General features: G+C 38.7%; 100 protein-coding genes, 3 pseudogenes and 1 riboswitch (2 of these 104 only partly in view). Of the genes and pseudogenes, 30 read left to right on the forward strand and 73 right to left on the reverse strand.

Annotated elements, in window-relative coordinates; genetic code table 11:
• The 11 genes from QFX10_RS08810 to QFX10_RS08860 form a co-directional block, all read left to right on the forward strand.
• A protein-coding gene (locus QFX10_RS08810) for a DMT family transporter (RefSeq protein WP_280605862.1) crosses the window boundary here: on the forward strand, nt 1–512 show its 3' portion. It extends 394 nt beyond the left edge of the window; the window shows 512 of its 906 coding nt (coding positions 395–906); its start codon lies beyond the left edge, outside the window; it ends in the stop codon at nt 510–512.
• A gap of 136 nt (nt 513–648) precedes the next feature.
• Nucleotides 649–1125 carry a hypothetical protein gene (locus QFX10_RS08815; RefSeq protein ID WP_280605863.1) on the forward strand — a complete coding sequence of 159 codons (477 nt, stop codon included), beginning with the start codon at nt 649–651 and terminating at the stop codon, nt 1123–1125.
• 114 nt (nt 1126–1239) lie between these two features.
• Nucleotides 1240–2079 (forward strand): metallophosphoesterase family protein, encoded by an 840-nt coding sequence (locus tag QFX10_RS08820; protein ID WP_367617603.1) that lies wholly within the window; start codon nt 1240–1242, stop codon nt 2077–2079.
• A gap of 83 nt (nt 2080–2162) precedes the next feature.
• Nucleotides 2163–2645 (forward strand): nucleoside 2-deoxyribosyltransferase, encoded by a 483-nt coding sequence (locus QFX10_RS08825; RefSeq protein WP_280605864.1) that lies wholly within the window; start codon nt 2163–2165, stop codon nt 2643–2645.
• 972 nt (nt 2646–3617) lie between these two features.
• Nucleotides 3618–3839 carry a minor capsid protein gene (locus QFX10_RS08830; RefSeq protein ID WP_280605865.1) on the forward strand — a complete coding sequence of 74 codons (222 nt, stop codon included), beginning with the start codon at nt 3618–3620 and terminating at the stop codon, nt 3837–3839.
• 258 nt (nt 3840–4097) lie between these two features.
• Nucleotides 4098–4469: a hypothetical protein gene (locus QFX10_RS08835; protein ID WP_280605866.1), complete on the forward strand. Its 372-nt coding sequence runs from the start codon at nt 4098–4100 to the stop codon at nt 4467–4469.
• A gap of 86 nt (nt 4470–4555) precedes the next feature.
• Complete coding sequence (locus QFX10_RS08840; protein WP_280605867.1) at nt 4556–5485, forward strand: tyrosine-type recombinase/integrase; 930 nt, start codon at nt 4556–4558, stop codon at nt 5483–5485.
• Nucleotides 5486–5652: 167 nt separating this feature from the next.
• Nucleotides 5653–5793: a hypothetical protein gene (locus QFX10_RS08845; protein ID WP_280605868.1), complete on the forward strand. Its 141-nt coding sequence runs from the start codon at nt 5653–5655 to the stop codon at nt 5791–5793.
• A gap of 55 nt (nt 5794–5848) precedes the next feature.
• Nucleotides 5849–6445, forward strand: coding sequence for a hypothetical protein (locus tag QFX10_RS08850; protein WP_280605869.1), 597 nt, complete (start codon nt 5849–5851; stop codon nt 6443–6445).
• Between the two features lie 35 nt (nt 6446–6480).
• Nucleotides 6481–6822, forward strand: a complete 342-nt coding sequence (locus QFX10_RS08855) for a hypothetical protein (RefSeq protein ID WP_280605870.1) — start codon at nt 6481–6483, stop codon at nt 6820–6822.
• A gap of 129 nt (nt 6823–6951) precedes the next feature.
• Nucleotides 6952–7611, forward strand: coding sequence for a glucose-6-phosphate 1-dehydrogenase family protein (locus QFX10_RS08860; protein ID WP_280605871.1), 660 nt, complete (start codon nt 6952–6954; stop codon nt 7609–7611).
• A gap of 304 nt (nt 7612–7915) precedes the next feature.
• On the opposite strand, the gene QFX10_RS08865 is transcribed toward QFX10_RS08860, so the two are convergent.
• Together QFX10_RS08865 and QFX10_RS08870 are read right to left on the reverse strand one after the other, a co-directional pair.
• Nucleotides 7916–8092: a hypothetical protein gene (locus QFX10_RS08865; RefSeq protein WP_280605872.1), complete on the reverse strand. Its 177-nt coding sequence runs from the start codon at nt 8090–8092 to the stop codon at nt 7916–7918.
• A 49-nt stretch (nt 8093–8141) separates the two neighbouring features.
• Entirely contained in the window at nt 8142–8486 is a 345-nt protein-coding gene (locus QFX10_RS08870) for a hypothetical protein (protein WP_280605873.1), read from the reverse strand.
• A gap of 388 nt (nt 8487–8874) precedes the next feature.
• Here QFX10_RS08870 and QFX10_RS08875 point away from each other — a divergent pair, with 388 nt between their 5' ends.
• Genes QFX10_RS08875 through parC form a run of 3 tightly spaced genes read left to right on the forward strand, consistent with a single transcriptional unit; the run spans nt 8875 to nt 13764 of the window.
• Nucleotides 8875–9312 (forward strand): 8-oxo-dGTP diphosphatase, encoded by a 438-nt coding sequence (locus QFX10_RS08875; protein WP_280605874.1) that lies wholly within the window; start codon nt 8875–8877, stop codon nt 9310–9312.
• 15 nt (nt 9313–9327) lie between these two features.
• Nucleotides 9328–11301, forward strand: coding sequence for a DNA topoisomerase IV subunit B (gene parE / locus QFX10_RS08880; protein ID WP_280605875.1), 1974 nt, complete (start codon nt 9328–9330; stop codon nt 11299–11301).
• Between the two features lie 15 nt (nt 11302–11316).
• Nucleotides 11317–13764 carry a DNA topoisomerase IV subunit A gene (gene parC / locus QFX10_RS08885; RefSeq protein ID WP_280605876.1) on the forward strand — a complete coding sequence of 816 codons (2448 nt, stop codon included), beginning with the start codon at nt 11317–11319 and terminating at the stop codon, nt 13762–13764.
• 36 nt (nt 13765–13800) lie between these two features.
• On the opposite strand, the gene QFX10_RS08890 is transcribed toward parC, so the two are convergent.
• Nucleotides 13801–15492, reverse strand: a complete 1692-nt coding sequence (locus QFX10_RS08890; protein ID WP_280605877.1) for an NFACT RNA binding domain-containing protein — start codon at nt 15490–15492, stop codon at nt 13801–13803.
• A 204-nt stretch (nt 15493–15696) separates the two neighbouring features.
• Between QFX10_RS08890 and QFX10_RS08895 the strand changes: the two genes are divergently transcribed.
• From QFX10_RS08895 to lepB (QFX10_RS08905), 3 genes are all read left to right on the forward strand, one after another.
• Nucleotides 15697–16560, forward strand: coding sequence for a DegV family protein (locus QFX10_RS08895; protein WP_280605878.1), 864 nt, complete (start codon nt 15697–15699; stop codon nt 16558–16560).
• Nucleotides 16561–16613: 53 nt separating this feature from the next.
• Nucleotides 16614–17441, forward strand: coding sequence for a sugar phosphate isomerase/epimerase family protein (locus QFX10_RS08900; protein ID WP_280605879.1), 828 nt, complete (start codon nt 16614–16616; stop codon nt 17439–17441).
• 167 nt (nt 17442–17608) lie between these two features.
• Nucleotides 17609–18196, forward strand: a complete 588-nt coding sequence (gene lepB / locus QFX10_RS08905; protein WP_280605880.1) for a signal peptidase I — start codon at nt 17609–17611, stop codon at nt 18194–18196.
• Nucleotides 18197–18355: 159 nt separating this feature from the next.
• Here lepB (QFX10_RS08905) and QFX10_RS08910 read toward each other — a convergent pair whose 3' ends face one another.
• The gene (locus tag QFX10_RS08910; RefSeq protein WP_280605492.1) at nt 18356–19663 is read right to left on the reverse strand and encodes an IS4 family transposase; all 1308 of its coding nucleotides are present in this window, start codon (nt 19661–19663) and stop codon (nt 18356–18358) included.
• A 287-nt stretch (nt 19664–19950) separates the two neighbouring features.
• Between QFX10_RS08910 and QFX10_RS08915 the strand changes: the two genes are divergently transcribed.
• Complete coding sequence (locus QFX10_RS08915) at nt 19951–20088, forward strand: hypothetical protein (RefSeq protein ID WP_280605881.1); 138 nt, start codon at nt 19951–19953, stop codon at nt 20086–20088.
• Nucleotides 20089–21136: 1048 nt separating this feature from the next.
• Here QFX10_RS08915 and QFX10_RS08920 read toward each other — a convergent pair.
• The 11 genes from QFX10_RS08920 to QFX10_RS08970 all read right to left on the reverse strand — a co-directional run bounded on the left by QFX10_RS08920 (nt 21137) and on the right by QFX10_RS08970 (nt 29387).
• Nucleotides 21137–21457, reverse strand: coding sequence for a hypothetical protein (locus QFX10_RS08920; RefSeq protein WP_280605882.1), 321 nt, complete (start codon nt 21455–21457; stop codon nt 21137–21139).
• Between the two features lie 16 nt (nt 21458–21473).
• Nucleotides 21474–22508 carry a replication protein gene (locus QFX10_RS08925; protein WP_280605883.1) on the reverse strand — a complete coding sequence of 345 codons (1035 nt, stop codon included), beginning with the start codon at nt 22506–22508 and terminating at the stop codon, nt 21474–21476.
• A 19-nt stretch (nt 22509–22527) separates the two neighbouring features.
• On the reverse strand, nt 22528–23142 hold the full coding sequence (locus tag QFX10_RS08930; RefSeq protein WP_280605884.1) for a phage scaffolding protein: 615 nt from the start codon (nt 23140–23142) through the stop codon (nt 22528–22530).
• A 99-nt stretch (nt 23143–23241) separates the two neighbouring features.
• On the reverse strand, nt 23242–23550 hold the full coding sequence (locus QFX10_RS08935; protein WP_280605885.1) for a hypothetical protein: 309 nt from the start codon (nt 23548–23550) through the stop codon (nt 23242–23244).
• A gap of 47 nt (nt 23551–23597) precedes the next feature.
• Nucleotides 23598–23816: a hypothetical protein gene (locus QFX10_RS08940; protein WP_280605886.1), complete on the reverse strand. Its 219-nt coding sequence runs from the start codon at nt 23814–23816 to the stop codon at nt 23598–23600.
• Nucleotides 23813–25411: a phage minor capsid protein gene (locus QFX10_RS08945; protein ID WP_280605887.1), complete on the reverse strand. Its 1599-nt coding sequence runs from the start codon at nt 25409–25411 to the stop codon at nt 23813–23815. The genes QFX10_RS08940 and QFX10_RS08945 overlap by 4 nt, the downstream gene beginning before the upstream one ends.
• Entirely contained in the window at nt 25368–26948 is a 1581-nt protein-coding gene (locus QFX10_RS08950) for a phage portal protein (protein ID WP_280605888.1), read from the reverse strand. Before QFX10_RS08950 ends, QFX10_RS08945 begins: the two co-directional genes overlap by 44 nt.
• Before the next feature lie 13 nt (nt 26949–26961).
• Nucleotides 26962–28269, reverse strand: coding sequence for a PBSX family phage terminase large subunit (locus tag QFX10_RS08955; protein ID WP_280605889.1), 1308 nt, complete (start codon nt 28267–28269; stop codon nt 26962–26964).
• The gene (locus QFX10_RS08960; RefSeq protein WP_280605890.1) at nt 28262–28483 is read right to left on the reverse strand and encodes a hypothetical protein; all 222 of its coding nucleotides are present in this window, start codon (nt 28481–28483) and stop codon (nt 28262–28264) included. The genes QFX10_RS08955 and QFX10_RS08960 overlap by 8 nt, the downstream gene beginning before the upstream one ends.
• Before the next feature lie 599 nt (nt 28484–29082).
• On the reverse strand, nt 29083–29250 hold the full coding sequence (locus QFX10_RS08965; protein WP_280605891.1) for a hypothetical protein: 168 nt from the start codon (nt 29248–29250) through the stop codon (nt 29083–29085).
• Nucleotides 29250–29387 carry a hypothetical protein gene (locus QFX10_RS08970; RefSeq protein WP_280605892.1) on the reverse strand — a complete coding sequence of 46 codons (138 nt, stop codon included), beginning with the start codon at nt 29385–29387 and terminating at the stop codon, nt 29250–29252. Before QFX10_RS08970 ends, QFX10_RS08965 begins: the two co-directional genes overlap by 1 nt.
• An 865-nt stretch (nt 29388–30252) precedes the next feature.
• Between QFX10_RS08970 and QFX10_RS08975 the strand changes: the two genes are divergently transcribed.
• From QFX10_RS08975 to QFX10_RS08985, 3 genes are all read left to right on the forward strand, one after another.
• Nucleotides 30253–30543, forward strand: a complete 291-nt coding sequence (locus QFX10_RS08975; protein WP_280605893.1) for a hypothetical protein — start codon at nt 30253–30255, stop codon at nt 30541–30543.
• A gap of 91 nt (nt 30544–30634) precedes the next feature.
• Nucleotides 30635–31234: a glycerol-3-phosphate 1-O-acyltransferase PlsY gene (gene plsY, locus QFX10_RS08980; RefSeq protein WP_280607272.1), complete on the forward strand. Its 600-nt coding sequence runs from the start codon at nt 30635–30637 to the stop codon at nt 31232–31234.
• A gap of 105 nt (nt 31235–31339) precedes the next feature.
• Nucleotides 31340–32215 carry an aldose 1-epimerase family protein gene (locus QFX10_RS08985; protein ID WP_280605894.1) on the forward strand — a complete coding sequence of 292 codons (876 nt, stop codon included), beginning with the start codon at nt 31340–31342 and terminating at the stop codon, nt 32213–32215.
• 56 nt (nt 32216–32271) lie between these two features.
• Here QFX10_RS08985 and hslU read toward each other — a convergent pair whose 3' ends face one another.
• The 8 genes from hslU to ylqF all read right to left on the reverse strand — a co-directional run bounded on the left by hslU (nt 32272) and on the right by ylqF (nt 41474).
• Entirely contained in the window at nt 32272–33693 is a 1422-nt protein-coding gene (gene hslU, locus QFX10_RS08990) for an ATP-dependent protease ATPase subunit HslU (RefSeq protein ID WP_280605895.1), read from the reverse strand.
• Nucleotides 33694–33706: 13 nt separating this feature from the next.
• Nucleotides 33707–34249: an HslVU peptidase proteolytic subunit gene (gene hslV / locus QFX10_RS08995; RefSeq protein ID WP_280605896.1), complete on the reverse strand. Its 543-nt coding sequence runs from the start codon at nt 34247–34249 to the stop codon at nt 33707–33709.
• A gap of 15 nt (nt 34250–34264) precedes the next feature.
• Nucleotides 34265–35167: a tyrosine recombinase XerC gene (xerC, locus tag QFX10_RS09000; protein ID WP_280605897.1), complete on the reverse strand. Its 903-nt coding sequence runs from the start codon at nt 35165–35167 to the stop codon at nt 34265–34267.
• A gap of 104 nt (nt 35168–35271) precedes the next feature.
• Nucleotides 35272–36585: a methylenetetrahydrofolate--tRNA-(uracil(54)-C(5))-methyltransferase (FADH(2)-oxidizing) TrmFO gene (trmFO, locus tag QFX10_RS09005; RefSeq protein WP_280605898.1), complete on the reverse strand. Its 1314-nt coding sequence runs from the start codon at nt 36583–36585 to the stop codon at nt 35272–35274.
• Nucleotides 36586–36640: 55 nt separating this feature from the next.
• Nucleotides 36641–38755, reverse strand: coding sequence for a type I DNA topoisomerase (gene topA / locus QFX10_RS09010; RefSeq protein WP_280605899.1), 2115 nt, complete (start codon nt 38753–38755; stop codon nt 36641–36643).
• Nucleotides 38756–38901: 146 nt separating this feature from the next.
• On the reverse strand, nt 38902–39759 hold the full coding sequence (gene dprA, locus QFX10_RS09015) for a DNA-processing protein DprA (RefSeq protein WP_280605900.1): 858 nt from the start codon (nt 39757–39759) through the stop codon (nt 38902–38904).
• A 38-nt stretch (nt 39760–39797) separates the two neighbouring features.
• Nucleotides 39798–40562, reverse strand: coding sequence for a ribonuclease HII (rnhB, locus tag QFX10_RS09020; RefSeq protein WP_280605901.1), 765 nt, complete (start codon nt 40560–40562; stop codon nt 39798–39800).
• Nucleotides 40563–40625: 63 nt separating this feature from the next.
• Complete coding sequence (gene ylqF / locus QFX10_RS09025; protein ID WP_280605902.1) at nt 40626–41474, reverse strand: ribosome biogenesis GTPase YlqF; 849 nt, start codon at nt 41472–41474, stop codon at nt 40626–40628.
• Between the two features lie 258 nt (nt 41475–41732).
• Here ylqF and QFX10_RS09030 point away from each other — a divergent pair, with 258 nt between their 5' ends.
• The gene (locus QFX10_RS09030) at nt 41733–42605 is read left to right on the forward strand and encodes an alpha/beta hydrolase (protein ID WP_280605903.1); all 873 of its coding nucleotides are present in this window, start codon (nt 41733–41735) and stop codon (nt 42603–42605) included.
• A 40-nt stretch (nt 42606–42645) separates the two neighbouring features.
• Here the strand turns inward: QFX10_RS09030 and lepB (QFX10_RS09035) are convergent, their stop codons facing one another.
• The 5 genes from lepB (QFX10_RS09035) to QFX10_RS09055 all read right to left on the reverse strand — a co-directional run bounded on the left by lepB (QFX10_RS09035) (nt 42646) and on the right by QFX10_RS09055 (nt 46518).
• Nucleotides 42646–43173, reverse strand: coding sequence for a signal peptidase I (lepB, locus tag QFX10_RS09035; protein WP_280605904.1), 528 nt, complete (start codon nt 43171–43173; stop codon nt 42646–42648).
• Between the two features lie 88 nt (nt 43174–43261).
• The gene (locus tag QFX10_RS09040) at nt 43262–44671 is read right to left on the reverse strand and encodes a S41 family peptidase (RefSeq protein WP_280607273.1); all 1410 of its coding nucleotides are present in this window, start codon (nt 44669–44671) and stop codon (nt 43262–43264) included.
• Between the two features lie 49 nt (nt 44672–44720).
• Nucleotides 44721–44942: a YozE family protein gene (locus QFX10_RS09045; protein WP_280605905.1), complete on the reverse strand. Its 222-nt coding sequence runs from the start codon at nt 44940–44942 to the stop codon at nt 44721–44723.
• Nucleotides 44943–44961: 19 nt separating this feature from the next.
• Complete coding sequence (locus QFX10_RS09050; RefSeq protein WP_280605906.1) at nt 44962–45567, reverse strand: YpmS family protein; 606 nt, start codon at nt 45565–45567, stop codon at nt 44962–44964.
• A 3-nt stretch (nt 45568–45570) separates the two neighbouring features.
• Complete coding sequence (locus tag QFX10_RS09055; RefSeq protein ID WP_280605907.1) at nt 45571–46518, reverse strand: SGNH/GDSL hydrolase family protein; 948 nt, start codon at nt 46516–46518, stop codon at nt 45571–45573.
• A 149-nt stretch (nt 46519–46667) separates the two neighbouring features.
• Here QFX10_RS09055 and QFX10_RS09060 point away from each other — a divergent pair, with 149 nt between their 5' ends.
• Nucleotides 46668–47267: a hypothetical protein gene (locus tag QFX10_RS09060; protein ID WP_280605908.1), complete on the forward strand. Its 600-nt coding sequence runs from the start codon at nt 46668–46670 to the stop codon at nt 47265–47267.
• Between the two features lie 55 nt (nt 47268–47322).
• On the opposite strand, the gene QFX10_RS09065 is transcribed toward QFX10_RS09060, so the two are convergent.
• The 5 genes from QFX10_RS09065 to QFX10_RS09085 form a co-directional block, all read right to left on the reverse strand.
• Entirely contained in the window at nt 47323–47823 is a 501-nt protein-coding gene (locus tag QFX10_RS09065; protein WP_280605909.1) for a dihydrofolate reductase, read from the reverse strand.
• Nucleotides 47824–47835: 12 nt separating this feature from the next.
• A complete protein-coding gene (locus QFX10_RS09070) occupies nt 47836–48792 on the reverse strand; it encodes a thymidylate synthase (protein ID WP_280605910.1) in 957 nt (318 codons plus the stop codon).
• A 40-nt stretch (nt 48793–48832) separates the two neighbouring features.
• Nucleotides 48833–50725 (reverse strand): ABC-F family ATP-binding cassette domain-containing protein, encoded by a 1893-nt coding sequence (locus QFX10_RS09075; protein WP_280605911.1) that lies wholly within the window; start codon nt 50723–50725, stop codon nt 48833–48835.
• Between the two features lie 11 nt (nt 50726–50736).
• Nucleotides 50737–51939 carry a CCA tRNA nucleotidyltransferase gene (locus QFX10_RS09080; RefSeq protein WP_280605912.1) on the reverse strand — a complete coding sequence of 401 codons (1203 nt, stop codon included), beginning with the start codon at nt 51937–51939 and terminating at the stop codon, nt 50737–50739.
• A 75-nt stretch (nt 51940–52014) separates the two neighbouring features.
• Entirely contained in the window at nt 52015–52869 is an 855-nt protein-coding gene (locus QFX10_RS09085) for a YitT family protein (RefSeq protein WP_280605913.1), read from the reverse strand.
• Between the two features lie 199 nt (nt 52870–53068).
• Here QFX10_RS09085 and QFX10_RS09090 point away from each other — a divergent pair, with 199 nt between their 5' ends.
• Together QFX10_RS09090 and QFX10_RS09095 are read left to right on the forward strand one after the other, a co-directional pair.
• Nucleotides 53069–53893, forward strand: a complete 825-nt coding sequence (locus QFX10_RS09090) for a site-specific integrase (protein ID WP_280605914.1) — start codon at nt 53069–53071, stop codon at nt 53891–53893.
• A 136-nt stretch (nt 53894–54029) separates the two neighbouring features.
• Entirely contained in the window at nt 54030–55697 is a 1668-nt protein-coding gene (locus tag QFX10_RS09095) for an IS1182 family transposase (RefSeq protein WP_280605405.1), read from the forward strand.
• Nucleotides 55698–55916: 219 nt separating this feature from the next.
• On the opposite strand, the gene QFX10_RS09100 is transcribed toward QFX10_RS09095, so the two are convergent.
• Nucleotides 55917–70922, reverse strand: coding sequence for a mucin-binding protein (locus QFX10_RS09100; RefSeq protein ID WP_280605915.1), 15006 nt, complete (start codon nt 70920–70922; stop codon nt 55917–55919).
• Nucleotides 70923–71712: 790 nt separating this feature from the next.
• Complete coding sequence (locus QFX10_RS09105) at nt 71713–72972, reverse strand: tetratricopeptide repeat protein (protein ID WP_280605916.1); 1260 nt, start codon at nt 72970–72972, stop codon at nt 71713–71715.
• A gap of 447 nt (nt 72973–73419) precedes the next feature.
• Here QFX10_RS09105 and QFX10_RS10980 point away from each other — a divergent pair.
• A pseudogene (locus QFX10_RS10980) lies at nt 73420–73600 on the forward strand (tyrosine-type recombinase/integrase); the annotation flags it as partial.
• Nucleotides 73601–73801: 201 nt separating this feature from the next.
• A complete protein-coding gene (locus QFX10_RS09110; protein ID WP_280607274.1) occupies nt 73802–75499 on the forward strand; it encodes an IS1182 family transposase in 1698 nt (565 codons plus the stop codon).
• Nucleotides 75500–75501: 2 nt separating this feature from the next.
• On the opposite strand, the gene QFX10_RS09115 is transcribed toward QFX10_RS09110, so the two are convergent.
• The 7 genes from QFX10_RS09115 to QFX10_RS09145 all read right to left on the reverse strand — a co-directional run bounded on the left by QFX10_RS09115 (nt 75502) and on the right by QFX10_RS09145 (nt 82972).
• Nucleotides 75502–75777 (reverse strand): HU family DNA-binding protein, encoded by a 276-nt coding sequence (locus QFX10_RS09115; RefSeq protein WP_004047651.1) that lies wholly within the window; start codon nt 75775–75777, stop codon nt 75502–75504.
• 187 nt (nt 75778–75964) lie between these two features.
• Nucleotides 75965–77275 (reverse strand): ribosome biogenesis GTPase Der, encoded by a 1311-nt coding sequence (gene der / locus QFX10_RS09120; protein WP_280605917.1) that lies wholly within the window; start codon nt 77273–77275, stop codon nt 75965–75967.
• Nucleotides 77276–77396: 121 nt separating this feature from the next.
• Entirely contained in the window at nt 77397–78590 is a 1194-nt protein-coding gene (gene rpsA, locus QFX10_RS09125) for a 30S ribosomal protein S1 (protein WP_280605918.1), read from the reverse strand.
• Nucleotides 78591–78665: 75 nt separating this feature from the next.
• Complete coding sequence (gene cmk / locus QFX10_RS09130; protein ID WP_280605919.1) at nt 78666–79340, reverse strand: (d)CMP kinase; 675 nt, start codon at nt 79338–79340, stop codon at nt 78666–78668.
• 80 nt (nt 79341–79420) lie between these two features.
• Nucleotides 79421–80110, reverse strand: a complete 690-nt coding sequence (locus tag QFX10_RS09135; RefSeq protein ID WP_280605920.1) for a LysM peptidoglycan-binding domain-containing protein — start codon at nt 80108–80110, stop codon at nt 79421–79423.
• 410 nt (nt 80111–80520) lie between these two features.
• Nucleotides 80521–81957, reverse strand: coding sequence for a RecQ family ATP-dependent DNA helicase (locus QFX10_RS09140; RefSeq protein WP_280605921.1), 1437 nt, complete (start codon nt 81955–81957; stop codon nt 80521–80523).
• Nucleotides 81944–82972, reverse strand: a complete 1029-nt coding sequence (locus QFX10_RS09145) for a helix-turn-helix domain-containing protein (protein WP_280605922.1) — start codon at nt 82970–82972, stop codon at nt 81944–81946. Before QFX10_RS09145 ends, QFX10_RS09140 begins: the two co-directional genes overlap by 14 nt.
• 217 nt (nt 82973–83189) lie before the next feature.
• Between QFX10_RS09145 and QFX10_RS09150 the strand changes: the two genes are divergently transcribed.
• Complete coding sequence (locus tag QFX10_RS09150; protein ID WP_280605923.1) at nt 83190–84755, forward strand: Nramp family divalent metal transporter; 1566 nt, start codon at nt 83190–83192, stop codon at nt 84753–84755.
• Nucleotides 84756–84864: 109 nt separating this feature from the next.
• Here the strand turns inward: QFX10_RS09150 and QFX10_RS09155 are convergent, their stop codons facing one another.
• The 13 genes and pseudogenes from QFX10_RS09155 to QFX10_RS09215 all read right to left on the reverse strand — a co-directional run bounded on the left by QFX10_RS09155 (nt 84865) and on the right by QFX10_RS09215 (nt 93904).
• Nucleotides 84865–85437: an ECF transporter S component gene (locus QFX10_RS09155; RefSeq protein ID WP_280605924.1), complete on the reverse strand. Its 573-nt coding sequence runs from the start codon at nt 85435–85437 to the stop codon at nt 84865–84867.
• 231 nt (nt 85438–85668) lie between these two features.
• Nucleotides 85669–85790: riboswitch (FMN riboswitch) on the reverse strand.
• A 56-nt stretch (nt 85791–85846) separates the two neighbouring features.
• Nucleotides 85847–86578, reverse strand: a complete 732-nt coding sequence (locus QFX10_RS09160) for a pseudouridine synthase (protein WP_280605925.1) — start codon at nt 86576–86578, stop codon at nt 85847–85849.
• Nucleotides 86579–86615: 37 nt separating this feature from the next.
• A complete protein-coding gene (gene scpB / locus QFX10_RS09165) occupies nt 86616–87197 on the reverse strand; it encodes an SMC-Scp complex subunit ScpB (protein ID WP_280605926.1) in 582 nt (193 codons plus the stop codon).
• 193 nt (nt 87198–87390) lie between these two features.
• Complete coding sequence (locus QFX10_RS09170) at nt 87391–88545, reverse strand: RNA-guided endonuclease InsQ/TnpB family protein (protein WP_280605927.1); 1155 nt, start codon at nt 88543–88545, stop codon at nt 87391–87393.
• Nucleotides 88487–89154 (reverse strand): annotated as a pseudogene (locus QFX10_RS09175) (IS607 family transposase). Before QFX10_RS09175 ends, QFX10_RS09170 begins: the two are co-directional and overlap by 59 nt.
• A 68-nt stretch (nt 89155–89222) precedes the next feature.
• Nucleotides 89223–89981 (reverse strand): segregation and condensation protein A, encoded by a 759-nt coding sequence (locus QFX10_RS09180; protein WP_437178601.1) that lies wholly within the window; start codon nt 89979–89981, stop codon nt 89223–89225.
• A complete protein-coding gene (locus tag QFX10_RS09185) occupies nt 89971–90330 on the reverse strand; it encodes an N-acetyltransferase (RefSeq protein ID WP_280605929.1) in 360 nt (119 codons plus the stop codon). Before QFX10_RS09185 ends, QFX10_RS09180 begins: the two co-directional genes overlap by 11 nt.
• Before the next feature lie 286 nt (nt 90331–90616).
• Entirely contained in the window at nt 90617–91516 is a 900-nt protein-coding gene (gene xerD / locus QFX10_RS09190; RefSeq protein ID WP_280605930.1) for a site-specific tyrosine recombinase XerD, read from the reverse strand.
• Nucleotides 91503–91979, reverse strand: a complete 477-nt coding sequence (locus QFX10_RS09195) for a Fur family transcriptional regulator (protein ID WP_280605931.1) — start codon at nt 91977–91979, stop codon at nt 91503–91505. Before QFX10_RS09195 ends, xerD begins: the two co-directional genes overlap by 14 nt.
• Before the next feature lie 27 nt (nt 91980–92006).
• A complete protein-coding gene (locus QFX10_RS09200; protein ID WP_280605932.1) occupies nt 92007–92873 on the reverse strand; it encodes a CvfB family protein in 867 nt (288 codons plus the stop codon).
• A gap of 287 nt (nt 92874–93160) precedes the next feature.
• Nucleotides 93161–93421 carry a hypothetical protein gene (locus QFX10_RS09205; RefSeq protein WP_280605933.1) on the reverse strand — a complete coding sequence of 87 codons (261 nt, stop codon included), beginning with the start codon at nt 93419–93421 and terminating at the stop codon, nt 93161–93163.
• The gene (locus QFX10_RS09210) at nt 93385–93630 is read right to left on the reverse strand and encodes a hypothetical protein (protein ID WP_280605934.1); all 246 of its coding nucleotides are present in this window, start codon (nt 93628–93630) and stop codon (nt 93385–93387) included. Before QFX10_RS09210 ends, QFX10_RS09205 begins: the two co-directional genes overlap by 37 nt.
• Before the next feature lie 64 nt (nt 93631–93694).
• The gene (locus QFX10_RS09215) at nt 93695–93904 is read right to left on the reverse strand and encodes a hypothetical protein (protein WP_280605935.1); all 210 of its coding nucleotides are present in this window, start codon (nt 93902–93904) and stop codon (nt 93695–93697) included.
• Between the two features lie 477 nt (nt 93905–94381).
• Here QFX10_RS09215 and QFX10_RS09220 point away from each other — a divergent pair, with 477 nt between their 5' ends.
• Entirely contained in the window at nt 94382–95062 is a 681-nt protein-coding gene (locus tag QFX10_RS09220; RefSeq protein ID WP_280605936.1) for a hypothetical protein, read from the forward strand.
• 400 nt (nt 95063–95462) lie between these two features.
• Here QFX10_RS09220 and rplS read toward each other — a convergent pair whose 3' ends face one another.
• The 17 genes and pseudogenes from rplS to QFX10_RS09305 form a co-directional block, all read right to left on the reverse strand.
• Nucleotides 95463–95816, reverse strand: coding sequence for a 50S ribosomal protein L19 (gene rplS / locus QFX10_RS09225; protein ID WP_178196547.1), 354 nt, complete (start codon nt 95814–95816; stop codon nt 95463–95465).
• 106 nt (nt 95817–95922) lie between these two features.
• A complete protein-coding gene (locus QFX10_RS09230) occupies nt 95923–96495 on the reverse strand; it encodes a GNAT family N-acetyltransferase (RefSeq protein ID WP_280605937.1) in 573 nt (190 codons plus the stop codon).
• On the reverse strand, nt 96488–97231 hold the full coding sequence (gene trmD / locus QFX10_RS09235) for a tRNA (guanosine(37)-N1)-methyltransferase TrmD (protein WP_280605938.1): 744 nt from the start codon (nt 97229–97231) through the stop codon (nt 96488–96490). Before trmD ends, QFX10_RS09230 begins: the two co-directional genes overlap by 8 nt.
• The gene (gene rimM, locus QFX10_RS09240) at nt 97232–97747 is read right to left on the reverse strand and encodes a ribosome maturation factor RimM (protein WP_280605939.1); all 516 of its coding nucleotides are present in this window, start codon (nt 97745–97747) and stop codon (nt 97232–97234) included. It lies immediately after the preceding gene.
• A gap of 72 nt (nt 97748–97819) precedes the next feature.
• Complete coding sequence (locus QFX10_RS09245; protein ID WP_280605940.1) at nt 97820–98068, reverse strand: KH domain-containing protein; 249 nt, start codon at nt 98066–98068, stop codon at nt 97820–97822.
• A gap of 9 nt (nt 98069–98077) precedes the next feature.
• The gene (rpsP, locus tag QFX10_RS09250) at nt 98078–98353 is read right to left on the reverse strand and encodes a 30S ribosomal protein S16 (RefSeq protein ID WP_280605941.1); all 276 of its coding nucleotides are present in this window, start codon (nt 98351–98353) and stop codon (nt 98078–98080) included.
• A 112-nt stretch (nt 98354–98465) separates the two neighbouring features.
• Nucleotides 98466–99893, reverse strand: coding sequence for a signal recognition particle protein (ffh, locus tag QFX10_RS09255; protein ID WP_280605942.1), 1428 nt, complete (start codon nt 99891–99893; stop codon nt 98466–98468).
• Nucleotides 99894–99908: 15 nt separating this feature from the next.
• Entirely contained in the window at nt 99909–100250 is a 342-nt protein-coding gene (locus QFX10_RS09260) for a putative DNA-binding protein (protein WP_280605943.1), read from the reverse strand.
• Between the two features lie 10 nt (nt 100251–100260).
• A complete protein-coding gene (gene ftsY, locus QFX10_RS09265; RefSeq protein ID WP_280605944.1) occupies nt 100261–101670 on the reverse strand; it encodes a signal recognition particle-docking protein FtsY in 1410 nt (469 codons plus the stop codon).
• Nucleotides 101671–101732: 62 nt separating this feature from the next.
• The gene (smc, locus tag QFX10_RS09270; protein WP_280605945.1) at nt 101733–105272 is read right to left on the reverse strand and encodes a chromosome segregation protein SMC; all 3540 of its coding nucleotides are present in this window, start codon (nt 105270–105272) and stop codon (nt 101733–101735) included.
• A 25-nt stretch (nt 105273–105297) separates the two neighbouring features.
• Nucleotides 105298–105990 (reverse strand): ribonuclease III, encoded by a 693-nt coding sequence (rnc, locus tag QFX10_RS09275; RefSeq protein WP_280605946.1) that lies wholly within the window; start codon nt 105988–105990, stop codon nt 105298–105300.
• Between the two features lie 109 nt (nt 105991–106099).
• Nucleotides 106100–107670 (reverse strand): annotated as a pseudogene (locus QFX10_RS09280) (IS3 family transposase).
• Nucleotides 107671–107807: 137 nt separating this feature from the next.
• Nucleotides 107808–108050: an acyl carrier protein gene (gene acpP, locus QFX10_RS09285; protein ID WP_280605947.1), complete on the reverse strand. Its 243-nt coding sequence runs from the start codon at nt 108048–108050 to the stop codon at nt 107808–107810.
• 65 nt (nt 108051–108115) lie between these two features.
• Nucleotides 108116–109126 carry a phosphate acyltransferase PlsX gene (gene plsX, locus QFX10_RS09290; RefSeq protein WP_280605948.1) on the reverse strand — a complete coding sequence of 337 codons (1011 nt, stop codon included), beginning with the start codon at nt 109124–109126 and terminating at the stop codon, nt 108116–108118.
• Between the two features lie 18 nt (nt 109127–109144).
• Nucleotides 109145–111184 (reverse strand): ATP-dependent DNA helicase RecG, encoded by a 2040-nt coding sequence (gene recG / locus QFX10_RS09295; RefSeq protein ID WP_280605949.1) that lies wholly within the window; start codon nt 111182–111184, stop codon nt 109145–109147.
• Nucleotides 111185–111257: 73 nt separating this feature from the next.
• On the reverse strand, nt 111258–112946 hold the full coding sequence (locus QFX10_RS09300) for a DAK2 domain-containing protein (protein WP_280605950.1): 1689 nt from the start codon (nt 112944–112946) through the stop codon (nt 111258–111260).
• Nucleotides 112947–112976: 30 nt separating this feature from the next.
• The gene (locus QFX10_RS09305; protein WP_004047399.1) at nt 112977–113339 is read right to left on the reverse strand and encodes an Asp23/Gls24 family envelope stress response protein; all 363 of its coding nucleotides are present in this window, start codon (nt 113337–113339) and stop codon (nt 112977–112979) included.
• Between the two features lie 279 nt (nt 113340–113618).
• Here QFX10_RS09305 and rpmB point away from each other — a divergent pair, with 279 nt between their 5' ends.
• Entirely contained in the window at nt 113619–113804 is a 186-nt protein-coding gene (gene rpmB, locus QFX10_RS09310) for a 50S ribosomal protein L28 (protein ID WP_004047397.1), read from the forward strand.
• A 77-nt stretch (nt 113805–113881) separates the two neighbouring features.
• Here rpmB and QFX10_RS09315 read toward each other — a convergent pair whose 3' ends face one another.
• On the reverse strand, nt 113882–115343 hold the 3' portion of the coding sequence (locus tag QFX10_RS09315) for a peptide ABC transporter substrate-binding protein (RefSeq protein WP_280605951.1). Its footprint extends 179 nt past the window's final position; the window shows 1462 of its 1641 coding nt (coding positions 180–1641); its start codon lies beyond the right edge, outside the window; it ends in the stop codon at nt 113882–113884.

Below are 115343 nucleotides of genomic sequence, written 5' to 3' on the forward strand. Positions count from 1 at the left end.
AGGTACTCTGTTCATTAGTTGCTTTTTTTGGTGTTTTTTTGTTAGCGACGCATGGTGATATGACTCATTTAGCGATCACCCCGGCTGTTTTATTTTGGGGCTTGCTCTCAGCGGTTGGGGGAGCTTCAAATACTTTGATCCCACGTTCGCTGATCCAAAAATACCCTTCGACCAATATTACTGGTTGGGGACTTTTAGTTGCAGGGGTCGGCCTTTGTCTTGTACATCCAAGTTTTGAACCATTCAAATTGACAGCGCCGATCTTCTGGTTATTAGTAGCTGTTGTTGTTTTAGGAACGATCATTCCTTTTCAGCTTTTTACTAATGCACTCAAATATATTCGACCGACGACTGCAAGTATGTTGGATGCATTTGAACCGCTTGCGGCTACTGGAGGCTCAGTTATTTTATTTGGCCTCGTACTGAGCCCTGCCGATCTGATCGGTTCGTTATTAGTGATCATTGCCGTTTTAGGGTTAAATTGGCAACCGAAGAAAAATAGATTCAGTTAGTGAAGCACTGAGTATTGCTCAGTGCTTTTTATGATTAAAATTTTAACTATTTTTGAAAACCATTACAGCAAACATGGCATAAAGCTTAGAATAATGATAGTATAAATATAGATAGATAATACTAGGGGGCAAAAAAATGCTAGAAAAGATCCGCATGAAAAAGAAAGCCAATGACCCAGTTTATGTGGGGGATGTTATCAAATATGGTAATGAGCTTTTTGTTGTGATCAATATTTTGAGTGTCCAAGTTTTTTCAAGCTCGGTCGACGCGTTACTAGTATATGACTGTCTCTGTCAACAGGCGCAAAAACCGAATATAGCTGATGAATATATGACCACTCAAGCTGAGATCATGTATCAAGCCCATGAGTATAATGAGATCTCAGAAGTGGGGGAATTTATTTATGATGAAGGAACAGGCATCTGGGTCAAGATCGATGCGATCTTAAGCGTTCGGATGGAAGAGAAAAATTTATTTGTCAAATATGAGTTTACCCCCGTTAACGAATGGTCAGAACGTGAGATCAGCCGTGCGATCGGAAAAGAACGACGTAAACATATGCGTTTATTGCGCTCAAAAACAAATGATATAGCTAATGACAATATTCATTAAAATGAAAAATGTGGATGGATATTAGGAAATATGATAGACAGGAGAAACTATATTTTTAGTCATACATATGTTATTTTTGTGTGATCCGCATTGGATATAGTAGGTTACTTTAAGGTGTTGCAAAAAATTGCAGTTTTATCAGATATTCATGGGAATTTGACTGCTTTAAAGGCAGTCGTTAAAGACTTCCAGCTAAAAAAAGTTGATGAAGTATGGGTCTTAGGTGATCTTTTGATGCCAGGACCAGGGGCGAAAGAAATCTGTCAACTTTTAAGAGAGTTAGAACCAACTGTTTTTTTACGCGGAAATTGGGATGACCTCTTATTAAAAGGGGCCCAAAAGAAGATCCCTTTGACAAAACAAAGTCATATTTATTTTACACGGTTAGCGCAATATACAGTCGCGCACTTAGAGCATCAAGATCTGATCTGGCTCAAAAATGCACCGTTACATATGATGAAAAAAGTGGGGCCGTTACAGTTTAGTTTGAGTCATAATCTGCCTGGATTAAATTATGGCCAAAAACTTTATCCGACTAATGATCAGGCAGATTTTGATGAGATCTTGACCGATCTTAAAGCAGATGTAGCGCTCTATGGGCACGTACACCACCAACTTTTACGCTATACGACAGCCGAACAACTGATCTTAAATCCTGGTTCTGTCGGGGAACCGTTTTGTGATCACCCAAAGCTCCAAGCCGATCTCCGGGCGCAGTACTTGTTGCTAGAAGTCGATGAAACGGGGTTAGCACAGATAAATTTCCAAAAAGTTGCATATGACCATGAAAAAGAAGCACGTTTAGCGCAAGCAAAAGAGCTACCTTATTTAGAGTTATATCAAGAGATGTTATTAACTGGAAAAGTCCATACGCATGATCAAGTACGTCTAAAAGAACTGACCGAGCGTTATGGATATTTGGATGACATCGAAAATAATAAAATGTTACTTTAACTTAGATAGAAAGAACACAATTTGATATCAATCGAGGGCTATGCTAAGCTGAACTAGTTAAATAAATAGAAGGAATGTGTCATATGAACGAAAGCAAACAAAAAACAGTTTATTTTGCAGCTGGTTGGTTCTCGCCAGCACAAGAAAAAGCTTATGCCGATGCTTTGGAAGCGATCAAAGCTAATCAAACGATCGATGTCGAAAATAGTTATATTCCGCTTGAACACCAATATCAAGGGCTACGAGTAGATGAACACCCTGAACTTTTAGAAGATAAAGTGTGGGCGCAAGCAACATTTAACGGTGATGTCATCGGCGTTAAATCATCGGATCTTTTCTTATGTACGTATTTACCAGAAGAAGAAGATATCGGTTGCGGGGTCGAGATCGGCCTAGCCAAAGCTTATGGTAAATATATCGTTTTAGTTATTCCAGATGAAGATTATGGAAAATCGATCAACTTGATGAGTTGGGGTAGCGCTGATATCGTGTTGAAAATGTCTGATTTAGAGACTTTTGATTTCAATAAACCATACTTTGATTTTTATCCTGGAGCAGTTTATTAAAGGCAAGTTACAATGTTATCCGTAAATGGGGTAACATTTTTTATTTTACGCACAAATAAATTGTTACTTTAACTTAATAAAATAAAAAAGCAAAAGCCAACTAGCATAAATTTTTTTATTGCTTTTAACAAGGCTCAAACGATATATCAGGTCAGATATTGCGATACACTTGAAGCGATCGCACCAAAATTTAACAGTATCACACCTACAAAGCACTAATGGGATCAGAAATACAAACCTAATCTACCCGGAGCAAACGTTACGATACTAAGTAGATTAAACAAGAGAAATCAAAGATGATAAAGGGACAGTATTTGTTACTGCAATCTGGTCCAGAGAACAGTTTTTGAAGTTGGCATGAGGATGGATCTAACTGTTTCTAGAAAGGAGAAATAACGCATAAGTTGCCCACTACTATCTTCTAACATACGTGAGTCATGTTTTCCATACATAAAACTTGAATTAAGTGTGAAGTATGATACACTTTAGCTGTTAGAAGATTAGTATTGGTACTTACGTTATTTCAAAACAATGATGTTTACGCCGTTGCTTCTTTAAAAGCAACGGTTTTTTTATTGTCAAAAATTAAGCGCCATATCTGATATTTTTTCAGACGTGGCGCTTTTTTGTGCAAAAAAAATTACCCTCTGACAAAAAGTCAGAAGGTAAGACAGTTGCGAGTAATCAGCTCGCTAAGACGGAATTGACTCTCCGTGTTTTCTAAAATACTAAGTTTAGCATTAGCCGTCTTGGTTAATCTAATCTCAGTATCATCTATGATTGGTTGAAAGACCGTCACTAGATAGAAAACTCGGAAAAATCGGGTATGGCATTTTTTGCGTCATACTGATTTCAATATCCTACTTTTTGCCGGCAAAGTCAGCCAAAAACTTAGTCACGTTATCAGTTTTGCTAGTTATATATACTAATAATTCATAGCAGTTTTAAAATAGGTAATTTAATGCTAGTCGATTGATCAGGACAGAAGCTAATTGCTTTTATTCTAAAACCAAACTAGATAATTGGAGAAGTAAAGACGTTGAGAAGTATCAGCTGATAGTTGTTCTTGATAGTCGGACAATCAAGATATATCTGAATATCAATAAGAAGATCTTTAACGTTAGGGATGCATTTTGGGCAAAGACTATGCCACCGTTGCATCCCTTTTGTCGTACGGTACTTGTTGATATATAAGTGTTTCTAATGATACTATCAAAGATGACTATGATATGATCGAGGACCTTTGGGGAGAAGATATATCTAACAAAAGAGTATACGATAAACTTAAAAGTAGTGGTAATAGTTATGAAGGTCTATAGGAAACAGAAAAATTGGTGTTTTTTATAAGTATATGGAATATGAATCCAATATTGATATAATTGCCATCCTAAGTGGATATGATATTATAAAAAAAGATGCAACTATCAATGTTTTGAATCGAGGTAAATTATATTGGCTAGGATTTACAGATTATTAGTTGATGCCTATGAGTATGCGTACTTTGACTCGAAAATACGAGAATTTGTCTATAAGTGTAACGAAGAGGACAGTCGTTATATTAAAGACTTTTGGGATTCATGGGAAGATACTGCCAAAAATGCATATATCGAAATTGATAATATTGATCGTTTAGTTTGTGATAGATTTCCGACAGAAGTAGCTAAACACATGAAAGATATGCTTGTTAAGGAAGCAGAAGTTATTGAGCTACCGCCGGGACAAAAAGCACCTGAATACAAGGATCCGTATAGAAAAACGGAATATGTCTCTTATACTTTTGAAGATATGGGAATGAAAGATCCTTACGACCTAGGTAAGTCATAAAACTGCTTATTTAGGTATACTTAAGACATAACTTTATTTGAAAAGAAAGGAAAAGCTATTTAAGACTAAATAGCTAAAATGGATGAATGGAAATAAGCACTTCTAGTCAAAATGAGCTTTTTGTCGCTCAAGATAACTATTTTGAACAATTCATCAATTTTATCGATGCTTCACCAAATACTGTGCGCACTTATCGTACATCATTACGCCAATGGTTTCTCTACACTAAAGAACATGAGATCGTAACCCCAACTGCAAATGATGTCCGGCAGTACCGTGATCAACTATTAGCTAAGGGATTACGACCAACAACTGTTCAAAGTTATTTAATGGCCGTCAAACAATTTTTCAAGTGGACTGAAGAAGCTGGTTTTTATAAAGATATCGCTAAAAACGTTAAAGGTCTAAAACTGGGGACAGAGCATAAAAAAGATTATCTAACTTCTAAGCAAGCTGCCACGGTATTGCAAAATATCGATCGCACGACATTAAAAGGTAAGCGTGATTATGCAATGCTTGCCTTGATGCTGACGATGGCTCTTCGAACAATCGAAGTTAGTCGGGCCAATATCGAAGATCTTCGTGTGAGTGGCGATGTGACTGTTTTGTATGTTCAAGGAAAAGGGCATTTGGAAAAAGATGCCCCAGTTCGTATGCCAGAAGCTGTAGAAGAAGCAGTCAGAGCATATTTACGTGCAAGAAAAGAAATGAAAAGCAATGCACCATTATTTGCTTCAACATCAAATAATAATTTTGGTCAACGCCTTTCAACTCGAAGTGTTCGGGGGATCGTCAAACGATGCTTTGTTGAAGCAGGGTATAATAGTCCGCGTTTGACTGCTCATAGTACACGCCATACGAGTGCCACGCTAAATCTCTTGAATGGAGCGACCTTAGAAGAGACCCAACAACTTTTGCGCCACACTAATATCCAAACAACTGAGATCTATGCGCATCATTTGAACAGCTTGAATAATAAAAGTAGTGATCGGATCAGCGATGCGATCTTTAAATAGGTACTGGCTTCGGTCAGTGCCTATTTTTTATAGCATAAATTAAAATTTATGCTATAGTATTTTTAAAATCGAATCTTAATACCCTATTAGAACGAAAATTGGGGGAAACTCTATTTTAATAGGTCAAAGAACGATTTTTCAAAAATTACTACTAAGGGGATGAGTTTATGAATCAAAAAGGGGGGCAAGAAAGAAAACTTTTTGACATTTTAAAAGAAAAAAAGCATTTGCGCTATTTGACTTACGCTAAGCTTATTAACCGGACTGGAAGTTCACTTTACAACTTAGCTTTGTTGACGTTAGACTAAACGGGTACAGAAAGCATCCCTGTTAAATAGTCTTCAAGTCTTGATTTATTTTTCAATGGCTTTGCTTATGTTCAACTATCAAGTACCGTTAAGCTTTTTTCTCTTAATCATCTTAGGAAATATCATTTCGGATATTTTCGACGGCTATATCAGCAGCTTATTTGCGCCTTTTTCTAAAACTTGGGTCGCTTCAAATGAACGGCGGATCTTTTCATCTTTTAGTCTCGTAATGTTTAGTCTAAGTTTCGTCACAGGGCAACTTCTTGAGGCAGGTTGGTTAGTGTTATTTCCAAATAATTTTTGGGGACTTGCTCTGATCAATGCTTTGACATTTGCTGTGAGTCTATTATTTTTAAAACGCATAAACTATGATGACACTGTAAAAGTAACTTCGACTTTGGCCAAACATTTTTCGTTCGGCGATTTTTTTCAAAAAATGCGAGAAGCTTATGTACATATGCAAGAACATCATGTGATCCAAACGATGTGGCTTTTAGCATTTACAAAAGAAAGTTTTGCTAGTTTTAGCTTGTTATTGAACGTTGCCATGGTTTCTGATAGTAACTTACGGATCGGAAGTTATGCTCAAACATTAGTAGTTTTACAAGTGACTAGTTTTATTGGATTGAGTTTTGGACCTTTTTTCGGGTAAATTGGTTAGAAGAGATGAGCTATGGGCGGATCCTCATGTTGAGTAACTTGATGATCATCTTAATGACGGTGAGTTGTTTTTATAGATTACCATTAGTCGTTGTTGTATTTATTTTTCTGTGTGCTACAGTTCTTAGTGGTTACATGGCGCCGAAATACCAGACTGAGATCATTCAAAATGTTGCCGAAGAACAATTAACGCGTGTTTTCAGTCTTAATAATTTTATTTTGATGCTTTCGGCTCCGCTAGGATCTTTACAAGCCACACTTTGTCTGCATTTTTTTAGTCTAAAAACTTCGTGGTTGATCCAATTTGGGGTAGTTAGTTTCTTTATCTTGGTCGAAAAAGTCGCACTACGGCATAAAAAAGTCTATTGAGGTATTTATTATCTTAGCATAAAGGCTAAGCGGGATAAACTTATACCTGTGATCGTCACTCTAGTGCATAAAGTTTTTTTGGCAGGACCCAGTAGAGTGTTATCCTTAAGTAAAAGGAGTTGTTTTAGGATGACAGTATTAACAAATGAAATGTTTGCGATCTTTGATCAGCCAGAGTTTTCTTTTAAAAAAATAAAAGCAAGCCACTCACCAGCAGAAATTGCTGAGTTGAAAGCAAGTTTTAAAAACGTCTGGCAAATATGGAAAAAGGTCAATGAAACAGTAGCTAGTCAGTTGCCAGAAAATAAATTTGCTAAAGTTCATGTCGAAAGTTGGACGAACGGTTGGAATCTTCGAGATCATTTTTGGGCATCATATCGTTTAGCTTATCTCGCAGATGCTAATCCGTGCCTTGGAGTCATGCTTGATAAAAAACAATTACAAGTCTATTTGATGTTTCAACACTATAAGAGCGAACAACGTCAAGGGACGCCACAAGAATATGATCAACTGTTAACTGAGATCCCTGCGTGGGCTAAAAAACTAGATCTTTCACACTGGTATCTTTGGGATAAAAACGAAATGGAGTTGGCTGATCACATGCCACTAGCACATTACTTAAGTGAGCAGCAGCTCCAACAACGATTTAATGCTGAAGCACAAAAAACAAGTTTTCTATTAGGTAAATTTGCTTTTCGTGATCAAGACCAAGTTGATGACATGGAGAAATATATTCTTGAGACACTGCTTCAATTGACACCACTGTATGAAAAATTTTCACTTAATTAAAAAAGGTCTGGGAAACGCGTTTATTTGCAACGTTCATAAATATCTTGAATAAAGATAAGAGGAATGCAGTGTACATCCTTTTTTACTATAAAGAAAAAATTTTGAAGATAGATTTAAAGTGATGGAGGACAAATGAGCTCTTTATTTACTTTTTATACATACGCCAAACGCTTGATTTATTTTGTTGTTGTTTGATACTTAAAGACGCCAATGTTAGGCGTCTTTTTTAGTATTGACCTAATAGCTATTTTCATCAAGTTTAATAATTCTTCGTCAGGGGACATTGGGATGAGTCATGTACACTTTAAACGATCTTAAAGGAAAATTTAGCATCGTTAACATCCCATTGAAAATGTGAGGGTACCTCAAAAACGTAGATCTGGTCGGCATTGATGAGTTGGGAAGTTACTGATTCTCTAGCTAGTGGGGAGGCAGGGATAGTATACGTATTTTTAGGAAAGTCTGTAGTGATCTCTCCCATTGCATTTTGCCCACTAACATCGGTCACAAATAATTTCTTAGAAAGATCATCAGCTCTTCAGTTGAATATTGGCGGGCAACGATTTATAGTATGCAACTAGCGCCTGTTCTTTAGTTGCAGTCTGACCAGTATAGCGATCGACTGTTGTTTGTAGTTTGGCGATCTCGGCTGGGAGATCTTTACTTTCTGTAGTGCCACTTGTGCTAGCAGTCGAACTGGAACTTTCAGCCTCAGGCATTATTAATTTTGTTTTTTTAGCACTTGACCTACCGCTAGTGCTCTGTTGTGTTGTCTGTTGTTCGATTTGAGTCAGTGTTTTCTTTTCGGTAGTCCCACAACCTGTTAAGAAAAGTGAACTAAGTAAAATTATGCTACTTGTTTTTAAAAGGTTCATTTAAATTTTCCCCCATCTAAATTAGTGAACGCTACAAATGAACGCGTCTGAGTTGGTTATAACGATTTATTTCTAAGTTTAAAAAAGCTTTATCTTAACTTCCGCAAATTAACATTAGCGGAAGTTGATTGGAAAAAGCGAAAAAAACTCGCACAGTAACTTCTTTTTATGTATAATATAAGAATGTCAGTTCGCATCTGGAAATAAAGTAACTTTAAATCGATCTAAAAAATAACTAGTGCGTTGAGCAACGCACTTTTTTGATTTCTTAAAAAAGATGTTTAAGATATCGTTTGATATTTTGCAATAAGATTGATAATCTATTAACTAGATGATGAACGCTGCGTTTAAACGCGTTTCTCAGCAGTGGTTAGAAAGGGTGTTTTTTATGCCACGAACAGAAAAAGTTGAACTGACTAATATGTGTTTACTCCAAGTTGGAGATGAGATATTAGTCGAAGACCGCCAGAAGAAAGTTTGGCCAGGGATCACCTTCCCGGGAGGCCACATTGAGGCATACGAATCGTTTCATCAAGCGATGATCCGAGAATTTTTTGAAGAAACTGGTTTGACTCTACAAGATCCTAAGCTTTGCGGGATCAAACAATTTTTTTATGAAGATATCCGTTACATAGTTTTATTATATAAAGCAACGAAGTTTTCAGGTGAACTCAGATCTTCAAATGAAGGTAAAGTTTTTTGGATCAAACAAGATGAACTGTTGAAGCAAAAATTGGCAGCTACATTTGATGAGATGTATCGCGTCTTTGTTAATGACGAGTTATCTGAGATCTATCAAACGATCGGTGAGATCAAATTATTTTAGTGAGGAAAGAGTAATATGAGTAATATCAAATATGGCGACGATTCGATCCAAGTTTTAAAAGGTTTAGAAGCAGTTCGAAAAAGACCAGGGATGTATATTGGATCGACTGATAGTCGTGGCCTGCACCATTTAGTTTATGAGATCGTGGACAATGCCGTCGACGAGGCACTCTCGGGATATGGTAAAGAGATCGACGTTACGATCCACCCTGACGATTCGATCACAGTTGTTGATTATGGGCGGGGAATGCCAGTCGGGATGCACGCAATGGGAATCCCAACTGTCGAAGTTATCTTTACTGTTTTACACGCTGGGGGAAAATTTGGCCAAGGCGACTATAAAACTTCTGGCGGGCTTCACGGTGTGGGGGCCTCAGTTGTTAATGCACTTTCTGCATCCCTAACGGTCAATACTGTTCGCGATGGGATCGAATATGAAGAAGACTTTATCAACGGCGGTCAACCAGTCGGAACATTAAAAAAGATCGGCAAAACTAAAAAGAACAGTGGGACGACCGTTACATTCAAACCTGATCCAGAGATCTTTTCAACGACACATTTTAATTACGATACTTTAGCGGAACGATTACGCGAATCAGCCTTTCTTTTAAAAGGTGTTAAGATCGTTTTGACAGATGAACGGACAGCAACACAAGATATCTTTTTCTTTGAAGAAGGGATCAAAGAATTCGTTAGTTACCTAAATGAAGATAAAGATACTTTAGGCGACGTTATGTATTTTGAAGGACAAAAAGATGGTGTCGAAGTTGAAGTTGCCGGGCAATATAATGATGGTTATTCAGAAAACATCATGTCTTTTGTCAATAACGTACGGACTAAAGACGGTGGAACACATGAAGCTGGGATGAAAGCCGCTTGGACTAAGGCTTTTAATGAATATGCGCGGAAAGTTGGACTTTTAAAAGAAAAAGATAAAAATCTCGAAGGTAGCGACGTGCGGGAAGGATTATCAGCGATCGTTTCCGTGCGGATCCCCGAAGAACTACTTCAATTTGAAGGTCAAACTAAAGGAAAATTAGGAACGCCTGAAGCACGAACGATCGTCGATAATATCGTAAACGAGCAACTAACTTATTATCTTTTAGAAAACGGAGATTTTGCCAAAGACCTTGTCAAAAAATCACTCAAAGCACGCGAAGCGCGGGAAGCAGCACGAAAAGCCCGGGATGAAAGTCGAAATGGTAAAAAACGGCAAAAAAAAGATCGTTTGCTCTCAGGTAAATTGACACCGGCACAATCGCGAAATGCTAAGAAAAATGAACTTTTCTTAGTCGAAGGTGATTCAGCTGGTGGTTCTGCTAAACAAGGGCGGGACCGTAAATTCCAAGCGATCTTACCTCTGCGAGGCAAAGTCTTGAACACGGAAAAAGCTAAACTGCAAGATATTTTAAAAAATGAAGAGATCAACACAATGATCTACACGATCGGTGCTGGTGTCGGAGCTGAGTTTGAATTAGAAGATGCTAATTACGATAAGATCATCATCATGACCGACGCAGATACAGATGGTGCGCATATCCAAACTCTATTATTAACATTTTTCTATAAATATATGCGCCCGATGATCAATGCAGGACGTATTTATATCGCTTTACCACCACTTTACAAGTTGCAAAAAAATGTTAATAAGAAACTTCAAGTGCGCTACGCTTGGACTGATGACGAACTCAAAGTTCAAGCAAAAGCAATGGGGAAAGGCTATTCACTTCAGCGTTTTAAAGGTTTAGGTGAAATGAATGCCGATCAACTTTGGGAAACAACGATGAACCCTGAGACCCGAACGCTTGTGCGCGTAAAGATCGAAAACGATGCTTTAGCAGAAAAACGGGTCACGACTTTGATGGGCGATAAAGTTGAACCGCGACGCAAATGGATCGAAAAAAACGTCCAATTTACTTTAGAAGAAGACGGCAGCTTACTCGACACGACACTCGCAACCAATGCACACCAAGAAGTAGAAAATAGTTAGGAGTTTATATTGTAGATGGTAGAACAAAATATTCAAGAACTCTCGCTTGAAGCTGTGATGGGAGAACGATTTGGACGTTACTCAAAATACATTATTCAAGAACGAGCTTTACCTGATATTCGCGATGGACTAAAGCCTGTGCAACGGCGGATCTTATATGCGATGAATGAGGACCATAATACTTTTGATAAGCCGTTTAGAAAATCAGCTAAATCAGTCGGAAATGTTATGGGTAATTATCATCCCCACGGAGATAGTTCGATCTATGAAGCAATGGTCCGCTTGAGTCAAACTTGGAAATTACGCGAACCGCTGATCGAAATGCACGGAAATAATGGTTCGATGGACGGGGATCCACCAGCAGCAATGCGTTATACAGAAGCGCGTCTATCGCAGATCGCAGCGGAAATGTTAAAAGATATCGATAAAGAAACAGTGGAAATGGTTTTAAATTTCGATGATACTGAATATGAACCAACTGTTTTGCCTGCTCGTTTCCCCAATCTTTTAGTCAATGGTGCAACAGGGATCTCGGCGGGTTATGCAACTGAGATCCCCACACATAATTTGACTGAAACGATCGAGGCGACGATCTATTTGATGAAGCATCCCGATGCTACTTTAGACGAGTTGATGCAATTTATCAAAGGTCCTGATTTCCCAACTGGCGGGATCTTGCAAGGATTAGATGGTATCAAAAAAGCTTATGAAACTGGTCGCGGAAAGGCAATGTTACGCGCTAAAACGGCTACCGAAAGTCTACGCGGTGGCAAAGCTCAACTTGTTATCACTGAGATCCCTTATGAAGTCAATAAAGCTGTTCTTGTTAAAAAGATCGATGAGATCCGTTTACTAAAGAAAGTTGAAGGGATCGCAGAAGTTCGGGATGAAAGTGACCGTGATGGGTTACGGATCGTTGTTGAATTGAAGAAAAATGCTAATGCAACCGGGATCTTGAATTACCTTTTCAAGAACACTGATCTTCAGATCTCGTATAATTTCAATATGGTCGCGATCGATCATAAACGCCCTAAACATGTAGGTTTAAAGCAGATCTTAGCTTCTTATCTTGAACATCAACGTAGCGTAACGACTAAAAGAACTCGTTATGAGTTGACTAAAGCTAAAAAGCGTGAACATATCGTCGCTGGTCTGATCAAAGCACTTTCGATCCTTGATCAAGTCATTCAAACGATCCGAGCTTCAAAAAATAAAAAAGATGCGACTAAAAATTTGATGACAGCCTATGCTTTTACTGAAAAACAGGCTGAGGCGATCGTTTCTTTACAATTATATCGTTTGACTAATACTGATGTTACTGAACTCAAAAAAGAAGCTGAAATACTTGCTAAAGAGATCGCACGATTTGAAAAGATCTTAGCTGAGCCAAAACAACTCGATAAAGTGATCCAAAGTGAATTAAAAGCTTTAGGTAAAAAATATGCTTCTCCACGTCAAACAGAGATCCAAGAAAAGATCGAATCTTTGAAGATCGAAACTGAAGTGATGGTCGCTCAAGAAGATGTTATCGTCCAAGTTTCACGTGATGGTTATGTCAAACGCTCCTCACTGCGTTCTTTCAATGCTTCTGATGAACATGATAACGGCTTACGGGATGACGATGAAACGATCTTACAATCAACAGTCAACACGCTAGACCATCTCTACATCTTTACTAATAAAGGCAACCTTATCTATCGTCCTGTCCATGAGATCACTGAAGCACGCTTTAAAGATACAGGTGAACATTTATCACAAACGGTAGGGCTCGATGCTGATGAAGTCGTTATTGCAGCTAAAGTCTTCAAAGAGCTCAAAGCTCCTGGAAGCTTTATCTTTGCAACTAAAGAAGGTCTTATCAAACAAACGCTTGTGACAGAATTGACCCCGGGGAGAACATACAAATCACGGGCTAGTCGCTATATCACACTAAAAACAATCACCGATGAAGTTATTAGCTTGCACTACCTTGAAAAAGTAACTTCACAGCAGATCGTTTGTACATCATATAACGGCTATGGCCTTCGTTACTTAGTAGAAGAGATCCCTACGACAGGAGCAAGAGCTGCTGGTGTTAAATGTATGGATCTCCGAAACGATCATTTGACTGCGGTCTTAGTCGTTACTGAAGACGATGCGTTGGGGATCTTGACGACACGTGCGTCCTTTAAGAAAATGAAAGTAACTGAGATCCCGTTGACTTCTCGGGCGCGTCGTGGAGTTCAGATCTTACGTGAGATCAAAAATAAAAATCAACATCGGATCTTTTATGCATTTAAAATCACGCCTGATCAGCTTTTAACAATCACAACGACTAAAGAGCTTTCTTTTGAAGTTAGACCAGAGGAGAGTCACTTCAATGAACGTTATTCAAATGGTGTTTATGTCTTTAGCTTCCAAAATGACGGTGAACCTAAGGCAGTTCACTTGAGCATCCGACCACTAGAAAATAACGAAGAATAAAAAATGTGCATCCCATTAGCCAGGGATGCACATTTTTTATTTTGAACTGAGTTGTTCGACAAGCTCTTCTTCTGGCGTAACATAAAGTGTCTTTTGACCTTCATAGATCACATAGCCTGGTTTAGCTCCGTTAGGCTTTTTGATATGCCGTACTTGAACGTAATCGACCGGTACGTTAGCCGAGTTTTGAGCTTTTGAGAAATAAGCCGCTAATTTAGCAGCTTCCAGCAGTGTTTCGTCTGTTGGTGTCTTAGAACAAACGATCACATGCGAACCTGGGATGTCTTTAGTGTGTAACCAATAGTAGTTTTTGTTTGCTGTTTTCAAAGTCAAACGATCATTTTGTAAGTTATTTTTACCAACTAAGATCTCAGTCCCGTCAGTTGCTTTAAAAATAGTTGGTCGACTGACTTTACTCTTGACGCGTGCTTTTTGTTTTGGATCAGCCTTTAAGTAACCTTCATTTTCTAATTCTAATTTGATATCATCTAGGTCACTAGGAACGGCTAATTCGATCTGGGCTTTGATCCCTTCAAGATAGTCGAGCTCTTGCTTGGTTAAAGTTAGTTGTTCTTTGAGATGGGCGATCGCATTTTTAAGCTTTTGGTATTTTTTAAAATACTTTTGAGCATTTTGAGCTGGTGTCAATTGTGGCGAAAGTGCGATCGTGACTTTTTTTTCATTATCATAATAATTTGGTAGCGTGATCTCACTTTGTTTGGGGCGGACTTGATAAAGATAAGTCGTTAAAAGTTCGCCTTTGACTCGATAACTGTCAGCTTTAGCGGTCGCTTTGAGTTCGTTTTCTAACTTGCCAAGCTTCTTTTTATTTTTTTGAAGTTCTTTTTTGATCACATGGATCAATTTGGCACCCTTTTGAGCGACACGATCGCGTAAAGCCCGTTCTTTATAGTAGTTATCTAATAAGGTACTTAAGTTTGTAAAAGTTTTTTCAGTCTGAAATCGTGGAAAAATACTAAAAGCTAATTTGTTATTTTCTAAATATAAATTAGGAACAGGCTTTTTTGTATAAGCCAAAAACTCAGCTACTACTTGCTCAGGGGCTTTTGCTCCATGAAACATCTTAGCCAATGTCAAAGCAGAGCTCTTACTTAAGCCTTGGTAATTTTTGACCAAGTTAGAAGCTAAAACTTCTTGATTAGGATAGAGTCTTAATAACTCTAAATAATATTTGCTCGTATCAGTAAATAGATCTAATTTAGTTTGCTTGGGAGGCGTTTGGTAAGTTGCTCCAGGTAACAATGTGCGATACCGATTTTGATCCATCCCAACATGCTTGACTGTATCGAGCACCCTATTCGTCATCTGATCGACTAAAATGATATTACTATAACGTCCCATGATCTCAATACTTAATTTTAAAGGTAATTTATCACCTAATTCATTTCGCGTCATAAAATAAAGATCGATCACTCGGTCACAAACGAGTTGTTCGATTTTTACTAATTTTGCTCCATCTAAATACTTGCGTAAGATCATTGTAAAATTAGTTGGAACAGGAGGATTAGTATAAGGGATGTCCGTTATTTGGACACGTGCATAGTTAGGGTGGGCCGAAAGTAAGAGCGAATGGTTTTTGCGATCTTTTCGGATCGTTATGATCACTTCATTTTGATAGGGTTGTGAAACTTTAGTGACGCGTCCATCTAAAATCAAGTTATTTAGTTCATTTACCATCGCGCGGGTAAAGATACCGTCAAATGCCACAGAGATCCCTCCTTCATTAAAATATACAACTAACATTGTAGCTTTTATTTTTAAAAAGCGCAAAGTTCCCTAGTTGTTTTTCAGAAAAAAGTTATTTCAGATAAAATAAGATTTGCCTTTTGAGTAGGGGGGAGAAGCTAGAATCAAAAGGCTATGTGTGGTATGATAAGATTTGCAATAATAATCAAAGTAGGTGTAATTTATATGAAAATAGCTGTTGTTACCGACAGTACAGCCTATCTAAGTCAAGAGCAGATCAAAGAAAATGATATCCATATTATTCCGATCCCATTTATCATTGATGGTAAAAGCTATGACGAAGGCGTTGATATCACTACTGAAGAATTTTATGAAAAACTCCGGACATCAGAAACATTTCCAAGTACTTCTCAACCCCCAGTCGGAAAGTTGATCGAACTTTATGAATCATTAGGTGAACAAGGCTATGATGCTGTCATCAGTATCCATTTAGCAGGGACGATCTCAGGCTTAGTTCAAACACTTGAAACAGTCAAAGCTAGTGTTGATAACGTTACAGTCGTACCTGTTGATTCTGAGATCACTGTGATGTTGATGGGATGCTTAGCGATCGAGGCGGCCCGAATGGCCAAAGCAGGAAAAGACCTAGATGAGATCTTAGCTCGTTTAGAACATTTAAAGAGCACTGTTAATGAATATTTCGTCGTTGATGATCTCCAAAATCTTGTACGTGGCGGACGACTCTCAAATGCAGCCGCATTTGTCGGAAGTGTGTTGAAGATCAAACCGATCTTGACTTTTGATGATGAGACTGATAAGATCGTTGCTTTTGACAAAGTGCGCTCAAGTAAACGTGCTTTGAAACGTGTTGAAGATCTTTTTGAAGAAGCGATCACAGGTCTAGATTATCCGATCAAACTCTTTGTGATCCATGCTAATAACGAAGCGGCAGCTATTGAGTGGCGGGATAAGCTCGTTAAAAAGTTCCCAAATATCTCGATCGAGATCAGTTATTTTGGCCCAGTTATCGGGACGCATTTAGGTGAAAATGCTCTAGCTTTAGGCTGGATGGAAGATATTGATAAATAATTTTTGAAATGGATCGGGATCTCCCTATCCATTTTTTTGAGGAGGAATTGATTATGAAAAAGATCGATCTTGGTCTTAAAGCCGGAACTGATCCAAAGCAGATCACAGACCGACTCCAATACGCACCTGAAGTCTTTGAATTTTACACTGCTGAAACAGATTTTACAAAAGACGGTCTCAAGCGTTTAGCTGAAGCGATCGAGCAAGTCAAAGATGCGGGGATCTCACAGATCATTTTACACCATCCGATGCGGTATCGCGGTGATTTTACCGAATTGCTCACATTAGAACAAAAAATGCCTGAATTATATCGATTTATCGAACAAAGTACGCTAGATCTTCTACAATTAGCTTATGATAAAGAACTTCAAGTCTTAGTTCACGGATCTTATTCTCGCCAAACTGCGCTTTTTTTATCACAATTTGATTCACTTGAAAAAGCAACTGCTTATTCATTTAAACGTCTCGATCATTTTCATGAATTGGGCAAAGAACATATCATGTTTGAAAACTCGATCTCGCCGATCTTTTATTACGGTGAACCAGCGTTAGACGAGCAGATCTTAGCGCATGATTATCGTTTAGCTTTTGATACATCACATTGTTTTATCAAGTGGCAAGGTTCTGAGCAAAAACTTTTAGAAGCACTTACACGCCTTCGTTCAAAGATCGTGCACTATCATCTAGTCGACTCTTTAGGTGAAGTGCACGATAGCTTAGAACTTGGTAAAGGTAAGATCAATTGGAATGCAGTATTACCACTACTAAATGAACAGGCGACAAATATCTTTGAGATCGTTTTACAAGACCAAACAGATGCTAAAGAACAAGTTGCAAGCTATGAGTATTTAAAGCAGATCGAGCAAAATAGTAAGCTTTAAAGATAATATAGTTTGCAAGACTATGCTAATATAATAGTAATACATCAGAGAGAAGGACAAAATATACGACTGATGTCAAATAGATATAATCTACGAAGGGAAACTATATATTCTTTTTCTTTTTGTTTTTTAATAACAAGATCGTATATTTATATAGAAGATCATATATGTCGACATTTAAAAATATTATGAGTTGGGTCTGGCCAGTCGTTATTGGGCTGATCTTAGCTAAATTACTGACGACATTTGTCATTTCAGTAGTCAAGGTGGATGGTCTATCGATGTATCCCAATCTCCAAAACAACGAACGGGTCGTAATGCTAAAGATGCCTGCGATCAGACGGGATGCAGTCGTAGTCTTTAACGCTGAAGGAGTAGACACCGATAATCCTAACGTAACGTCTAAGACAAAATACGTTAAGCGGGTGATCGGTCTTCCTGGTGATAAGATCGAATATAAAAATAATGGTGATCTTTACATCAATGGTAAGTATCGTTCACAAAGCTATATCACTAAAGAACAACGAACAACAGGTACACTAGATCTAGTCAAACAAGCAGCTAAAGGGGTGACTCTTGGCACAGGTAAGACGTTTACTGTTCCAAAAGATAGTTACTTTGTCTTAGGTGATAATCGCGAAAACTCAAACGATAGTCGTTACTATGGTTTTGTTCCTAAAGATAAGATCTTAGGTACGGTCAAAGCACCATTTTGGGATAGTGGTCATGAGTTGATCAATTCATTTGGAAACTAAAAAGAGGTCCTGTATAGGCAATGTCATTAAGTTAAGCCTACAGTACTAAAGATTAGATATTGAAAAAGAGATCAGAAACATATTTTGTAGTTATCTGATCTCTTTTTATCACGACAAATAAGCTGATAGTTAATCAAATTTTTTTATCAGCACGTTCTTTTATGTTATTCTGTAGTTGAATCCTGATGCTTTTCTTCTGCTGGATGATCTTTTATAATGCCGACCATTCCTGATTGGAAGAATATTTTTAGAAATATAGGATTCTAACCGTTTTGGTGGGGATTTTCCTCTAATAAAAGATCTACACAGTCTCACAGCGACTGTAAAATTAACTTTATATTGATATGATCGAGCCTTTTCTTGGAGTGATACATGATCTATGATCATTTGGGTGAAATTGTACACTATAAGTTTAGCGTAGATCTCTTGAAGGATCCCCACTATTTTTTTAGCGTGAAAGTTCAATAATCCCAAGGTATGTTTCAATGTCCTGAATGCTGTTTCTATCCCCCAACGTAAATGGTAAAGCTTTTTTAGTTTCCAAGCTGGATATGAACTTTGATTTAGATTAGTTACTACAGTCACATCCTTGTCTTCGGATACAGAAAAACGTACTATTCTAAATTCAAGTGAATAAAATTCAGTTGGGTCAGCTTTCTTGGTTTTTTGTGATAAAAAATCGAAGGTCACATTGGCCGGTATAAATCTATAAGAATTACGTTCTCTAAATAATTCCTTAGTTTCTCTAGTTTGTTTACGTGTTAATTTTAGTGTGAAATGTTTATCGAATTGGCGTTCATCTGGAAGTGCTATTCCACTGATCACGCCATTGTTGTTTCGTACTCTGATCAAGAAAGACCAACCTTTTTCTTGGATGTGCGCTAAGGTATTATAAGATTCATATCCTCTATCGCCAATAATGAGCGCCTTAGGGATTTTAGAACGAGCGATCATTTTATTCAAGGCATTGCGCTCATTATCCATACCTTTTTGGACGATCACATCTGTATAAATTTGTTTGTCTAAGTCAAAGAGTGCGTTAAGGTGAAGTAAATTATAAGCTTTGCGACCATTTGGAGATGGAAAATAAGAGCTTTTATCAGTTGGATCAGTTGGGATATGAATACTAGAGCCATCGATAGCTAGGATCCTGATTTGACTTTGAGTGTTTTGTGATAATCGATCGGAAAACAGATGGAAGAATTTTTTAAACGCCTCAGCTTTTACTTTATATCTTTGTTGTGTAAAAGCTGAAACAGTGAGTTCCGGTATACCTCCTGTTAGTTGTGATAATTCACTTAGAATAGTCCCGCCACCCATTGATAGAATATAAAGTAGCGTGTCTTTAAAAACAAGTTTTCTCTGACGTATAAAATCACGTTTGGGATCGACAACATATTTTTCTTTTTCTTGGTCGATCGAGTCAAGGGTAGTTAAAAATAACTTTTTCAGTTGTGCTATATTCATAATGCTCACCTCCGTACATTAATAATCTCTATTAACGTCATAGATGTCAAAAAAGAGAGCTTGTATAGGATCTCTTTTTTATTATAGGGATGTTAGCAAGAAAGGAAAAAATGGATAATAAACTTCAAAGGGCACTTTTAAAACTTGAGTAATTTCAGGATATTAAACTTAAAAACGTAACTTATTTATTGTTCTGCCCGATCAATATTTACACTCCTACAAGAAACTTTACATAATTCTCTCAGCTTCTTTACGCCTTATATACTGTAAATGAGATCTTAGATTATTTGACCAGTCAATACTTTATCTCGACGATCGATCTACCGTTAAAAGGGCAGGTCTTATCTGCACCAGAAGAATTTAAAGCTTTGGTCGTTGAATTTTCATCTGCTGATATTTACAAAGTTATTTTAGACCTAGACTAGATGAAACAACGATCAAAGCGATTTTAGGAGATAAAGTCTCAGCAACAAAACGCTAAAGAGCAAATATTTTTGGTTTTGCTCCGTTTGCTTGAGATAACTAAGAAATCTCTACGAAGCTCTTTTATGCAGCAACATTTACTGTATGAACTGATTTTTTGGTTATTATTAAGTCAACTTGGAAAGCGATTTTTTTAAAGTATTTATACTCTTTCACAAGCTGAGGAGATCTATCAAGCCAATACATGGATCAAACAAAATTACAAAAATTCTTTTACAGTTGGAGATCTAGCTAAGAAACAAAAAAATGAGCATCTTGTTATTTCATCAAAAATTTAAATTCGCTGTTGGTATGACGCCATTACAATGCCAAAGAAGATTGATCTGATTTGATGTTCGAACAGGGGATACGCGTTTTTTGAAGCGGCTTTAGAAGTTGTCTATGAGGGTGTTTCGCAATTTATTCATGATTATAAAAAGATCTTTGAATGGATGCCTAAAGAAGATATTTAGAAGAATAGAACATTTTTTAGAGAATTCGGCAAGTTTATTCTAGGGATGTTTGTTAAATTAAAAAGAATAGGGCGCTCTACTAACAGACAAGCAAGGTAAACCATATATAGTTAGGAAATTTTGACATTTTTAGCAAATGAACTTTGCGATAAATTATGTGTAGCAGCACAAACTAAGAGCCATGAGTTAGGGGGCAAGATCAGTTTTGCTATTTGCGATCAAAATGGCTGACCCAAGCTTTATCTGTGTTTTGGGGATGCCTTAGTTTCAAGTACGATCTTAGTACCTGCTAAACCTTATACTGCTGCTATCCCACAGAGTACAACTTCTTCAATTAAAAAATTAGTAGCTGAAAAAGATGGATTTCCTGAGCTAGAGAAAAATAGCTATTACGTATATAATACTGATAGCTATTTTTCTCACCAAAACTACTTTTTATAATGTATATTATGTAAACTAGAGTATATCATACGAATTATAAAACTCTCCCTCTTTATTTTTCGTGGGAAGCTCCATGACAATATATAATTTTACTTTCTTACCGTTTTTTAAAGTGACCATACACCGCTTCCGATTGAACGCATACATAGCATCCCAATGGACACGCTCTTAACAGCTTTCTGCGATACTCATATTCAGTTGAAGCTCCAACATCATTTGTGTAGTCGATCTGAGCGACTAAAGCTAATTTGAACATCTTCACACGCCATTGATCTGGATCTTCATCAATGTTATTTCTGATGTAAAACATTTGTGTAGCTGTATTCAAAAGCTTTAGTGCATCCCGTTCCAGCTTGATATATACATCTTCATCTCTTACTTGTCCACCAAGTTCTTGGTACTCCGAAAAGATCAGCATTTAGCCCAGTCCTCTCTTAAGCTCCTGTGCCACCTGTTGCAACTTCTGCCCCCGGAACTAATGCAGGATCTAATTCAGCTTTGTATGCAACAACACCGATCGTACGTGGATCAATGCCATCTACAACTTCCCAAGTACTTGACTTTCCAAGCTCTTCGATCGTTGGGTATGCTCCTTTAGCTGGTTCAAATGATGGTTTGACCGAAGTACCAGCAACATGGATCGTACCTACACGTTTTTGAATAATCACATCTGTCCCACCATCTTTAGTTGGATCGTACTTAGTCTCGGTACTTGCTAAAATGCTAGAATAGCGAACTGCTCCCGGTGCAAAAATATAAGATGTTGTTGTTGGCTTTTGTTTGTTACTCAAGTCAACTGGAATATCGTCATCAAGCACGATCCGCAAGCCGTTATAAGCTTCAAATGGTAAAGCACCATTTTGTGGCTGGATCGTTTCGATAAGATTTTGCATCTTCATCATCGAGTAAGTAGCAGAGTTGACCGCGATCGCACCAAAAGAAGTATCTTGTAAGTCGCCCATCAAACTAATAGCGGCGATAAATCCTTTAGCACTAAAGGCTGCATCCGTTGGCGTCTTAACAGTAGCGTCATAAAATTTCGTATTTTTTACTTTGCTGACTCCCATGACACCATTTAAAACAGCTAATAACATCTTTTCATCTGCACGAATCCAGAAATTACCGAAACGATTACCGATTGTTGCTTGAGTAGGTGCACCAGAGATCATTTGTGACAACGAAGTATAGCCAAAAGCTTTAGTTTGATAAAATTTCAAACCTAATTGCTTCCCGGATGTGAGTTGATTTACTTGAATATCATCCGTGTCGGTCCAGTTATCTGGATCGCCAGATAAATCATTAATGAATGGTACTGTGATCTTTGTACCGGCATCAAGTAAACGTGGTCCAAGATCTGGATCGGGTGTCAAAATACCACTTAATACAAAGCGGTTAGTTTTAAGTGTTGTATTCAATACATAATTCCCGAAAACTTCAGGAATAATCATGTCAGATAAATGTGTTGCCATAATTTAAAATTCCACCTTTCTATTTGTTGCCGAACCAACTTCGCCATTGTGCAGGATCTTTACGATATAGCTCCGTTTGTTCGTCTAATGACATATTTTTAGGATCGTTAGCAATATTAGAGCTAGGATTACCACCAGCGAATAGACTAACAGGGCCTTTTTCCTGTTTTTCTTCTTGTTTTGGTGTAAATAAATAGGCATCTGTTTTTTGAAGCTCTTCTAACTGTTCGGATAATCCGAATAGTTGACCTTCTTCATCGACAGATACCTTATCCATATCTAACAACGCAAGTGCTGCCTTTGTATTTTTAGCACCTGCATCTTTCAATGCATTACTGATCGCAAAATCTTTAGCTTGTTGTGCGATCTTACTTTGATAATCTTTGGATGTTTGCTCGTTTTCCTTTCGCAATTTGTCGATCTCTTGAGCTAACTCTTGATTATCACCAGCAGTTTTTTCAAGTTTCTTTAGTTGCTTGTCGCGATCGCTGATCTGCTGTTGCAGGTCTGTCACTTGCTCTTCTGCTTGTGCAAGCTTTCCTTTGATCTCATTTGTTGACTTGCCATGTTGAGTCAAAACAGCTTGAACTTGCTCATCACTAAGTCCTAAGTTCTGTAAAAATTCTCGTTGCATTATGCGATACCTCCTAACGTATTTATTTTACGTGGAACGCTCCACGCTGATCTGATCGCATAAAAAATAAGCCTTTTTACGACTTGCTTAGGTCAAATATTAGAGTTTCATGTCGTTGATGTTCCGTCCTAGTTTTTCAACTAGCTTCATATTATCGAAAGTAGGCTTACACCAAAGTTTTAAATCTAAGGTAACATCAACAGTTGAGACTTTAGTGTCTCCATCATATTTGATTCCAAAAACACTGACACCTACTTTATTTCCCTTTGCATCTTGTAAATTTTTTTGTGCTTTTTCAACGCATTCTTCACAGATCAAGACATTATCATTTTCTGGACTTACACCAAGTAATTCATTTGTAATCTCAGCACCACAAAAATCACAAACTTCAACAACATTCTTTTTCATAGCTATACATTCCTTTCTTGTAACAAAAAAGCACCGGTTTCCCGATGCTAAAGTAAAGTTACTGTGTTTCCTTCGAATTTCCCTTGAACAATAAGATTTAAAACATCCCTTCTAGCTGTTAAGCCGCTAAATGTTGATAAACCCTTTATTTCAAAAATATTACCTTGATCATCACTAATTTTCTGTCCCACTTTAAACTTGAGACTAGGGACAGTAATGCAAGTTGTATCTTTAAAATCTAAGTAATAAACATCCAAAGCTTTCATTCGCCATCCCTCAAATCTTCTAAGTCTTTTGTATATTTCTTAATGAGCAATCTTGTGTTTTCTATCTCTTGTTCTGTAAGTTTCCACTTATCAGAATTTTCAAGCAAAATATTTCCTGCCTCAATTTCTCGCTTACAAATTTCTGCATTATTTTTAGGCTCACCGTGAGCTCGTTTCTGCTTTGCATGTATTAATTCTTCGTGAATTGCTGCTCTACCTGCTTTAGAAGAAAACATTATCAAATCATCGCCAATAATTGAAGCTTCCGCACCGATATTCGAAAGCCTTTCATCTATTTCAGGTCCCATAAGGATCTTACCACCAGATTTTCTAAAGCTTTTTGTTATCCTATTCAACTCTGGTCGGCTTATCGGAACAGATGTTTTATCAACTACTTTCTTTCTAGTCATATTATACCTTATATCTTGCCTAAATTGCTCAATTACTGCCCTATTTGGTGAAATTATTTGTTCACGATCGTACTGCCGTGTCAAGAAGTCATTGTCTTTCACTAGATTGCGTAACTTAGCTTGATACCCTCTAATAGCTTGATTGAACTTTCTCTCACTTGATACGTCATTTTGACGTCTGGCAAGATCTAAATTGTACTTTAGACGTCTGATATTTCTCTCGTAGTATCGTTGCTTTTGTTGGATCTTTTGCTTTTCAATCGCTTCTTTAGGGTCGTACTGCTTTTGAAAATTATGCGACACCCCTTTGATATACGGATATAACTTATGACCACAGTTTATACCAAAGCACCCACTTGGCTTACCATAACCGTGATCATAGATGCTAGGATATTCAGGATCGTATCTTGAGCTTTCTCTTGGAACGATATTGACTATCTTCCCTTGAATAGGAGCGCATGCAGGTCTTGATGCTGGATGACTAGACATAGTTGCTAGCACACTGCCAAAATCTTTCATGCTTTGAATACGCAGATCGTTATAAGTTCTAGCTGTAGTAGTACGGATCACAGTGCGAGTATAACCTTCTAAACTCCAGTTGTGTCCAGCTTTGTCTACTAAATTAGTTTTGATACCATTATCACGCCATTTATAGATATTGTCCTTTAAGGCTCTGTCAGGCGTTTTGAGACCTGTTTGCACTTCTAAGGCTGTTTGATTGATAATATCTTGATAAACTCTCACAGCCCCATTTCTCGCACGATTAGTGGATAATAGCGACTGATTAACATTGTTATCAATATCTCTAAATGTTTGCGCAGCGTAACTATTAACGATGCTGTTCACTTCTGGACTGATCGGCTTATTTTGTTTCAGCGCGTCAGATAGTTCAGCATTGATGTCCTTTGCGACTTCTAGCCCATCATCTTTGATCAAATCATAGATATAGCTCTCAGCTTTTCCAGAGGTATTTGAGACAATTCGGATCGTCTCTTTAGTAAGAGCGCCAATTTTAGCTAAAGCTCTTAGACGCCATTCTAAAATGCTGTCTGGATCATCCTGATTTATTAGTTCAGGTCTCGTTGCCTTGAAGTTATCTATCAGCAAATAAAAGATCTTTTGTTGTAGCTTAACGTAATAATCAGCTATCTTGTCCGCTTTCGCCAACATCTGTTCTAGTTCCATCGTCAGCACCTCCGAACAAGCCTACCTCACCACTTGGTGCAGGCTCGCTACTTGACTTTTCTTCTTCAAGTTGTTGTATCCATTCATCAGCAGTAGCTTCATCTAAGCTGTAATTACGTATCAAAAACTGCTTGATCGGTAATGCATTTGCTTGTAGTGCTTGCAGATCGTTTTTCAGTTGCGCATCTTGATCAATAAATACACCATCGTTGAAATCGATGTTAATATTGACCTTTTGCACATCACCAGTCCAACGAGCTTTCCCATCGCTAAAAAGCTCGCCACATTGAGCAAGTTCTAAAATAGCATCTACCAGTTGTGCGATCGTCTTTTCTACCATGGTCAGATAACTTGATCTAGTTTGATACGTCATCGAATTATTTGAAACTACTTCTGTCGCAGTTTGTATACCGCTGGCACTTTGTGTGAATGTCCCTTGCGAGAGTCCGATCTCATTTTCAAACTCATGTAAGAAAAATTCCATTGTGCTTGAATACTGATCCACACGGATCGCAACAGACATATCATGAAAGCCGATAGTACCATCATCACCGTACATAGCTTGATAAACTGTTTCATCTGGATCAAACATTGGTGGATGAGTATCGTTATCTCTCCGCCTTGAATTAGCATTTGGACGTTTTAGCCACGACTTAGGAACTACCATGCGTCTTTTGCCTGATCTAACGTCCCAAATAAATTCATCATGGGTGCGATTGATCGCATCTACTGTTGATCTAGCGTTATCAATCAAACCTAATCCCAACGGACTTTCTAACATCTTGTTGTTAGCCCCGGGAGTCTTGAAGAAAGCGAACAAAGGTTTAACTAAACCCGTTAGCGTCGCCGTTTCTTGCGTATCAGCATATTCATCGATTGAACTTAACGGCACCTGCACACCAACACTATCAGCGCTATCCGATCGGTAAAGCTCATTTATGATCACATAGTTGTCGCCTTGCCATTCGTGAAACTCAAGGAGCGTATAGTAAACATTCTTGTCATCTTCGACGACCGTTGTCTTACTTGCAATTGCAGCTTCTTTGACATCGTTTGTATTAACATGCAACGGATAAAATTGGTCTGCCGTGATCCAAGCAAGTTTTATCTTGTCATCTTGTACATAAGGTCTGATAGCTCCACTACCTAAAGCGATCCATTTTTCAAGGTATTCTTCAAAAGTTAAGTAGAACTCATTATCTAAAAAGACGCTTTCAAGCAACTCATTTGCCTTCTTGTCATCTCCGATCTCGACCTTACATCCCTCATTAAAGATGATCGAGGCTAATCGTCTTGCAGCTAACTTAGTTACATTGACAGTTTCATACTTACTCGTTCGCTTATCGCCATAGCTATTAATAAATTCAATAGGCTTAAAATCGTTAGAATAATACTTTTTAGCTACGTTTATACGTGTGTATTCACTTGGATCCATTGCGATCCGTCTATCATCAGTAACTAACGTTAAACTCTTTATCATGCCTAAACTTGCACCACCTTTCCTAAACCAATTTTTTACCGTTGAAAGCACACCCACGTTATCGCCTCCTTTACCACTTCAAATCAAAGTCACGTTCATTGTCTAAGCACAGATACATGAATTGATCGCAAGTATGATCTTTTTCCTTGATGACTTTAGGATCATCGCTATTCAATGTTTTTTCATCCCATCGATAGTCACGATGTTCAGACAAAAAGACTTGATTGTTGTCGATGTCCAGCACAAAAATACGACCTTGCGCAAGCATATCCTGCGCCCGGTCGATCATCTCAACTTTTTTCTTTTTAGCCACTTTGTGCCAATGCACACCAAACATCGAATAATACTGATTATCTAACGCACCATCAGCACTATCTGCTGTCATATTGGCTGGATCCATATTATAGCGATCGCATATCTCTTCAACGAAGTCATGCACATCTTGTGCTAGTTCTGTCGGTGGCTTTTTGCGCACCTTACCTGCTGGGCTGTAATAATACGTATCTAACACATAAAGATTACCGTTCACTGACAGACCATAAGCACCACAGGTAGTTGCAGATACATCATGACCAATATCCATCGAAAAATAAAAATCAGTTAAATAATCATTATCAGGGATCTGGTCCACCTTTTTGAATAAATCGAAGTTATAGACGTTAGTACCTAGCCCAACAACTTCACCTAAGTAAAGCCAGCGGTAGTAGTCTGGATCATTTTCTTTGTACTTTTCAATGAGCTTTAGTTGTTGCTCAGTCGTAAAACCCAGTTCATCATCCAAGTAAGTACTCGTATCGATAAAATAGTCGGGATCGTTTTCTTTATCAGTCACCCACTCATTTACCCAGTCATACGGGTTTCTTGGTGGATTATAACTAAAGAATACTTGTACAGTATCAATATACCTTGCTTTTTGTCGGATAAACGTCGGGATCGCTTGATCAAATACATCGGTCCCTTTCATGTTCGCAGCCGCCTCAAACCATACCGAAACAATGTCACGAACCGTATTTGATTTAAGTTTGAACGGATCATCAGCACCGTAAAAATAAAACGTGCTTCCAGTCCGTCTGTGCACGATCCTGAGAGGTGATGAGTATGCTCTGAACTCATCAGATACATGCAATAGATCCATAGCCCACAAAATTTGATTATAGACACTATCGCGCAAGTATGTTGCATTCTCTCGCACACAGATCACGTTAGCCTTACGATTTTCTTGTACTTGTTGCAACACATTGACAACTAGGCGCAGACTGATTACAGATGACTTGAACGACCCACGACCACCCTTAGCGATGATATAAGGCTTTTTAGTATTCCACATACCGTAGAAATGTGGGTTTATCTGTTCAGATAATTTTACAACATTAGTCATCTTGTTTAGTCTCCTTGATGTCATCTACAACAAATACGTTATTTTGTAACCCCGATAGAGTCTCGAGCTCTTTAAGTTGCGCTTCTGCTATTTTTGCTTCAATCACTGTTTTCTTAGCCTTAGCTCTTGTCAAAGCGTTTTGCGCACATTTGATTTCCCTAGATTCCTCTTTATCTAATAGATATACGGATAGTCCAACAACATTAGAGGCCATAATTGATTTGCTATGTTAATCTTAGCTTGCGCTTTTAACATACCTTGCCATTGTTTCCTTTTTCGCCTAATATCCGAGTGATCTTTTTCATATAATCGCCAAGTCGAAACAGATACATTAAGCAACAAACATGCATCCTTAGGCGATAAACCTGTAATCATATAATTCTTCATTTCTGCAATTTTTTTATCTGTTTAGATACTCTTCCAAGCTACAGCTCACAGACCAGCGTCTTTTGTCTGTTTCATATTGCTCCCTTTCTGCAAAATAAAAAGCCAGCCGGTAAGCTGACTCTTGGATGTTATTAAAAATAAAGGTCCACGCTGGAGTTGCACCAGCACGGCATAGGGAAATACCGCTCACTAGATTAAGCCATTTTGCCACACTCTCGGAATTTACGTGGCAAGGACTTAACGCGCCCACACGCTTAGATTTATTTAGTGACGTTCTGAGCCGTCAGATTACTTGAAATAGATTAATTGATAAATAACTGTATCTCATCTATTTCTTGGATAATATCATAGTATCACTCTAGAACAGCGATTTACCAACGCATTTACGACGGATCAACGTGATTTTTCAGCGGTTTTCCGACGATTTTATTCTGATAACTTCTTATCAAGTAATTCTTTTAACTCTAATAAATCTTCATGCTTACCGTATTTTGTAATGAATGTTCTTGCCACCGATCGCTTACGCATATAGGCGGACTTCTCTTTATTCTTTTCTTGCCAACGTTTGTTTCGTTCTGTCTGTGACAATGCCATTACTTCATCACCCACCAAGCAACCAAACCAATAATGACGATCAACGCGATCGTGCTTGTGATCATCTCTTTTTTAGTTGTTCTTCTGACAGAGGCACTCATTTTAAATTTACCCTTTTGATATTCGAATAACTTCATTTGCACAACCTCCTATTTGATGTGTTATACTAAAAGTACCAAGAAGGGGAAGGGCAATTCCCCTCCTGTGGTAACTAATTAATGTTACCACTCAAAATGCCATTCGAAGCTTACGATTACCAAATGAATTTTGACGGTTAATTTGGTTTTTGTAGGCTTTTTTATTTTTAGCTTTTTGAGCAGGTTCATCAATCTCACCTCCTCCTTGGTACTATCTCATTGTACTATACACATTACAAAAATACAATACTTTTATCACTTCATAACTCTCAAATCTAGCTGATTTGTTTGAACGTGCAATTGTTCTGCAAATTCTATGCAAGCTACGATCTTTAATTCGTTGTATCTAGTCGTACTGTACTTTATTTTCTGAGCAACTTGCCAATCAGCTAACCCTTTTTAGTTTTATTTTTAACCAGCTAAAGCCACTCACAAAACTCTAACCGGTAAGGATCGATGGCACTTATTCAGCACCGTCGATCTGTAAGACCCTAGCGCAAAACTGTTGTCTTATCAAAAAATCTAAAGGAGGTCACTGCAAAAGTGGAGCGTACACTCTGATACTTCTACCGTACCTTGTAACTTTCAGACGCTTTTTCAAATCAACCAACTCGAGTAAAATTGCGCTCAATAGTAACCAATTGGTGGAGTGAAACAAGACAGAAAATATCCACAAATTTAAAAATAGTATCCATATCTATAATTTAGATGCTAACAAAATCAAGTCATCAACTTAAAAATTAGCAGTTTCAACAAGTAAATTTAACGAAATTTATTTATATAACTTAATAGAAAATCATCTCTTTGGATAAAAGTTGCAAAAAATGTCATAATTGTCTTGTAGGTCTAGGAGGTTTTATTTATTATGAACAAACGATTATGGTTTGCCATAGCTTTACTACTAAGTGTTATTTTGATCATGTGTAGTACTTATACTGGGATCATGATCTTCGCAGTTATTGGTTATCTATTGATGAGCATTTTATTTTTAAGTGCTAGTTTCTCATTGCTTGTCTTAAAGCAAACAAGTATTTTGACTGGCGGAAAAAGCATCCCGTGGGAAAAAACAAGCGGTGCGCTCAAAGCATCGATGCTTGTTTGTGGCCTAGGGGCCTTTGCAGCTGGGCTATATATCATCTTTGTTTATCTTTTTTGATGGTTGCTTTTGATCTCAAAAATGAGTAAAATTAGTCGTATGTTTTTTAAGGAGGAATGTTTCTTTGTCTGAAACTTTTAAAATAGTACTTATGCTGATCATAGGTTATTTGATCGGCTCGATCCCCTCTGGTGTATGGGTCGGAAAACTAATGTATGGAAAAGATATCCGTGATTATGGCAGTGGAAATATGGGAACGACTAATACCTTTCGCGTACTTGGAAAAAAAGCTGGTACGATCGTGCTATTGATGGACATGTTCAAAGGAACATTGGCAGCTCTATTACCTTATTTCTTTCATAGTAACGTTAATGTTTTACTTATTGGTCTTTCGGCGATCATCGGGCATGTCTATCCGATCTTTGCTGGATTTAAAGGTGGTAAGGCTGTCGCAACTAGTGTTGGCGTCTTGTTAGTATACGATCCACTCTTTTTTGTGATCGCTTGGGCAATTTTTTTGATCACGCTCTATATCTCAAGTATGGTCAGTGTTGCAAGTATGGTCGGTTTTTTACTGATCACGATCGTTTCTTTGTTTTTTAAAGATCTACTCCTATCTGGCGTGGCGATCGCATTGACTATTTTTGTTTTTATTCGCCACTATGGCAATATCGAACGGATCAAAAATGGTACTGAAAATATGGTCCCATTTGGGCTAGGCTATAAGCACCGTTTAAAAAAAGAGGATTAAAGGGCTACTCTTCATCAAATATGAAGAGTGGTCTTTTTTGAGCTTAATATCGAATTGTGATCAATGATATAATAAACATATTACTTTTAAAGGAGTTGAAATATATTGGCACTTATCTTAGAAAATGAGACTCTTTGTGCTAAGATCTCTGAACATGGAGCAGAATTGACAAGTTTATATAATAAGAAAAATGGGATCGAATATATCTGGCAAGGCGATCCTGCCTTTTGGGGACGGCATTCACCAGTCTTATTTCCGATCGTTGGTCGTTTAAAAAATGATACATACGAATTTGAAAATAAAACATATCAATTGAGTCAACATGGCTTTGCGCGCGACCTTGATTTTACTGTGACTAAAGCAACAGATACAACTGCGACTTTTGAATTACTCGCTTCTGATGAAACAAAAGCCAAGTATCCCTTTGACTTTAAACTTGTTTTGACATACACCTTGACTGAAAACAGTATAAGTTTCAACTATACGGTTTTTGATCTAGGAGATCGCCCAATGTATTATGGTCTTGGCGCTCACCCTGCTTTCTCAACGAAACTTCTACCTAATGATGCTTACACAGATTATCAAGTGGAACTTGCACCTGAACTTAAGCGTAAAATCATCCCTCTTCGGGCTAACTTACTTGATCTTGAAAATACATCTGCCTCAAAAACGTCTCTTTTACCTGTTACACACGCTTTATTTAAAGATGACGCTTTAGTCTATGAACTAGAAGAAAAGCCGTTAAAAGCTACTTTACGTAACACTAAACATGATCATGGTGTTACTTTGACTGTTGCAGATGCTAAGGCATTTGGGATCTGGTCTTGTTATCCAGCTCAAGGTGAGTTTGTTTGCCTTGAACCTTGGTGGGCAGTAGCAGACACTTACCAAACGACTGGCAAGTTCAAAGATAAATACTTGATCGAGCGTTTGGACGGACATCAAAGCAAAAATTATACTTTTGCGATCACAGTGTTTTAATATAAAAAATGGTCACTAGTACTCAACTGAGTCCTTAGTGACCATTTTTATGTGTATTATAAAATATATTGGCTAAGATCTTTATCGGCTACGATCTTACCAACTTTATCTGCCACATACGCTTCGGTGATCGTGATCTCACCCATTTGCATATCAGGTCCTTCAAAGAGCAGATCTTCGAGAAGTTTTTCCAAGATCGTATGCAAACGCCTAGCTCCGATATTATCTGTTTCATGGTTGACCTTATAAGCGATCTCAGCTATTTTTTCGATCGCCTCGATCGTAAATGTTACTTCGATATTATCTGTTCCAATGATCGCGATATACTGTTTGATCAAAGCATTGTTTGGCTCTGTTAGGATCTTAACAAAATCTTCCTTCGAAAGATCTTCTAATTCGACTCTGATAGGAAAACGTCCCTGTAATTCAGCGATCAGATCACTTGGTTTTGTTTGTGCAAAAGCACCAGAAGCGATAAATAGGATATGATCTGTTTCGATGATCCCGTACTTAGTTTTGATCTGTGAGCCTTCAACGATCGGTAAAATATCGCGTTGCACGCCTTCACGCGACACTTCACCAGCATTTTGTTTTGATTTTGAAGTGATCTTATCGATCTCATCGATAAAGATGATCCCTGTATTTTCAGCACGTTTGATCGCTGCGTTTGCAACATCAGCCGTATTTATCAATTTTTCAGATTCTTCACGGACTAAAACTTCACGTGCTTCCTTGACTGGCATCGTCCTAGTGATCATTCTTTTCGGAGTCAATGCGCCCAATGTGTCTGAAAGATCGATCCCCATTTGACCTAACATTCCATCTGAACCTTGGAGTTTTTGAGCTGGATCTTCCATTTGGATCGTTACGTCTTCATTTTCGAGGAGACCGCGTTTTAATTTTTCTGAGACACTAAGACGTTTGTTCTTGATATCTTCTGTCACATTTTCATTCTCAGTCTCACCTTGTAAGTTGGCAAAATTAGGGATCTTACCTGTCTGGAGGTCACGCATCATTTGCGCAAAGCTTTCTTGTTCATTTGAACGTTGCTCCTTTTGAGCAGGTACTAGTAACTTGACTAAACGTTTATCTGCCTTTTGAACTGCTTGGCTTCGTACTTGTTTAAATAGTTTATCTTGTTCCATCTTATAGGAAACTTCAACTAAGTCACGAACCATTGATTCGACATCACGTCCAACATAACCAACTTCTGTAAATTTAGTTGCTTCAACTTTGATAAACGGAGCCTCAACGATCTTAGCTAAGCGTCGTGCGATCTCTGTCTTCCCGACACCTGTTGGCCCGATCATCATCAGATTTTTAGGTGTGATCTCATCTTGCATCTCTTCTGGTAATTGCATCCGCCGGTAACGATTACGTAAAGCGATCGCGATCGCTTTTTTAGCCTTATCTTGACCGATAACATAATTATTTAATTCATCAACGATCTGCCTAGGGGTTTTTTCGATTTTTTCCAAACTGACCACTCCTTTAAAGTTCTTCTACGATAATATTATGGTTGGTAAAAATATCGATATCACCAGCGATCTTGATCGCATTTTGTGCGATCTGAGCAGCTGAAAGATCTTTAGCATATGCCGTCATTGCCTTAGCTGCTGCAAAAGCATAATTACCTCCTGAACCGATCGCTAAAATATCATCATCAGGTTCAATAACTTCACCTGAACCTGAGACAAGTAAGAGATTATCTTTATCCATGACGATCAAAAGCGCTTCTAATTTTTGTAAAGCTTGATCACTACGCCATTCTTGCGCTAACTCTACGGCAGCGCGTTGTAAATTACCACTATACTGCGTTAATTTTTTTTCAAATCTATCTTCGAGATTGAATGCATCAGCAACACTACCTGCAAAACCGACAACGACTTGATCATTATAGATCCGTCTAACTTTTCTAGCTGAACCTTTCATAATGACCTTCTCGCCCATAGTTACTTGGCCATCTCCAGCCATTGCTGTGTGTCCATTATGACGGACCGCACAGATCGTAGTTGCGTGAAATGATACTGTCATAATATTCCTCCTAGATCATGCACGTGGAAAAAACTTTCGATAATCCCGTTTCAAATGTTCGGGTGTCACGTGAGTATATATCTGTGTTGTCGATAGGCTACTATGTCCTAATAATTCTTGGACGGTTCTTAGATCAGCACCGTTGCTCAACATATGTGTCGCAAAAGTATGCCGTAATTCATGAGGATGGATCGAACTTGAAAGTGAACTTCTTTTTAAAATCTGTTCTAAAACATATGTTACCCCCGCAGGAGTAAGTGGGTCACCATGGTGATTGACAAAAACATATTCATGTTCTTTGTGATATTTAGTCATCAAGGGACGCCTAGACTTGATCAAATAGCGCTTCAAAGAATCATAACAATATGAACCGAAAGGAACATAACGATCTTTGCGCCCTTTGCCGTGCAAAAGCATCGTCTTTAATTCAAAGTCGATATCATTCACTTTAAGTCCGACGCATTCGCTGACACGCATCCCTGTAGAGTAAAGTGTCTCTAATAATGCGTTATCCCGGATCGAAAGCTTATCGTTCCCAGCTGTTTCTACAAAAAGCGTGTCTAACTCTTTTTCATAAAAGAACCGCGGTAAGTTTCTAGGTTTTTGCTTTAGTTGGATATACTCAAAGGGATCTTCTTTAACTCGGCCTGTCTTCATCAAAAAACGATAAAAAGCTCTTAGACTAGAAACTTTTCGGGCAATACTCGCTGTTTTTAATTCTTTATCATAAAGAGAACTCATATAGACATGTGTATCGAATCGAGCTACATCTGTAAAAGATACTTTCTTACCCGTCTCAGCCAAAAAATCTGCAAACTCTGTCAGATCATTCAAGTAGGCTGTGATCGTTTTGGGAGAGTACTGGCGTTCAACTGTTAAATATTCTTTAAACTCTGCCATCCACTTTTCTTCTAGCATATCCTTATCTCACCTACCTAAAAATATTTTCTAACATTGGTCAATATTAGTCAAGCATTGTAAAAAAACAGCTGAGTCGTTCAGGACTCAAGCTGTTTTTAATATTAGTTCTCAATTTTCACTTTAAATTTTTCTAAATTTTCTAAAGCACGCATCGATAAAGCTAAATTACGTTCACGCTTATCGCGGATCCGTTTCCCTTCCAAACGTGGGATGATCCCAAAATTAGCATTGATCGGTTGGAAATGTTTAGGACTTGCATGTGTGATATAGTGAGCCATCGCTCCCATCATCGTCTCTTCTGGGAAAATAAGTGGATCTTTACCTTGAGCGATCAATGCTGCATTGATCCCAGCATAAAGACCACTAGCTGCACTTTCAACATAACCTTCAACACCGGTCATTTGCCCTGCAAATAGTAGATCATCACGTTTTTTTGTTTGATACGTCGCCTTTAAAAATTCAGGTGAGCGCAAGTAAGTATTGCGATGCATCACACCATAACGAACAAATTGTGCATTTTCCAGACCAGGGATCATCGAGAAGACACGCTTTTGTTCCCCCCACTTGAGATGTGTCTGAAAACCAACTAAATTATAGAGGTTTCCTGACGCGTTGTCTTGGCGTAATTGTACAACTGCAAAAGGTTCCTTGCCAGTTCGAGGATCTTCTAGACCAACTGGCTTCAATGGTCCAAAGAGCATTGTCTTTTCGCCTCGCGAGGCCATTTGTTCGATTGGCATACACCCTTCAAAAAACTTCTTGTCTTCAAAATCATGGAGCTCTGCTGTTTCAGCATTGATCAGCTCATGATAAAAAGCATAAAATTCTTCTTCGGTCATCGGACAGTTCAAGTAAGCTGCTTCACCACGATCATAACGTGATTTGAGATAAACTTTATCCATATCTAAAGAAGCCTTTTCAACGATCGGTGCCGCTGCATCATAGAAATACAGTCCTTCATCATCAGTCAACTTTTTGATCTCTTGTGCTAAAGGATCTGAAGTCAACGGTCCAGTCGCAATGATCGTTAATCCTTCTGGGATCTTAGTCAATTCTTCGCGAATGACTTCGATATTAGGATGCTCAGTTAATTTTTTCGTAACTGCTTCTGAGAACGTATCGCGATCGACAGCTAGGGCTCCTCCGGCCGGAACATTATGAGCATCTGCTGCTGCCATAATGATCGAATCTAAACGACGCATCTCTTCTTTTAAAAGCCCCGCTCCATTCGTCAACTGATCTGCTCGCAAAGAGTTAGTGCAGACTAATTCTGCGAAATTTTGCGTATGGTGTGCAGGTGTTTTTTTAGTTGGCCTCATCTCATAGAGTTTAACTTTTAGGCCACGCTTGGCGATCTGCCAGGCAGCTTCACTACCGGCTAAACCAGCACCAATAACATTAATACTAGTAGTCATAAGAAATCTTTTTGCTACACTGAAAAATCAAGTATAGCTTCCTTTCATTTTTTGATCAATTATTTTGTAAAGCTTCTTCGTAGTCCCCGTTTGGACACTTGACTTGCTGACCTTTTTTAGTCTTTTTGTAAACTAAGTAGTGGTCACATTTAGGACAATTTCTACCAACTGGTTTGTCCCAAGAGACGAATTCACACTCAGGATAACGAGAACAACCATAAAAGACACGGTTTTTCTTTGATTTACGTTCAACAACTTGCCCGCGCCCACAAAGTGGACAAGTCACCCCGATCTGTTTGATGATCGCTAAAGTATTGCGACAATCTGGGAAACGGCTGCAGGCGTAGAATTTACCGTAACGCCCCATTTTGATGACCATCGGTGCTCCACAAATATCACAATTAAAGCCAGCGGGTTCATCTTTGATCGTTACTTTAGCTAATTTTTCCTCGGCTTGGCGAACTTCATCTGAAAACGGACGGTAGAACTCATCAATGATCGAGACCCATTCTTGCTTACCTTCTTCGATCTCATCAAGTTGCCCTTCTAGGTTGGCTGTAAAATCTACATTCAAAATATCTGGGAAACACTCTTGGATCATATTATCGACGATCTCACCTAATTCGGTCGGCTCGAATTTTCGGGCTGCTAGTTTGACGTAGTAACGTTTTTGGATCACATTCAACGTCGGCGCATATGTTGATGGACGTCCGACCCCGTTTTCCTCAAGTGTCTTGATCAGACTAGCTTCGGTATAACGCGCTGGTGGTAACGTAAAGTGTTGGTTTGGTTGGTTTTGAACTAACGTAACTTCATCATTTTCCTTAAGATCAGGTAAAATGTTATCTTTTCTTTTTGTTTCAGCATAAACTTTTGTAAAGCCGTCAAACTTAAGTTTCGATCCATTGGCACGGTATGTCACCCCATTTTGATCTAGATCAACACGCATCGTATCAACGATCGCAGGTGTCATTTGACTAGCGACAAAGCGTGACCAGATCAAAGTATAGAGTCGTAACTGATCTTTTGTTAAATATGCTTCAAGTGATTTTGGTGTTCGTAAGACACTTGAAGGACGGATCGCTTCGTGTGCATCTTGAGCACCTTCAGCTAAAGGTGCTTTTCTTTGTTTAACAGCCGCATATTGTTCACCATATTCTTCATGGATAAAATCAGCCGCTTCATGTTTAGCAACATTTGAGATCCGCGTTGAATCTGTCCGCATATAAGTTATCAGACCAACTGTACCAGCTTTACCGATATTGATCCCCTCATAAAGTTGTTGCGCCAACATCATTGTTTTTTGAGTTTTGAATTTTAGCGTATTATTAGCAGTTTGTTGTAAAGTCGAAGTCGTAAATGGTGCTTGAGGTTGACGCTTACGTTCTTTCTTTTCAACTTTTGCAACAGAAAAAGGTTTCTTAGGATCGATCTTAGCTAATACTTCTTTTACTTCATCATTATTTTTAAGTGCACGCTTTTTCCCATCGATACCATAGAAAGTTGCCTCAAACTTAGACTTATCTTTTTTAAATTGGGCATTGATCGTCCAATATTCTTCTGGCTTAAACGCTTTGATCTCATTTTCACGCTGGATGATCAAATTCAGCGCGATCGATTGGACGCGTCCAGCCGAAAGGCCTTTTTTGATCTTGGACCAAAGCAGAGGTGAGATCGAATAACCAACAAGCCGATCCAAAACGCGCCTTGCTTGTTGGGCGTCAACAAGATTCATATCGATCGCACGTGGATTTTTAAAAGCATTTTTTACTGCATCTTTAGTGATCTCATTAAAAACTACTCGATTCTTATCTTTTGGGTCTAATCCAAGTAAATACGATAAATGCCAAGCGATCGCCTCTCCCTCGCGATCTGGATCGGCTGCTAAATAGACGTGTGCAGCTTTTTTAGCTTCTTTACGTAACTCTTTGATCACATCACCTTTACCACGAATCGAGATATAGTGAGGTTCATAGTTATTTTCGACATTAACACCCATCTTACTTTTAGGTAGATCTCTGATATGACCTAAACTAGCCATAACTTTATAGCGTGAACCTAGATATTTTTCGATCGTTTTAGCCTTTGAAGGTGATTCAACGATCACTAAATTCTTTTTTATTTTTCGTTTTGTTTTTTTCTTTGTTGCAGTCCCTGTAGACCTCGGCATACTGACAACTCCTTTAAGTAATATATTCTTATCTGTTCAGAAAGTTTCGCATTAAAATCGTTACTCATGTTATGCTATCCCATATGACTTTGTCAAGCACTAAGGTATTTTAAGATGATCCTTTAAAAGTTTTTAGACTAAATAGCTCAAAACATTTCTTCTAAAATGTCATTGGCAGTCAAAACAATTTTAGCACCAGCGGCGATCAATTCGTTACAACCTTGGGAAAATGGATCGTTGATACGCCCTGGAAGCGCTAAAACTTCACGATTTTCTTGCAAAGCTAGATTAGCTGTGATCAGACTACCACTATGATGGCGCGCTTCGACCACCAACAAAACTTTGATCAGACCAGCAATGATCCGGTTGCGCATAGGAAAATGATAGCGCAGTGGCGGACTACCTAAGGCATACTCACTTAAAATCAGACCCGAGCGTCCGATCTGCGACTGGAGTGCTTTATTTTCATTGGGGTATGAAATATCTAGTCCGTTTCCAATAACTGCGACCGTTTTTCCAGAAAATTCAAGCGTCAAGCGCTGAGCTAACCCATCGACTCCTTTCGCTAGACCACTGACGAGTGCTATTTTTTGTTTGACCACCGGAGGTAATAAATGTTTTAGAGCTTCATAAGCATAATGTGTGCTTTGCCGAGCTCCAACGACACCAAAAAGAGGTCGCTCTAGTAAAGTGATGTCCCCTTGATAAAATAAAACGATCGGAGGCCGATAGCTTTCACGTAATTGTTCAGGATATTGACTATTTAAGATCGTTAAAACTTTCGTTTGCGTAAGATTTTTTTCGAGTTTTTGTTCAAGCGTTCGACTAGCTAACTTAGTCATAAGGTCTTCTTTCTTGGACGCTGAAAGTTCTAACAAAGACCATAGTTCTTGTTTGGTCGGAATGCTTTCATGTGTCAATAAAAAATTGGCGATCTGCATTTCACTTTTTAAGTCTAATCCGCACAAATGTAACTTTAGTAAGAGCAGTTCTTCTTCATTCACCGTTATCACCTCTTACTATAGATATACGCAAGTAGCGCTTATTTTTCCAGAAAATGCATGACTGGTTCAAAAGTTTTACGATGGATCGGTGATGCCCCATATTTTTTCAGACCAGCAAGATGTTTTTTAGTTCCGTAACCAGCATTACTGGCAAGCTCATAGCCAGGATAAAGTTCATCGTAAAAGCGCATCAAGTGATCACGATTGACCTTAGCAACGATACTAGCCGCTGAGATCGAAGCAGAGCGTGCATCCCCTTTGATCAATTTTGTTTGTTCGATCGGTGTATCGATCACCATCGCATCTATCAATAAATGATCTGGTCTGATCGTCAAAGCTTCGACTGCTTCCTTCATTGCGATGCGTGTTGCTTGATAAATATTGATCTGATCGATCAACTTATTATCAGCAACACCTACAGAAACAGCTAAGGCACATTCAAGTATTTTGCCATACAATTCTTCACGCTTTTTTTCTGAAATTTGTTTAGAATCATTTACTTCATAGAGTGAAAAATCATGTGGCAAGATGACTGCAGCCGTTACAACAGGCCCCGCCAATGGTCCGCGGCCGACTTCATCTACGCCGGCTACATACTCTTTTCCACTCTTCCAAAATTCTTTTTCAAGTTGTAATCTTTTTTCAAATTCAGCTTGCTTTTTCATGATCTTTTCGCGCTTTTTATAAAATGAAGCAAGTGCATCTTGGACTCCTTTACGGGGATCAGAGCTGAGTTGCGCTAAAAACTCGGCACTAGGCTCAGCAGCTAAACTTTGTTTGATCTGTGCGATCGTTTCTGCCATAAAACTCACCTTCCATTTAAAATAAGGAAGAGGGCTTGCCCAAACAAGTCCTCCTGCCTCTTATTATTTAACCTCTTGTGGAACACGGTCAAGTGTGTAGCGTCCCAGCTTACCCTTTCGACAATCAAAGATCAAACGTTCACTAGCTCGTTCATAATCATCTTTAAAGCCTAGTTTTTTAGTGATCTCCAATAGCACCTCAACTGTCGGAAGTTCCAAGACTTCCGGTGCTAATTTATAACGTTCACATAATTGTTGCGGAGCTGTCTCGATAAATTCTTCGATCTCGTATAAGGCAACATCATCTTTAGCATACAAAGTATCTTTGATCGCACCTGTCAGAGCTAACTTTTTACCCACTAGTGGATCTTCAAACTTAGGCCATAAGATCCCGGGAGTATCTAAAAGTTGCAGATCTTTGCCAGCTTTTAACCATTGTTGTGCTTTAGTCACTCCTGGACGATTTCCGACTTGAGCAACATTTTTCTTGACCAAATGATTCAAAAGTGTTGATTTGCCAACGTTTGGGATCCCGATACACATCACTTTGATCCGTTGTGATCTGATCCCGCGAGCTTTTTTATTAGCTAATTTCTCAGCTAAAACACTCTTGATCTTAGTATCGATCACCTTTAAAGAGCCTTGAACACTGTTGATCGCAACAGCTGGTTGCCCCAGTGTCTCATAATACTCGATCCATTTTTGTGTTTGTTTTGGATCCGCAAGATCTTTTTTAGTCAAAACAACGATACTTGGCTTATCTTTGAGCAACTCGGCTAGTTGTGGATTACGTGAAGATTCCGGTAAGCGCGCATCGACTAATTCAAGAACGATATCGACTAATTTTAAATTTTCTTTTACTTGACGCATAGCTTTGGCCATGTGTCCTGGAAACCATTGGATAATAGCCATGAAAATAGATCCTTTCATATCTAAGACTCACTAAGATCTTTCTAAAAATGAGTCTTTACTCACCTTAATTATAACACGATTTTTCAAGTGCTATTTTCAATACTTAGAGTTTATATTTTATCATCGAACAACGACGATTACTACTGTAAAAAATTTATCTTACCTTTCAAAATAGACAACTTCTAACATAAATGTTATAACTTTCAGTAAAAGGAACGCTTTTATCTACCAAATTTTTAGAGAGGGATACTTTTACAATTGAACACGTTCAAAAAATATCTCATATTGCTGATAGCGACTAGTTGTCTCTTTTTTCTAAGTGCTTGCCGATCAAAAAAAGCTACTGTATCTCATCATCCAAACAAAGTCATTACTAAAACGTATCATATTGCCCATCAAGGCCAGCGTCTCTATGGTAAGTTGACTGCACCAGCAAATTACACTAAACGCCAGCTGCCATTAGTGATCATCGCCCATGGGTTCAATAATACGCTTGAAATGTATGAAGATTATGCTTTACACTTAGCTCGTCAAGGTTATTTAGTCTATCGTTTTGATTTTTTTGGTGGTAGCAGGCATTCTAAAAGTGGGGGGCAAGATATGCTCAAAATGTCGATCCTAACTGAAGAAGATGATCTAAAAACAGTCGTTTCGGCTCTAAAACAAGAAAAATTCGTTGATCCAAAAAAGATCACTTTACTTGGAGCTAGTCAAGGTGGTGTCGTAGCAAGCCTTTATGCTGCAGATCATCCTCAAGATGTCGCACGCTTGATCCTTTTGTTTCCAGCCTACGTCTTATTTGATGATGTCAAAGAAACTTATGCTAAATTACATGTCAACGACCCCGCTAAGATCCCGCCAGTGATCACGCATCGAAATGCGCGTCTTGGAGCCCTTTATCTACAAGATGCTTTAAAGATCGATCTTGAGCAAAAATTAACACAAGTCAAAGCTAAAACACTGATTATTCATGGTACAGCTGACCAAGTCGTTCCATACACTTATGCCACTAAAGCAACGACCATGCTCAAAAATGCTCAGTTAGTAACAGTCCCTGACGGAGAACACTATCTAAACGCTCGTTTTGATCGTATTGCTTTACCTGCGATCGATCGTTTTTTACAAAAATAAATTTAATAAGGCAACAGTTCGAATCAGAGCTGTTGCCTTATTAAAAAATTTTGATATGATCTAGTGGCCAATAGATCCCTAAAGCTTTACCTGAGACCCAAGAACTTTGGACCATCCCAAAACTACGAGAATCACGACTGATCTGACGATTATCACCCAAAACAAAGTAACAATCCTTTGGCACCTTTTCGACACCTAAAAGCTCTTTTAATTTAAAATCAGCAGTGCTATTTTGAAAATTAGTTCCAAGAAATTCTTCAGGGATGTATCGATGATCAACGTAAAGTTTGTTGTTTTTATATTCTAAAGTATCACCCGGAAGTCCTATGACGCGTTTGATATATGTTTCACCTGTCGGTAATTTAAAAGTGATGATATCAAAGCGTTTGATCTGTCCAAAATGCTTGATCAAAAGTTCATCATGATCATGGATCTGCGGAAGCATCGAAGTTCCAGTTACTTCAAGAGGCGTGACCAAAAAATATCGGACGAATAAGGCAGCACAGATCGCTAATAACGCAGGTGCTAGCCAACTTTTTAAATTCTTTTTATGCGTTTTTATTTTCATCCTGCTTGATCCTTCACAGTACAATATTTGCTTCTCTCATTGTAACATAAAAAAACTAGGCTGTATTTTTACCCAGCCTAGTTTAATGTTATTTTTCTAATTGCTCTTTTGCTCTTTGATAAGCATTATCCTCTTTAGCGACTTTTTGAGCCGTTTTAGCCTCGATATTTTGAACAGTTTCTTTATCAGCAGTTCCAGTTACCGCCAAGTGATTCTCAGTCTGATATTTTTCAAGTGCGGCTTTGGTCTTAGCATCAAATTCCGAAGTATCTTCAACATCATACCCTAAAAAGGCTAACATCTGCTTAAGATTTTTGATCTGCTTTGAGCTTTGACCTTCACTGTAAGTTTTCTTTGTGTCGATCGTTGGTAGGTACGCCACTTTAGGATAATCAGCTTCAACATCTGGGCTCAAACCTTTGTGATGGATCCATGTCCCATCTGGCGTCAACCATTTAGCGATCGTCAATTTGAGCTCGGTCTTATCGCTAAACGGTAAAGTATTTTGCACTGTCCCTTTACCATAGGATCTCGTCCCCACAAGCGTCACATTTGCTGACTGATGTAAAGCTGCAGCAAAGATCTCAGCCGCACTAGCTGAGCCACCATTGATCAAAACGACTGTCTTTTCCTTGACTTTAAAACCATCGTCTAATTTGTTGCTTGCTTTATAGACAGTCGGAGCGCCATCTCGTTCTTGAACTTGTAAAAGTGGCTTACCATTTTCAACAAACATCGATGACATCGCTAAAGCTTGATCCATCAAACCACCTGGATTATTACGAACATCTACGATAAATGAAGTAGCCCCTTTTTTCCTAAGGCTTTGGATCGTCTGTTTAAATTCTTTAGCCGTATTCTCCGAGAATGAAGCGACTGTTATCCAACCGATCTTAGGATCATCTTTATCTAATTTCCCCTCGACCGTTGTGACTGGGATCTTAGCCCGTGTCAAAGTTTTTTCAAAAGTCGTATCACCACGTTTGATCGTTAATTTAACTTTCGTTCCAACTTTTCCGCGCATCGTAGAAACAGCTTTATTCAAAGTAAGGTCTTTGGTTTCTTTACCATCGATCTTGACGATCACATCGTTTGCTTTAAGCCCTGCTTTATCTGCTGGTGTATCGGCGATCGGTGCAATGATCTTCAACTCATTACCACTTTTTTGAACTTGCGCTCCAATACCACCAAAACTTCCCGAGATCGAATCATTTAAACTTTGACTTTCAGATTCATCCATGTATTCGGTGAACGGGTCGCCTAAAGCATTGACCATCCCAGTGATCGCACCGTCAACTAATTTTTGTCGATTGACCTCTTTGTAATAGTTATTGTACAGCACATTATAGATCGTATTGATCTTTCCCATCGATTCATTTGTAGCTTGGAGACTTTGAACTTGTCGGCCCATGATCAAAAAGACTGTGCCACCACTAATAATAACAGCACCTAAACAGGCTAAGATCAACGTCCAAAGTCCAAAACGCTTTTTTTTCATTTTCTTCTTAAAAGACTCTTTTTTCTTCTCATGTTCTTCTTTTGCCAAATCAGATCACCTCTTCTAAATATTTTTGCCAAGCATCATCAAAGATCGTCATTGAAGGTAAGTAAGTTGCATTCAATTCTAAATAATGAGCGATCTCATGGTAGTCATGTGACTGTTTCGGAAATGCTTGATCAAAAAATGCATTATTAGCAAAAAGCGTCAGCTCATCTTGCCCATTTGGATCACGTTTCGTCATCAAATAACGGTAAAAACTTTCTCTCAATTTACTAGCCCTTCTATTCTTAATTGGTATTTTCAAGTGGGAAAGAAACATCAAAATTCAGATCGTTTTTGGATAGATCTAAACTCCGACCTTTGATCTTGATACCTTGCTTTTTAGTCAATTGATCAAGATCTAAAGTGATTGTCTCTTTTTTCGCATCGATCGTTGCCCAAGCTCCTAGATCATAATTATTTTTGATATAACCTAAAACAAAGTTAGGTGGTGCGTTAAGTGAACCGATCGCAACTGAACGTGCTTTTAACTGGATATTTCCCTCTTTATCTAGTTTAGGTTGCGTATAAAGCGTAAATGAGACGTTCTTGCCTAAGATCTTAGTTGTTCCCATCAAGATCGCTGAATTATCTAAAATAAAGCGATATTTGATCGATCCTTGCTTTTGATTTTGTTGCAGATAATAGTTGACAGCTGCACTTAATTGTTCTTTGTTCATTGCAACGTTTAAGTCAGCATATTTCTTACTGGTAGTTTTTTGTTCTTTATTAGTGAGCGCTTGTTGATCTTGATTAGGCGTTGTGACTTTGAGCCATAAGAAAAGTGTTAGCCCAAGAATCGCGCCTAAAAGAACGATAAAAGCCCACTTCCAGCCATTTACTTTTTTATCCATAGATCAATCTCCATTCAACCAAGTACTTTTATGTTTTTGCATCGTCTTGAATAACTGCTGTGTCATATAATCATACCCTTTAGCATTAGGATGAAAATGGTCAGCTGATGATAGATAATCATTTTTTTCTTGATCATTTGTTAATACTTTTTCTAATTGGGTGTCTGAAAGATCAGCTAGATCGACCGTACTGCTTTTAAGCAATGTTTCTTTTGAACGACCATAATACTGTCCCTCAGATAGTCTAGCTTCCACATCTACAAAGTATGCTGGTCGATCTTCCTTTAAGACATCTTTAGTTACTTCGTTCCACTCTGTCGTATATTTCTGGATCTGAGTCAATGTTGGAAAATAGACATAAAAAGGATTATAGACACTGATCAAAAAGATCGGGGCTTTTTGATTGTATGTTCGAACTGTCTGTAGTAACTGTTGGAGTTTGGTAGCGTAATTTTCTTTTGCTTGTGGCATCGCACTACTCAATTTATTATCGGCTAAGGATAAAAAGTTTTGTTGTAAAACTTGCATCAGGTCATTACCACCAACAGTCAGCGTGATCACATCTGCTTTTGCCAAATTTTTTTGAAGAGTTGCATTTTTATCTACGCGTGCTTTGATCTGATCGCTTCGATCACCGGTCTTGCCGTAATTATATGTTTTGACTTCAACTGGATCTTTAGCTTCAAGTTTAGTTTTGATCCGCCCGACATAACCTTCATCATTATTTGTATCGCCAACACCATGAGTCAATGAATCGCCTAGTGCCACTAAAGTCAGTTGCTGCTTTTTAGTACTACTGCTTGCTGAACTTTGTTTAGTCGATGTTTTGACTTCTGCTGTTGTCGTTGTTTTACTTTTATTTGGCATTAAAGTTTGAAAGATCAAAAAAACACTAGTTGCTACAGCGACAACAGCTAAAATAAAAATAGTTATCTCTTTGACTTTTTTCAAATAATATCTCTTCCTCCCTAGATAAATTTTATTTTAAGCGTAAAATGCTGTTAGCCTAAATTATAGCACGTTTTGTTCAAAACGATCAGAAAAGCTAAAATGTGTTAAAATAGAACAGATATTTAATTTATTTTCAAAGAAGGGATAATATGCTTTCGCAAAAATATACAACTAAAAATTTAGTTGCAAGTTCTTTGATCACAGGTGCAAACCTCTTTTTATTTCTATTTTTCAGTTTAGTGACTTTACTAGCTGGTAGGCACCAGACTAGTTGGAACGTCGCTTGTTCACTTTGTTTAAGTAGCGGAGCTTTGTACTTACTCTTGAAAGTGATCACTTTAGGTTTGGCCAACACGCGAGCTTATCGCGTATTAGACACGATCACGCGCTGTTTCCATTATTTATTTTTGATGTGTCTTTTATACCCACTTGCTTTTGGGATCACTTTTGATCCTAGAGGCTGGATCGCTTTTGGTCTGATCACCGCATGGGGCTTTTTGATGCTGATCTATACTGCGATCTTTTATTTACGCTATTGGCGTTGGACTTATGCAGTTAGTTTAGTTACGTGGATCGTGTGCTTGATCTTGATCTTTACGTTTATTCCGGTAGATCTAGGCTTGGTCGCAGCCTTTATTTTAGGTTGTCTTGCCTATTATTACGATAAGACAGATCAAAAGTTTCTCGTTATCTCTTGTTTAGCTGAGACTTTGATGCTTTGTCTTTTTACCTTTGGGCTTTTATTTTAAAGTATATAAAAAGTGCTTCATCTCTAAATACCGGGATGAAGCACTTTTTATACTCTTATTTTCGCTCGTAAACATAAAACGTATGCGGATACCGATTTTTAGCATCGATCTGCCCGACCTTTTTTTCTAATAATGTAAATTTTGTAAGATCGAGTTTTGGCATGACGGTATCACCTTCAAACGTTTCTTCGATCTCTGTCAAATACAAGCGAGAAACATCATCTTTTAAGCTTTCAAATAATGAAGCCCCACCTATCACAAAAACAAGCTCTGATCGCGCTAATAACCATTCTCGTAGTTCAGGTAATGAATGATAGACTGTTAAGGGTGCATCAGCTGGATACTTAGCTCTAAAGTCTTTATCTCTAGTCAAAACGATATGCTCTCGTCCAGGTAAAAAGCCTGGAAAACTGGCAAACGTTTTACGCCCCATGACCATCGGGTGCCCACTTGTTTTTTCCTTAAAATAAGCTAGATCAGCCGGTAAATGCCAGGGCAAACGCCCTTGATGACCGATCTGTCTTTTTTGATCTTGTGCCCAAATAAATGCGATCATATTATCACTTCCTTACACTGCGACTGGCGCTTTGATCGGCTCATGCGGATCATAGTCTAAAATTTTGATATCTTCACTTTCAAAATCCATGACAGCTTTTTTAGTTGGATCGAGCCAAAGAATCGGCGCTTTTCGAGGCGTACGCTCAAGTTGTTTAGCTACTTGTTCTAGATGATTGCTATAAATATGGGCATCACCAAGAGTATGGATAAATTCACCAACTTCTAAGCTCGTCTCACGTGCGATCAAATGCGTCAATAAGGCATAACTAGCAATATTGAAAGGAACCCCTAAAAAGGCATCACCACTTCGTTGATAAAGCTGACAACTCAATTTACCATCATTTACATAAAACTGAAATAGTGTGTGGCACGGTGGAAGTGCACTTTGTGGCACATCTTCTGGGTTCCAAGCAGATACGATCAGTCTCCGAGAATCCGGTGTCTTTTTGATCGCTTCGATCACATCTTTGATCTGGTCGATCGTCTCACCTTGGCTTGTTTTCCAGTGACGCCATTGAGCACCATAAACATCACCTAAATTACCATATTTAGCAGCAAAAACATCATCATTTACGATCTTTTCACAAAAAAATTGCTTTTGCGTTTGATAAAGTTCATTGAATTGCGGATCTTTTGGAGCACGAAGCCCAAAATCAGTCATATCTGGCCCAACATATTCTGGACTTTCGATCCAATTTTTAAAGGCCCATTCATCCCAAATATGGTTATTATGCTTTAATAAATATTGGATATTCGTATCTCCACGTAGAAACCAAAGTAACTCACTTTTGATCAGACCAAATGGAACTCGTTTAGTTGTAAGAAGTGGAAACCCTTGGCTCAGGTCAAATCGCATCTGGTAGCCAAATAAACTGATCGTTCCAGTCTTAGTACGATCGGTTTTTTGATGACCTTTAGCTAAAACATCGTGCAAGAGTTGTAAGTAAGGTGCTTCTAATTCTGGCATCTTGATCCTCCTAATCGTATTTCACATATCATATCATAGTTTAAACATATTGCCCAAGCTCTTCCCAACGGAGCATTTTTTGTTCATTTTCTGCCGTCAAGGCATCGATCTTTTGTTGGAGCTCACCTAATTTCCCGTAATCCGAACCATCACTTTGGGCCATCTGCTCTTGTAATTCTTCGATCTGAAGATCGATCTTTTCGATCTCTTGTTCAAGTTTATTGAACTCGAGTTGTTCGGCATAAGTCAACTTGACTTTTTCTTTTGGTTTGACTGAAGTAGCTTCTTTAGTATTAGCTTTTTTACGTTTTGTTTTTACAGACACTTCAGCTTGTGTCGCTTCTTTTTTGAGATGATCAGTAAAGCGTCCACTATAACGTGCGATCTTAGCGTTACCTTCAAAGATCAAGAGGTCATCGGCTACTTTATCTAAGAAATAACGGTCATGTGACACAGTGATCACAGTTCCGTTGAATTTATCTAAATAATCTTCTAAGACAGTCAAAGTTCCGATGTCAAGATCATTTGTCGGTTCATCTAATAATAAAACGTTTGGCTTTGTCATTAAGAGTTTTAAAAGATAAAGCCGTCTTTTTTCACCACCAGAAAGTTTTTTGATCAACGTCCCATGCATAAAGCGGGGGAAGAGAAACTGCTCTAAGAGTTGTGTTGTGCTGATGTGTTCGCCATTTTTATCAACGATACTTTGCCCAACTTCATTTAAATAATTGATAACGCGCTTATCTTCAGGAATAGGTTCCATTTGTTGCTGATAGTAAGCAAGTTTGACTGTTTCACCAACGATCAACTCGCCTTCATCAAGTGCAAGTTTACCAGCTAAGACATTTAAAAAACTAGATTTTCCAGCGCCATTAACACCTGTGATCCCGATCCTTTTTCCCGCTTGGATCAAAAGGTCAAGATCTTTGATGATCTGGTGATCAGCCAAGGTTAAAGTGCCCTTGCGTAATTCAAGAACTTTTTTTCCAAGGCGTTGTTGTTCTAAATTGATATCGACCTTACCATCAACTTGAACTTTATTTAGGTTGTCTTTCAACTCATTAAAACTATTGATCCGCGCTTGTTGTTTTGTAGTCCGCGCTTTAGCACCTGTTCGCATCCAAGCAAGCTCTTTTTTATATAACTGTTGTTGCTTATGTTCCGCGGTCAATTCTCGTTCAACACGTTTGGCTTTTTGCGTGACAAAATCTTGATAGTTTCCCGTATAAAAGTAAAGTTTTCCAAAGGAAAGTTCAATGATCTGATTAGCGATCATATCTAAGAAATAACGATCATGTGTGACAACTAATAATGCCCCTTTATACGTAGCTAAATATTTTTCGAGCCATGCGATCGAATCAAAATCAAGGTGGTTTGTCGGTTCATCTAGGATCAAAAGATCAGGCGCCTGGATCAAGACTTGAGCTAATCCGACCCGTTTGACTTGGCCTCCCGATAAAGTCTTGATCTTTTGCGACCAATCACTGATATGCAACTGTGTCAAGATCGTTTTGACATCACTTTCAGCACTCCAAGCATTAGCTTGTTCCATCTTATTTTCTGCTTTGACATAACGATCTTGTAGTTTTGGGTCTTCCGGTGCTTGACTATAAGCAGCCAATGCTTCTTCATATTGCTTGATCGTTTGAAAAACAGGAGCTGCCCCATCAAAAACGGCGTCAATGATCGTTTTTTCAGGATCAAGTTGGGGTTGTTGTTTTAAATAACCGATCCGGTAGTTGTTAGGTGCGACTAACCTTCCTGAATCAGCCCCTTCAAGACCACTGATCGTGTTTAGTAACGTTGTTTTCCCCGACCCATTTGTACCGATCAGACCGATCCGATCGTGTTCGTTGATGATAAAACTTGCATCTTTAAATAAAGTCTTATCACCGTAAGTTTTTGTCAGTTCTTCAATTCTAAGTGTTTGCATTTAATTATCCTCTACCTCAGATTTTTAGCACGTGTAAGTAACGCCTCTTTTTGATTGGATATCTCACCTAAGACAACTTCGCGCTCAAGGATGTTTAAGATCTTGCCTAAAAGAGGTCCAGGAGTCAGCTTGGCTTCTTTGATCAAGAGTTTACCGTTGACAGCTAATTGACTCTTATCTTTGATCGCAAGTTGCGCATAAGCTTGCATAAAATCGGCTGCATCAAAAGCAGGAAAAGCCAGTAAAGTAGCAAGCTGGGCTACAGCACTAACTGCTTCACTTTTAGCTTGATAACAAGCCCAAATATCTTTTTTGCCAGTTGAATAGATCTGGAGTAAATTTAAGATATGTTGTGCTTGAGCAATGATCTCATTTGAAGTTTTCCAAGCTTTTAGTAATTTTCTGAGTTGTTTTTCATTTAATTTGAAACTATAACCTAAAAGCCCCCAACATTGAGCCTCTGTCGTCAGCTCGAGTTCAAGTTTGCTCAAGTCTGCCAAAGCTTGGGCATGTGGGGCAAAACCTGGACAGTATTCAAATAAACGTGTTGTGACAAAAGCTTCTAAGCCACATTTGGGCTGCTTCCCTAATAAAAGCTTGATCCATTCAACATGGATCCGTTCAACCGCGATCTTTTCCAAAAGATGCGCATTTTGTTGGATCGCTTGCAATGTATTTACTTCGATCGAAAAATCTAATTGGCTTGCAAAGCGAACAGCACGCATCATACGCAAAGCATCTTCAAAAAAACGTTCTTTTGCATCACCGACAGCTTTGATCCTTTTAGCTTTGAGATCTTCTAAGCCACCAAACAGATCGATGATCTGACCATCTGGCGCTAATGCAAGTGCATTGATCGTCAGATCACGCCGTTTGAGATCTTCTGCTAATGAGCGTACAAATTCGACTTTATCTGGGCGTCTGAAATCTTGATATCCACTCTCAGTTCGAAAAGTTGTGATCTCATAACCAATACCATGATCCAAGACCATAACTGTCCCATGTTCGATCCCAGTATCAACTGTTTTGCTGAAGATCTGCTTGATCTCTTCTGGATATGCGCTTGTGGCAATATCGATATCATGGATCGGCAGACCTAACAGTGTATCGCGAACACATCCACCGACAAAATAAGCTTCAAAGCCAGCTTGCCGGATCTGTTTTAAGATCGGGAGGGCTTCTTCAAATTCAACTGGAAGTTTTTTGATTTGCATTTTTTGCTCAAAATCCCTTCTCAATAATAAATGTTCAATTGTCATTATACGCTGTCTGCAAAGAGAGATACAAGCTTACTTTTTCCCATAGGTAAAGCCTTCACCTACCACCTCAGTTACTTCTAAGATCGAAATAAAGGCCGCAGGGTCATGCTTTTCAGCGATCCTTTTGACAAAAGTTAGTTCACTTGGACTAACAACGCAATAGATCGCTTTAAAATCTTTATTTGAAAAAGCACCTTGGCCCTTTAAATAACTGACTCCCCGATCAAGTTCTGCGATGATCTCTTTTGCTATTTCTTCGGAATAAAGAGAAATAATAACAACTCCACGAGCAGCATAAGCACCACCTTGAATAAAATTAACTAGTTGAGAAAAAATATAAGATGCTAGTAAGGTATACATCATTTGGCGAATATCTATGTAACTTAAAGAGAGGGTCAAGACGATCGCATCAAGGGCTAACAAGGTTTTTCCCATCGCGATCCCCCGTTCTTTTTCAAGGATCCGCGCAACAACGTCGGTCCCCCCAGTAGTTCCACCAAAACGGTAAACGATCCCTGAACCAGCGCCACCAAAGATCCCGGCTAAAACTCCTGCAATAAATAGATCTTTATGAACATTGATCGTTAAATAATAGCGTTGCCAAAACCAGATCCAAAAAGATAAAGCTAAGGTCCCATAGATCGTATAGAGCAGTGCTTTTTTTCCTAAAAAGCGGTAACCGATAATGATCAGCGGAATATTGATCATTATCGTTGAGATTGCCGGATCGATGTGTAACCAATAACGAATGATCAAAGTCAGTCCAGTCACTCCTCCTTCAGCCAAATTATTTTTGATATTGATCGAAACTAGTCCTAATCCATATAAACAACAGCCTAGAGCGATCATAATGAGATCTAACCCACGTATTTTTTCATCGCGCATAAGATCACCTTCCTCTTAATTTTTTTAAAGTCACTTTTATCATAGCATAGCAGATCTAAATTTTTTGTTAACAGCGCCTGGTTTTGGCGCTGTTTTTTATTAACTATTTAGTTAAAGTAACTTTTTATTAATGAATGGACAAATAAAGACATTCATGTTAAAGTTAAAATAACAATTTATTATTAGGCAGGTGTTTTAAATGTCTTTTCCTTACGAAAAAAGATTCCGCCATTATTTAGCAACAAAACGTATTTTAGAACGTAATACTCAAGACGATATTTGTCGTGATGTAGCTGACCTTTTTAACTACCTTCGTCATTTCAATTCCTTATATCAAAAAGATCCCGACCTTTCAAAATTAGAAGAAAGCGATATCCGTGATTACTTGAATATGCTTCAAACAAAGCGGGAGATCAAACCAACAACATACAATAAGGTTTTGACGCATCTGAATGTCTATTTTTCATTTTTATTCAGTGAAAAGCTTTCAAAAAGTATGCCAACTTTAGCCTTAAAAGGCCTTAAACGCCCTCAAAATTCACCAGTTCCTTTGACTTGGCAAACAGATCTTCACTTACTTTTAGAAAATGACCAGCTTTCTTATTACACTCGACTGATGTTATTACTACTGGCACACTATTATCCGATCAACGAGATCTTGCGACCTGGTTTTTATCAAATTTTACAGACTGAAAAATTCACACCGGAAGAAGAGAAATTCTTAGAAAATTTCCGCTCCTATATTGCTCCACGCCAGCTTCGTCAACAAAGTGATGATCTTTTCTTGAAGCAACGCTTTAATTTAGCTGAACCACAGCTGACTTTGCCTGCTTTACATAAATATTTAAAAGCTGATCAAGAAGTTTGCCATCTACCATTAGCTCCTCGAAAACTCTATCAAGCAGCGATCTTCAATTATATCAAAACTAATCAAAATGCGACCGACCAAGAGCTTTGTGAGCGTCTCCGTTTAGATGGGACTTCGCTCAACTATTATCGGCAAGAACTTCACAAACTAGACTAAAAAAACGGGGCTGGGAAAAAACTCAGTTCTAATAAAGAAAGAGGCTCACGTCGAATTTTTTCAACGTGAGCCTTTTCATATGATCGATCTCTTGCTAATATTAAGTTGTCCAAAAATAATAAAGGAGAGACCTACCATGTATAAAAATTATAACACATCTGAATTAGAATTGGATATCACTTATTCAATGAAATTACCTGCTGATCATATTGCTGTTTTGATCAGTCATTTTGTTGATTCGATCCCCCAAGATATTCTTTTAGAGGACACTTCACATACCGGTCGTCCAGCTTTTCATCCAGCTATGCTTTTAAAAATGACTTTATTTGCTTACCATGAATCCGTCTTTTCTGGTAGAAAGATCGCTAAATTGAATCAATACTATCTTCCAATGATGTGGTTAAGCGGAAATACTTCTGTTAGTTATAAGACTATCAATAACTTCCGGTCAAGTGATCATGCTAAAGAAATCATCGAAAAAGCCTTTGTGCTGTTTACCTTGCTTCTATCTAAAAATGGTATGTTAGATGCCGATGAAGCTTTATTTATTGATGGTACTAAATTAGAAGCTGATGCTAATCGCTATAGTTTTACCTGGAAAAATGCTTCTGATAAGTTTGAAAAGTCGCTTGATGAAAGAGTAGCTAAGACCTATGACGAGCTGATCCAACACCAAGTTGATATCGCTATTTCAAAAGATATGCTGGGGTCCAGTGATGCGATAAAGGAGCTTATTAAGGGGACCGATCTTAAATTAGATGCGATTGAAGAAGATATCGCTACTGAACCTAAAGTCATAAAAGGTGGTTCAAAAAATAAGCGAGCTCGTCGAAGACTAAAAAGCATCAAACGCAAACTCCAAACTGATCTTCTGCCAAGAAAAGAAAGATACGAACGTAATAGGAAGATCTTTCAGGGACGAAATAGCTTCTCAAAAACAGATAATGACGCTACTTTTATGCGTTTAAAGGAAGATCATATGAAAAATGGGCAACTAAAGCCTGCTTACAATTTACAGATCGCGACTAGCGGTCGCTTTGTCCTACATTATGATATATTTCCTAACCCAACGGACACACGGACATTAGTGCCATTTTTAAAATCTTTTACTAACTTAGAACTATTCAAATATATAGTGGCGGACGCTGGATATGGGAATGAAGCTAACTATCAGGCTGTTACTGATATGTTTGAAAAAATTCCCTTGATGCCCTATCCAATGTATCAAAAAGAACAGAGTCGCAAATACAAAAAAGATCCACGCAATATCAAAAATTGGACATATCATGCAGAAGATGATTATTATACAGATCCTGACGGTGTAGTATTTAAGTTTCAAAGATACAGTTCAAGTGTGGACAAATATGGATTCAAAAGAAACTTTAAAGTTTACGTAGCTGATGTTTTCCAGGCCACTAAAGAACTTGAAAACTTAGCTAAGACACCTAAGGGCTATCAGCGAACTAAAGCCATAAATTATAACTGGGAATTTTTTAAAAATAGTGCCGCAGAAGACCTTTCAAGTGAAAAGGGTTCAAAGATCTACGCGAGAAGACGTACAGATGTTGAAACCATTTTCGGAGATATGAAGGGTAATTTTGGCGTACGCCGAGTACATGTTAGAGGAGAGAAAGCAGTTCGAAATGAGATCGGACTGATACTTTTGACGATCAATATATCAAAATTATGGCACCTATTCAAAGAAATAGGGGGAGGATTTTTGAAAAAACGATCCGAAAACAAGCATAAAAGAAAAATACCTGATCAAATTTCTCAAAAACGAGATTTGATCAGGTATTTTTAGTTCAGGCTAGTAGTTTTTTCCCAGCCCCATTTTTTTATTGACCCAAAAAGACATATTCTCTCATTTATTTGCGTAAAAAAGCACTTCCTACATTTTTGTAGGAAGTGCTTTTATGAATAGCATAATCAGTTGCATGCAAAGATACGTCAATTATTTGATTTTGCACAAAAACCTAGTATTTTCAACGGTTTTATTCCACCGTTCAGCCTAACTTTTTTGCTATTTTCTTTTTTTTCTTCTTTGACCTAGTTCTGCCGTTCCTATCAAAGCAGCACCACTTAATAAACCTAGTCCGAGCAATAACGTTTCTTTATCTTTTGTATCACCTGTTTGTGGTAACTCCGCCGCTTTAGTTTCAGTTGCTTCAGAAATCACTGGGGTTTCTGGGGCTTCTTTAACTGGCGTATACACGTTATTAACTGGCGTCGTTGTTGGTGTGCCTGGTGTAGCTGGCACATATCTCTTCGGCGTAACTTCACCTGGTCTATTTGGTGTGACGGTTGGGATCTCTGAGCGATAAACGACTTGTTCGTTCAAGTTTTCTTGGACCGTTTCTTTTGCGCTAACTACTACTTTATCTGCGTAATATCCCTTGATCATAGGTGATCTTACGGCTTCGTAGTGTGCTTTGTCAGCTGTCCAAGCTTCATTAGGATTCTTGACTTCCCCTGTCACTGTGTCAATGATCAATGTCCGGGTCCATGTAGATGTTTGCACATTGTCATCGGCAACCTTATTACCTTGTTCATCAACATAAGTGATCGTTGATGTGTAGTCTTTGCTATATTGATCTTTCGCAGGCCATTTTGGTCCATTCGGATCGTTAGGGTTGATCGGTGTGTTTGGTTCATGTGGATCGTTTGGTCCAACTGGTTTTTCTCCATGTTTCAAGATAACTTTAAAGACTTGATCTATGTTTTTATCGTTATCAAACATTGCATCAGCTGGGAAACCATCACTTACAAGCACGTAACCTTTATCAGTCAACGCTTTGATCTTAGTAGCTGTTGAGTATTCGATCTTAGCGTTGCTCTTACCTGAAACACTGTCAGAGGCAAGTTGTTGCCCTGTTGTTTCATCGATATAATTGATCGTTGCTTTTTGATCATCGTAGTTGTAAACAACTTTTGTATCCTTACCAGGATCTTCTGGCGTCACGCTTGGTACTTCTGGTGTCATACCTGGGATCTCTGGTACTGGTTGATCTGGCACAGTCTTCGTTGGGTCAGTTGGATCATTTGGATATTGTGGCGTTGGGGCATCTGGAATTGGCTTTCCATTTGGATCAACTGGAATGATCTTACCTAACTTAGCGTACGTAAAGGTCACTGTGACGTTGTCTTTACCAAATGTACCTTTAGCGTTGTCTGAAGTCTTGATCAAGTAGTATCCATTGATAACTTTGGCATCGCCTGTGACGTCGTACTCTGTACCTTCTTTGTAGTCTGTACCTTTAGTTACAGAAGCAGATAATTCGTTACCTTCTTCATCAACGAAGCGTTCTGTCAAGCTGTACTTGTCTTCTACAACTGGCACATAGATCACTGGTGTATCTTCACCTGGTTTATCTGGTGTTACACTTGTTACTTCTGGACGATAACCTGGGATCTCTGGTACTGGCTGATCTGGCACAGTCTTGCTTGGGTCAGTTGGATCGTTTGGATATTGTGGTGTTGGTGCATCTGGAATTGGATTTCCATTTGGATCAACTGGAACGATCTTACCTAACTTAGCGTACGTAAAGGTCACTGTGACATTATCTTTACCAAATTTGCCTTTAGCGTTGTCTGAAGTTGCCTTCAAGTAGTAGCCATTGATAACTTTGGCATCGCCTGTGACGTCGTACTCTGTACCTTCTTTATAATCTGTTCCTTTAGTTACAGAAGCAGATAATTCAGTACCTTCTTCGTCGACAAAGCGTTCTGTCAAGCTGTACTTGTCTTCTACAACTGGCACATAGATCACTGGTGTATCTTCACCTGGTTTATCTGGTGTCACAGTTGGCACTTCTGGACGATAGCCTGGGATCTCTGGTACTGGTTGGTTTGGTACTGTCTTACTTGGGTCAGTTGGATCGTTTGGATATTGTGGCGTTGGTGCATCTAGAATTGGATTTCCATTTGGATCAACTGGAACGATCTTACCTAACTTAGCATACGTAAAGGTTACTGTGACGTTGTCTTTACCAAATGTACCTTTAGCGTTGTCTGAAGTTGCCTTCAAGTAGTAGCCAGCGATAACTTTGGCATCGCCTGTGACGTCGTATTCTGTACCTTCTTTGTAATCCGTCCCTTTAGTTACAGAAGCAGATAATTCAGTACCTTCTTCGTCGACAAAGCGCTCTGTCAAGCTGTACTTGTCTTCTACAACTGGTACATAGATCACTGGTGTGTCTTCACCTGGTTTATCTGGTGTTACACTTGGTACTTCTGGTTGGTAGCCTGGGATCTCTGGTACTGGCGTTGTTCCACCCTTAGTTGGATCGTTTGGATCGTTAGGGTATTGTGGATTTGGTACGTTTGGAATTGGGTTTCCTTCTGGATCCACTGGAATAACTTTACCTAGCGGCCGGTAAACGACTTGTTCAGTCAAGTTTTCTTGCACTGTGTCTTTAGCATTTACGACTGCTTTATCAGCGTAGTACCCTTCAACAACTGGAGATTTGACTGCATTATATTGTGACTTGTCAGCTGTCCACGTTTCATTAGGGTTCTTGACTTCTCCTGTCACTGTGTCAATGATCAATGTCCGAGTCCATGTAGATGTTTGCACATTGTCATCAGCAACTTTGTTGCCTTGTTCATCAACGTATGTGATCGTAGCGGTGTATTCCTTACTGTATCGATCCTTTGTAGGCCATTTTGGTCCATTTGGATCTGGATCGTTAGGGTTCACTGGAGTTTCTGGTTCATGTGGATCATTTGGTCCAACTGGTTTTTCTCCGTGTTTTAAGATAACCTCAAAGATCTGATCGACATTCTTATCATTATCAAAGGTCGCATCTGTTGGGAAACCATCACTTACTAACACGTACCCTTTATTTGTCAACTCATTGATCTTGCCCACCGTCGTATATTCGATCTTGGCGTTATTTCTACCTGTAACACTATCTGAACCTAACTGTTGTCCTGTCGTTTCATCGATATAATTGATCGTTGCTTTTTGATCATCATAGTTGTAAACGACTTTTGTATCTTCCCCTGGATCTTCTGGAGTGATCGTTGGTACTTCTGGCGTCATTCCTGGAATATTTGGTACTGGTTGATCTGGGGTCGTCTTACTTGGATCAGTCGGATCATTTGGATACTGTGGATTTGGTACATCTGGGATCGGATTACCATCTGGATCTACCGGAACGATCTTGCCTAATGGACGGTAAACGACTTGTTCACTCAAGTTTTCTTGCACTGTGTCTTTAGCATTTACGACTGCTTTATCAGCATAGTACCCTTCAACGACTGGAGATTTGACTGCATCATATTGTGACTTGTCAGCTGTCCACGTTTCATTAGGGTTCTTGACTTCTCCTGTCACTGTGTCAATGATCAATGTCCGAGTCCATGTTGATGTTTGCACATTGTCATCGGCAACTTTGTTACCTTGTTCATCAACATAAGTGATCGTTGATGTGTAGTCTTTGCGGTATTGATCTTTAGCTGGCCATTTTGGTCCATTTGGATCTGGATCGTTAGGGTTCACTGGAGTTTCTGGTTCGTGTGGATCATTTGGTCCAACTGGTTTTTCTCCGTGTTTCAGATGGATCACTACATTTTGATCAACATCATCATTGTCATCAAATGTTGCTGGTAATCTATCTTGACTCACTAACACATAGCCCTTGTCAACGTAACCCTTGATGATCTGTTGGTAATCTTGGAGAACACTTGCGCCGATCACACTTGAACTGTCACCAACGGCTAATCTCACTTCGTTTTCTAAGACTCTACCATTATCACCATCATCGATCACTGTATACGTCAATACTTGTTGATTTGTGTTGTAGTAGACTGTCACTTCGCTGTTTTGACTAGCTGAGGTGACTGTTTGGGCTTCGACCACAGCTTTATCAGCTGTATAACCAGCGATCGTTGGACTTGTCACCGCCACAAACGTATCTGTAGCTGGATTCCAGACCGGATCACCAACGTTTTGTTTAGTCACTTGATCTACTTTATAGGTTGGCACAAACGTCTTTGTCTCAGTTACGCTATCAGCTGCTCTTCGACCTGTTTTTGGTCCGTTACTGTAAACGTAGTTGACTACTCTTGTGACATTCACTGGTGTGCCTTCTACATCTCTTAACGTATGCGTCAAGTAGACATAGTAGTTTTGATCGACGCTTGGATCAGCATCAAAAGTCCCAGCACTTGCTTCTGGTTGTGCTTCTGCAAGCTCATAACCAGCTTGTCCGTAGTTCCACAACGTATTGGTGTAACTTTGGTCTGCTTCACCTGTCAATGTTTGTAGTTGAGCTGTTAACTCAGTCCCTGAGGTCGGTGTATAACCTGTACCTTTTTCGACTCCGTAAACGTCCACATAGTGCACTTTTACTGTTTGAATCCCAGCAGTATACGTTACGACATCATTTAAGTCAGTCGATTCATGCGTCAAGCTTTGACTACCAACACTTGTCTTATCAGCAACATAGCCTGCGATTGTTGGGCTCGTTACTTCTAGTGTTGTTTGTGGGTCGCTCCAAACAGTAGTCAGCACTGCTTTCGTTACTGCATCTAACGTATTTCTTGAAGTAAAGACGTAGTCTTTTTCATACGTTCTGGCAGCTTCTTCACCTTGTTTTGGTCCATTGCCATAGACATATCTGATCGTTTGTTTGATCGTCTTCGTCTCGCCATTTTCTTCTAAACGACCATGGTTTAAATGGATCACTACATTTTGATCAACATCATCATTGTCATCAAATGTTGCTGGTAAGTTATCTTGACTCACTAACACATAGCCCTGATCAACATAACCATTGATGATCCGTTGGTAATCTTGGAGAACACTTGCGCCGATCACACTTGAGCTGGCTCCAACTGCTAATCTCACTTCGTTTTCTAAGACTCTACCATTATCACCATCATCGATCACTGTATACGTCAATACTTGTTCATTTGCGCTGTAGTAGACTGTCACTTCACTGTTTTGACTAGCTGAGGTGACGGCTTGGCCTTCGACCACAGCTTTATCAGCGGTATAACCGGCGATTGTTGGACTTGTCACCGCCACAAACGTATCTGTGGCTGGATTCCAGATCGGATCACCAACATTTTGTTTAGTCACTTGATCTACTTTATAAGTTGGCACAAACTTCTTCGTCTCAGTCACGCTATCAGCTGCTCTTTGACCTGCTTTTGGTCCGTTACTGTAAACGTAGTTGACTACTCTTGTGACGTTCACTGGCGTACCTTCTACGTCTCTTAACGTATGTGTCAAGTAGACATAGTAGTTTTGATCGACACTTGGATCAGTATCAAAAGTTCCAGCACTTGCTTCTGGCTGTGCTTCTGCAAGCTCATAACCAGCTTGTCCGTAGTTCCACAACGTATTGGTGTAACTTTGGTCTGCTTCACCTGTCAATGTTTGTAGTTGAGCTGTTAACTCAGTCCCTGACGTTGGCGTATAACCTGTACCCTTTTCGACTCCGTAAACGTCCACATAGTGCACTTTTACTGTTTGAATCCCAGCAGTATACGTTACGACATCATTTAAGTCAGTCGATTCATGCGTCAAGCTTTGACTGCCAACACTTGTCTTATCAGCGACATAGCCTGCGACTGTCGGACTCGTCACTTCTGATGTTATTTGGGTAGCACTCCAGATCGTATCGAGAACAGCCTTAGTTACTGCATCTAACGTATTTCTTGAAGTAAAGACGTAGTCTTTTTCATACGTTCTGGCAGCTTCTTCACCTTGTTTTGGTCCATTGCCATAGACATATCTGATCGTCTGTTTGATCGTCTTCGTCTCGCCGTTTTCTTCTAAACGACCATGGTTTAAATGGATCACTACATTTTGATCAACATCATCATTGTCATCAAATGTTGCTGGTAATCTATCTTGACTCACTAACACATAGCCCTTGTCAACGTAACCCTTGATGATCTGTTGGTAATCTTGGAGAACACTTGCGCCGATCACACTTGAACTGTCACCAACGGCTAATCTCACTTCGTTTTCTAAGACTCTACCATTATCACCATCATCGATCACTGTATACGTCAATACTTGTTGATTTGTGTTGTAGTAGACTGTCACTTCGCTGTTTTGACTAGCTGAGGTGACTGTTTGGGCTTCGACCACAGCTTTATCAGCTGTATAACCAGCGATCGTTGGACTTGTCACCGCCACAAACGTATCTGTAGCTGGATTCCAGACCGGATCACCAACGTTTTGTTTAGTCACTTGATCTACTTTATAGGTTGGCACAAACGTCTTTGTCTCAGTTACGCTATCAGCTGCTCTTCGACCTGTTTTTGGTCCGTTACTGTAAACGTAGTTGACTACTCTTGTGACATTCACTGGTGTGCCTTCTACATCTCTTAACGTATGCGTCAAGTAGACATAGTAGTTTTGATCGACGCTTGGATCAGCATCAAAAGTCCCAGCACTTGCTTCTGGTTGTGCTTCTGCAAGCTCATAACCAGCTTGTCCGTAGTTCCACAACGTATTGGTGTAACTTTGGTCTGCTTCACCTGTCAATGTTTGTAGTTGAGCTGTTAACTCAGTCCCTGAGGTCGGGGTGTAACCTGTACCTTTTTCGACTCCGTAAACGTCCACATAGTGCACTTTTACTGTTTGAGTCCCAGCAGTATACGTTACGACATCATTTAAGTCAGTCGATTCATGCGTCAAGCTTTGACTGCCAACACTTGTCTTGTCAGCGACATAGCCTGCAATTGTTGGGCTCGTTACTTCTAGTGTTGTTTGTGGCTCGCTCCAAACAGTAGTCAGCACTGCTTTCGTTACTGCATCTAACGTATTTCTTGAGGTGAAGACGTAGTCTTTTTCATACGTTCTGGCAGCTTCTTCACCTTGTTTTGGTCCATTGCCATAGACATATCTGATCGTTTGTTTGATCGTCTTCGTCTCGCCGTTTTCTTCTAAACGACCATGGTTTAAGTGGATCACTACATTTTGATCAACATCATCATTGTCATCAAATGTTGCTGGTAAGCTATCTTGACTCACTAACACATAGCCCTGATCAACGTAACCATTGATGATCCGTTGGTAATCTTGGAGAACACTTGCGCCGATCACACTTGAGCTGTCTCCAACTGCCAATCTCACTTCGTTTTCTAAGACTCTACCATTATCACCATCATCGATTACTGTATACGTCAATACTTGTTCATTTGCGCTGTAGTAGACTGTCACTTCGCTATTTTGACTAGCTGAGGTGACTGTTTGGGCTTCGACCACAGCTTTATCAGCTGTATAACCAGCGATCGTTGGACTTGTCACTGCTACAAACGTATCTGTGGCTGGATTCCAGACTGGATTGCCAACATTTTGTTTAGTCACTTGATCTACTTTATAAGTTGGCACAAACGTCTTCGTCTCAGTCACGCTATCAGCTACTCTTTGACCTGCTTTTGGTCCGTTACTGTAAACGTAGTTGACTACTCTTGTGACGTTTACTGGTGTGCCTTCTACGTCTCTTAACGCATGCGTCAAGTAAACATAGTAGTTTTGATCGACACTTGGATCAGCATCAAAAGTCCCAGCACTTGCTTCTGGCTGTGCTTCTGCAAGCTCATAACCAGCTTGTCCGTAGTTCCACAACGTATTGGTGTAACTTTGGTCTGCTTCACCTGTCAATGTTTGTAGTTGAGCTGTCAACTCAGTCCCTGACGTTGGGGTGTAACCTGTGCCTTTTTCGACTCCGTAAACGTCCACATAGTGCACTTTTACTGTTTGAGTCCCAGCAGTATACGTTACGACATCATTTAAGTCAGTCGACTCATGCGTCAAGCTTTGACTGCCGACACTTGTCTTATCAGCGACATAGCCTGCAATTGTTGGGCTCGTTACTTCTAGTGTTGTTTGTGGCTCGCTCCAAACAGTAGTCAGCACTGCTTTCGTTACTGCATCTAACGTATTTCTTGAAGTAAAGACGTAGTCTTTTGTATACGTTCTAGCAGCTTCTTCACCTTGTTTTGGTCCATTGCCATAGACATAACTGATCGTTTGTTTGATCGTCTTCGTCTCGCCGTTTTCTTCTAAACGACCATGGTTTAAGTGGATCACTACATTTTGATCAACATCATCATTGTCATCAAATGTTGCTGGTAAGCTATCTTGACTCACTAAAACATAGCCTTGATCAACATAACCATTGATGATCCGTTGGTAATCTTGCAGAACACTTGCGCCGATCACACTTGAGCTATCTCCAACTGCTAATCTCACTTCGTTTTCTAAGATCTTACCATTATCACCATCATCGATCACTGTATAAGTCAATACTTGTTGATTTGCGCTGTAGTAAACTGTCACTTCGCTGTTTTGACTAGCTGAGGTGACTGTTTGAGCTTCGACCACAGCTTTATCAGCTGTATAACCAGCGATCGTTGGGCTTGTCACCGCCACAAACGTATCTGTGGCTGGATTCCAGACTGGATCACCAACATTTTGTTTAGTAACTTGATCTACTTTATAAGTTGGTACAAACGTCTTCGTCTCAGTCACGCTATCAGCTGCTCTTTGTCCCGCTTTTGGTCCGTTACTGTAAACGTAGTTGACTACTCTTGTGACGTTTACTGGCGTACCTTCTACATCTCTTAACGTATGTGTCAAGTAGACATAGTAGTTTTGATCGACACTTGGATCAGCATCAAAAGTCCCAGCGCTTGCTTCTGGCTGTGCTTCTGCAAGCTCATAACCAGCTTGTTCGTAGTTCCACAACGTATTGGTGTAACTTTGGTCTGCTTCACCTGTCAATGTTTGTAGTTGAGCTGTCAACTCAGTCCCTGAAGTCGGTGTATAACCTGTACCTTTTTCGACTCCGTAAACGTCCACATAGTGCACTTTTACTGTTTGAGTCCCAGCAGTATACGTTACGACATCATTTAAGTCAGTAGATTCATGCGTCAAGCTTTGACTGCCAACACTTGTCTTATCAGCAACATAGCCTGTAATTGTTGGACTCGTCACTTCTGATGTTGTTTGAGCAGCACTCCAAATCGTATCGATAACAGCCTTAGTTACTGCATCTAACGTATTTCTTGAGGTGAAGACGTAGTCTTTTTCATACGTTCTGGCAGCTTCTTCACCTTGTTTTGGTCCATTGCCATAGACATATCTGATCGTTTGTTTGATCGTCTTCGTCTCGCCGTTTTCTTCTAAACGACCATGGCTAAGGTGGATCACCACCAACTGATCTACAGATGAATCTGAATCATATTTATCTGGGATCTCAGACATACTTTCAATAATATATCCCTGTTTTTTATAATCATCGGCGATCTTTTGGTAGCGTTGATAGATACTTAACGGAACATCTGATTCTGATTCACCTGTCCCAAGCAATGTTACTGGAACAAGCTCTTTGTTTTCAGTATCATCTATCACTTGATAATTGAGCACTTGTTGCTCAGGAGCATAGTAAACGGTAAAGCTCAGATCACTTTCTGGCGTTTCATGTGTTACATTGATACTTTCGATCTTTGCTTTGTCTGGTGTATAGCCTGAGACAGTCGGACTTTGAACTTCAACAAATGTTTGAGGACTGCTCCAAACTGTATTGATAACTTCCTTAGTTACTTTATCGATCGTATCGACAGAAGTGAACGTTATTGGTTGTGAAGTGTACATTGGCGCTGCAACGTCACCTTTATGGATCCCACTAGCATATAAATAATTGATCTTTTCTGTTAATGTTACTGAAGATCCTGCCTTATCCTCTGTATCATGCCGTAAATGGACCACTAATGTTTGATCGACTGTTGGATCATTATCATAGTTATCAGGCACTGGATCTTGGCTGACTACAACATACCCAGCAGCTTTATAACGTTCGATAATATTTTCATAATCACTCTTAGTCGAAGCACTGACTTCTGAATTTGATAAACCATTTCCAAGCTCTTGCTTGTCTACTAATGTAACTGGTGTATATCCCGCATCAGTTTTAGTGCCTTGATCATCGATAACAGTCACACGTAAAGTTTGGAGATCTTCAACATATTTGATCTCATACACTTGAATATCTGTATCAGTATTACCAGTATTTTCAGTGTTATCAAAAGTCAATTTAGCTGCCAAAGCCGCATCTAAACTGCTATATTCTTTTCCGTCTGGCGCAGTGACTGTATAGCGATAATTTTGACGTCTAAACGCCAAAGATCCATTTGCTAACGTAGTTGCATCTGAAAGAACAGGCCTTCCATCTGCACCATAAAACATCGTTCCCCCAGATACCCCGTCATTATAGAAAGGACTGATATTTTCTGCTTCAGCTACAGTTGCTGGGATCTCATTTACAGGATCATTTTGGCTGATGATCACAGCCTTTTGGAAATCACCAACATAATTAACGATAAAGTTTTGCGTTGCCCCAGAGATATCACTGGTACTATCAAATGTCCCTTGAGCTGCTAAAGCCTCAGCTAAAGTACCATATTCACTACGTCCATCTTTATCTGTCAGTAGTTTACCCGTACGATCGACTACTGTGATCGTATAGTGATAACCTTTACGAGCTAATTGCGCATCTGTCACACTAAAGCTGATAGCGCTGACCCCTGTAGGATCTTCTTGGAAGTTACTTCCAGTATTTGCTTGCGGATCACCAGTCGCAGTCGCCAACTCAGTCCCTCTAAGCGATCCTTCAAGCAAACGTGCCTTATCAACTTGATAGATCCTTGTCACTACAGTAGAACCATCTGCTTGTAAAAGATTACTTGGCGAGAATGTATCTCGCGTGAATTTATATCCAGTGATAGTTTCAGAAGGATCAAGCACTAAAGCTTTCCCAGTTTCACCAAAGAGATCACCATTTGTAACGGTGTACTCGCCAGTATCTGGATCTAAAACAGCTTTACCTTGTACATCTTTGTAACCATTGATCTGATTTCCATCTTGATCAACGATCTTCAAAGTCGCATAAGTCGCATAAGTATCAGTAACTTCCCCCCTAACTAAAGATAACTGATTTTCATACCCTCCGACTTGTCGTAAGGTAACCTTCTTCGACATATTATCCTCACTTGTCGGTGAATATGCGTTAAATTGATAAACGATCTTGTTACTTGCACTCAATGCTGGCACATATAATACTAATGATTTGATCGTTGACCAATCAGTTACTTGGTCTGCAGTCTTTAATTGACTTGGGAGCGCTTGACCACGCGACCATGTCGATCCATCCTCAAAGGTTAACGTTGTACCGTCTGAACTCAGTGTAGCTAACTGCGTCGAATAATACATTGTATGTGCGTCATTGACATAGTTATTGGTTGGATCAATTGCCAATGACCCTGGTCCACTAACATTTAGCGTAAAATCTTGGGTCGCATTAGGATTATTGCCATCAACTACTCCAGCTTGTGGCAAATTCATAACTGAAATAACGCCTTTTAATGGATCAGACGTATTATTGACCATTCCCAATTGAAGAGTTTGAAGACCGATTTTATCCCCGTTAACATCAACATGATCTTGAGTCGGATAATTCAAACCATTAGATGATGAAACAAAATCGACCGTTCCTTTGATCAAAGGAGTCGCTTTAACTTCAAGAGGAGCAACAATACGCAAATAGCTATTATTATTCCCAGACTCTACCATCATAGTATCGACACTTGTACCATCATTAAACTCGATCTTTGCCTTATTCGAACTAGGTATGGTCGAATTACTGAAGTCACCGCCCACTTGAACCCAACTAGTATTACTGTCACTATTGACATTAGGAGCATAAGCACGCAACCCTTCAGTTGAGACTCCCATCGCCTGTAGTTGTGCTGCAGTATATAGATCTAAAGTTTTATTATTTGCTTTATCTTCATAGGCATATAACGTTTCAAGTGTCCTAGCAGTATCAAATCCATTCACCGCATCACTGCGGACCCTAAACGCTAAAGATATCGAAGTACGTGGTTCCATCTCGTATCCTGTCCCAGTCCAATCAAGTACGACAACACTTTGACCACTTGTATTATACTTCCTAGATACTTTCGGACTCGGTACACTTTCAAAATCATCACCAGAAATAGTGTAAATAGTCCCTGTCGCAGGATCTCTCACTATATCCATTTGGTCAGGAACAGTAAAATATACGATCGGATCTTTAACTACACCATGTTTTATCGGCAATGGTCCTCCACCTGAATCAGTAGGTGTCGAATTAGCCTTATCTTCCAAGATCCCGCCCGCATCAAGGTTCACTCTGTTTATTAAGTAACTGCTAACTCCATCTACTTTAAGAGCTATATAATATACCTCACCAGCACTAAGAGCCTGTTGATTATTTCCATATCCTTGTGAGCGTGGCCAGTTATTTATAGAAAACGGAAGCTTTGTTTCCTCTAATCTTGTGATCGCAACCTCTACAGGAACTTCTTTATGTTCACTTTCAACGACTATATTCGAAACATACTCTTCCCCATATTGAGCACTAGTATTTAAATACCCTAACACACTGATATATCCCGTTGAAATATCATTTAACCCAACAAAGTTGTTTGACGCTTGAATACCATCAGCGTAATAAGGAACATCTGGGGTGACATCATAACCTGAAATTTTCACACCTTCAGGCAACTTCTCGCCATTACTAAATTTTCCAAAATGGTCTATAAGCCCAGTAATTGGATTATAGCTTTCACCTGCTTGTAAGCGTTGGGTGATTTTATGAGTGACCTCTTCTCCGCCTTCAGTAACTTTTCCAGTAACAACAACAGTATATCCAGTTTGTGCTGGATTATATGATCCAAAATCAGAATAATCGCCACTTACGTTATTTAGTGGCATTACGATCCCATTCGTTGTAATTTCAGATGGAAAGTCAAAATGATAGGTAGGTTTAAATTTAGTCAAACCATTTCCAATGACACCAACCGTATAAAGCACTGGCGCTGCAGGATATCCATTTTCTAGGGCCACTAATTTTCTTGCTGTACTTTTAGATGGAACAACTTTTACATTCGGCAATTTAACAGAATCATAGTTTGACACAGCCGTCCTAACAGTATTTGACTTTTGGTCATCTTTACTATACATTACAGAAACGTAAAAATTTTCATGAGCAACTGGAACAACGTTCCCATTTATTATTTTTGTATCATCTCTTGATACCACTGTCTCATTGAATGATTTTCCATCTTTTAGAGCTAGTGTAGGAGCTAAGCTTTCCCCAGTATCAATATTTATTTTTCCAAAGTAATGTTTTTTCCCGTCACCAAGATCATACCACCCTGATGGCTTATCACTTGTCCCTGTTGTTTGTGTGCTTGTGTAGCGCCCAATAAATTTAATATAGTTCAAAATACCAGGTTGCTTATCAAAGCTAAATGGAAGATCCTGAGATTCTACAATTACTGCTGTTCCTTCACCATTTGGCTGAGATATTTTTATTTGCCCGTTAATATATCGATCATTAAGCTTTGTTTTCTGAAGAAGATCTCCTGTAGCTTGTTCGTCTAGAAGAAAGTGTTCTGGGACAGGAATATTCAACTTTAGATATCCTTGAGTCGCAACCTGATTTCCCTTATATTGCATTTGAACGACATAGACATAGTTCTCATCGGTAGTACGAGAATTTTCTGTGCTAACATTGCTATACGGGATCACAGAACAATCATCTACACTTAAGTATTTTTCCAATACTACTTTAACAGTAGTGTCAGTAGGTGCTTCCACACCATTGATCAAAAAACTGAATTTATAGCCTTGACCACTGTGAAGAATATTTGGAGTATAATTATCCGTATATGGTTTATAAGCATAATGCGCCATTCCCGATCCTTCTTCAAAAAATGCAAGAGCCGGTATAGTTTGGGTCCTATTAACAGTAACATTATCTGGCACATCATCGATCGTCCAAGTAAAGGTTCGCGCACCGTTATAGTACCCTCTTTGGGGCGATCCAGTTGGTTTCATGTAATATGCTAAGTCTCTTCTTAATCCTTCATCTTGCCTGACAACTAGGCTAAATTTGTCTCCCTTTTTACCTGTATAAGAGATCGTCATCCCTAAGTTCCCAGCAAGGCTTAAATAACTTGAAGAAAATGTATACTCCCTAGATCCATCTTCCAATACTTTAGGAGCAGACAAAGTTCCTGTAGTGTCTCCTTGTGTTAAAGAAGTTATCCCAACTGTTCGCCCTGTTGTATCTGCTACTTGAGGTTCTGCACTTGCAGTAGTTGCTAATAGCGAAGTTTCTAGTTTGTTTGTTGATACCGAACGGGCTGTTCTTTTCAAAGGGGCCAGCTCTTTTGCAAGCTCAAAAGAGTCAAGCTGCTCCTCCGTTCGTAAGGCGCTTACTTGACTTTGAACTTTTGCTGGTTCCCCCTCTTGTTTTTGTTCATCGGTTCCTTCTGAAGCAGGCACTTTTGTCTCAATCACGTTATTATTTCCGTTGGGACTGTCGTCTTTTTCTGTAGCTTGAACTTTATTCTCGGAAACTTGAATCCTTGAGCTTGCTTCTGCTTCTTTATCATTCTTAGCTTCCTCTACAGATTCAGCTTTTTCAGTAGGGATACTAGCTTGATCTACAACATTCTCTACCTGAGACTTTGCATCCTCTCCTTGATTTTTTGAGGCATTTTGCTCATTAGATATTTCAGTTTCTTTTTCAGTGACTTCTTCTTGTGTATCTTCTGCTTTACTTGCGTCTACACCTTGTTCAGTATCTTGTACTTGTTCTCGTAACGCTTGTGTCTCATCAGTAGCGATAGCCCCATTTACTTCACTAGCTTGGTCTTTTTCCGCTACTGTAGACTCAACGGTCTGACTAGATGAATCAGTTTCTTTTATTTCGCTTACTTCATTGCCATTTGCCACTGTATCTGGCTGAGAAATATCATCTTTGACATCACCTGGAATGGTCGTACTTGCTAGTGGAGTCTCGTCAGCGGAAGCTTGTTGTACGAGTGAGGCAGTACTAAAGATCGACATCCCAGCTACGATCCACATCTTCTTCCTTTTATAAAGTTTATACCGCTTTTTTTCCTCTGTCGTATATTTAAATAACCGCGAATTTGCATTATATCTAAGCATACTCTACTCCCCCTGATATAGATATTTTTTTAAATACTACTTATTTATTGTATCTTTATTAATTTTCACTAATGTAATAGTAGGTCATTATTAAAATTATGTAAAGAAAATAATATAGTATTTTTTTGTTTTTTCTCTCTGTAGTTTTACTATATTTTAAAATTTAACAATTTTAAAAACAGGCTCATCCCACTCATATCAAGAATTTCCCCATATCCCATATACTTCATGCCCACTAAGTAAAAATATTATTATTCTTAAAACCGAAGTGTTGTTTTATTCAAATAAAATCATTTTATCCTAAAAATATCAACTAGGCTCCTATGACAAACGTTAAAAAAAATTTTTCAAATTTCAAATATTTAAACACACACTAGTTTTAGCGCAAAAAAAAGAACATCTAAATGCCCTCGTGTTCGTCACAGACTACACAAAAGAGAACTTTAAATGTCCTGATCTTATATTATTAAAACTGATCCCAAAGCTATCCAAGCAAATAGTACTATAAAAAATAGAGTATTTTACCTTACCTTATCGAATGAACAGTGTCGAAAGTGTAGCTTTGACAAAAATTTATATACAATTATCAAATTTAATTTGACGTTACACGCTACTTTTTCTTTTTACAACAAATTGCTCATGTACTTGCGTAAGAAAATGCTACTATATAAAATGTAAGCTGCTTTAGTATGTTTTTAGCAACAGTTAAACCACTCCCCGTAATTCTATAAGAGAAATGTTTGTGAAAAAGTCCATATCATTTGACTGATATCAATAGTCTACTTCTTTATCAATACTCTAATTCAGATACTAATTCTTCTACTTCGTAATCAGTTGGATTTTTTGATAAATATTTTTCCGCCATTTCTAATGCTAACGTTCTTTGACCTGCACTTCTAAAGAAAAAGGCTGCATCGCGTAAGAAATCTTCATTATCATCTAAATAGCGCATTGCAGTTTGATAATTTTTCAATGCTTCTTCAAACTCATCAAGGGTAGCTTGTGAGCGTCCTAGATTCCAATACATTTGTGGATCGATCTCTTCATTAGCTAAGTATTCATGTAATAAAGCGATATTTTCCTCATGAGCTTGACTTGCCAAAAGTTGATTACTCAATTCTAACACAAGCGTCAAATTGCCTGGTTCGATCTCAAGCGCTTTTTTCAGATAAGTTATCGCTTCAGAAGTTTGACCTAATTTGGCAGCTAATAAACTTGCTTTTTCATACAAATAGATATTAAATTCATCCACGGCTAATCCTTCTTTAGCTGTGATCAAAGCTTGAGTAAAATTACCTTCTTGTTCATAAATATCAGCTAAGTATGGATAAAGCGTCACGTAATCTGGAGCTTTATCTCGTAATTCTTCGAAGTTTTTAGCTGCATTTTCAAGATCACCTAGTTCTCTTTGGGTGAAAGCTAACTGAAACAAAGTATCATTATCCATTTGTTCAGCTGAGATCTGTTCTAAATAACCTAAAGCTGTTTCAAATTTACCATACCCTGCATAAGAAACACCTAAGCGTGCCACTAAGTTGACCCGAGAAAATTCTAAGATCCCTTGCTTAACTAAGGATAAGTAAAACTTAGCTGCTTTACGATACTCTTTGATATTAAAATAAAGCTCAGCTAAAGCAAATTCGATCACTGGTTCTTCAGGTGCTAAATAATAAGCCTGTAGCAACTTTTGTTCACTAACATCAAAAGCTCCTTGCGTTTGGTAAAGATCTGCACTTACGAGCAAAGCTTCTAAATATGCATCTGAATCTGGGGTGATCTGTGACAAGATCGCTAAAGCTTTATCATCATTTCCTTCGCTGATCTCGATCTCAGCTAATGGTGTTTTCAACGAATCTTCATCTGGATAGAGTTCTAATAAATGCTGATAAGCTTTTTGGGCCATTTCAGAAAATCCTAGCGAGTATAATTCCTCAGCTAAACTATAGATCATCTCATCACTGTCATTTTTTAAAGCTTGAGTAAAATTTTCTTCAGCTGAAGTAAGATCACCTTTAGACAAAAAATCTAAAGTTTTTTCGGCATATGTCATGCTAAAATCAGTCCTTTAATTCAATTCTTATTTCTAACATAGAACTTTCTATGTAAAATAGCAAGGTCTTTACCTTTCCGATTATACCACAAATCTACTAGCTCAATAATTTCCTAGTCTTTTTAAGCAAACTATATCAAATGATATAGCTCAAAAAGGAATTTTTTCAACCCGATCAAGTCCTTTCTCGCAAACTAAAAAATCAAATCTAGGGAAGTTTAAATATTAAAGTCGTCCATGTCTCTGGCACTATCGATAAGCTAAACGACTATGCAAATGCTAAAAAAGGACCAACAAAAACTATGTCCAGCTGTTACACTCACTAAAAGAACAATCGCTCTTTTAGAAACTGTACTCACAGAAAATGCACTGCAAAGTAAATTCAGCAAAAAAATGTAACGAGCGCGGGTTTCTTTTTACAACTTGAACCGAGATAAAGTTGGTATCCCGGAAGAAAAAAATTTATCCCCACATATTTTTCGGCATACGCATATTTCGATCCTGGTCGAAAATGATGTCCCTTTTCAAACGATTATGCGTCGTGTCGACCACACAAGAGATCTATACACACGTAACTAAGAAAATGCAAAAGAATCTGATCGATAAACTGGAAAATACTGGTTTATGATCTCTTTTTGCCCAAAATTTGCCCAGAAAACTGTTTTTTCTCAAAGCACAAAAAAGAGGCTGTGACATAAGTCTACAAAATAAAGCTGGATGTATGGAAACCTTCGTGTTTCATATATCCAGCTTTTGAATTATAATCAAAGAAAAAAGGTAGCCACGCCCGGCTACCTCACAATTACCCTCGAAAGGATAACATAAAATGATACACAGTCATTATAACATTAATCAGACTATTTTGAACATCTCTTTAGAATATATTCCTGAAAAAAATCATCCAGCTCTCTACATCAATGAACTTGTTGAAAGTTTAGAACTCAAGTATAACTATCAATTTGGACGCCCTCGTGAATATGATCTAGCTGCTATGCTAAAGCTCACTTTACTTGCTTATAGCTATGGTATCTTTAGTAGTCGAAAAATTGAGAGATTTGCTCGCGAAAATAAGCCTGCTGGTTGGTTGATCGCTGATCAAGTCCCTTCTTATCGAACTATTTGTCGTTTTCGGATCTCTGATGAGTTAGCTACCTTAACACAAGAGAGTTTAACTAAATTGACAGCTTTTCTAAAAAAACATAATCTGATTGATGACATTTCTTTCATTGACGGTACGAAGATCCTTGCGGATGCTAATAAGTATTCTTTTGTCTGGAAGAAAAATGTCGTTCGTTTTGATGAGCTCAATCGTCAAAAAGTTGTTGAACTTTTAGGCGAGCTCCACGAAGCTAAAGTTATCGGAAAGATCCCCAAAGGATCTGACCTGACTTTGGAAGCATTAGATGTAATAATTGCCAAGTTTGAAGATTATCTAGTTGCTTTAGATCAAAAAGTCGAAGAAACTAGACAAGTATCGCCGAACCCTGCGAAACAAGAACGTCGAAAATTAAAGGCAACCTACAAAAAACTATTAACGCGTAAAGAAAAAATGCAAAATCACCAAAAACAAAAAGACATCCTTAGAGAACGAAATAGTTACTCTAAAACTGACCATGATGCTACTTTTATGCGTGTAAAAGAAGATCCAATGTTAAACGGACAACTAAAACCTGCTTATAATCTTCAAATTGCTACTAGTAACCAGTTTATTACCGGGTATAAGTTATTTGCTAATCCAACTGATACAAGAACGCTTCCTACTTTTATTGACCATTTGAATGACAATGGCGTACTTGGTTCAACTATCGTTGCTGATGCTGGGTATGGTTCTGAGAGTAATTATCGTTTTTGTGACGATAATTACGGTGATCGCACCGTTTTGATCCCTTATGGGACAATGCTCAAAGAGAATAGTCGCAAATGGAAAACTGATGATCATAAAATCATGAATTGGTCTTATAATGAAAAAGATGACTATTATTTAGACCTTAACGGTGTTAGATTCAATTTTTCAAACTATTCTAAAAGAACTGATAAGTATGGATTTACTAGAGATTTTAAAGTATATACTGCTGAAAAATTTGATGATGATCATTTGATAGATCCCCGAGCCTTAACTAAAAGTGGACACGTAAGGAAGATCATGGTCAATAATGCCTGGGAATATTTTAAAGCACAACAACGAGCTTTACTTTCATCTTCTAATACTGGATCAATCTATGCACGGCGCAAAATTGATGTTGAACCTGTTTTTGGAAGATTGAAGGCTTCTTTGGGATTCAACCGATTCTCAGTTAGGGGGAGCGAAAGAGTCGAAAAGGAAATGGGCATTGTAGTTTTGGCAATGAATATCAACAAATTAGTCACAGTAGTGACCAAGATAAACAAAATACGTAAAGAAAAAGTATCTCAGAAATCAAATTTTCGATTTCTGAGATACTTTTCTCTTATAGAGACTACTTATGTCACAGCCTCGCACAAAAAAAGAACCCTTGATATATCAAGGGTTCTACGGCTAAAAAGCTAAGCTTATTTAACTGCGTCTTTAAGTGCTTTACCTGGCTTGAATGCAGGTACCTTGCTTGCAGGAATTTGGATTTCTTTACCAGTTTGTGGGTTGCGACCCTTACGAGCTGCACGTTCACGAACTTCGAAGTTACCAAAGCCGATCAATTGAACTTTTTCGCCTTCTTTGAGGTAGTCTTGGATAGAACCAAAAACTGCATCAACTGCAACAGTAGCGTCTTTCTTTGTCAAACCTGTTTTTTCAGCAACAGTTTCGATCAATTGTGCTTTGTTTGCCATGTGTTTCACCTCCTCAAGTGAAGATATAAAGATATAAGATCATATCTTATTTTCCATCTTTATGCCTAATAGCTAAAGATGATGAAACAATGACTAACAAATCATTGCTCATCTAATAAGATAGCATAGAAAGCCTAATATAGCAACGTTTTTACCCATATTTTTAGAATATTCAAGCTATTTTAATTTATTTTCGACGTCTTTCGATCACGTGGATCGGTGTTCCTTCGAAATCAAAAGCTGCTCGAATTTGGTTTTCAAGAAAACGCTCATATGAGAAGTGCATCAAATCTGGATCATTGACAAAAACAACGAATGTTGGTGGTTTGACTGCGACTTGAGTTGCATAGTAGACCCGCAGACGTTTACCATTATCAGTCGGTGTTGGATTATGCGCGATCGCATCCATGATAACATCATTCAAAACAGCCGATGGTATGCGCCGTTCATGGTTCGTATTGACCCGTTTGATCAATTCTGGGAGTTTTTCTAGTCGTTGCCGTGTCTTAGCCGAAACAAAGATGATCGGCGCATAACTCAGATATTGAAATTCTTGACGGATCGTTTTTTCAAATTCTTGCATCGTATGATTACCTTTTTTCAAAGTATCCCATTTATTAACAACGATAATGATCCCACGTCCAGCTTCATGGGCATAACCAGCAACATGCTTATCTTGTTCACGAATACCTTCTTCAGCATTTAAAACAACACAGACGACATCTGAGCGATCGATCGCCCGCATAGCACGTAAGACTGAATATTTTTCAGTGCTTTCATAAACTTTACCCTTCTTGCGGATCCCGGCTGTATCGATCATCGTAAATTCGGTGTTATCTTTTGAGATAAATTTTGTATCGATCGCATCACGTGTCGTACCTTCAATGTTGGAAACGATCACCCGATTTTCACCTAAGATCGCATTGACAAGTGAAGATTTTCCAACATTTGGGCGTCCGATAAAGCTAAATTTGATCGAAGTGTCTTCTTCTTCTGCACCATCTTTAGGAAACAGTTGGCAGATCTTATCTAAAAGATCGCCCGTTCCGATTCCATGTGTCCCAGATAATGGCATAGGAGCGCCAAAACCAAGGGAATAAAAATCATAGATCTCACTGCGTAGTTCAGGATTATCAACTTTATTGACTGCTAAAATAACCGGTTTATCTGTTTGATATAAGATCTTTGCAACTTTTTCATCAGCATCAGTCACGCCTTCTTTGACGCTTGTTACAAAAACGATCACATCTGCTTCATCGATCGCTATCTGTGCTTGTTCTGTTATTTGTTTTAAAAATGGTTCATCACCCATATCGATCCCACCAGTATCGATAATATTAAATGGTTGTCCTAACCATTCGCTTTTTGCATAAATACGGTCTCGTGTCACACCTGGTGTATCTTCGACGATCGAGATCCGTTCACCAGCGATCCGATTGAACACAGTTGATTTTCCAACATTAGGTCGACCGACGATCGCAACTACTGGATTTGCCATATTCAATTACCTGCATACGTTAACACGTATGTCCTTTCCTTCCATAATAATATCTATCATTAAAAAAACTGACCCAAAAGCTATCGCACTTGGGCCAGTAAATGATCTCAACTAACTGAGATTATTCTTCGCTTTTCAAGTCGTCACCAACAAGATCACCTAAAGTAAATCCAGTATCTTCTTCTGGGATCTCTACGCGTTCTTCTTCGACAACTTCAACTTCTTTTTTATCAGCGGCAGGCTTTTCTTGTAAAGCTTTGATAGATAAAGCAAGACGACGATCTGCACCGTTAACGTTCAACACTTTGACCTTAACATCTTGACCAGAAGTCAACACTTCGTTAGGTGTAGCAATGTGTTTGTGTGAGATCTGTGAAATATGAACAAGACCTTCAACACCTGGGAAGACTTCCACAAAGGCACCAAAACTTGTCAAGCGTTTTACTTTACCATCTAAAACATCGCCTTCAGCAACTTTTTCTTCGATGTTATCCCATGGTTGTGGTAATGTTTGTTTGATCGAAAGTGAGATACGATCTTTTTCAGGGTCAACAGATAAAACTTTAACTTTAACATCTTGACCAACTTCTAAAACATCAGCTGGTTTACCAACACGTTCGTATGAAATTTCAGATACGTGTACTAAACCATCAACACCACCGAGATCTACAAAGGCACCAAAGTTTGTCAAACGAGCAACTTTACCGTCAAGTACATCACCAGCTGCTAATTGTGACATGATCTCTTGTTTCTTAGCTTCACGTTCTTGTTGTACAAGTTCTTTACGTGATAAGATCAAACGGTTTTCGCTTGGTTCGATCTCAACGATCTTAAGTTCAAGTTCTTGACCTTTGTATTGGTTGAAATCTTCAACAAAGTGGTCAGAGACCATTGATGCAGGGACAAAGCCACGAACGCCAGCGTCAACAACTAAGCCACCTTTTACGATTTGAGTAACAGGCACTGTAAGAGTTTCACCTGCTTCAAATTTCTTTTCGATCTCATCCCACACCTTGCGGGCTTCAAGGCGACGTTGTGATAATAAGTAGCTACCGCCTTCTTTGTCAGAGCCGATCTTTGAGATAACTACAAGATCAAGTACGTCTCCAACTTTGATGTTATCTTCGATCTCGTCAGCTTTTACGCTTAATTCACGGGCAGGCACGACACCTTCGACACCTGTACCTTCGATCCCGACGATAACTTGTTTCTTATCATCAAATGCTAACACTTCGCCTTTGACAACGTCACCAACTTTAACTGGTTTGACGCTGTTTAAAGCTTCTAATAAATCCTTGTTTTCTGATTCACTCATGGACTTTGTCCTCCTTAACGACTAACTCTATCTATCATTTTAACTGATAGCTAGCTAAAAAGCTAGTTAAATTAACTATTTATCAAATTTTTCAACAATTTTCATGATCTCATCCGTAACTTCTTTAATATCTAAAGAAGTCGTATCGACTAAGATCGCATCTTTAGCCTGTACTAAAGGCGAAACTTCGCGATGTGAGTCTTTATAATCACGCGCTTCGATCTCTTTTTCTAAAACAGCAAGTGGAGTCATGATACCTTTTTGTTGATTTTCTTTAAAACGTCGCAAGGCTCGTTCTTTAACACTTGCAACTAAAAAGATCTTAACTTCTGCATCTGGCAATACTGTTGAACCGATATCCCGACCGTCCATCACGATCCCACCATTTTTGGCGATCATTTGTTGTCTTTTAGTCAAAGCTTTACGTACCATTGGTTGAGCAGCTACAGCAGAAACATTATTTGTGATCACAGGCGTTCTGATCGCCTGGGTCACATCAACACCATCGACAAAAACTAATTGTTCTGGCTCAGCTGGTATAAATTCGATCTGGATCTTTCCTAGTAATTCGCCTAAAGCAACATCATCATCAAAAGCTACTCCATGTTCTTTGGCAGCCCAAGTCGTTGCCCGATACATCGCACCTGTATCACAATAAATATAATTTAGCTTTTTAGCCACTAACTTAGCAACTGTACTTTTACCTGCTGAGGCAGGTCCATCGATTGCGATTTGGATCTTTTTTTGCATAACACTTTACTGTTTTTCATGAAAAAAGCGTCCTCTTCTAACGACTAGGACACTTAATAAACAGCATACTCCTTAATAACTTATTTGATTCGGATCTGCTGACCAGGTGAGATACTGGAATTAGCAGACAGACCAGGATTTAATTGTAATAATTGATCAAGCGTCAACCCATTATTTACTGCTACCCGATACAACCCTTGTCCAGCTGGAACTGAGATGTATTGGTGCTCAGCTTCACTACTTGAAGAAGCTTCAGCCACACTTGAACTTGTAGCTTGTTCTGAATGGGATTCAGCAGTCGTTTCAGTTGAAGACACACTTTCTACAGAAGAAGCTTCGGCTGTAGAAGACTGCTCTGCAACAGAAGAAGTTGCTGAACTATCATCGAGTGTATCTTTAGCTGATTCAGAACTAGTTTTGGCTTTTGAACCAGTTTTAGCAGAACTCTTGACTTTCTTTTTTGAAGACGACCGAGCAACTTTCTTTTCGCTCGAAGAAACGACTTCGATCGCATCATCAGTACTTGCAGTTTGTTTTGAATCTCTTTGTGAGATGAAGTAAAACGCGATCGTGCTGAAAATAATAATGACAAATACGACCAAGAGTCCAGTTGTCAATAGAGTATTATTTTTATTATTTTGTCGACTGACTCTACGAGAATAATTTCCGTTATCGTCCTTTTTCTCTTCAAAAGTTTTTTCCCAAGGTTTAGTCCGATCATCTGATTGTTCCCAAGGCTTTTTTCTATGATCGTCATTTCTTCGACTCATCTGTCTTCCTCTCATGCTATATAGATGTGAATGAGAAAACTCATCAAAAGTCGATATAGCTTTCCTTTCCTAAAATTACTTATCCAAAGTAGGCAACGATCCAGAATTGATCTAGTCTACTTTATGGTTAATATTTTATCATTATTACTTCAAAGCTTAAAGCAATAAACTTAGTGACATTCCACATCTTTTAACTTAAAATGTCTGATGACCTATTATCGTTTGTGTCGACTACAACACTGAACGATGCTAGAAAATATCATAGCATAATTTAGCCTAAAAATACAGATTAATAATTTTCTAGTCTTTTTGGGCAAACTATATCAAATGACACGACTCAAAAAGACACCTCACTCAATCAATAGAGTCGACCAGCCAATAAACTTTGCAACTAGAAAATGCCCTATCTACTAATGTTGATCTTTAGCAAAAAGCTTAGCTAAATATTTTTCATACCCTAATTCTATTTTAGGAGGAGCCGTCTTATTTATGCGTTCCGTTTGAAATATCTGTGAGTCTCCTTTACCACAACTACAACAACCATTTTCCTGATGCTTGGGAAGCGGATCATCTCCAAAATAGTTAGCAATAAACCGTCGTTTACATTGGGACTCGTCTAAATAAGCAAGTAAATGCGTTAACGCAAGCTCTTTTTCTTCTCTACGTGTCTCTGTCATCGCGATCAATTCTTGTTCGCTCTTTCCCGTTGCGATCAAGCGTTGTAAAACCTTAGCTTCTTCAGTTTCAAAACTCGCTAAAACTTGTCTTTTTTGATAAAAATAACGGATCTGTGTCGTATCTGGTAAATTTTTTTCCAGAATAAAACGTTGTCGCACTAGATCATCAGGACTATAAAGAAGGAGCGCGTTCCCCTTTTTTCCATCACGAGCACAGCGTCCGATCTCTTGGACATAACTTTCAAGATCACTTGGTAAATGATAATGGATCACATACCGAATATTTTGTTTATTGATCCCCATCCCAAAAGCACTTGTTGCACAAACGATCTCAAGCTGATCATTTAAAAACTGTTGTTGGATCAAATAACGTTCATTTAGCTCAAGGCCTGCGTGATAGACTGCTGAAGCTAGACCTAACTCTAAAAGCTCTAAATTTATTTCCTCAGCTTTCTGTTTACTTGAAAAATAGATGACTCCTGGCCCTTTGGCTGAAGTTATCTTTTCAAGCAAATACATTTTCTTTTCCTCTGGTGTTGCAAATTTTTGCACTTCTAAAAAGATATTGTTGCGATCGACCGGGTAACGGATGATCGGCGTCTCCTTTAGTCGTAACTCCTTTAAAATATCTTGTTCAACTCTTTTAGTCGCAGTAGCTGTTAGTGCTAGCGTTCGTTTGATCTGCAATTTTTCTTTAAGATTGCCTAAATTTAGATAATCTGGGCGAAAGTCAGGCCCCCATTTTGAGATACAGTGAGCTTCATCAACAACAAAAAGTCCGATCTCTAAAGAGCGCAAACGAGTAAGCAGTTCATTTGAAGTGAGCATCTCAGGAGAAACATAGATAAATTTGAATCGAGCTATATTTTTTAAGGCTAATTGTTTTTGATCATAACTTAAATTGGAATTGAGTGCGATCACAGCCTTTTCTCCTTGATACCGCAACTGTTCGACTTGGTCTTGCATCAACGAGATCAACGGTGAGACGATCAAAACTGGACACGCCAAATATTCACCTAAAAATTGATAACAAAGTGACTTACCTGTTCCAGTTGGTAAGATCGCTAAGGCGGAATTTTTTTCTAAGACTGTTTTGATCGTCTCTTCTTGCCCGATCTTAAAATCTGAGTGACCAAATTTTTGTTTTAAAAATGTCTTAAGCTCTTTCATTTTCTAGCCTCATTATTTGATATAAACGAAATTCTACAAACGATAATTGGGGATAGACCTTTTTGACTGCTTGAAAATTCCAATCTAAAACAGGTAAGTGCTTAAAAAAAGTGTGCAAGTCACGCTCGACTTGGGCAGATAAAAAATTTTCAAAAGGAAAACCAGGTGTTAAGAGCGCGATATTCAACAAATGTTCTTTAACTGTATTGAGCTTTAAATGACGCTTAATTGCGATCTGTTCAAGCGTTGCCCCTTGACGTAATAATTCATATGTCGTTTGGCTACTTTGTGGCAAGCGTTGTCCTTGCATAAAAGGAAGCACAAGTTCAGCTGACTTGAACTCCTCTTTCAACAAATAATTTGCATAACAACTGCTCAGATCATGCCAAATATAAAAGATGTCGCTCAGCTCTAAGTGATATTTTCGTGCCAATTGTGGTATTGTCTGTCCAAGCATTTTGTGTCCAGTCAATTGTTCGCAAAAAATCTGCGCTTTAAGTGGATCTTTTGTAGCTAAAAAGCTTTCTAGCGAAGCAAACGTTTCAGTCAGTAAAGTTTGCTTACCATATTTTTTCAACCACGCTTTGAATAGCTGTTGTACTTGAAGGTCATTTGTGATCACAAAATAACGTTCATTTCGATAACTGAGTTCAGAACTGACTTGAACTAGCAAACGTAGCATCTCAGACCATTTTTGCCATGTGAGTTTTGCAAAAAAAGCAGGCATCGTCAAATAAAAATGATTGTCTTGAAAAGCTTTGCAACGTGCGACCCCATTTGCAGTCAGTACTAGCCCTTTTTCTTCTGCAACTAGTGCCCCTTCTTTTTGGAGTTCTGATACAGCTGTTTCGATCTTGGTTTCAAATTTAGGAGTATTGATTAAATCTAATAATCCATAGGCTTTCCCCCAAAAAAGAGCTGAAGTCGTCAAATGACCTTCAAGTATCTGTCGAATAACAGTGACTCGACGCGGTTGCTTTGCTGAAAAATATGTTAGATAGCGTTCTTTTTCCATATCTTATCCTTTTATGCATTTAACAATTACTTTAGATTACTAATTTTAGCACTTTTGCCTAAGGATGCAACTGACAAGTCTGAGAGTTAGCTTAAGATTTTGAACTACGATTTACTGTCTAAAAAAAATTTCTAAGGTGCACCTAAAAATACTTTTAATTTGACTTAATAAGGTGTACAATGTCAAAGTACCGAAAAAAGGAAGGACGGTTTTTATTGTGGATAAACAACACGAAAAACACAAACTCGTAGAATATGCGAATGGTCCCTCATTAGAGGAAATCAATGGTACGGTCGTTGTACCAAAAGGAAAGGGGTTTTGGCGCACTTTATTTGCCTATTCAGGTCCTGGAGCTTTAGTTGCTGTAGGTTATATGGATCCAGGTAACTGGTCGACTTCGATCACCGGTGGACAAAATTTCCAATACTTATTAATGTCCGTTATCTTGATGTCAAGTTTGATCGCGATGCTTTTACAATACATGGCTGCCAAACTTGGGATCGTGAGCCGGATGGATCTAGCCCAAGCGATCCGCGCCCGCACTGGTAAGACTCTGGGGATCGTTTTATGGATCTTGACTGAGTTAGCTATCATGGCAACTGATATCGCTGAAGTTATCGGGGCTGCGATCGCCTTATACTTACTCTTTGGTATTCCGTTAGTCGTAGCTGTTTTCATTACTGTATTTGACGTTTTACTCTTGCTCTTATTGACTAAGATCGGTTTTCGCAAGATCGAAGCGATCGTTGTTGCTTTGATCTTAGTTATCTTATTTGTCTTTGTTTATCAAGTTGCACTATCTGACCCAGATTGGGGCGCTGTCTTTAGCGGCTTTATCCCAACAGCACAAACATTTGCTACGACACCAGAAGTCAACGGTATGACACCATTGAATGGTGCTTTAGGTATCATCGGGGCAACTGTTATGCCACATAACTTATATCTTCACTCGGCTGTTTCTCAAACACGTCAGATCGATCATAATAACGAAGACGAAGTCGCTGAAGCAGTCCGTTTCTCAGCTTGGGATTCCAACATCCAATTAGGTGCTGCTTTTATCGTAAACTCGTTACTGTTGATCATGGGTGTTGCTGTCTTCAAGAGTGGTGCTGTTGATGACCCTTCATTCTTTGGTCTTTACGCAGCCCTTTCCGATACTTCGATGTTGAGCAACGGTGTTTTGATCTCAGTCGCTAAATCAGGCGTACTCTCAGTACTTTTTGCGGTCGCCTTACTTGCTTCCGGGCAAAACTCAACGATCACAGGAACTTTAACTGGTCAAGTTATCATGGAAGGTTTCGTCCACTTGAAGATGCCACTTTGGGCACGGCGCTTGATCACACGTTTGATCTCTGTGATCCCAGTTTTGATCTGTGTTTCCCTTTCTGCCGGTCAAAGTGCCGAACGTGAACATCAAGCTTTGAATAACTTGATGATCAACTCACAAGTCTTTCTTTCTCTAGCTTTGCCATTCTCGATGGTCCCACTTTTGATGATGACAAACAGTAAGGTAGAAATGGGCGAACGTTTTAAGAACTCTCTTTGGGTCAAGATCTTAGGTTGGCTATCTGTTTTAACTTTGACGATCCTCGATTTCAAAGGAATGCCAGATGCGATCTTGCAATTTTTCGGTGATAATCCAACCGCAAGCGATGTTCATCTTGCAACAATGATCGCCTATGTCGTAGTTGTCTTGATCTTAGCGCTTCTCATCTGGACCGTTTATGAATTACACCAAGGTAATAAGCGCTATGCTACTAAATTAGCTGAAGCTAAAAAATAATGCGTAAAAAATATCTGCTGATGAATTTTTAAACTTTGAAGTGCCCCCCCTAAGTTGGACAAAAGAATCTAACTTAGGGGGGGCACTTCACTTATTCAGCGGATATTTTTTAACGTAATTTTTGATGTTGCAACATCCAAGGATGTAATTTAGCGTACAAAAGTAAAAATAGACTACCGACAAGCGTACCTTTGATCAAGTTAAAGGGAACGACCCCATATAAAACGACTTGAGCAAGTGGTAAGCTCAACTTCATTCCTAAAATTTTCATATATAAAGGAAGCGTGATCGACCAATTCACTAAAGACAAGATCAAAGTTAAGCTAAATGTTGCAACTAAAACAGCTACAAATTTATCTTTAGCTGTTAACTTTTGCCGTTGTAATAAATAGTACAAAGGCAAACAAAAACTCAAAGTTGCTAAAAAGCTCAAACTAACTCCGATCAAGTTAGGGAGCGATGGTCCAGAAATGATAAAATACAATAACGAGCGTAAAAAAGCAACTTGGATCCCGCCTGCCGTCCCTAAAAGACAAAAGGCAATTAAGATCGGCAAATCAGAAAAATCGAGTTTCATAAAGGGAACGAGCGGGATCACAACAAATGAGACAAACATCAATAAGTACGAGATCGCTGCTAAACAGGCTCCTAGTGTCAAACGACGGACAGTTATATTATTCATTTTAAAATTCGAAGTTGTGAGCTTTTAAAGAGTACTTCGACCTCCTCATTCTACATGTATTTATCTCGGATATCCGCCTCACATTTTATCTCTTCTGGTTATCCTACTATTCATCCCTCCCATGGGTCTATCTACAAGTAGAATCTTTATATCTAAAAAGACCACTACCCCATCTATCTTGGGCGTAGTGGTCTTTTAGATGAGGCGCTAAATAAACTCATCTAGTATAAAACCTATCTTCTTCCATCCAGACTTTAACTGTCGGTACTGGAATCACACCAGTTCAGTCCTTAAAAAAGGAGTAGCGGACTTTTACCGCCGGTCGGGATTTACACCCTGCCCTGAAGATAAACCTAAAAGTAATTTTTCGGTTTCATTTTAACATACTTGCTGTTTAAAAACAAACGGCTCAGTGAGTCAAGGTCGCTAAGTCATACAGTTGTTTGACTTCATCGCGGGAAAGCTCACGATATTGCCCTGAAACAAGTCCATCCAAATTCAAGAAGCCATATGTTTCACGTTTCAACTTCTTAACTGGATGTCCAACCGCTTGCAACATATTTTTCACTTGATGGTTACGACCTTCATGGATCGTCAATGAAACGATCGATGTTTCATTTTTTTTGTCAAAAGAGAGCACCTTAGCTTTTCCTTTAGCTCGTTTACGTCCATCTTTTAAGTCCACTCCTGTCCGTAAACGTTTCAAAGCTTCATTTTTGACGAGTCCTTTGACTTTTGCAACATAAGTCTTGTTGACTTTATAGCGAGGATGCATCAATTTATTAGCAAGCTCGCCATCATTTGTCATCAATAAGAGCCCTGAAGTATCATAATCTAAACGTCCTACAGGATAAACTCTTTCAGCTTGGTCAGCAAAAAAATCAGTTACGACTTTGCGTCCCTTATCGTCGCTAGCTGCACTGATGACCCCTCGCGGTTTGTAGAATAGATAATATACTTTATTTTCACGTTCAACTAAGTGACCGTTAACTTCGATCACGTCATCAGTATCGACTTTGACGCCTAATTCTTTGATGACCTGTCCGTTGACCTTGACTTTTCCAGCTAAGATCAATTTTTCACTGGCACGTCTAGAAGCCACACCAGCATTTGCCATAACTTTTTGTAATCGTTCTGCCATTATAGATATTTGCTATATGATAGCATTCCTTTCCTTTTTATTCTTCACTTGTTAGAGCATCATTAAATAACTCCATCAGATCTGCATCATTTTCTCTTGGAGCTTCTTCTTGCTTAGGTAATTCTGGAAGTTGCGCTAAATTTTCGATCCCAAAATAATTCAAGAAGTTTTCAGTTGTTTTATACATGATCGGTCTTCCTGGAGCATCTAAGCGCCCAGCTTCAGTCACTAGATCTAACGCTAATAGTTTTTGTAGCATCCCGCTTGATTGAACTCCTCTGATCTCATCGATCTGTAAACGTGTGACTGGTTGCCGATATGCGATGATAGCAAGTGTCTCTAAAGCTGCTCCTGATAATTCAGTCATCGCAGGTGATTCAAAATATTGTCGGACTAAAGTAGCTAGCGCTTTTTTAGTCACGAGGCGATAACGTTCATCAGCATGGATCAATTTTAAAGAGCTGTTATTATCTTTAGCATATTTCTCTTCAAGAAGCTTAAGTTGCTCTAAAACAGCCGGTTTCATGATCCCAGTCAACAGTGCGATCTCTCGCACTGTGATCCCATCATTTCCACTTATAAATAATAAACTTTCGATCTTGGCTTGATTAGATAGCATTGTTTCTGCTATATAAAATGTAAACAAATGTGATCAAACGTGTTGAATGATTACATTTGAGAAAGAAATATAGCTTCTCCTTTCCTAAATTTTATTTACTACCGTCAACGCTAGTATTCCCATATCCTAACTAGAGGGTAATGACATTGACTAGCTCTGATAGCCTAAGGGTGTAGCCCACCCCGTTATCTTTTTAATTTAATAAAGCTAAAAGATTAGCTACTGCATTTTCATCTCTATCCATGATCGCACCACATTCATAACAAATATACTCGTTATGCTTAGTTCTGTGCTTTTCATTACCATTGAGACCGACTTTATCTGCACCTGTCTTAACGAAGCCACACTTAGAACAACGTTGCGTGCTCGGATAGTATTTATCAGCTAAAACTACTTTTTTACCATACCAGTTGCACTTATAAGTTAATGTTTGTCTAAAGTAGCCAAACAATGAACGATGAAGCCCTTTAGAGGCAACATGTGTCATCTGCATTTTCTTGACATCTAGATCTTCAATTACGACCTGATCGTAATTAGTCACTAACTCAGTGGTAACTTTTTGGATAATGTCATGTTGGATACTAGCCACTTTACGATAATCACGTTGTAACTTGGCTCTCGTCTTAACATAATTACTCGTTTTATTAGCTTTTGTACCATTAACCACACGTTTTTTAGCTAATTTTCTTTGATAATACTTGATACGTTTATAAAGTCGTTTCAAATTATCGGGCAAAGTATTGGTCTTACCGTCTGTGTAGTTTAGATGTCCGACATTGACGTCAACGGCTGAGTTCTTACCCGTCTTGATCTTCTTTTTTATCTCGACTTCAAAAGGTAGACTAGCCCAGTATTTATCATTTTCACGGTAAATTGAAACGACTCTTAAATCACCTTCTAAAGACTTAGCCCCTTTAAATCTGATGTCGTACCAAGTTTTGACTCCAAGTGGTTTATCAAGTCTTAGCTTACCATTAACGATCTTAGCCCGATCAGTTTTAAAACCTTGTCTAGGAGCTTTCTTGGACTTAAATTTTGGTTTGCCCCAATCAGGTTGGGATCTATCAAAGAAATTTTTCCAAGCCTTACCTAGATCAGAGATCGCTAATTGTAAACAACGAGCTGATAACAAATATTGCCAATCTTCTTTATTAGCTACTAATTCATCACGAACTTTGCGTTCACTAGGTCTAAGCAACTTGTCGTCTAAAATCAACGAGTTATCGTATATATCATTCCATAAAGCTAAACCTTGATTCCAACAGTATCTACGATAATCACACAAATCATCAATCACCTTTTTCATGGTCTTGTTTGGATAAAGCCTTACTTTTTGAACTCGAATCATTATTTTCGCCAGCTTTCAGAGACTTGTCATTTTTTAATTTACTTTTGTATTTACGTAAACCATATGAGCGACAAGAAAATACATGTACAATGCTTATCATATCGTCGATCATTTCTTGAGTAGGACTAGTTTCAATGTTATTTAACACTACAATTTTCGTATTGTGCATCTTACATAATCTTTCAAACCATTCATAACCAAAGCGGATAAATCTATCTTTATAGGTAATAAAGATCGCATCGACTTGATTATCCATTACTTCTTTCAGTAATTGATTCCATTTTTTACGGTTATAATCAAGCCCGCTGCCAATATCAGTAAATGTTTCATCAAGAATAATGCCTTTTGCATTAGCATATTGTCTAATAAAAGCAATTTGATTTTTTAAATTATCTTTCTGCCCATATGTTGAGACTCTAGCATAAGCAACATTCTTACGATCATTACTGGTTGATCGACCGATGTATTTTAAGTATTGTTCTTCTGTATATATCTTCGATTAGTGGAAGTACGATAAGCTTTTAAAATCCCATTATTATCCCAGCGTTGGAGGGTCAGAACAGTAACGCCCAATCTTTCAGCCATTTCTTTTGGTTTTAATATCGCCATAATATCTACCTCACATTTTATCTTTATTGTAGATATTATATCGCATTTGATCATATTTTAATTAACAGTTATCTCCTCCCACCTACTAATTTTATCGGTCCCAAATTTTGCTCTTGGCTAGCTTTGATATCACCTTGTTTAACTAACTCTAATAAGGCTAAAAAAGTCGTTACGACCAGTTCTAGATCAGCATCAGCTTCAAATAATTCTTCAAAATCAAGCGGACGATCAGCTGTGCAAATAAGCGTTTTGACACGTTTGATCTGATCTTTTAGCAAATAACGTTCAGGTTCAACTTTACGTACACTTTTGACTTGGATACGCTTTTTTAACATTAATTTAGCAAAAGCACGTTGCAGTTGCTCTAAATCAGCTTCATCTGGGTCTAACTGTCCTAGACGCGCATCTGGAGGTAACAAAGCCTGCTCCCGCTGATACAGCTTAGCTCGTTCATCGGCATAGCCTCGCATATTTTCAGCAGCTTTTTGAAATGTCTGATGCAAAATAAGTTGCTGTACTAACTCATCACGTGGGTCTTCAGTCTCTGTCTCTTCTTCTGCTACAAGCCTTTCATTTGGCAAAAGCATCTTGCTTTTGATATTGACTAACATCGAGGCGATAACTAAATATTCACCCGCAATATCTAGCTGAAGCTCTTTTAATTGGTGAAGATAGGCGATATATTGTGCTGTGATCTCTGCCATCTGGATATCATAGATATCCATCTTATTTTTTTTGATCAAATGCAACAAAAGATCTAGCGGACCTTCAAAAGTAGGGAGCTTAAAAAGCAATTCAGTTGCATTTGAACTTGTCTCAGGCTTCATCATGTTGTTCCCACTTAGTGATCAAGGAAGAAGCTTCCAAATTTCCCATTAATTTCTTTTCTGGGTAAAGAGCTGCTAATTCATCTAACATCAAGAAACTTACACCTTGATTTCTCTCTGCTGGTGTAACTGAGATATGCCGCACCATAATAAAGTCATCATTGATCTCAGTTCCGACAATACCTGTAAAATCGCCATTCTCATTTTTCCAAAGATAAAGGATCCGATCCGTATCGCCCTCATACCACTCGATCTCCGTTTGTAGATTTGTGATCTCTTTTAGATCAGGAATAAAAGATAACAATCCCATTGCGATCTTTTCATAGTCGCCTTTATATTTGTAAAGCATTTCACCTTGTCGTATCTCATGTGAGGCCATAGCTTAGACTATGACTTAGAAAGCGATAGCACCTTTCCTTTCCTAATTTAGATAATGATCGATCTGTTAGACTCAAATACGGTCTCACATTTTATCCTTCTAAACCTTTAATTGAGTTTACTTGCTCTCGACCAACAATCTTTACTGATTATGCTAGTATAACATAATCTCGCTTAAAGTGCTTAATCGCAATAGCTCAATATACTTGGGCTACTTTGACCGCACAAAAAAGCTTTGGAGAGATCCCAAAGCCTTTTTAAGCATGTGGATGTGTCTTATTATAGACTTCAGCTAAACGTTTCTTAGATAAGTGTGTATACAGCTGAGTCGTTGAAATATCTGCATGGCCTAATAATTCTTGCACGATCCGAAGATCTGCCCCATTTTCTAAAATATGGGTCGCAAACGAATGTCGCAGTGTATGGGGCGTAACATTTTTTTTGATCCCAGCTAAACCAACATACTTGCGAAGATTTTTCCAGATCCCTTGACGTGTTAGTTGTTGTCCATGAAAGTTGACAAAAACATAGGCAAGTGGCTGTCTAACTAATTTAGGACGAGCCTTTTGTAAATATTCTTTGAGCCATTTGATCGCAACATCACCGATCGGTACGATCCGCTCTTTTTGACCTTTACCTAACGTTTGGACGATCCCTAATTCTAAATGTAGATCATTCATTTTTAGTGCGATGACTTCACTGACCCGTAGCCCAGTCGCATACATCACTTCTAGGATCGCGCGATCGCGTAACCCTAAAGGTTTAGCTACATCAGGTGTTGCTAAAAGTAATTCGACTTCACTTGCAGATAAAACTTCTGGGAGATGCTCTTCTTTTTTAGGTAGATCGATCAATTGCATCGGATCTTCTTGGATGAGCTCTTCTTGTTTCAAATACCGAAAGAATCGACGTAAACTAGTCAGCATACGGCTTAACGAACTTCTCTTCTTTTGATGTTTGAAACTTTCATCTAAATATGCAATGACAGTCTCACGATCAACATGCGTAACAGCTAAATTATTTTGATCAGCTAAATAAGCTAAAAATAATTTTAAGTCACTCCCATAACTAGCCAACGTATTTTTTGAAAGACCACGTTCAACTAGTAAATAGTGCAAATAATCTGCGACTAGCTCATCATTTCTATTTCCGTTCATCGCTTTGTCCTAACTGTTCTAAACGTTTCTTGCGCAGACAATCTTGACATGTGCCTAAAAACGTCAAACGATGATCCCGAACTTCAAAATGATATTGGCGTTTGATCCGTTGTTCAACATCAAGCAACATGTCTTCATGGATCTCATTTACACTTCCGCAGCATTCACAAACTAAATGATGATGAAAATGTCCTTTATCTTCAGTTTTTAGATCAAAGCGAGCGATCCCGTCCTCAAAAGTGATCTTATTGACGATCTGGATCTCAGCCAAGATATCAAGAGTCCGATAAACAGTTGCTAAGCCTACTTCGGGGTGTGCCTCATGTAGTAGCGAATAGATCTCTTCTGCTGAAAGATGCTCTTCTTTATGCGTAACTAAAGTTTTGATCGTTGCTCTTCGTTGCGGTGTAAGTTTAAAGCCTCGCGCATGTAATTTATCTTCGATCTGTGTCAATTCACGCAACTTGATCGTTTCCTTTCTTTTATTTGATCATTTTTTGACCAAATATAAATGTCCATCACGCTGGACGACTACGCCAGCCTTCATTAAATGCCCAACAGCACGTTTGAACTGCCCTTTACTGATCCCAAAATATGCTTTGATCGCAGTCGGATCACTTTTATCGGTAAATGGTAAGCTTCCGTCTAAACTATGTTCTAGGGCAGCTAAAAGCATTTGAGCATCATCACCGATCGCTTCATAAGCACGTGGTCTAAGAGATAGATTCAACGTTCCATCTGGCCGAACACCGATCACACGTGCTTTTACCTTTTCACCTAAGCGCGGTTCAAGATCACGTTCACTTGGATGGATAAAGCCTAATTGATAGTCATCTGTGATCACATAAGTCCCGACTAATTTTAAACGGTAAACTGTTGCAGTCACATCTCTATTCATCATCTTTTTCGTAGCAGCTACTTGGATTGCTTTAAACATTTCGGTCGTCGCTAATTCACCCCAGAGGCGGCCTTTTTCGTCGACTTTTAAGGCGATCATCAACTGATCACCTTGTTTTGGCCAAAGATTTTGTAATTCTGGTAGTTCATCTGCCGAAACAACAACATCTTTATTTGGTAAGCCAATATCAACAAAAACGCCTAATCCACGTTGAACTTTTTTCACACTTCCCCAAGCGTAGCGATAAAAACCACTCTTAGGCTGTTTTTTAGTCAGTTGTAATTCATGATCTTCATTTTCATATGCAAAACCACTGACCATTGCACCTAACTTAGGGAGCTTGAGCAATTCCGCTTTAGCTAGACGAAATGTCAGCCCGTCTTTTTGTGCAAAAATATACTGCTCATTTTCATCAGTCACCATCGCAGTGATATTTTTTCCGATTAAATCTTTTAACATTTTCTTGACCCCTAACTGATAATCTTAAGATCTTACTGTCTATTTTACAAAAAAATACTATATCATTCAAAGGTACTAAAAGAAACTTCATATTATCAACGATCTTTACTTTGGGATGTAATTGTAACTGTAGATTTGACTGACCGCTACATCCAATATCTTTCGTGCATGACGTTTTTCATCTAGTACCAGTCTTTAACAACTTAATAACGATCGTTCTTTAACGTCTGCGATCGCAAAAAAAGACAAAATAAAAAGCACCCAACTTACGCTGAATGCTAACATAACTACTTAACTTTGATGATGTGTGGCTCGATCGCTTTTCTGACATTTTCTCGCTCTTTGGGAGTGAGCTTTGGCCAGTAAAGTTCTTCTGGATCATCAAAATGGAAACACGCATCTTCGGGATTTGGATTATCTGTCATATTTGCAACAAAATCAATCAATTCGCTTCTTTCATCTAAAGTATGATTGCGCCAATCAGTCAATTCTTTACTTGTATATGAAAACTCTACATCACCGGCGAATATTTTGTATTTTTTAACCATTCAAGTATTCCTCGATTCATGATATTTTTGGTTGAACCTGCGTCAATCATATCATATCCTGCAGCAAGTGCTAAAATATCATATTGATTATCCATACGATCACCAGTATCTCTTAATGGTTTTAATTGCTTTATTCTATTACCTAAGCTATTCAAATCTTTAATGTGAATACTGTATACATCTTTAGATATTCCCCATTCTGAGATCAATCCATCAGGTTTAGCATGGTTTTTAGCATAAGAATAAAGCTCTGTGAAGTATAATCCACGTCCCTTATGAAGAAGTATTAGTTCCAGAGATCATCATTTCACCGAACTTGATACTATCTAAGAACTCTTTAGCAGTCATGTTAGCCGAATCTCTTACACCACGATAAACTTTAGAGCTAGGATCAGAATATTTTGTAACTTGTTTAGGCAATATATCATATCCTAAGCGATGATAAACATGTTTCATAAATCTTGCACGTTCATCATCATCCAATATCCTATCTCTTTACAGCCATACATTTCACAAATATTCTCTGGATTTAAGTTCTGTACTTTTGGATATGGTCTATAAATAAAAACACGAACCTAAAAGCGAACTTATTGTCCTGATCGCGTTATCTAAATTCATCAAGAGAGGTATAACGGATTAGATCGTTGGTATAGGCTAGCAGTAAGACTGAAAATGATTTTTTACTATCCTATCTTTGTTTGAAGCATACGCATTATCTAAATATAATAACATGTGCTATTATTATTATAGAATTACTAAAATAATCCAGCTTAAGCTAGATAGACTATCAAGTTTAAGAAAAAAATTACTTGTAGATATATTTTTTGCCATCACATAACATAAAAGTATATCATTCACATCTTATTATTTTCATACGCAAAAGTAAGCGCTGTCACAAGCTGGATAATTGGACCAAATACTGATGTCGTTAAAAGCTGAAATAAAAAGGGAGTTATTATCATGAATAAAAATATCAAAATCACTGTTTTACTACTTTTATCAGCTTTGACCTTGGGAGGTTGCAGCAATTCTGTAGATAATTCAAATAAATCAGCTTCTTCTTCCAGCGTTAAGGTCAAGAAAAACAGTTCTTCTCAAGAAAATAAAGAAGTAACTTCTGGAGAACTTTTAAAAGTTGGGCAATGGCATAATGATCCAGCTAGTGGGAAAGTAACTTTAGAAAGAATAATTTCACCTACAAATGCTGAGATCAACTATGGCTCTATGAGCTTTAAAATCAAAACGATCAAGTTATTAAAATATGAACCAAAAACAGATGCACAAAGAGAAAATATCGCCACAGCATTTAATGTTGTAAAAGCCTCATCATCATCTTATGTTATTCAAGTAACTTATACATTGAATAACACTTCAGACTCTGAACTTCAATTTAATGGTATTAAATCTCTAGTGACAAATTATGGTCAGCAACTAAGCATGAACAGTGGTTTGATCGATGAAGGTGTAGGATCTGCAATTGCAGCACATGCATACAAAGATGAACATGCACAAGCACTTATTAATTCTGAGGATGTTTCTAAATTAAATCAGTTGACCTTTAATCTTGATTCTGTTTCCAGAACTGATACATATGAAACAGTTGCTGAAGCTCCAGAATCACTAACTATTGACTTTAAATAATACTAGTCTCCCGTCCACAGTGACGGGTTTTTTAAACTGAAAAAAGAACATATATTCGAAAAGAGGCAATAATTATGTGGTTTAGAAAAGAAAAAAGTGGAAAGAGCGGTACTTTGAACGATATACTGATCCTTCCACTGAAAAATAATAAAATACTCATGTTATCCTTGTCATCTAGTTCTCAATAAGGTAAAAAAGAAGCGCAACTTACTTTTAACGAAACGAGCCTTCAAAAACTAAGGTCTCTCTTCTGAACTGAACTTGATATCAAATTAGACTTGCTTTGACATAAGTATGCTACCATTTTGCTACCATAGCTCTTAAAAAAATAATATATTAAACAAAGCTAATTTTTTGCAAATAAAAAAACCCTTGAAGATCAAGGGTTTTGAGCGTTTTATTAACGACGGCGTTCTGGGATACGAGCAGCCTTACCTTGTAATGCACGTAAGTAGTACAACTTAGCACGACGTACACGACCGTAACGTACAACTTCGATCTTGTCAACACGTGGTGTGTGCAATGGGAATGTACGTTCTACCCCGATACCGTTACTGATCTTGCGAACTGTGTAAGTTTCTGAGATACCTTCGCCACGGCGTTTGATAACAACACCTTCGAAGATTTGGATACGTTCGCGCTTACCTTCAACGATACGAGCGTGAACACGCACTGTATCACCAGCGCGAAATTCTGGAATATCGTTACGTAATTGAGATTCTGTGATCTTTGCGATCAATGGGTTTACTGACATTATGTGTTCTCCTTTTCATCGACATTCATGTCCAGATGCAGCGGAATATCGTTAATCTGGCAATAGCCAACAATTAATATAGCATATTTTTCTAAGTACTGTAAAGTTATTTTTCAGATATTTCAGCAAAAGGAATAAATTTAGGCGCTGGTACTGAATGTTCACCGACAAATTTTTCCATCCAGATCATATCATACCAAGTTTCAAATTTATATCCACATGCATGAAAACGTCCGACTAAACGATAACCTAAGTGCTCATGAAAATGCATGCTATCATAGTTCAAATGTTCATCTTCTTTGTTTGGTACACTGATGCATGCGTTGATATTTTGGATCCCTTGAGCTTTTAGTTTAGCTTCTAAAGCTTGATAAAGTTTCTTTCCTGCCCCAAGACGGCGTTTATTTGGGTCAAGGTAGATCGTTACCTCAACAGACCATTTATACGCTTCGCGGTGATTAAACGGTCCAGCATAGGCAAATCCAACGATCTCACCTGCTTTGAGCGCCACTAAAAATGGGTATGTTTCTAAAGTCGTTTCGATCCGCTGTCTAAAATCACTCAAAGTTGGGACTTCGTATTCAAAAGTGATCGCTGTTTCTTTGACATAGTAGGCATAGATCGCTAATAACGCACTAGCATCACTTGGTTTGCCCGTTCGTATCTCAAGTTCATTCATCAGCTACACCTCGCGTTTTAAATTCACGCAGCCATTTTTCTTCTTGTTTAGATAATGGATAATTTTCTAAAAGATCAGGTCGTCGAAGATACGTCCGGCGTAGTGCTTCTTTATTGCGCCATTCTGCGATCTTTTGATGATTACCGCTCGTCAAAACTTCTGGAACTTTCATCCCTCTAAAGTCAGCTGGTCGTGTGTATTGCGGATATTCCAATAATCCCGTTGAAAAAGAATCACCAACTGCTGATTCAGCATTACCTAAAACTTCTGGCAACAAACGCACAGTCGCATCGATCACGACCATGGCTCCTAATTCACCACCAGTTAAGACAAAATCGCCTAACGAGATCTCGTCTGTTACTTTTGTTCTGATCCGCTCATCATAACCTTCATAGTGACCACAAATAAAAGTCAGATGTTCTTCTTTGGAAAGTTCTTCTGCTACCTTTTGATCAAATTTTCGTCCGGCTGGATCTAGTAAGATCACCCGACCTAGTCCACCATTTTTTTCTTCAACAGCATCTAAAGCATCAAAGATCGGTTGTGCTTGTAAGAGCATTCCAGCTCCACCACCATAAGGCGTATCATCAACATGCCGTTGCTTATTTGTCGTATAGTCACGGAAATCTGTCACATCGATCTGCAAAAGTCCTTTTTCGCTAGCTTTCCCGACGATCGATTGCGTCAAAGGACCTTTGAACATCTCTGGAAATAAACTTAAAATATCTATTTTCATTTAATCATCCAACCCGTCTAAAAGTTCAACGATAACTTGACCTTGTTTGAGATCGACTTCTTTGACGACATCATCGATCACCGGTAATAAAAGATCTTTTTTCCCAGGTCTTTTAACGACCCAAACATCGTTTGCACCTGGTGACATGATCTCTTTGATCTTTCCAAGCGTCTCGCCTGCTAAGTCTTTGACTTGTAAGCCAATGATCTGATGGTAGTAGTATGAACCATCTTCTAACTCTTCGAGTTGCTCAGCTGAGACCTTTAGATCAGAACCTTTAAACCCTTCTACTTCAGAGATATTATCATAGCCTTCAAATTTCAACATGATAAATTGTTTATGCTTGCGACTGCTTTTGACTGTAACTTCAAGCCCTGTTTGCGCATTTTCTTTAAAAATGTATAATTTATTTCCAACTTTGAAGCGTTGTTCTGGAAAATCAGTCGTGGCGATCACTTTTACTTCGCCCCGGATCCCGTGAGTATTTACGATCTTTCCTACTTGATAAAATTCCATAGTACCCCCATAAAATTTCCTATTTCTATGAAAAAAACCTCTGAAGAAACAAGTGTTTCAGCCAGAGGTTTTTTAATCATCTACAATATTCAAACGAACACGTAACGGTCCGTCAAGCCGAATGCTATAAACGATCGTCCGGATCGCTTGGGCGACCCGACCGTGTTTTCCAATCACACGCCCAACATCAGTAGGCGCTACGGATAAATTAAAATTCAGAAAATGTTCATCCTCAAAAGTCGTGATCTTGATCTTATCACTTTCACTGACTAGAGGCGCGACAATTGCTATGATCAATTGCTTCACATCTGCTTCTGTCATTTAATTACCTTATTTCTTGGAGTATTTAGCTTCGTGGAATTTCTTCATAACACCTTGTTTTGAAAGGATGTTACGCACTGTATCTGATGGTTGTGCACCGTTATCTAACCAGCCCATGATAGCTTCTTCTTTAAGTGTTACTTGTTCTGGTTGTGTCAATGGGTTGTATGTACCCACTGTTTCGATAAAACGGCCATCACGTGGTGAACGTGAGTCTGCTACAACGATACGATAGAATGGGCGCTTTTTAGAACCCATACGCTTTAAACGAATTTTTACTGACATGCATTACACCTCCTAATATCTTCTCAACGATAAATAATATACCAGTAATTTGGTCTGCTGTAAAGGAAAATTTCTTGACAGTTGAAAAAAATTTTTAAAAATGAGCGATTTTTTATTTTTTTCGTTTACGTAAGCGCTGCATTTTCCGTTTTTTATTTTTACGGACCATTCGATTCATCGACATCTTAGCTAGCTTACCGCCGATTCCATCGCCAAGTAAGCCTTCCATCCCACTAAAGTTTCCTTTAGACATCTTTTGCATCATCTCACGCATCTGTTTGAATTGTTTGATCATACGGTTGACTTCTTGGATTGGACGTCCAGAACCAGCCGCGATTCGACGTCTACGGCTTGGATTCAAAAGATCTGGATCTTCTCTTTCTTGCGGTGTCATCGAATAAACGATCGCTTTTGTATGCTCCATATCTTTTGGATCGAGCTTAACATTTTTTAGAGCTGGATTATTAGCCATTCCTGGGATCATCTTCATAATATCTTCTAATGGCCCCATATTTTGGACTTGTTCGAGTTGATCTAAAAAGTCATTGAAATCAAAGCTATTTTCCCGCATCTTATCGGCAAGTTCTTCAGCTTTTTTCTCATCGAAATCTTTTTGAGCTTTCTCGATCAAAGTCAACATGTCACCCATGCCCAAGATCCGCGATGCCATGCGATCAGGATAAAAGACATCCAGTGCCGTCATTTTCTCACCTTGACCGATAAATTTGATCGGTTTGCCCGTTACCGCGCGGATCGAGAGCGCAGCCCCACCACGCGTATCACCGTCTAACTTAGTCAAGACGACCCCAGTTACATCCAGTTGATCGTTAAAGCCTTGTGCAACTTCGACGGCATTTTGCCCAGTCATCGCATCAACTGTCAGTAAGATCTCATTTGGTTGCGCTAGTTCTTTGATCTTGACTAATTCATCCATCAATTTCTCGTCGATCTGTAAACGACCAGCAGTATCGATCAAGACATAATCATTTTTCTTTTCGCGCGCAAGTCCCATCCCTTGTTTGACGATCTCGACTGGATCAACATCTGTCCCTAACGAAAAGACTGGAACATCGATCTCATTTCCGATCGTCTTTAATTGATCGATCGCGGCTGGTCGATAAACATCGGCGGCGATCATCAATGGACGAGCTTTTTGTTCATTTTTTAAACGGTAAGCTAATTTACCAGCAGTCGTTGTTTTACCGGCACCTTGCAATCCGACCATCATGATCACAGTCGGGATCTTAGGTGATTTATTGAGAGGAGTCGCTTCTTCCCCCATAACTTTGACTAATTCTTCATTAACGATCTTGACGATCTGCTGAGCTGGTGTCAAACTCTCTAACACTTCAGCCCCGACAGCTCGTGTTCGAACTGTTTTGACAAAATCTTTCACGACTTTAAAGTTAACGTCGGATTCAAGTAAAGCCAAGCGGATCTCACGCATGACTTCTTTGACATCAGCTTCACTAACTTTACCTTTTCGGCGTAACTTGCCGATCGCATTTTGGAGACGTTCGGTCAATCCTTCAAATGCCATTTAACGCACCATCTTTCATTTTTCTTCTAAACTCTCTAAATTCATCACTAGTTCTAACAAATTCTCATCAGTCGGGTATTTCTTTTTGACATACCCTAACAACTCATCAGTTTTTTGACTTTGTAACAAAAAATCACGGTAGAGGTGTAATTTTTCTTCATAATCTTCTAGGATCTTTTCAGTTCGTTTGATATTATCATAAACTGCTTGCCGTGAGACCTCGTAGTTCTCAGCGATCTCACCTAAGGAAAAATCATCTCGATAATATAAAGCAATATAAGTGACTTGTTTTTCTGTCAACAAAGGCTCATAAAATTCAAAGAGTGCATTGATCCGATTAGTTTTTTCGATCGCCATCGCTTCCACCCTATGCTTTCTGTGGTGTTACAAGCCCTTTAAAGAGCCCGTAAACAAATTCTTCTGGTGAAAAATCGCGTAGATCGTCCATCTTTTCACCTAGACCTACTAGTTTGACTGGCAAATGTAACTCGTTTCTGATCGCTAAAACGATCCCTCCCCGAGCTGTTCCGTCAAGTTTTGTCAAAACGATCCCAGAAACATCAGTTACTTCTTTGAACTGCTTTGCTTGCGTCAAAGCATTTTGACCTGTAGTTGCATCTAAAGCCAATAAAACTTCTTGTGGCGCTTCAGGGATCTCACGCGTGATAACACGTTTGATCTTATCGAGCTCTTTCATCAAGTTGACTTTATTTTGTAAACGTCCGGCTGTATCGACTAGTAAAATATCGTAATCTTCTTTTTTAGCTTTGACGACTGCATCATACACAACGGCAGCTGGGTCACTTTTTTCAGGTTTAGTCACGATATCGACGTTGACTCGTTTAGCCCATTCAGCTAATTGTTCGATCGCACCAGCTCTAAAAGTATCCCCTGCTGCTAACAAGACTTTTTTACCTTCTTTTTGATAGCGATGGGCCAATTTACCGATCGTCGTCGTTTTACCGACGCCGTTTACACCAACGAATAAAAAGACTGTTGGACCTTCTTTAGCAAAATGTAAAGTATTATCTTCATCTTGACCTTCAGCTTCATAAATATCAACTAACCGTTCAATGATCGCATCTGAAACATCATCTTTTCGCTTAGCGTTGCGTAATTTGACTTCTTCTTGGAGCTCATCACTGATCTTCATTGCAGTCTCAAAGCCAACATCAGCTTCGATCAAAGTTTCCTCGAGTTCTTCAAAAAAATCTTCGTCAACACTTCTGAAATTAGCCAATAAAGAATTCAGCATCGCTCCAAAGCCTTTGCGTGACTTAGCTAGACCTTTATCATAACGTTTAGTTTCAGCCGTCTCTTTTAGTGGCTCTTCATCTTCGTTTGCTTCTGTAGTCGCAACTTCTTCAGTTTGAACGACTTCTTTTGCTTCTTCAGTTTCTTCTCGCGTTTCATTTTCTGTTAGTTCTAGTTTTGGCGCAACTTCTTCTTCAGTCGGCTCTGCAACTTGAATTTCAGGTTCTGGTTCTTTTACTTCTTTTTCCGGCGTTACTTTATTTTCTGTTTCTTCTGATGCTTCTTCTATTTGGGCTTTAGCAACTGGTTCTTTTACTTCAAGCTCTGTCGTTTCTTCAACACTAGCCGTAACTTCGTCAGCCTCAGTTTCTTGTTGTTTGTTTTGTTCAAGCGTTGTAACATCACTTTCAGAACTTGTTTCTTCAAGTTCTGCAGTTTGTTTTGCTTCATCTTTTGTTTGTTCTTCTTTTTCTGGGGCTGGTTCACCCGAAAAAGCACGTCTAAGTCTATCAAATAGACCCATACTTTTCACCTACTTCTGATTTTTGCTTATATTTTACCAAATTAGTTTATCCCTTGCCAAAATTATTCCAACTCATCTAAGGCAACCGAAACGATCTTTGAGACCCCAGATTCTTGCATTGTGACGCCATATAAGACGTCTGCATTCATCATCGTCCCTTTCCGATGCGTGATCACGATAAATTGTGTTTGTTGGTCAAAGCGACGTAAATAACGTGAATAGCGCGCAACATTGGCGTCATCTAAAGCTGCTTCTGCTTCATCTAAAACTGCAAATGGAACTGGGCGAACTTTTAAGATCGCAAACAATAAAGTGATCGCAGTCAAAGCACGCTCACCACCAGAAAGAAGGTTCAAATGCTGGAACTTCTTTCCTGGCGGTTGTGCCATCAATTCGATCCCTGTATGCAAGAGATCGTTCGGATCAGTTAAACTTAATTCTGCCTTTCCACCTTCAAATACTTGTGGGAAGATCTCGGAAAAGGCGGCTTGGACATCATCAAAGGCAGCTTTAAACCGATTTTTAGCTTCAGTATCCATTTCATCCATACTTTGAACTAATTGCGCTTTAGCTTCTAAAAGATCCGCTTGTTGCTGGGTCAAGAAACTATAACGTGTATCGATCCGTTCAAATTCGCTGATCGCACCTAAGTTGACTTCGCCTAACTCTTCGATCCCCAATTTTAATAACTGTACTCGTTGTTTGACTTGGACGAGGTCAGTTTCAGTATTTTCTTGTTTGGCAGCTTCAAACGTCGATCCATAATTTTGAGCAAGTTCATCTAGATCACGTTCTAAAGAAGCTTTACAACTTCCAAGTTCTGCCGTCAAGCCACTTTTTTCATCAGCTGTTACTTGGCGTAATTCATTTGCACGTGCAGCATTTTGTTGGCTTTCTTTCAAAAGATCATGTAACTTACTTCGTTTTTCTTGGTAACGTGCGATCCCTTTTTCCAGCTCTTTGTGCTCTTGTTCGACTGCTTTTCGCTTAGCCTCGATATCTGTCCCTAGTGCTTGTTTTATTTGTTGTTCTTCTTTGATACTTTGGATCTTGATAGTCGCTTTTTCGATCCGTTGAATAGCTTGTTCTAATTGGATCTTTGCTTCTTTGATCTGGATCAGCAAAAGATTTTTACGCTCATGCTTGATCCCAAGTTCTTGCTCTAATTTATTTTTTTGCGCTTGTTGTTTTTGTTGTTCTTGACTACGATCTTTTTGCAATGCGATCCTGACCGATAGCTCTTCTTTTTTCTTTATGATCGTCTCTGTCAATTGTGTTAATTCAGTCGCTAATCGCTCATTTTGCTCTTCAGTCTCGGTATCAGTTCCTTTGGTTTGTTCAAAAGTCTCACTTAAAGTTTTGACTTCGGCTTCCTGTTGCTTTTCGGCTAACATTGCAACTTGTAGTTTTTCTGTTACAGCTTGCACACTTTGAGCTCGAACTTGCTCTTCTTGCTGAAGATCTTTGCGCTCTTTTTCCAAATACTCAACTTTTTGTTTTGTCTTACCACCTTCAAGTTCGATCGTACTTAATTTTTCAGTCATAACTGTGATATCTGCTGTTAACTGCTTAAGTTGTTGTTGTTGTTCTAAAAGACCTGTACGCTTTTGGCGCTCTTGTCCCCCAGTCAATGAGCCCCCAGCATTGATGACTTCTCCAGCCAAAGTAACTATTTTAACACTGTAATTCAGAGTGGCCGCGATCTTAGTTGCTGCATCTAGATCTTTTGCAACGACTAACGCCCCTAGCAAATGCAAAACGATCGGGCGATCTTCTACTTGATATTCGACTAATTCACTTGCGATCCCGATCACACCAGCGACATTTTGCAGTAAAACACGTTTTTCTGAAGATAGTTCTCGTGGTTTGACAGTTGTGCGTGGAAGAAATGTTGCCCGTCCAGCACGCTTTTCAGTCAAATAACGGATCGCACTTTTGGCAGCCTGTTCATCAGTCACAACGACATTTTGCAGTTGTGCTCCTAAAGCAGTATCGATCGCCTTAGCCAATTTAGCTGGTACTTGCAGGAGATCAGCAACAGCTCCAACGACCCCAGTCATTTTAGCTTGTAAGATCGCTTTGACGCCATGGTAATAGCCAGCATAATTAGCTGCAACATTTTGTAATGACTCTTGTCTAGCTTTAGCACGTTGTAAAACATCACTTGCATTGAGCCAACGTCTCTGTTGATCTTCTCTTAGGCGTTGAGCTGTCAAAAGTTCTTGTTGTAGCTTTACTAGCTGTTCTTTTACCGTTACGTAGTGACTTTTTATCTCAGCAACTTCAGAGTCGATCTCTTGGCGTTTTGCAACTGCTTTGGCTAACTTAGCTTTTGCTTGTTCTAGACGTTTTGTCGTTGCTTTTGTCTGAGCAACCTTTTTTTGCGCTTCTTTAGCAAGATACGCTTGCCGATTTTTTAGCGTCGCTTGTTCTTGCAGATCATCAACGATCTCTTGACGTAAGCTCTCGATCTGTTCTTCAAGTTGAGCTGGATCAACCGTCAAGATCGCATCTGCTTCAGCTAACTTGGCTTCTAAGCTGTGACATTCCTCAGTCAATTTAGCTTCTTGTATTTTGAACTCGTCCAATTGTTTAGTCACTTCTTGTTTTGTGAGCTCATCGCCTTGGATACTCTCACTTAACTCTTGTAGACGAGTTTTGATGTACTCACTATCGTGTTCTGAGAGGTCGCGCTTCCCGATCAGCTTTTCTTGTTGTCGCGTTAATTCATTAAAACGTTTTTGGTCTTGATCGAGTTTTTCTTCTAGACTTGCTTGACGCAATTGTAACTGCTGTGTTTTAGCCTCTTGTTTTTTAGCTTCTGCAATTTGTTTTGTCAAGATCTCATCAAGCGTGGCGATCTTTTCTTCTAAAGTCTTTTTCTTAGTTGAACGATCTGTAATCTCAAGCACTAAGCGACTTTTTTCGTAATGATCATATTCTTCTTTTTGAGTCAAATAATCCCGGGCAATACTTGCCTGGATCTTTAACGGTTCACGTTGTTTATCTAATTCTGTGATGATATCTGCGACACGATCAAGATGATCTGTTGTTTCATCTAATTCTTGTTTTGCTTTTTGCTTTTCTTTTTTATATTTAACGATCCCAGCAACTTCTTCGAGCAAGACTCGGCGATCTTCTGGTCTACTGTTAAAGATCGCTTCAACCTTTCCTTGCGAGATGATCGAGAACGATTCTCTCCCGAGTCCTGTATCCATAAAAAGTTCAACGATATCACGTAACCGAACATTCTTATGGTTGATCAAAAATTCACTTTCACCGTTACGATAGATCCGGCGCGTGATCGTAACTTGATCGCTATCGATCTGTAAAAAACGGTCAGAATTATCAAATTCAAGCTCAACTTCCGCTCGATTCAAAGGGGCCCGAGTTTGCGAACCAGCAAAGATCACGTCAGGCATTTTGGCCCCACGTAAACTTTTAGCTGATTGTTCCCCTAAGACCCAACGCAAAGCTTCGATAATATTGCTTTTTCCGCTTCCGTTTGGACCAACGATCCCAGTCATCCCATCTTGAAATTCGATCGTTGTTTTATCAGCAAAAGATTTAAAACCGCTGAGCTTTAAGGTCTTTAGTTTCAAGCAAAACGCTCCCTTCACACGCTTTTTATTTTCGTAGGGCTTTCAATGCCTGTAAAGCTGCTTGTTGTTCAGCCGCCTTTTTAGACATCCCTGTGCCTTCTCCGACCTTTTGCCCATCAGCATAAACTGCCATGGTATACTCTTTTTCGTTATCTGGACCAACTTCTGCGACTTTAACGTAGTTGATCTTACAATCACCATTTTGTTGCAGTAGCTCTTGCAATTCTGTTTTATGATCTAAATAATGATCGAACCAGCCCATATCAAGTTTTGGGAAAACGACTCGACTGATAAAGGAAACAACGACTTCTTTACCTTGATCTAAATATAAAGCCCCGATAAAAGCCTCAAAAATATCGCAAAGTAAGGATGAGCGATTTCGAGCATTTGATTTTTCTTCCCCTTTACCTAAACGGATATATTCATCAAAGTGGCACTCCTTAGCAAAGCGACTAAAGCTATCTTCACAGACCATGGCTGCTCTTAAACGTGATAACTTTCCTTCAGGCAAAGTCGGATAACGTTTAAATAGATATTCTGAAACACATAATTGCATCACTGCGTCACCTAAAAATTCGATCCGTTCATAGTATTTTAAATGTTCTTTAGGATGCTCATTTACATAAGAAGCATGGGTAAATGCTTCATCCAATAATGTGGTATCTTTAAAATCGATGCCAAAATCCTCTTTTAACATCTGTGTCAATCCAATTATCAAGAAAAAATCTCCTATCTTTCAATAATGCTTAATCTATTATAACAAAAAAGCGCGCCTTTCTAAATAATGATCTGAGACCCGTCAAGTGAACAACTAAATAATTAAAATTCTAGGCAGCCTGATTCCGGTATTCTTCTGGAGTCAGGCTGTTTAGTTTTATTTGGTAACGTTGGGTATTGTAGAACTTGATATAGTTTTCGATCATTTCTACAAGTTCTCCATATGTTTCACATTTTAGCCAATAATAACATTCTGTCTTGAAATGACTCCAAAAACTTTCCATTGGTGCGTTATCGATACATTTCCCCACTCGAGACATACTTCTTGTAACACCATGCCTTGAGGTCAACCGAAGATATTCCTTTGAAGTATATTGAAATCCACGATCACTGTGAAGAAGTAGATTAGCTTCATTTAAATGCGTGAATGCTTTTTCTAAAGTCTTCATGACAAGCCGATTATCATTTCTTTTACTAATTTCAAAACTTATGATAGATCCATCGTATAGATCTTTGATCGCACTTAAATAAGCTTTTTGTCCTAAGCCATATTCTAAATAAGTGACATCAGTCACCCACTTTTGATTAGGTCTAGTAGCGGAAAAATCACGACCTAAAGTATTTTCTTCGTAGTTTAAATGTTCTGAACGAGTACAACCTCGGCGTTTGCGACGAATTACTGAATATAAACCAAGGACTCTCATTAAGCGACGAATACGTTTGAAGTTATATTGTTTTTGATACTTTCGATTGATAAGAAGAGTCATTCTTCTAGAACCGTAAATTCCATTTAAAGCATGAAATTCTTTTTTTATGATCTCACTTAACCATTCATTTTCCAAAGTACATTGTGATTTTGGAGCAGTTAAATAACGATAATACCCTGAGCGCGATACATTTAAGATCGCACAAAGGATCCAGAGTTCAATTTGTGGAAACTCTTTAAGAACTTCCTGAATAGCTTTAAAACGCAGATTTTTAGGTATAAAGCTTATCTCCTCCTTTCGAGTTCGTCCAATTTTTTTAAAACGATATTTTCTGCTTCTAGATATTTATTACGTTCTTTCAAACGTAGGATCTCAAGCTTGAGACGCTCAGTTTCAGAAAGAGTCTTATAATCACGATCTTTAACTGTTTTACCACGATTATCGTATAATGCCTTTTCGCCATCTACTTCAAACTTTTTGACCCAATTATAGACTTGGGAATAAGAAACATTATATTTATCGATCGCTTTGTGATAATTCTTATTATTAGCAAGTGTATACTGAACTATTTCGAGCCGTTCCTTAAAAGTAGTTTTACGTCCATGTTTCATTCTATTACGACCTCCAATGGTAGCTTTAAAGCCTTTTCCATTAGTATACAAGTTGATCCATTTACGTAAAACCGAAACACTCGAAATATTGTATTTATCACAAATTTTCTTTGGTGAACGTCCATTTTCTAAATATTCTAGAACCGCAGTTGTTTTTAATTCAACTGAATATTCTTTCCAGGTTCTAGACTCTTTTAAGCCATCTAAACCGCCAGCTTTGTATTTTCTGATCCAATTATCAAATGTATTTTTAGAAATGGTATATTTCCGGCAGATAAAGTACTTACTATATTGTCCACTAAGATACTCGGAGACTGCCTGGTATCTTTCTTCAAGTGTATGTTTAGTAGTTCTTCTAGACATAAAAAATCCCCCTAGAGTGATCACAGAATCTTTATTATTTCCGTGTCCACTCTAGGGGAATCATATCATAACTTAAGGCGCTCGCTTCTCTTTAGATTTATATAAAAAGGTCAGCCTACTCGCTGACCTTTTAACGTTTAAGCTTGATGAGCTGCGATGTAGTCAACTGCATCGCCTACGGTTTCGATCTTTTCAGCATCTTCATCAGAGATCTCAGCTCCAAATGTATCTTCTAGTTCGAGGACAAATTCGACCAATTCGATCGAGTCTGCATCTAAGTCATCTTTAAAACTTGTTTCTTTTTGGACTGCATCAGCAGTAACGTCAAAACGTTCTTCGATGATCGCTGTGATCTTTTCTAAAATTTCATTTTCATTCATAACTTTCAACCCCATATATTAAGTTCACGCCGACATTATACCACACTCTCGCAGTTGAGACCATCTTAGGCTTCTTTAGTTGCTAATGTTTGCCAATAACTTGTAAATTCAGAGATCATATCCTCATCTAGCATAGTTTTGATCTGTTTGAGCGTATAGTAAACAGTTTGAGCATCACTTGCCCCATGAGCTTTAACGACTGGTGCTTTGACGCCAAGTAAAACGGCGCCCCCATATTGAGATTGATCCATCCGTGTCTTGATCCCTTTAAGATCATCTTTTAATAACAACGCACCTAACTTACCTTTTAGACCAGCTTCTTTGATCGTGTCTTTCAATAAGCTCATCACCCCTAGCGCCGTACCTTCGATCGCCTTTAAGACTGCATTTCCAGTAAAACCATCGGCGACAACAACGTCACAGACACCTTGCATCAAAGCCTTAGCTTCAACGTTTCCGACAAAATTCAAGCTTTGATCGGCTTTTAATAATTGATAGGCTTCTTGTGTTACTTTATTACCCTTATGTTCTTCTGTCCCGTTATTTAATAGTCCGATCCGAGCATTTTTTACGCCACGTACATTTTCAGCATAATATTTACCTAGTAAAGCATATTGGTACAAATGTTCAGCTTTGCTATCCGCGTTTGCCCCACTATCTAACAAATTAAAAGCACCTGTTTGTCCTGAAACGACTGGTAAAGTCGATAAGAGTCCTGGACGCGTGATCCCTTTGATCCTGCCTACGATCAAAAGTCCAGCAGCGAGCAAGGCCCCTGTATTTCCACAAGAAAAAAGCGCGTCAGCCTTTTTTTCTTTGACAGCTTTAGCCGCCATAACGAGCGAAGAATCTTTTTTTCGTCTGATCGCCTTAACAGGCTCATCATTCATCGAAATAACTTCAGTCGTGTGGACGATCTCAACTCGATCTTTAGCTTTTAAATATTGGCGGATCTGCTTTTCATCCCCATATAAAATAAACTCTAAGTCTTTAAATTCTGCATGTGCTTGATCAACGCCTAAAACAACACTCTCTGGCGCATGATCTCCACCCATTGCATCGATCGCGATCTTCATTTGATTACTTCCCTTCTACTAATCCAAACCTGGACGTCCTAATGTAACTTCTGCTAAATATTGCCTTATTCCAACATACTCTGCTTTTTGTAAAAGTTCAGGTCGAGCTAACAGTTCAAAAACTTCAGCTTGAGCGACTTGTAAGATATTAAAATCGCTGATCGGATCACCCAATTTAAATTCCGGCAGACCAGCTTGTTTTTTCCCTAAAACATCACCTGGTCCTCGGAGTTCAAGGTCACGTTGTGCGATCACAAAGCCATCATTTGTTTCGACCATCGTCTTCATCCGCTCACTTCCGTATTCACTTTTTGGATCTGCGACTAAAAGACAATATGAGCGTTTTTCTCCTCGCCCAACTCGTCCACGCAACTGATGAAGTTGAGCTAATCCAAAGCGGTCTGCATCTAAGATCACCATCATCGTGGCATTGCTGACATCGACACCAACTTCGATCACTGTTGTTGAAACTAAAATATCATATTTTCCAGCTTTAAAATCCGCCATGACCTTTTCTTTTTCCTCAGCAGCCATTTTGCCATGAAGCAAAGCGACAGTATAGCGCCCTGCAAAATATTGTTTTAATTTTTCGTAAGTCTCAGTTGCATTTTGCAAGTCTAACATTTCGGATTCTTCGATCAAAGGCGAGATAACATAAGCTTGCGCACCTAAACGTAATTGTTCTTCTACTCGGTTTAAAGCTTCAGGAAACTGCTTTTTTTTGATCCAAGTCGTTTCGATCGGCTTTCTTCCTTTAGGTAACTCATTTATCACTGAAATATCCATCTCACCGTAAGTCGTGATCGCTAGCGTGCGCGGGATCGGGGTTGCTGTCATCGCTAATGTATCTGGCTTTTGGCCTTTTTTACGTAAAGCTTGGCGTTGCAAGACCCCAAAACGATGTTGTTCGTCGGTGATCACAAGCCCCAATTTGGCAAATTCGACGTTATCTTGGATCACAGCATGCGTTCCCACTAACGCGTTGATCTCACCAGCCTTAAGATGCTTCAAAAGTTCTTTTTTAGCTTTTGAACGGCGATTAGTCGTGCTCGTTAAAAGCGCCACATTGACTTCAGGAAAAGCAGCAAAGATCTGCGCTAGCTTTTGCGCATGTTGTTGGGCTAAGATCTCAGTTGGCGCCATCAAAACAGCCTGATATCCAGCTGTGATCGCAGCATACATCGCGATCGCAGCTACTACTGTTTTACCTGAGCCAACATCACCTTGTAAAAGGCGGTTCATATGCTTAGCTTGATGAAGATCATGACAGATCTCATTGACGACGCGCTTTTGAGCCGCCGTCAACTCAAAAGGCAAACTATAGATAAAAGTTCGCAGTTTTTGATTATCATAAGCAATTAAAAGACCGTCTTCTTTTTGAGCGCGCCTTTTTAAAGCTTGGATCTGGAGTTGAAATTTAAAAAACTCTTCAAAGATCGCCGCTCGTCGCGCCGCCTGACTTTTGCTAAGATCATTTGGAAAATGCATATCGTGGAGCATCTCTTTTCTAGAACTCAAGCGATATTTTTCCCGTATGTTCACTGGGATGATATCAACGAGTAGTTCTTCATAGGCCCGATAAGCTTGTTCGACTAAACTTTTGATCGTCTTAGCCGTGATCTCTTTTGAAGCACGGTAAACACCTGCAAGATCATCATTTTTTTGTGTGATCAAACGCATAGCTGTCAAACCTTGGCGCCTTTGATCATATTTACCATAGATCGCAACTTCTTGCCCGCTCGTTAATTGCTTTGCTAAATAAGCTTGGTTAAAAAAGGTCACTTTTAAAACATCATGTTCAACTAATAGATTAAAATTCAAGCGATTTTTTGCCCGTCCAAAGCGAACAACGACGGGAGCCGTCGCAATTTTTCCTTTTAAAACCACTTTTTGTCCATCTTCGACCTGGTCCAATTGTTTGACAGCCAGATCATCGTAGCGAAATGGATAATAAGTCAGTAGATCTTCGATCGTATTTATGCCTAATTTGTTTAGAGCTGTCAATTTCTTAGGTCCAACGCCAGTTAAAACACTGACTGGATCTTGCAACGAACGCAAACTTACCCCCCCTTAAAAAAATAAATCCTGTCTGATCTATCAAGTTAGATCTGCCAGAATTTACCATCTCAAATTATTCGACCGAGATCAAATATGGATAAACTGGTTGTCCCCCAGAATGGATCTCAAGTTCAAGGTCAGGATCGAGTTTTTCTAAAGTTGCTGCGATCTCTTCTGCTTCAGCTGCTGAACCTTCTTGACCATAAATGATCGTTACGATCTCACTATCTTCATCGAGCATCTCTTTTGTCATCTCAAGCGCAACTTGCTTACGATCTGGACCAGTAACTGTGATCTTACCATCAATGATCCCCATATAATCATCTTTTTTGATCTCACGACCTTCGATCGTCGTATCACGCACTGCGACCGTAACTTGACCTGAAAGAACTTCATCAAGTTCAGCAGTCATCGCTTCTTTATTTTCAGCTAGTGTTGCTGCTTCGCTAAAACCAAGCATTGCACTCATCCCTTGGGCGATCGTCTTACTTAAAACGACTTCAACTTCAGCCTCCGAGACTTCAGCTGCTTGTTGGGCTGCTAAGAAGATGTTTTTATTATTTGGTAAAATGATCACTTTTTTAGCATTAGTCTTTTCGATAGCTTCAACGATATCTTTTGTACTTGGATTCATCGTTTGTCCACCGTTGATGATATGCGTTACCCCTAAATGTTTGAAGATATCAGCGATTCCATCGCCAGATGCGATCGCAATGATCCCGTATTCTTTTGGTTCATTTTTTTCGTTAATATTTTCAGCGACCCGTTCATCTTCATCTTTTTCTAAGATCGTTTCATGTTGCAAGCGCATATTGTCGACTTTGACTTTGATCAAAGAACCATATTTTTGTCCATATGAAAGAACTTGCCCAGGATGTTCAGTATGCACATGAACTTTAACAACTTCATCATCGGCGATCACTAATAAAGAATCCCCGATCTGAGCTAAATACCCTCGGAATTCATCATAATCAAATTCTTTTTCGACTAAACGCCCTGCGCCTAAGCGGACCATGATCTCAGTACAATAGCCAAATTGGATATCTTCGGTGTGTAATTGGCTTTGCGCACTCTTATGGTGTTCAGCATTGACCATCTCATCCATTTCAACTGGACTTGGGGTGTGTATTTCTTCAGTCCGCTCATTTCCAGCCAGTGCATCATAAAATCCTTGGTAAACAAAAGTCAAACCTTGACCACCAGAGTCAACGACACCGACCTCTTTTAAAACAGGTAATAATTCTGGCGTCGTTTCTAAAGCTGCTTTTGCTGCTTCATAAGTGGCTTTCATAACTTCAACGACATCATCCGTTTTAGTAGCCGTCTTTAAAGCTGCTTCAGCTGCCTTGCGCGCAACTGTCAAGATCGTCCCTTCTTGAGGCTTCATGACGGCCTTATAAGCTGTCTCGACCCCACCTTGCAAAGCACCTGCAAGTTCTTTAGCGTTCAAACTTTCTTTTTTAGCGACACTTTTAGAAAATCCTCGGAAAACTTGGGACAAAATAACACCTGAGTTTCCACGTGCTCCCATCAACAACCCTTTAGCTAATGAATTTGCTAACTCGCCAACACTTGTTGCTGTTGATTCGGAAACGTATTTTTCCCCGCTTGCAAATGATAGACTCATATTCGTTCCTGTATCACCATCTGGCACTGGAAAAACATTCAATGAGTTGATGAATTCAGCATTATTATTTAATCTCTTAGAACTGATCAAGATCATCTTTCGAAATTCTGTCTCAGTTATCTTCTCAACTTTCACTTATTGCTCACTCCTTGGTTATTATGGTAACTAGTCGTTGATGACCCGCACACCTTGTACGATCACATTCACTGATTCAGCCGTGATGCCTAACATCGAGTCTAAGTTATATTTGACCTTATCTTGAACGTTACGGCATACTTCTGAGATCTTAGTCCCATAACCTACGATAATATACACATCGACTGCGATCCCTTCGTCTTCTTGACGGATAACGACCCCTTTAGAATAATTATCGCGTTTTAAAATTTCATTTAAATTGTCTCTGATTTGGTTCTTGCTGGCCATACCAACGATCCCAAAGATCTCAGTTGCAGCACCGCCAACTACTGTTGCGATAACTTCATTGCTGATATCGATATTTCCAAATTGATTTTGAATTTTTACAGCCATAAATTCCAGCCTCCTTAACATTTAAGACAATTTTAGCTCTGTCAACTTATCAGGTAAAATAAGTTTGATAGTAGTATTATACCATGTTTCAGATAATTACAAAAAGTCAGATAAACGAAAAGCTTTCTTTCCAAAAATATCTTGATAAATCAACATTTTCAGCTGTCAAGCAAAATTACTTTATAGAAAACTATTGCAATTAACGGCTATCTATGATAATTTTATTTAGTGAATGAGCAAAACCATTGCTCCTAATTTGAGACGAGGGAGGATAATAAAATGGCTAAAGATTTCGTAACAGGTCGTAAGACTACATTCGGTAAGAAGCGTTCACACGCTTTGAACCAAACAAACCGTAGCTGGAAACCAAACTTGCAAAAAGTTCGTATCTTAGTTGACGGTAAGCCTAAAAAGGTATGGGTTTCAGCACGTGCTTTGAAATCCGGTAAAGTTACACGCGTTTAAGCGTCGACTAGCCCCTTGTTTGTGGGCTTTTTTATTTTCATTAAAAAAGAGGATCTCTATTCGATCCTCTTTTTTGTTTAATTGACGATATATGCCTCTTTCCAATTATTAGTTACACCGGCCGAATTTTGTACGAGCCCTTTGACATTTTCACGAACTACTTGAGGCACGTTCACTTGATAAAGTGGTGCTGCTCCTTGTTGTTCATTTAAAACCTTAGCAGCTTGAACTAGATCTTCCCAACGTTTTTCTTTATTATCGGCATCTGTTGTTTTTGAAGCCGTGACCAAACGATCATATTCTGCATTATCCCATTTCCCAAAGTTATATGAGTTATCTTTTGTGAAAAGATCTAAGAAACTGATCGGATCGGCAAAATCAGCTGACCAACCGGTAAGTTGTACATCAAACTGTCCTTTTTCAGCACGAGAGATCCGCGTCTTCAATGGGACATTTTGAACTGATACTTTAACATCTGGTAAATTATCTTCTAATTGACTTTGGATAAATTCGGCTGCTTTTTTAGAAATATCATCATCACTACTCAATAAAGTGAGGTTCAACTTGGAAGTTCCAGTTTCAGCCAAACCTTCTTTTAAGAGTTGCTTAGCTTTTGCTTTATTATAGCTGACACCTGCTGTTGTTTTAGCAGCAGTTGCAAAATCTTGTCCACGGTACTCACTCAATCCTTGCGGTACGATACTTGAACTTGGAAGTGTTCCACCACCAACGATCTTTTCAGCTAATTCTTTGCGGTCGATCGCATAAGAGAGTGCTTGACGGACCTTTAAGTTTTTAAAGACTTCTTTTGTTTGATTAAAATCAAGGTATGTCGTTCGTGCTTGTTTTAAAACACTGTATCCCGGAGTCTTTTCAAGCTGTTTAGCTTGCTCACTACTCAAAGTCGTGTAGTCAGTTTGTTTACTTTGGTAGAGGTTATATGAGGTACTTGTACTTTTATTGACTTTAAAATTGATCGTATCGAGTTTGACTTTCTTTTTATCCCAATAAGCTTCGTTTTTCTTTAACTTCCAGCTGAGATTTGAACCTGTCCAACCTTCAACGACAAAGGGACCATTATAAACTGTCTTAGTTGCATCTGTTCCAAACTTATCACCGTTTTGCTCAACAACTTTTTGATTTTGTGGATAGAACGGTTCAAAGCCCATCAACAGTTCAAAATATGGAACTGGTTTTTCTAAAGTAACAACTAATTCATAATCTCCGTTAGCTTTGATCCCTAATTCTTCAGGAGCTTTTTCGCCTTTAGTGATCGCATCTGCATTTTGGATCCCGCTATATAAGTAAGCGTATGGTGAAGCTGTTTTTTGATCAACTGTTCGTTGCCAACCATAGACAAAATCTTTAGCTGTCACTTTATCACCATTTGACCATTTAGCATCTTTGCGTAAAGTAAAGGTATAAGTCAATCCATTATTAGAAACCTCTGTTTTACGAGCAACTCCAGGTTCAACTTTACTATTTTTCCCGATCCGCAAAAGACCTTCCATAGAGTTTCCAATGATATCCCCACTGTAA

Origin of the sequence: Ligilactobacillus faecis (genome assembly GCF_029889745.1) — a bacterium.
GTDB lineage: Bacteria > Bacillota > Bacilli > Lactobacillales > Lactobacillaceae > Ligilactobacillus > Ligilactobacillus faecis.

What these genes read in the sequence shown, in the direction of transcription:
- QFX10_RS09090 (WP_280605914.1), top strand. Translation starts at nt 53,069, where the DNA reads ATGTCTTTTCCTTACGAAAAAAGATTCCGCCATTATTTAGCAACAAAA.
- QFX10_RS08975 (WP_280605893.1), top strand. Translation starts at nt 30,253, where the DNA reads ATGAACAAACGATTATGGTTTGCCATAGCTTTACTACTAAGTGTTATT.
- QFX10_RS08930 (WP_280605884.1), bottom strand. Translation starts at nt 23,142, where the DNA reads ATGCAACGAGAATTTTTACAGAACTTAGGACTTAGTGATGAGCAAGTT.
- lepB (WP_280605880.1), top strand. Translation starts at nt 17,609, where the DNA reads ATGTCGACATTTAAAAATATTATGAGTTGGGTCTGGCCAGTCGTTATT.
- QFX10_RS08845 (WP_280605868.1), top strand. Translation starts at nt 5,653, where the DNA reads ATGAATCAAAAAGGGGGGCAAGAAAGAAAACTTTTTGACATTTTAAAA.
- QFX10_RS09070 (WP_280605910.1), bottom strand. Translation starts at nt 48,792, where the DNA reads ATGCCAGAATTAGAAGCACCTTACTTACAACTCTTGCACGATGTTTTA.
- QFX10_RS08940 (WP_280605886.1), bottom strand. Translation starts at nt 23,816, where the DNA reads ATGAAAGCTTTGGATGTTTATTACTTAGATTTTAAAGATACAACTTGC.
- QFX10_RS09095 (WP_280605405.1), top strand. Translation starts at nt 54,030, where the DNA reads ATGTATAAAAATTATAACACATCTGAATTAGAATTGGATATCACTTAT.
- ffh (WP_280605942.1), bottom strand. Translation starts at nt 99,893, where the DNA reads ATGGCATTTGAAGGATTGACCGAACGTCTCCAAAATGCGATCGGCAAG.
- QFX10_RS09220 (WP_280605936.1), top strand. Translation starts at nt 94,382, where the DNA reads ATGAATAAAAATATCAAAATCACTGTTTTACTACTTTTATCAGCTTTG.
- QFX10_RS08815 (WP_280605863.1), top strand. Translation starts at nt 649, where the DNA reads ATGCTAGAAAAGATCCGCATGAAAAAGAAAGCCAATGACCCAGTTTAT.
- QFX10_RS09155 (WP_280605924.1), bottom strand. Translation starts at nt 85,437, where the DNA reads ATGAATAATATAACTGTCCGTCGTTTGACACTAGGAGCCTGTTTAGCA.
- QFX10_RS09160 (WP_280605925.1), bottom strand. Translation starts at nt 86,578, where the DNA reads ATGGCAGAACGATTACAAAAAGTTATGGCAAATGCTGGTGTGGCTTCT.
- QFX10_RS08935 (WP_280605885.1), bottom strand. Translation starts at nt 23,550, where the DNA reads ATGAAAAAGAATGTTGTTGAAGTTTGTGATTTTTGTGGTGCTGAGATT.
- rpsA (WP_280605918.1), bottom strand. Translation starts at nt 78,590, where the DNA reads ATGAGTGAATCAGAAAACAAGGATTTATTAGAAGCTTTAAACAGCGTC.
- QFX10_RS09115 (WP_004047651.1), bottom strand. Translation starts at nt 75,777, where the DNA reads ATGGCAAACAAAGCACAATTGATCGAAACTGTTGCTGAAAAAACAGGT.
- ylqF (WP_280605902.1), bottom strand. Translation starts at nt 41,474, where the DNA reads ATGGCTATTATCCAATGGTTTCCAGGACACATGGCCAAAGCTATGCGT.
- scpB (WP_280605926.1), bottom strand. Translation starts at nt 87,197, where the DNA reads ATGCTATCTAATCAAGCCAAGATCGAAAGTTTATTATTTATAAGTGGA.
- QFX10_RS09040 (WP_280607273.1), bottom strand. Translation starts at nt 44,671, where the DNA reads ATGAAAAAAAAGCGTTTTGGACTTTGGACGTTGATCTTAGCCTGTTTA.
- QFX10_RS09075 (WP_280605911.1), bottom strand. Translation starts at nt 50,725, where the DNA reads ATGCAAACACTTAGAATTGAAGAACTGACAAAAACTTACGGTGATAAG.
- QFX10_RS08840 (WP_280605867.1), top strand. Translation starts at nt 4,556, where the DNA reads ATGGAAATAAGCACTTCTAGTCAAAATGAGCTTTTTGTCGCTCAAGAT.
- rpmB (WP_004047397.1), top strand. Translation starts at nt 113,619, where the DNA reads ATGGCTAAAGATTTCGTAACAGGTCGTAAGACTACATTCGGTAAGAAG.
- acpP (WP_280605947.1), bottom strand. Translation starts at nt 108,050, where the DNA reads ATGAATGAAAATGAAATTTTAGAAAAGATCACAGCGATCATCGAAGAA.
- parE (WP_280605875.1), top strand. Translation starts at nt 9,328, where the DNA reads ATGAGTAATATCAAATATGGCGACGATTCGATCCAAGTTTTAAAAGGT.
- QFX10_RS09080 (WP_280605912.1), bottom strand. Translation starts at nt 51,939, where the DNA reads ATGCAAATCAAAAAACTTCCAGTTGAATTTGAAGAAGCCCTCCCGATC.
- QFX10_RS09205 (WP_280605933.1), bottom strand. Translation starts at nt 93,421, where the DNA reads ATGGTTAAAAAATACAAAATATTCGCCGGTGATGTAGAGTTTTCATAT.
- QFX10_RS09230 (WP_280605937.1), bottom strand. Translation starts at nt 96,495, where the DNA reads ATGAATGAACTTGAGATACGAACGGGCAAACCAAGTGATGCTAGTGCG.
- rimM (WP_280605939.1), bottom strand. Translation starts at nt 97,747, where the DNA reads ATGGAATTTTATCAAGTAGGAAAGATCGTAAATACTCACGGGATCCGG.
- QFX10_RS09065 (WP_280605909.1), bottom strand. Translation starts at nt 47,823, where the DNA reads ATGATCGCATTTATTTGGGCACAAGATCAAAAAAGACAGATCGGTCAT.
- QFX10_RS08850 (WP_280605869.1), top strand. Translation starts at nt 5,849, where the DNA reads ATGGCTTTGCTTATGTTCAACTATCAAGTACCGTTAAGCTTTTTTCTC.
- QFX10_RS08925 (WP_280605883.1), bottom strand. Translation starts at nt 22,508, where the DNA reads ATGGCAACACATTTATCTGACATGATTATTCCTGAAGTTTTCGGGAAT.
- cmk (WP_280605919.1), bottom strand. Translation starts at nt 79,340, where the DNA reads ATGCAAAAAAAGATCCAAATCGCAATCGATGGACCTGCCTCAGCAGGT.
- trmD (WP_280605938.1), bottom strand. Translation starts at nt 97,231, where the DNA reads ATGAAAATAGATATTTTAAGTTTATTTCCAGAGATGTTCAAAGGTCCT.
- parC (WP_280605876.1), top strand. Translation starts at nt 11,317, where the DNA reads ATGGTAGAACAAAATATTCAAGAACTCTCGCTTGAAGCTGTGATGGGA.
- QFX10_RS09105 (WP_280605916.1), bottom strand. Translation starts at nt 72,972, where the DNA reads ATGACATATGCCGAAAAAACTTTAGATTTTTTGTCTAAAGGTGATCTT.
- QFX10_RS08910 (WP_280605492.1), bottom strand. Translation starts at nt 19,663, where the DNA reads ATGAATATAGCACAACTGAAAAAGTTATTTTTAACTACCCTTGACTCG.
- QFX10_RS08870 (WP_280605873.1), bottom strand. Translation starts at nt 8,486, where the DNA reads ATGAACCTTTTAAAAACAAGTAGCATAATTTTACTTAGTTCACTTTTC.
- topA (WP_280605899.1), bottom strand. Translation starts at nt 38,755, where the DNA reads ATGCCGAGGTCTACAGGGACTGCAACAAAGAAAAAAACAAAACGAAAA.
- QFX10_RS08825 (WP_280605864.1), top strand. Translation starts at nt 2,163, where the DNA reads ATGAACGAAAGCAAACAAAAAACAGTTTATTTTGCAGCTGGTTGGTTC.
- xerD (WP_280605930.1), bottom strand. Translation starts at nt 91,516, where the DNA reads ATGAACGGAAATAGAAATGATGAGCTAGTCGCAGATTATTTGCACTAT.
- der (WP_280605917.1), bottom strand. Translation starts at nt 77,275, where the DNA reads ATGGCAAATCCAGTAGTTGCGATCGTCGGTCGACCTAATGTTGGAAAA.
- QFX10_RS09135 (WP_280605920.1), bottom strand. Translation starts at nt 80,110, where the DNA reads ATGAGTCGAAGAAATGACGATCATAGAAAAAAGCCTTGGGAACAATCA.
- QFX10_RS08920 (WP_280605882.1), bottom strand. Translation starts at nt 21,457, where the DNA reads ATGCTGATCTTTTCGGAGTACCAAGAACTTGGTGGACAAGTAAGAGAT.
- QFX10_RS08945 (WP_280605887.1), bottom strand. Translation starts at nt 25,411, where the DNA reads ATGGAACTAGAACAGATGTTGGCGAAAGCGGACAAGATAGCTGATTAT.
- rnhB (WP_280605901.1), bottom strand. Translation starts at nt 40,562, where the DNA reads ATGGCAGAAACGATCGCACAGATCAAACAAAGTTTAGCTGCTGAGCCT.
- lepB (WP_280605904.1), bottom strand. Translation starts at nt 43,173, where the DNA reads ATGAAAATAAAAACGCATAAAAAGAATTTAAAAAGTTGGCTAGCACCT.
- QFX10_RS08895 (WP_280605878.1), top strand. Translation starts at nt 15,697, where the DNA reads ATGAAAATAGCTGTTGTTACCGACAGTACAGCCTATCTAAGTCAAGAG.
- QFX10_RS09180 (WP_437178601.1), bottom strand. Translation starts at nt 89,981, where the DNA reads ATGAAGCCTGAGACAAGTTCAAATGCAACTGAATTGCTTTTTAAGCTC.
- QFX10_RS08860 (WP_280605871.1), top strand. Translation starts at nt 6,952, where the DNA reads ATGACAGTATTAACAAATGAAATGTTTGCGATCTTTGATCAGCCAGAG.
- QFX10_RS09185 (WP_280605929.1), bottom strand. Translation starts at nt 90,330, where the DNA reads ATGCTTTACAAATATAAAGGCGACTATGAAAAGATCGCAATGGGATTG.
- xerC (WP_280605897.1), bottom strand. Translation starts at nt 35,167, where the DNA reads ATGCTAGAAGAAAAGTGGATGGCAGAGTTTAAAGAATATTTAACAGTT.
- QFX10_RS09245 (WP_280605940.1), bottom strand. Translation starts at nt 98,068, where the DNA reads ATGACAGAAGCAGATGTGAAGCAATTGATCATAGCAATTGTCGCGCCT.
- QFX10_RS08965 (WP_280605891.1), bottom strand. Translation starts at nt 29,250, where the DNA reads ATGGCATTGTCACAGACAGAACGAAACAAACGTTGGCAAGAAAAGAAT.
- QFX10_RS09170 (WP_280605927.1), bottom strand. Translation starts at nt 88,545, where the DNA reads ATGATTCGAGTTCAAAAAGTAAGGCTTTATCCAAACAAGACCATGAAA.
- QFX10_RS08960 (WP_280605890.1), bottom strand. Translation starts at nt 28,483, where the DNA reads ATGGCCTCTAATGTTGTTGGACTATCCGTATATCTATTAGATAAAGAG.
- QFX10_RS09200 (WP_280605932.1), bottom strand. Translation starts at nt 92,873, where the DNA reads ATGTTAAAAGATTTAATCGGAAAAAATATCACTGCGATGGTGACTGAT.
- plsY (WP_280607272.1), top strand. Translation starts at nt 30,635, where the DNA reads ATGCTGATCATAGGTTATTTGATCGGCTCGATCCCCTCTGGTGTATGG.
- hslV (WP_280605896.1), bottom strand. Translation starts at nt 34,249, where the DNA reads ATGACAGTATCATTTCACGCAACTACGATCTGTGCGGTCCGTCATAAT.
- trmFO (WP_280605898.1), bottom strand. Translation starts at nt 36,585, where the DNA reads ATGACTACTAGTATTAATGTTATTGGTGCTGGTTTAGCCGGTAGTGAA.
- QFX10_RS09085 (WP_280605913.1), bottom strand. Translation starts at nt 52,869, where the DNA reads ATGCGCGATGAAAAAATACGTGGGTTAGATCTCATTATGATCGCTCTA.
- QFX10_RS08970 (WP_280605892.1), bottom strand. Translation starts at nt 29,387, where the DNA reads ATGAAGTTATTCGAATATCAAAAGGGTAAATTTAAAATGAGTGCCTCT.
- QFX10_RS09050 (WP_280605906.1), bottom strand. Translation starts at nt 45,567, where the DNA reads ATGGATAAAAAAGTAAATGGCTGGAAGTGGGCTTTTATCGTTCTTTTA.
- QFX10_RS09145 (WP_280605922.1), bottom strand. Translation starts at nt 82,972, where the DNA reads ATGGAAAAAGAACGCTATCTAACATATTTTTCAGCAAAGCAACCGCGT.
- QFX10_RS08855 (WP_280605870.1), top strand. Translation starts at nt 6,481, where the DNA reads ATGTTGAGTAACTTGATGATCATCTTAATGACGGTGAGTTGTTTTTAT.
- QFX10_RS08900 (WP_280605879.1), top strand. Translation starts at nt 16,614, where the DNA reads ATGAAAAAGATCGATCTTGGTCTTAAAGCCGGAACTGATCCAAAGCAG.
- plsX (WP_280605948.1), bottom strand. Translation starts at nt 109,126, where the DNA reads ATGAAGATCGCGATCGATGCAATGGGTGGAGATCATGCGCCAGAGAGT.
- rplS (WP_178196547.1), bottom strand. Translation starts at nt 95,816, where the DNA reads ATGTCAGTAAACCCATTGATCGCAAAGATCACAGAATCTCAATTACGT.
- QFX10_RS09140 (WP_280605921.1), bottom strand. Translation starts at nt 81,957, where the DNA reads ATGAAAGAGCTTAAGACATTTTTAAAACAAAAATTTGGTCACTCAGAT.
- rpsP (WP_280605941.1), bottom strand. Translation starts at nt 98,353, where the DNA reads ATGTCAGTAAAAATTCGTTTAAAGCGTATGGGTTCTAAAAAGCGCCCA.
- QFX10_RS09060 (WP_280605908.1), top strand. Translation starts at nt 46,668, where the DNA reads ATGCTTTCGCAAAAATATACAACTAAAAATTTAGTTGCAAGTTCTTTG.
- ftsY (WP_280605944.1), bottom strand. Translation starts at nt 101,670, where the DNA reads ATGGGTCTATTTGATAGACTTAGACGTGCTTTTTCGGGTGAACCAGCC.
- QFX10_RS08875 (WP_280605874.1), top strand. Translation starts at nt 8,875, where the DNA reads ATGCCACGAACAGAAAAAGTTGAACTGACTAATATGTGTTTACTCCAA.
- QFX10_RS09100 (WP_280605915.1), bottom strand. Translation starts at nt 70,922, where the DNA reads ATGCTTAGATATAATGCAAATTCGCGGTTATTTAAATATACGACAGAG.
- QFX10_RS09260 (WP_280605943.1), bottom strand. Translation starts at nt 100,250, where the DNA reads ATGGCGATCGAAAAAACTAATCGGATCAATGCACTCTTTGAATTTTAT.
- QFX10_RS08865 (WP_280605872.1), bottom strand. Translation starts at nt 8,092, where the DNA reads ATGGGAGAGATCACTACAGACTTTCCTAAAAATACGTATACTATCCCT.
- QFX10_RS08955 (WP_280605889.1), bottom strand. Translation starts at nt 28,269, where the DNA reads ATGACTAATGTTGTAAAATTATCTGAACAGATAAACCCACATTTCTAC.
- QFX10_RS09305 (WP_004047399.1), bottom strand. Translation starts at nt 113,339, where the DNA reads ATGGCTGTAAAAATTCAAAATCAATTTGGAAATATCGATATCAGCAAT.